Raw genomic sequence first — 115,343 nt, forward strand, 5'->3', positions numbered from 1 at the left:
CTATGTCTTTAATTTGATTTAAATATCTATCTACCTCTTCTTTGCTTTTAGATATACTCACCTTATTGAAACTATCACTAAAGCTTAGTGACTGCTTTGGCTTCTTTATATCTATTGAACTATTTTCACTAGAAATTTTAAATTCTCTTATTTTCATATTTACCTCTAAATTAATAAAATTCCCCTACAGTTAATTCGTCCTCTGTTGTAAGTTTTTCTTCTTTTACTGACTCAATTAACTCATTTAAATCCATAGGTTTATAAAAATAGTATCCTTGTACTAAATCACATTCCATACTTTTTAATCTTAAATATTCCTTTTCTGTTTCTACACCTTCTGCAACAACAGTTGTTTGAGTTGTGTGAATCATATTTATTAAACTTTCAACAAACATGGGGTTTCTATTTGAATATTCAACTAAGGATTTATCTATCTTTATTTCATCTACATTATAATTTTTTATATAGTTAATTGAGTTGAATCCTTTTCCAAAATCATCTATTGATATTTTTATTCCAGTTTTTTTAATATTATTTATTATATCATTTATCTTTATTATATCTTCTATATTTTCACTCTCTGTTATTTCTAACTTTAAAGATTTAGAATCAAATTTAGTATCTTCTAATATTTCAATTATATCACTTATAAAATCTTTTTCTTCTAATTGTAGTGGCGATATGTTTACTGATAAATCTATATTTGTGTTTAATTTTTTATTTAAGTAATTTATACCTATACAAGCCTTCTCTAGTATCCATTTGCCTAAAATATTTATATATCCACAATCTTCTGCAAAGGATATTATTTTTTCAGGGTGTATATATCCATGTGTTTTACTAAACCATCTTATTAAAACTTCTACACCTACTATTTTTTCTGTATTTAAATCTATTTTAGGTTGGTAATGCAACTTAATTTCATTACTCTTTATTGCACTCTCTATCGATTGTATACTTATATGTTCTTCGTATGTATCATTATATATCCCAACCCTATTCCCCTTGCTAATTAAATTTTTCATGCATATATCTAATTTGCTAATAGAATAAGCTATGTCTAAATCATCATTTTTGTATATAACTGCAGCTATATTAAAATTGATGTAAACCTTATATATATCTTTTATTTCTTTTGTTAATATAGATTTGATTTCTTCCATGAATTCATAAATTCTCTCATTATTTGTATTCGTCTTATGAACTATAAAATCAAAACTTGAAAGCCTAGCTATTACTGCATTTTCACAATTACAGTTTTCCTCTAAACAAATAGCTATAAATCTCATCAATGTGTCTCCAATTTCCATTCCATAATGTACATTCACAAAATTTATCCCATCTACATTAATCTTTATAATGGTTCCATTTGGCTTATTTGATATATAGTCAAAAAAGTAATCCTTATTGTATATACCTGTTAACGTATCTTTTTTATTCATATGTGCTCTTACATTATTTTTAATTTCTATCAATTGCTTGTAGTTCATATTTACCCCCTTGCGCAAAAATCGCTAGATGTATATTTAAGTATCTACAAGGTAATATTTAGTTTATCCCTTATAATATTTCATAACTTTAGGCACATAATTTTGTGTTTCTTTTGGCATTAAATATATATCTTCTGGAGAATTAACTCCTCTTTTTCTCATTCTTGTCGGTCCTCCATTATACGCCATTAAAGCCATTTTCGTATCGCCATTGTACTTATCTAAATATTCTTTTATATGTCTTGTTCCACCATCTATATTTTCATATATATCATATGGGTTTTTAACACCTAGATCTCTACAATTTTCAGGCATAAGTTGCATTAAACCTTTAGCTCCTGCTTTTGATGTACACTTGGGATTAAAATCTGATTCTACTTTTATTATTGATCTTATTAAATTTTCATCAACCCCATATTTCTTAGATGATATAGCTATAGCATTTTCTATTTGTGCATTTACATCTTTATTTTTAGATGTTGATGTAAGTTTATTACTATTATGCATAGAGTTTACTGTATCTAAGTTTTCAGTTTTATTATTTGATGTTTGTATATTGTTATTATTATGATTACAACATGTACAACAATTGTTTACATATTGATTAGTTCTGCCTTGCGGCGTATTTGCTACTGCTTTTAACAAACCTAATATTAACATATCAAATGCTTGTCCGCTCTCTGTGTTACTGTAAGTTTTATAACTATTGTTATTTGACATTAATGCTGTCATTTTTAATAAATCTATATTGTCAATCATTTTATCACCTCTAATATATACTTATAAATAGTTATACGACATGTATTTTTAAAAGTTTAGTGTAGTTATTTAAATTTTAATAAGTAGTTGAGAAAAAGGATAGGTGTTCACTTCCTTCAGACAAACTCCTTAAAATCGGACTTTAAGTCTTTCTTCAGTTGAACACCTATCATTTTTATATTTAAGTTTTTAAGTTTATTAGAAAAAAGGGAAGTGTCCACTTCCTTCAGACAAGCTCCTTAAAACCGGACTTTAAGTCTTTCTTCAGTTGAATACTTCCCTTTTTTCTTGTTTTATTAGGATTTAATTTTTTAATATAAAACTTATATTTTTACTTGATTTGAGTTACTGTGTATCCCATACTTTCAAGATTTTTTAATATACTATTTTCCCCGAAGAAGTGAAGAGCTCCTACTGACACAATATATTTTTGTTTTTGTTTTGCTAATTCATCAATTTTCTTTGCCATTTGTTCGTCTCTTTTTAGATATTGTGTTTCATACTCTTTTGAGTTTTCTTTTTGTAGTTTATTAGCTTCTTGTTCCATATATCCAGTATCTCCTTTTATAAAGGCATACATATTTTCATTCATATCTTTTGTTGTATCTTTTAATGTTTTTGAGCTGAACGTATTTACAAATTCTTTCAAATCTTGTGTTGATTTTTTTAGTATATCTACTTGAGTTTTATTGCTCTCTAGTGATACTATTTTCTTTTTATCTTCATTAAACTTATTTGCTAAGTAGCCATTTAATGAAGTTCCTGTTAAACCTGCTTTTTCTGCTTCTACTTGTTTAACTAATGATAAAAATCCACTTGGGCTTAGATTTTCAACTTCTTTATATTTTAATTCTAATGATTCTAATATTTTGTCTAACTTACCTTGTTCTTCTTTTGTAAGTAAGTCCTTTAGTTTTTTATCTTTTAAATATATTTCCTGTTTTTGTTGTTCTTGAAGTTCTTTTACTACTTTTTGATCTTTAAAATTTATTTCAAGAGCTAAAGCATCTGTCTCTTTCAATATTTTTTTCATTGTTTCGTTATTATAATCTAAATTTGGTTTACTTGGTTGCATAGACCCAGTTAAATATATAGTATCATTTCCTTTTTTAGCTTCCCAGAAAAACCCTTTCATAGGTACTGTTGACTTTCCTGAAGTTCCGCTTTGATTGGTATTACTACTTTTATTTGTACATCCTACTCCTAGGACTAAAATTACAATTGGTAGTGTTAATAATAGTAACTTCTTTATAAATTTCATGTAAATCCCCCCTTGTCAGTTATATTATGTTGTTATAATTGTAACATAGTTTTTTATTTATTGCGAATTTTAAGTATCCTACTTACTTAGATAAAAAAAGATGACTCCCTATTTTTTGAAAGTGGTTAATATATAAGTTGTAGATACCTTTAAAGCATCTTTTCAGCTTTGGTATCAAAACTTATATATTATCTACTTTCATTTATATTAAGTCATCTTTTTATTATTTTTTTAACTTTTTCTTTATCATATCTATTGCCATATCTACTTCTTCTACTTTAAATACTATTATAAGCGCAAAGTATACGACTCCACCCATACCTACAGCAGCTCCTAACGAAATTGCTTCTTGTATAAATCCTAATCCTAGCATTCCAAATAAAAACTTATATACAAAATATGTTACGACTCCCATTACAAGTGATGCTATTAGCGTTTTTATAAATGTAGCTCTTATTTTATCTTGTCCATAATATCCAATTTTTTTCTTTAAACTTCTAAAAAATAAAATTATACATATTATTGCCGATAAACTTGTTGCTAGTGCTAACCCTCTATGTCCCATAACTTTTACTAAAATTATATTAAGTACAATGTTTAAAGCGACTGCTATCATACCATTTATCATTGGTGTTTTGGTATCTTTTAATGAATAAAAAACTTTACCCAGTATATCTCTTAATCCAAATCCAACCATTCCAACTGAATAAAATACTAAAGCAGTTGCTGTTAATACCGTAGATCTGTCATCAAACGCTCCTCTTTCAAACAGTATTCTAACAACTGGCGTTGCAAGGACTATAGCTCCAACCGATGCTGGTAAAACTAGTAAATTAACACAGTTTACACTATTAGCTACTGATTCTGCAAATTTTTCATTATTATTTTCAGTTGATAATTTAGATAAGGTTGGATATATAACTGATCCTAAAGTGGCTATAAATAGCCCCATAACAAATCCATTTAATCTATTTGCATTATTTAAAGCAGTTATTACTCCATCTCCAAGTCCTGATGCTAAACTTCTGTCTACCATTGCATTTACTTGGTTAACTGCAACTCCTATAAATACTGGCATCACTAGCCATAACATTTTCTTTAAGTATTCATCTTTTAAATCAATTCTAGGTTTAAACTTATACCCTTTCTTTATAGCAAACGGAACTTGAAATAAAAATTGAGATGCCATTCCAACTAATGTTCCTATCGCTAATATATATATTTTTTTTGTTAATGCTGCCATTATTATAGATGCAATTATTATAATATTATTTGGAAATCCTATCATTCCAGGAACAGTAAAGTCCCCTTGAATTTGTAAGTATGATGTCATCAAGTTACTTAATCCTATAAATACAACTCCGCCAATCATAATTCTTACAAATTTAACTGCTAGCACTAACTTTTCTCCAGTATAATGCATTGCAAACATCTTTACCAAAGGTTCTGCAAATACATAACCTAAAATAGCTAATAATATGCTTAGTATTACTAATATACACATTATATTGTTTGAAAATTGTAAAGCTCTTTTTTCACCTTTTTCATTTAAAACTTCTTGATATAATGGTATGAATGTTGTACCTAAAGCTATACCTATAGATGCAAATAAAACTAACGGTATGTTCATCGCTACTATATATACATCACTATATGCACTTGTCCCATAAAAATATCCTAATATAATTTCCCTTCCAAATCCTAATACTTTTGACAACATCGTAACTACCATAAGCCAAAATGCTGATTTCGCCAAATTACTCATAATTTCCTCCTAGTTCTAATTTCGCCTAAACTCTATTATATAAAATATTTTTAAAAATAAAAAGACTAAGCATTGCAACATTTTATCATTTTAAGTTACATTTTAGTGATTATTTATTGCATAATATAACCTACAACTATATTTTATTGGAATTTTATACCTTTTATCATTTGTAGACTTTTGTTGAAAAATGTTATATCATAGCTATTGATTAACTTTTAAATAAAAGAGAGGTGTTAAGTTTTGGATGAAAATATAGTACAATCAGTTACTGAAAATGTTGAAAAAATAAGTAACATGCCTTTAGATATAATAACTCATAAGTTTTTAAACTGGATTACAACTTTTGGTGCTAAACTTATTATAGGATTACTTGTTATATTTATAGGTTTAAAAGTTATAAAAAAGGTTGTTAAGCACTTTACAACTTTCCTGCAAAAGAAATCTGTTGATGTAACTCTTACTAAGTTTTTACATGCATTTGCTGAAGTGACATTAAAAGCATTCCTATTTTTAATAATACTTGGATATTGGGATGTTCAATTAACAGGACTTGCTGCATTGGTGGCTTCTGGAGGGGTTGCTATTGGTTTAGCTCTTCAAGGAAGTTTATCTAACTTTGCAGGAGGTTTTATAATACTTTTAATTAGATCTTTTAAAGTTGGTGACTATATAGAAACAGGAATTTATCAAGGAAGCGTTGAAGAGATTGGTTTATTCTATACTAAGCTTACAACAGTTGATAATAAGTTAATATTAATTCCTAATGGATCTTTATCAAATGGTAGCTTAGTTAACTACTCTGCCAAAGAAAAAAGAAGAGTAGATTTAACTTTTAGTGTTAGTTATGAAAATAATGTAAATCATGTTAAAGATGTTTTAATTGATGTTGTTAAAAAACAAAATTTTGTTTTATCTGATCCATCTTTTTTTGTAGGTATAACTGCCCATGGACCTAGCTCTATAGATTTTACAGTTAGAGTATGGTGTAAATCTGAACATTACTGGGATATTCATGGTAGTTTATTAGAAGAAGTTAAAATAAGATTTGATAAGGAAAATATTAGTATACCTTATCCTCAAATGGATGTGCATATAAAGAAATAATTTCAAGGGTAAATAATAAGCTTTGCTTCCAAAGCTTATTATTTACCCTTAATTTTGATGTATTAATAATTAGTTTTATCAGATTCTTGTATTATCATTTCAAGTTCTTCAACTACTTTTTTATTATTTAAATCTTCATTCCCATGATTTACTCTGTGATTTAAAAATTCCATAAATTCCTTACCTAAATCATCTCTTTTTAATGCAAAGTCTACTGTAGCCTCTAAAAATTCTAATTTATTTCCAACATCGTATCTTCTACCTTCAAAGTTATATGCATATATTGCTTCATATTTACTTAGTGTATTTAATGCATCTGTTAACTGTATTTCTCCTCCCTTACCAGGGCTTTGATTTTTTAATACTTCAAAAACAGTCGGAGTTATTATATATCTACCTAATATAGCTATGTTAGATGGAGACTCATCAGATTTTGGTTTTTCTACTAAATTGTTAACTTTATAAACACCATCTTCTATATATTTCGCATCTACTATTCCATATTTTTCAATATCTTCAGTTTCTACTCTTTGAACCCCTAATATAGATGTATTATATTCATTGTATACATCTATTAGTTGTGCTAAGCAAGGTACTTCACTATCTACGATATCATCTCCTAAAAGTACAGCAAATGGCTCATCTCCTACAAAACTTTTAGCACAATAAATTGCATCACCTAAACCTCTAGGTTCTTTTTGACGTATGAAGTATATATCTGCCATATTTGATATATCTTTTACCATCTTTAACATTTCTGTTTTTCCTTTTTGTTCTAACTCTAACTCTAGTTCTATACTTCTATCAAAGTGATCTTCTATAGATTTTTTATTTTTCCCTGTTACTATTAAAATTTCTTCTATTCCTGAATTTACAGCTTCTTCTATTATATATTGTAGAGTTGGTTTATCAACTATAGGTAACATTTCTTTAGGTTGAGACTTTGTTGCTGGTAAAAATCTGGTTCCTAAACCTGCTGCTGGTATTATTGCTTTTCTTATTTTCTTTTTCATAATTGCCTCCGGATTTAACTCTTTTTTATAGTTTTATAAATACCCTTTTAATTTATGTATAAAAATATTTTTTATTTGGTATATTCATATAAAGGTTTTACTTCAATCTCCGTATAATTTATTTGAGGGTTATGCCATTGACCCTTCATCAAAGATTTTTGAAATCTTTTTTCCGCATTATTAACATGAGCCTAATTGTTAAAGTCTTGACTTTAATAATTAGGCTCATATTACTTTAATCATGAAGCTATAGTGCATAAGGTTAAATATATAGTTTGAACAAACGCTTATATTTAATTTTCTAGTTTAGTTATTCTATATCCTTTTTCTTCTAATTGCTTTAATATGCTGTCTTTCCCAAAATAATGCAATGTCCCAACTGCTACAACATATCTCTTATCTCCTTGTGCTAATTTATCAATTTCATTGGCCATATCTATATTTCTATTTTTGCTTAACTTTTCGTATAGTTCTTTATTTGATTTACGCAAATCTTCAGATCTTTTTTCCATATACTCCGAATCACCTTTTATAAATGCATTCCCAATTTCATCCATAGTTTTTTCACCTTTTCCAACTAAATCCGAGTTATACTCCGCTAAAAAAGTTTTAAGACTACCTGTTAATTCATATACTAATTTGAAATGCTCATCTGTATTTTCAAGCCCTACTATATCTTTCTTATTAGTATCATAAATTTCTTGTAACCATTGATCTGAGCTATATATAAATCCACCCTCTTCTTCTTGTTTTTCTTCAATATATGAGGAAAAGCCATCAGGACTTAGATACTTGACTTCATTGTACTCAATATTAAAATCTTTTAAAACCTTATCAAGTTTAACTTGTTCTTCTTTAGTTAATAAATCTTTTAATTCTCCTTTTTCTATATATAGATTTTCTTTATCTATCTCCTGAGCTTTCTCTAATACTTCTTTATCATTTAAGTTTACTTCTAGTGCCAGTGCATCCGTATTATCTAAAATTTTCTCCATTGTTGAATTTAAATAATTTATATTTCCTTTTGCCGGATGCAATGTTCCTACCAAATAAACTACTTTATTATCTTTTTTTGCTTCCCAAAAAAATCCCTTTGCCTTGTCTTTTTGTATATCTATTTTTGCCTGCGCACTTGCACTACATCCAACTAAAAATGATGGTACTATTATTAACAACATCACTATTACTAGATTTTTCAACCTATTCACATTATTCCCCCCTTATAATTTGCCCCTTTGACATAGATTATAGCATAGATTTTTCAATATGCAATATTTAACAAAATTCACTATATTTTGCTAAAAATCAATAAAAAAAGTTAGTAGTTTATAAAATACTAACTTTTTTTATTGATTTTATCACTTTATATTTCTATTTTAATGTCAAATCTATTCCTGCAGTCTTACTTAAATCATATTCATCACTATTTCCATTGTCTTTATATGGATGCATATACCTAACTTCAAACTCTATGTCATCTGCTTTATATGTAACTGCTGTTACCCCAACCTCACTTTCATAAGTTCTATCAATTTCTTTTACACCTTCTGGTAAAATTCCTTTTACATATTCTAGAGAACCTTCCATACTGCGTTGTATCGGTTCTAATTCGCTACTATACGATGCTGCAGCTAACTTTTGTACTAATTCTTGTATATTGACTTCTTTTCCTGTTTCTTGTTTATCTTCTATAGTTTTATTTGACTTACTACATCCAACTGTAAATATAAATAATATCAATAATATCCCTATACTAGCTAATCTTACATTCATATAAATTTCCCCTTGATTGTTAAATTTTTAATTTTTATATTCATTATATTATACTATATATTTTTACTAATATAAATTCATATTTTACTTGGTGTATCTCTAAACTATTTACTTACTTTCATAGTAACAAATAAAAAAAAGATAACTGAAGTTGATGTATAACTTAGTCATCTTTTTTAGTTTGTTTCATATAAAACTACATGTTCAATTTCTTTTTTGTAAAATCAATTATAATACTTACTTCTTCAACTTTTAATATTACTATTAATACTCCATATGTTAAAGCACCTATTCCTATAGATCCAAATAATGATATAGCTTTTTGTATTGTTCCAATTCCTAATAACCCTGATAACATACTATAAATAACATACGTTGTAATTCCCATTAAAATAGATGCTATTAGTGATTTAATTGTAGTTTTTATTATTTTATCTTGCCCAAAATATCCAATCTTTTTTTTAAGACTTCTAAATAAAATCAATATACATATAATCGCTGATAAACTTGTTGCAAATGCTAATCCTGCATGACCCATAAATTTAACTAATATTAAGTTTAGGATTATATTCATTCCCATAGCCATAGCTCCATTTATCATGGGAGTCTTTGTGTCTTGTAATGAGTAAAATACCTTACCCAATATATCTCTGAGTCCAAATCCAACCATTCCTATAGAATAAAATATCAACGCACTTGCTGTTGTTTTAGTAGCATTTGCATCAAATGCACCTCTTTCAAACAATAAACTCACTATAGGTATAGCTAAAACCATAGCACCTACTGATATTGGAATAACTAAAAGAATTACGCTATTAACACTTTTATAAACAGTTTTTGTAAAGCTATCTTTATTACTATCAGATGACATTTTTGATAGCGCTGGGTATATAGCTGTTCCTATTGATGCTATAAACAATCCCATTACAAAAGAATTTAATCTATTAGCGTAGTTTAAAGCTGAAATACTTCCTTCCAATAATGTAGATGCTAAAGTCCTATCTACCATTGTGTTAATTTGATTCACTGCAACCCCAATAAACACAGGTCCTACTAACCATATAACTTTTTTTATATAATCTTCCTTCAATCCAATTTCAAATTTATATTTATATCCATATCTACGTGCACTTGGAATTTGAAAAACCAGTCTACTTGCCATAGCAATTACTGTACCTATTGGTAATATATATATATTTATCTTAAGGCTCAGTATAATAACTATTATTATAATAATATTGAATGGAATTCCAACAAGCCCTGGAATCACAAAATTTTCTTTAGCTTGTAAAAAAGATGTTATTATACTGCTTGTTCCCATAAACAATGCCCCAAATATCATAATTCTTGTGAATTCTACGGTTAACTTAAAAGTATATCCATCAAATCCCATTGCAAATATCTTTACTACTTGCTCTGTAAATAACAAAACTAATAATACTAGTACCGAACTTAAAATCAAAGTTATATTAAAAATATTATTTGTAAATTTATTGCTCTCTTTTATACTATTACTATTTTCATAATATAAAGGTATAAAAGTTGTAGCTAATGCAATTCCTATTAAAGAAAATAGTGTTCCGGGTATGTTCATAGCAACTATATATGCATCACTGTACAAGGTAGTTCCATAAATACCCCCAAGCACTAATTCCCTTACAAAGCCCAAAACTTTAGATATTATAGTTATTATCATTAACATCAATGTGGTTTTGGCTACTTTATTCATCTTACTCGCCTTTTATATAAAATTGGTAGCTTTATAAGAAGATATATTGCTATAAAATATATTGCATTTAGAGGCATAGCTGCAAAGTATTTTTCTGCATTTAGATAAGATACTAGTGGCATCATAAAAAACGCATTTAACACAGTCCATACACCTGCATCAATTTCATTTTTTGATTTATTATATAAAAAACCATGAAACATTCCTATTAACATATTGCATAGTATAACGCCCATATATCCAAAGTCAGCCATAAAATTTAGATTTGCAGTATATACATTAGTTCTAAATCCACCAGTTCCATATATAGTAGTACTTATTGTGCTTTGAGTTTCAAAATCAAACAATGGAATTATATTTAATGCTTTATATATTATCCTAAATGTCTGTTGACCAAATAAATCACTTGTAAATGTTAAGTTTTTATATACATTATCAAATGCACCTACACCACCACTTAAATAAATAGCAATATTATTCAAACCTTCATTAGGATCTATTTTCCCTGCTAGTTTACCCGCTATAAAAAAGTAAGAAAAAATGAGCCCTATACATAAAATCCCCATGATAAGATACTTAATTTCTAATATTTTTTTATCTCTAGCATTTTCATATTTATCGCTTTTTACTTGAATTTTATATGCTATAAACACAATTATTAATGAATATATTACAAGTATAGATCTTATCCCTAAAATATATCCCATTATAAATACGGCTATGGACGGCATTAATAAAATACTAACTTTTTTACTCCATCCACTAGTCATGTATTCTTTGACTGCAAAGTATAAATATACTACACCTAACATACGACATACTAATATGATATATGTCCATAACCCTAAGTCCACAGCCCCATTAGATCTAGTTTCTCCTTTGTATATCATCAAGTTTCTAGTAAACTCTTTTATATTATCTGATCCTACTATATAATCACTACCAATACTTAAATACACTATAATAGTTATTAAAATTAATATAGTTGATAAAATTGCCTTGTTGGTTGATACATTTAATATCTTTTGTTCATACTTCTTATTTTGTAAATTTTTATTGTTTTTTAAATATAAATTTTCTCTATTTGATGTATTTGCTATCATCATTGTAAATGCAAAACCTGCGTCCACCCACATAATTGCAGTACTCAATATAAAAACTGTAGCTGCTGAAATATTGATACCCCATGTTTCATGAAATATTAATAATCCTATAGATCCTAAAAATACTACACCTTTTAAAATAATTAATGGATGTAAAGTTTCTTTTAATATGATAATAGCTATTAATAGTTGAACAAATATTATTATACTAAATAGTAATTCCATATTAATTTTCCTTTATTATAAATTTTTTTTGTACCAATCTATAGTCAACTCTATGCCATCATTAAAATTATAACTTGGATTATAATTTAATAATTTTCTAGCATTTGATATATCTGCATTTGAATGTTTTATATCACCTTTTCTATCTGGACCATGTATAGGTTTTATATCTTTACATAATAGTTTCTTTAGTGTTTTATATAATTCATTTAAAGAGATTCTACCTCCATATGCTATATTGTAAGCTCTTCCACAAGCTTCTTTTGGAGCTAAACAAGCTCTTAAATTAGCTTCTATTACATTATCTATATAAGTAAAGTCTCTTGAATTTTCTCCATCTCCATTTATAGTAGGTTGTTCATCACTTAAAAGTAATTTTACAAACTTTGGAATAACTGCTGAGTAATAAGAGTTTGGATCTTGTCTTCTTCCAAATACATTAAAGTACCTCATTCCCACAGTTTCTAATCCATATAAGTCAAAGTAATTTCTAGCATATAGTTCATTAACTTTCTTTGTTATAGCATAAGGAGATAATAACTTTCCTTCTCTTCCTTCTACTTTAGGTAAATTAGGTTCATCTCCATAAACAGATGAGGATGATGCATATACAAACCTCTTAACTGAATTATCTCTAGCCGCTGTCATCATGTTTAGAGTTCCTTTTATATTTATTTCTTCATATAACAAAGGCATTTCTATTGATCTAGGAACAGACCCCCAAGCTGCTTGATGTAATATATAATCTATATCTTTACAAATTTCTTGGCATATTTGTATATCCCTTATATCTCCTTCTATAAACTCAAAGTTTTCATTATCCATAAAATATTTTATATTCTCTCTTTTTCCTATTGAAAAATTATCTAAAGCTCTAACAAAATAACCTTTATTTAATAGTGCTTCAATAAGGTTGGAGCCGATAAATCCAGCTCCACCTGTTACTAAAAACTTAGTTCCTTTAGGAAATTGCACGTCTTGGTATCCCAACTTTATAACCTCCAGTATAAGTAATTCTTTAACTGAGCTTCTTTTTTATCAAATATACCTTTAACGTCAACCAAAACTAATTTATCTTCACTGTTTAATATTTCAGGCTTTTCTTCATACAATTTCTTTATAGATTCTAAAGTTAATTCCATATATTCCTTATGTCCTACAGCCACTATAACTGCATTCATATTTTTTATATTTTCAAACTTAGTTAGCTCTATCCCATATTCTCTTTTGACCTCATTTTCATCTGCTATAGGATCAGCAACAAACACATTTATTCCGTATTCTTTTAATTCATTTATTATATCTATAACTTTAGAGTTTCTAACATCTGGACAATCCTCTTTAAATGTCATACCTAAAATTGCTACTTTAGCTCCCTTTACTTGCTTATTAGCTTTTATTAGATTCTTAACTGTAGATTCTCCTACATATTTACCCATTCCATCATTTATCCTTCTTCCTGATAATATAACTTGTGAATGATATCCTATTTGTTCAGCTTTGTGCGTTAAATAGTAAGGGTCAACACCTATGCAGTGCCCTCCAACCAATCCAGGATAAAATTTTAAGAAATTCCATTTAGTCCCTGATGCTTCCAAAACTGCTTTCGTATCTATTTCCATCTTATTGAAAATCATAGACAATTCATTTACAAAGGCTATATTAATATCTCTTTGAGAGTTTTCTATAACCTTAGCGGCTTCTGCTACTTTTATACTCTCTGCCCTATGAACCCCTGCCTCTATAATTAATTCATATATACTAGCTATATTTTCTAAACTTTCTACATCCATTCCAGATACTACTTTAGTTATATTTTCTAATCTATGAAGCTTATCTCCGGGGTTTATTCTTTCTGGCGAATATCCAACCTTAAAATCAACGCCACACTTCAGATTAGATTCTTCTTCTAATATAGATATACATACCTCTTCAGTAACTCCAGGATATACAGTTGACTCATATACTACTATAGATCCCTTAGTTAAATTTCTTCCTAAAACTCTACTTGCTCCAATTATTGGTGTTAAATCTGGAGTTTTATCATCATTTATAGGAGTTGGAACTGCAATTATATGAAACTTAGCTTCTTTTAATTTAGTTTCATCACTTGTCATTAAAGCTGTTGTTTCTTTTAAGGCTTTATTTCCAACTTCATTAGTAACATCAATTCCTTGTTTATATAGTTCTATTTTTTCTTTATTTACATCAAACCCTATTACATTTACTTTATTTGCAAAAGCAATTGCTAATGGCATACCTACATATCCCAATCCAATTACTGATAAGTTTTCTTTTTTATCTTTTATTTTCTGATACAATTCTAATGTCAATTTAAAATCCTCCTTTCAACTTATGATATATTATCATTAGTTGAAATAAATTTAGCGGGAACCCCACCTACTATAATGTTGTTTTCTACATTTTTAGTTACCACAGATCCTGCAGCTACTAAACTTCCTTCTCCTATTGTTATCCCACTTGTGACAACAACATGAGACGCGCACCAAGTTCCTTTTTTTATATGAATAGGCTTGCTTATTCCTTTGTTTTTTACAACTCCATTTTCAAATATATGGTTTGTTGTAGCTAATACACTCATTGGCCCAATAATAACATAATCATCTAAGATAATTTTTCCCTTAGCATTTATATAAACATTGTGTGAAATATAACAATTGTTTCCCACATGTAAATTTTCTGGACTATTTATGGTAACTAGGGGTGCGATTTGCAGTTTTTTACCGCTTGATCCTATAAATGGTTTAATTAAAAATCCTCTAATTAGGTTTGTATATAAATGATTTGGAAATAATGATGTAATTAAAAACACCATGTGTATTGGTATGTTTCTGAATATAAAGTTTAAATATATTGATAGCTTTTTATTTAATCTCATAATATTCTCCATTACTTAAACTAGATTTATTTCAATATAGAAGCAGATTCTTTAAATCTTTTAAAAAATTCACTTCTTCTAGCTTCTAATTTATTATTTTCATATTCTTTTGCTTTTTTAAAGTTTATAATTGCTAGTTCTTCTCTGTGCATATTTACATATTCAAAAGTATTTACAAATTCTTTATATGATTTTTGGGGATATATACTTTTATCTATAAGTAACTCAGGTATTCCTCCTGCATCACTTCCTATAGCCGGACATCCTCTATTTAATGCCTCAATCAATGATCTTGGTAGCCCTTCTGTTAAACTTGGTTGAACGTATATATCTATAGTATCTAGCCAATCAAATACTTCAGCATGTGTTAGTACTCCCATAAATTTAACATTTTCATAAGAGTCATATTTTTTAGCTACATTTTTGAGGTAGGAATTGTCTCCACCTCCAACTAGCTGATACTCTATTTCATATCCTTTTTCCTTTAAAACTTTTATTGCTTTAATTACGTTTTGTTGTCCTTTATATCTAGATCCCACAGTTGCACAAGTACCTAAAATAATTTTTTTATTTAACTTTTCACTTTGTATTTGCTTCAATCTATTTTGTAATACATCTTCATCATTTTTAGGTAACATAACATTTGAACAAGATATACTTTTCCCTTTAGTTGGATATCTATTTTGTAAAAACTCATTAGTTACATAAACAACATAAGGAGCTTCTTTGATTTCTTTTTTACACAGCTTATACATTATTGGAGCTAGAATCTTTCCATATATACTGTGATTCCATAAAGCATCAAATGGACACCCTACCATTTCAACTAAATAAGGTTTATTTAATTTTTTTATATACTTCAAAGACATTAACCCTATAAAACTAGGTAATCTTACAATTAAATATTCACTTTGTTTTATCTCATCTTCTATCTGTTTTCTCACTTTTATTTTCAGTATATCTTTTATACTATTAAACGTAATAAATGATATATTTTCGCTTATTGTATCTGAAAACTTTTTTTCATTTATGTTTGCTTTAGTATGACAAGCCATAATTTTGATTTTCCCAAAGTTTTGAATATATCTATCACAAAATTTATCATCAAATCCATATGAACAAAAATACTCATCTTTAAACTTAGGAAATTTATGATCATGTATAAATAAAAGACTCATAGTTTATAAACCTCTTTCTATAACATCTTTGTAATTTTATTTATCTTATCAATATAGCTTTTTATTACTATATCTCTGTCAAATTCTTTTTCTGCTTTAATCCTACTATTTAAACCCATTTCTTTCTTTTCTTCAAAAGATAGATTTATAAATTTTTCTATAGAGTTTTGTAAGCTTTTATAATCTTTGGATTTACATAAATATCCATTGTATCCATCATCTACATTATCCTTACACCCATATGTGTCACAAGTTATCAATGGTCTTCCTATTGCTGCACCCTCTTGAAGTACAGTTCCTCTTCCTTCTCCATATGATGGTAATACTATACAGGATGATTTTTTCATTATCGCTTGGATATCTGACCTATGACCTAAATAATTTATAACTTTTAACTTTTCATATTCCTTTAATTTATTTATATATATATCTTCATCAATTGCTCCAACTACATCAAACTCTACATTCAGATGTTTATCTTTTATATTTTTAGCACTTTCTAAAAACTCTTCTATTCCTTTATCTTTAATAATTCTAGCTATAAAGGTAAATTTAATTTTTTCATTATTAGGGTATTCATTGAATTGAAATTCTTTAAGATTTACTCCTGATCCTGGAACAACACTTATCTGTTGTTGATTTGCTATTATCTTTATGTTTTTATAAAAGTCTTGATTGTCTTTATTTAAGAAAAATATATGACATGCGTTTTTGAATGAAAATTTATTTAATTTTATTAATACTTTTTTTATCCATAAATCTCGTATAAATACACTACCTAACCCTGTAACTGTATGAATTACTTTTTGGTTCAAACTTCTACACGCTATGCCTCCATAAATATTAGGCTTTATAGTGTACGTAAGAACTAAGTCAGGTTTTATTTTCTTTATAATTTTTATATATTGGATTAATAACTTTAACTCTTGTATAACATTCATACCTCTTCTGTTCATAGGAGTTTCTATAAAATTACATCCCATATCTTTAAACTTTTCAACTTTTTCTCCATATGGTAAAGCTATTGTTACATCATATCCAAGTCTTAACAATCGCTGAGGCAATTCTTTTCTAAAGTTATACAATCCTATATCATTGTTAGCTAAAATTAGAATTTTTTTCATAAGACACTCCTTAAAACATTTGTGTAATTATATTTATTACCTTCTTTATATCATCTTCGTTCATTTTCGTATCTGATGGTAAACATATGCCTCTATTAAATAAATCTGCTGACACACTTTCTATATCTAAAGAGCTAAAAAATTTATATTCTTTAAAAAAAGGCTGCATATGCATTGGTTTCCATACTGGTCTACTTTCTATATTTTCTTTTTCCAAAGCCAATATTATATCTAATGGTTTAATTTCAGAGTTTGCACTTATTATAGCTGCAGATAACCAGTAATTTGGCTTACCAAAGTTACATACATTCATCATTTGTATATTATCTATATCTGTGAAAGCACTTTTATACGTTTCATAAATCTCTTTTTTCTTTTCTATTCTTTCATCAAGCACTTTCATCTGCCCTATGCCGATCCCGGCAACAACATTGCTCATTCTGTAATTAAACCCTAATTCTTTATGCTCATAATGTCTCTCATTTTCTCTAGATTGAGTCGCCCAAAACAAAGCTTTTTTTATATATTCTTCATTATCTGAAACCATCATCCCACCACCAGAAGTAGTGATTATCTTGTTTCCATTAAATGAATATATACCTATATCGCCTATAGTTCCACTTTGAGCTCCTTTGTAAGTTGCACCTAAAGACTCAGCCGCATCTTCTATAATAGGAACATTGTATTTATTACATATATCTTTTAACTTATCGTAATCTGCACTTTGTCCATACAAATTAACTACTATAACAGCCTTTGGCATTTTGTTGTTTTTCTCTGCATCATCAAAAGCTTTTTGAAGTGCAATTGGGCTCATGTTCCAAGATCCATACTCAGAATCTATAAATACAGGCTCCGCACCTTGATATATTATAGGATTTGCAGTAGCTGAAAAAGTTAATGTTGAACAAAATACAATATCTCCTTCTCCTACTCCTAAACACTTAAGTGCTAAATGTATTCCGCTAGTTCCACTAGCTAAGGCTGTAGCAGCTTTTGAATTTGTGTATTCACACACTGCTTTTTCAAAGTTGTTAACATTTGGTCCAAGTGGGGCAACCCAGTTTGTATCAAATGCTTCATTTATATAATTTAACTCCTCTCCTCCCATATGAGGAGAAGACAAATATATCTTCTTTTTCATTTTTATAACCTCTATTATTTTGATTTTGCAGGACATCCAATTGCAACAACATTTGATTGTATATCATTTATAACTGTAGCTCCTGCACCTATTATTGTTTTTGATCCTACACTTTTATATTGAATAATAGTTGAGTTTGCACCTATATGAGTTTCTTCTCCTATAGTCACTCCTCCACATAGTGTTGCTCCAGGTGATATATGGCAAAAATCACCTATTTTATTGTCGTGTTCTATAATTGATCCAGTATTTATAATCACATGACTTCCAATTTCACTATTTGCATTTATTACAGCTCTAGCCATAACAACAGTTCCTTCTTTTATATCTGAACTTTTACTTACAATAGCACTAGGATGAATAGCTATGAAATATTTTAAATCTTTAAATTCACTATATATCTTCTTTCTTGTTTGATTGTTTCCTATTGCTATTACATACTCAGTGTCTTCACTATTGTAAAGATTTGCATTTTCTATCTTATCAATTACCTTATATCCCATAAATTCTGATATTTTTTCATTATCATCTAATAATCCTTTTATTTTCAAATCTTGACCAGAATCTATCATAGCTTCTATAATTTCAATTATTACAGATGAATGCCCGCCTGCACCTATAACTATAACTTCTTTCATACAATCACCTACTATTGATTACCTTTAAACTTGTCCATAGTTACATGACCATCTTTGCTTATTCCATCTCTTTTTAAAACCTTAAATATAGTTAAAAAAAGAATTTTTATATCAAGTAAGAGATTCACATTATCTACATACTCAACATCCATTTTAAATTTCTCATCCCAATCTAAACTATTTCTTCCATTAACCTGAGCCCACCCTGTCATTCCTGGTCTAACTTCATGTCTTCTAAATTGCTCTTTAGAATATAGATCTATATATTCAACAAGTAATGGCCTTGGTCCAACCAAACTCATATCTCCTTTTAACACATTTATAAGTTCTGGTAGCTCATCTAAACTTGTGCTCCTAAGAAAATTTCCAAATGAGGTTACTCTTTTTTTATCAGATAATTCCTCCCCAAACTTATCATGAGCTTCTAACATTGTCCTAAATTTTACTATTTTAAATACATTCCCATCTTTTCCTACTCTATCTTGAGTAAAAAATATTGGAGATCCTAACTTAACTCTTATTAAAATAGCTATGATAATTAAAATAGGAGAAATTAATAATCCACCTAATGAAGAGCCTAAAATATCAATAGCTCTTTTTATAAACTTCTGCATACACACTTCCCTCCTTCACATCCTTAAGTTTGATTATCAGTACAAGCTAAGTGTAAATCATAGCTTATTGGCGAAACACTTCAAGTCCGTGGTCTTTAGGACTTTGTGTTAAGGAGATAACTATGATTTGCCTTAGTTCCACTAATATCAAGCTTATCTCTTATTTGCTTCTTCAGGTGTAATATAAGTTGGAACTAACTCTCTCATAATAATATCAATTAGCTCTACTCTTTCTTTGTCTACTATAGCTTTTAAAAATTCTAAATTCATCTTACATTTTTCTATATTAATATTGATTGGTTTTCCTATAAATATTTTTTCATGACTGGTGTCAGTTAGTCCTTCCTCACTCATAAGTAGTTCTTCATATAACTTTTCTCCTGGTCTAAGTCCTGTAAACTCAATGCATATATCAACATCTGGTTCGAACCCACTAAGTTTTATTAAGTTTTTTGCTAACTCAACTATCTTAACGGGTTCTCCCATATCAAGTACAAATATCTCTCCACCTTTTGTCATCGCTCCTGCTTGTATAACAAGTTGTACAGCTTCTGGTATCGTCATAAAATACCTAGTAATTTCTGGATGAGTTATAGTTATTGGGCCCCCTTCTTCAATTTGTTTTTTAAATAATGGAATTACACTTCCATTACTACCTAAAACATTTCCAAATCTAACAGCCACAAACTCGGTTTCACTTTTTTCATTCATGGTTTGTATTATCATTTCTGCAGCTCTTTTTGTTGCTCCCATTATATTAGTTGGATTAACAGCTTTGTCTGTAGATATGAGAACAAACCTTTTAACTTTGTATTTATCTGATAAAACTGCTACATTCTTTGTTCCAAATATATTATTTTTCACAGCTTCACTAGGGCTTTTTTCCATAAGTGGAACATGTTTATGTGCAGCTGCATGAAATACTACATCTGGTTTATACTTTTTAAATATATCATCCATACGCTTTTCTTCTCTAATTGATGCTATTACTGTAATTAAATTTAGGCTCGTACCATATTTTCTTACTAATTCTTGTTGAATTGCGTATGCGTTATTTTCATAGTTATCAAGTATTATAAGTTGTTTTGGGTTTAAGTTTGATACTTGTCTACATAATTCGCTTCCTATGCTTCCACCTCCACCCGTAACTAATACTACTTTGTCTTTTAAATATCCACTTATTTCATCTAGGTTTACTTTTACTTGCTCTCTACCTAGTAAATCTTCAATTTGAACATCTCTAATTTTTTTGATATCTACTTTCCCATCTATGATTTCAAATATGCCTGGGATAGTTTTTAATTTACATTTTGTTTTCTTACAAACTTCTATAATATTCTTTTTATCTTTTTTATTTATATTAGCTATAGCTATTATAATTTCATCAATATCATATTTAGTTACTATACTGTCTATGTCTTTTACCATACCTATAATAGGTACGTTATGCATTCTTCTGCATTGTTTTTTTATATCATCATCTACTATTCCTATAGGCTTTTTTAAAAGTTTAGGATTGTTTTTAAGTTCTTGTATCACTATATCTCCTGCACTTCCTGCTCCCACAATAAGGACCTTAGATGGTTTTTCTTTTAATCTACTTCTTATAAAAACTCGCCTACCTGTTCTATAGGTAAGCCTTGCCCAACTAGTTAGCGAAGTTGTTAGTATTAGGTTTAGTAAATAAAAAGTTGTTGAAAATTCTATTCCTATTAGTAAATGTATTGAATAAGTTGTAATTATTGATAATATACATGCAAATACTATTGCTATTAGCTCTTCTTCTCCTGCATATCTCCATAAGTTTCTATAACATTTGCATATAGATAAAATCACTATGCTTACAATAATATAGGTTAAAATTTCATATAAACCTACATCTTGTAATTTATATTTAGAATATATTACTCCATTAGAAATTAGAAAGGCTACTACTATACATACTATATCTGTTGCAATTAAAATTAGTTGCCTAATTTTACACATAATTATCTAGAATAAAACCAGTTATATTAGCTCTTTCTTTTTCTAAATTTTTATTTATCATTTTCTTTGGCACCTTCTTTAGGTCCTAGGTATTCAAGCAAGAATATAATAAATAAAGATATCATAATTCCTAATATTGCTGATATTGCTATAATTGTTGCTTTATTCGGTTTTGCAGGTTTATTTGGAACTACAGCTTTATCTATTACCTTGACATCGTTAGCTTGTGTTATTCTTTTTACTTCTTGTTGAAATGCTGTTGGGATTGCATTAGCTATTTCTGCTGCTCTTTTTGGATTTGTATCTTGAACTGATACTGAAATGATTTGCGTTTTATTAATTGATGAGACGTTTACCTTGTCTGAAAGTTCTTCATATCCACATTTTAAATCAAGTGAATTTTCTACTTCATTTAATACTGATTTTGATTTTATTATTTCTCCATAAGTTACTGCAAGCTTTTCAGATACACTGAGCTGTTCAGTTGTTACTATTTCAGCTCCAGGTTTTTTGTTAATATCTACTAAAAGAGTTGTATTTGCTTCATATACTGGATTTACTCCAAAGAAGCTTACACCTGCACTTACAAATATTGCTATGAATGTTATTAAAAATATTATCCATGACCTTCTTTTTATGATTTGTAAGTAACCTTTTATACCAATATTACCCTCCATCTTTGACCTCCATTGACTTTATTTTGCAATTTTATTGTTTTTTCTACATATTTTTTACCCTTCTTTATCTTATTAAATTGTTTTATTTTATGTGACTATTTTTTTCATTAAAAAAAAGATAACCAACTCTAGTAGGTCGCTCGAATAAAAATATAAATTTTTCTATCAAAGCTAAAGTAAAGCTTTAAAGATAGCTGCAACTTACATTTTTTATTCTTCGCTAACTAAATTTGCTTATGTTATAATATTTAAGTTGTTTTAAATTTTTTGTGTAGAGGGGTGTAATTTTGGTAATATGCTTTAATTTAGTAGTTTTGATATGTTTTTTATGGGCTTATGTGTTTTTCAGAAGTCTTTTATGTTTTGTAAATAGTAAAAGTTTTAATTTTAAAAATGAAGTTATTAATCTTGGTTTATATCTGTCTATTGTTGCAATAATTGCTATGACCTTATTTCCAATTAGATTAAACATTAATTTTTCAGGATTTAAAATTTTCAATTTAATACCTTTAAAGGTTCCTATAAATACACTATTAACTCGTGGTTTAATGTACTTTTTATATCAAAATGTAGGAAATCTACTTTTGTTTATGCCATTTGGTTTCTTTGCTTGTGCAAAAACTAACTGTAACATTAAAAAAGTTGTTTTGGCTAGTTTAGCATTAACTTTATTTATAGAATTCACTCAAGGATTTATTCCTTATAGATTTTGTGAAATAGATGATGTTTGGTTAAATACTTTAGGTGGGTTTTTAGGTTCTTATGTATATATCAAATTTATAAAACTTTTTAAATATATAAAAAGAGATGTCCAATCTTAGTTGGGTGCTTGAACACAAATATAAGTTTTGCTACCAAATCTAAAGTAAAGCTTTAAGGGTAGCTTCAACTTGTGTTTTATATTCTTCGCTAACTAATACATCATCTCTTTTTTTAATTTCTCAAATTATTTATATCTATAAGTTTTTACTTAGAATATCCATTAGGATTGTTTTTGTGCCACTTCCAAGCATCCTCTATTATTTTTTCTAAAGAATCAAACTTAGGATTCCATTTAAGTATTTCTCTAGCTTTTTCACTAGAAGCTACAAGTATATCCGGATCTCCCGCTCTTCTTTCCTCTTCTATGGAAAGTATATTAAAATCAGTTACCTTTCTAGCTATATCTATAACTTCTTTTACTGAATATCCATTACCATTTCCTAAGTTGAAAATATCACTTTTATTTCCTTTTCTTAAGTACTCTAATGCTTTATGGTGAGCATCTGCTAAATCCATAACATGAATATAATCTCTTATACATGTACCATCTTTTGTATCGTAATCATTTCCAAATACACTTATATGTTCTCTTTTACCTAATGGTACTTGAAGTATTAATGGTATTAAATGAGTTTCAGTTTTATGATCTTCTCCTATACTTCCATCAAAGTAGGCTCCCGCTGCATTAAAGTATCTTAATGATACATATTTAGTTTTATAAGCATTGTCAAACCATTTCATCATTTTTTCCATTGCTAACTTTGTTTCCCCATAAGTATTAGTTGGATTTGTTTCATCAGATTCCATTATAGGTATGTTTTTAGGTTCTCCATATGTAGCTGCCGTTGATGAGAATACAATTTTATCAACATTATTTTCTTTCATAACATCTAATAAACACATCATTCCATATACATTGTTATGATAATACTCATATGGTTTTTCCATACTTTCTCCAACTAATGAATTAGCGGCAAAATGTATAACAGCCTCTATTTTATTTTCTTTAAATATTTTATCTAAACTTTCTTTATCTCTTATATCACAGTTATAAAACTTATCAGTTGATAAAGCACCTTTATGTCCTGTTAATAAGTTATCTACTACTATTACATCTTCATTTTGTTCAATAAAATATTTAGTTGTGTGGCTTCCTATGTACCCAGCTCCACCAATTATAAGAATGCTCATCTCTATCCCTCCTAATTTATAAATATAATTAAATTATTTGAATTCCCCCCTTCATTATATCTCATTTTACTGTTAACTCTTTCCAATTCAACTTAATATTTATTATATAAAATTTTTCATAAAATAAAAAGGTTAATCTTCATAATATTCAAACACCTCAAAAAGACGACTACTATTAGTCGTCTCCTTTATTTAATTATTCAATATCTAAAGCTACTTCTTTTCCAATGCCTAAATTTTGAATAGTTAATTCTTTATGTTTTACTTTTGTTTTTAAAAACTCCATGAAATCATTTCCTAAATCTTCTCTTTTTAAAGCAAAATCAATAGTCGCTTCTAAAAATCCTAACTTATCTCCAACATCATATCTTCTTCCTTCAAAGTTATATGCATATATAGCTTCATGTCCTCCTAAAGTTTTTAGAGCGTCTGTTAATTGAATTTCTCCGCCTTTTCCAGGTTCCTGGTTTTCAAGTATTTCAAATATAGCTGGAGTTATTATATATCTTCCTAATATAGCAATATTTGATGGTGCTTCTTCTACTTTTGGTTTTTCAACCATATCTTTTACTTTATACATTCTATCTTCTATAAACTTTGCATCTAATATTCCATATTTATCAGTATTTTCTTTTTCTACTTCTTGAACTCCTAATATAGATGTATTGTACTCATTATACGCCTTTATAAGTTGAGCCAAACAAGGAACTTCATTGTCTACAATATCATCTCCTAATAAAACTGCAAACGGCTCATCTCCTACGAAGCTTTTTGCACAATATATAGCATGTCCAAGTCCTTTGGGTTCTTTTTGACGTATGAAATGTATATCTACCATATTAGATATTTCTTTTACCATTTCAAGCATATCAGTCTTACCCTTTTGTTCAAGCTCTATCTCTAACTCAACAGAACGGTCAAAATGATCTTCTATACTCTTTTTACTTCTACCTGTAACTACAAGTATTTCTTCAATACCTGATTTTACTGCTTCTTCTATTATATATTGTAAAGTTGGTTTATCAACTATAGGTAGCATTTCCTTAGGTTGAGACTTTGTTACCGGTAAAAATCTTGTACCAAGTCCAGCTGCCGGTATTATTGCTTTTCTTACTCTCTTTTTCATATATTCACCTCTAAATAAATTTCAATACAACTTTTTAGCTATTTGCTTTACTTGCTTTACCTATTTGAATTATTTTTCACCAATTTTATTCATCTTCTATTACTATTTTTAGTGAACCAAGATTCAAATTCCATTTAAGTATACCATTGACTTTTCCCTAAATCTAATAAAAGCTGAATTTTCTGCTATGCTTTCTTCATATATAAAAGGTATGTAAAGATCAATCATCTTTATAATTATTTTATCCCATAATATATTTTGAGTTACGTACACTATTGTTCTTTTAATTGCGCTTTACTTTTTTATTCTACTATATAAACTACTAAATTTATCTAATATACGAGTTTTTTCATTCTTTTTTAATTGAATTATATTAATCATCGATTCATTTATTGATATCTTAGCCAACGTTAATTTTTTCACATTAGTTGTTTGTATCTTATTTCAAATTTATTAATTCTAATTCACTATAATTGACTCACTCCATCTTAAAATATTTACAATATACTAAACCGATTTAATCAATTTAAAATCGATTATACATATAGAAAGTCAGAATAAATAGTAATTTATTCTGACTTTCTATATAAAAATACTATTGAAAAAATTAAAAATAAGGCTAATCCATGCGTCAACATTAATGTTGATATGAATGATGTATTTAAGTAATATATATATATAAATATTACTCCAAATAATATACTATTCATGTTTGTACATCTCAATATATTATAAATTAAACCTATAACTAAACTAAATATAATAACACCAATCCATCCAAATGAAAAATACCCTTCTGTTAGCACACCTACATTTGCATTTGATCCAGCTTTTTTCATAATTCCATCTCCTATATACATAGATAGAGATGAGTATCCATGTAAAACTGAATCTTGCTTTCCTAATATTGCCCCTATCGGAGAATGTAGTCCATATGTATAATTTCCTGTAAAAAAATCATAATAAATATTATCTAAATATGGAGGTATAAAAAATACTCTCCTAATAAATCCATCTAATAAGAACGTATTTCCTGATATGTAGTATAATAGAATTCCAAAAATAGATATTATTGTGACTAACTTTACAAATATTATAGGCTTATCTATATAATCCCCACGATAGAATATTATTACAGCAAATATGCCTATAAATATACTTTTTACTGCACCACATAAGAAAATATATAAAATTATAAATAAACTTAGAAAAAAAGTATTCTTTTTTTTATATTTTATAGAATACGCCATAAGTATAGGTGCCCCTACTCTTGTAAGAGGTGATACTAAGTAGCCTAGTATCCCCATATTAATTTCTCTAAAATCTAATCTTGTATCATAAATATCAATTAATAATAAATTCTTCAAGTTTATTTTATCTATATATTTAATAATAAATGGAATTAATAGAATTAATGATACAATCAATATCTTCCTTAATATATTTTGATTTAACTCTATATTATATTTTGAGGGTTTAAAATTAAATTTAATATTACTTACCAATAGTATCGAACCTAACATTATTAGTGTAGCTATTGTAGGCTTGAATGAATATTCATTATATTGATATACAATTACTGTCCCATAAAGATTATATACCAATAATATATTCCATATAGCATAAATTATCTTATCTTTTATAAAGATTCCCATCAAAGTAAATATACCTACTATAGAAATCCCCAATGTAAATCTACTTATTTTAAAAATAAAATTAAATCCCATATAATTATATACATCAGATATAATTAAACAATACGCAAGCGATAAACTAATAAAACATATTATTTCATAGAGAAATAATTTTAACCTTTTTTTTGAAATTTTATGATTTAATACCATATTTAAATGCTCCCTATAAAATAATTCAACTTTTAGTTATATTTTCATATATACTTATATATTTTTTAGCAACTGTATTCCAATTAAATTCATAAATTTTATCACGCTTAAAACTGCTAACTTCATTATAGTTTTTTATTAAATCTTCTATCTTTTCACAAATGTTATCTATGTCATTATAATTAGCAGAATATCCAACATATCCATCCTTAAAATATCCATCAAATCCTTGACCTTTTGTGTATATTACTGGTACCCCTTGTGTTAATGCCTCTACATATACCAGTCCAAAAGTTTCATATTGAGATACCATTGCAAATATATGAGCATCTTTATATAATTTAATTAACTGTTCCTTTTCCATATATCCATGAATTTTAATATGTTCCACATCGGAACTAGATAGTTTTTTTATTTTTTTTAATCTATTTCCTTTTCCAACTAAATTTAAATTTATGCAATACCCTTTTTGATTGAGTAATTTTGTTGCATGTATTAAACTTTCTACATTCTTATTTTTATTAAACTCGCCTACATAGATCAAGTTGATTTGATTATCTATTTTCTTTTTTTCCAAACATATATTCTCTATCCAAAATTGATTAACTCCATTTGGTATAACTTCCAAATTTAATTTCATATCTTCATCTATATAATTTTCTAACATATAGTCTCTATATGAATGAGATATAAATATAACTTTTTTAGCACTTTTCATTATTTCTAACCCTAATGTTCTTAAATGCGGCATGTATTTAAAAAAAACATTGATATCTGTATTTCTAACTGCTACTATGTAATCTATATTCTTTTCTTGCTTTAATTTATATGCTATATACCCATTTACAAACAATGAATGAGCATGAATTACATCAACATCTGAAAGGTTAACCTTATTTAGCATATCTTTATATATTTTTTTCATTTTTAACTTAAAATTAAGTCTATCTAAATTATTGAAATTTTTTGAGTATATATAATTTGTGCTTTTTAAACCATCTTTATAATTCTTATTTATAAGTTTATCAGAGTTAATAGGTATATATACTTCATTACTTACCCCTAATTCATCTAAATTAGTTATAAGATTTTTATAGAGTTTTGATCCTATATAATAAGAACATATATGTAATACTTTCATAAATTCTCCTTTGTTTATAATCTCCAGTATATAAATTCATTTTTATCTAAATCACTTTTATTGTATATACCTTTTATATCTATTAATACCTTTTTATCATCATTATACATCCCTGTTAACTGTTCTATACTCATTTGTTTAAAATCATTATGTTCTACTGCATATATAACTGCATCAACAGAATTAAGTTCATCTATTGAGTTAAGCTGTATTTTATATTCATCAAAAGCTTCTTGTTTATCTGCAATGGGATCATAAATTAAAACCTCTATACCGTAGTCCTTAAGCTCATTTATTATATCTATAACTTTTGTGTTTCTAGTATCTGGACAATTTTCTTTAAATGTAAGTCCTAATATTGCAACTTTACATCCATTTATTTTTTTCTCTGCTTTTATAAGTTTTTTTATTGTATTTTCAACTACATAATTAGCCATTCCATCATTTATTTTTCTTCCAGATAAAATTATCTGAGAGTGATAACCTAATTCTTCTGCTTTATATATAAAATAATATGGATCAACTCCTATACAGTGTCCTCCTACTAAACCTGGCTTGAAATTCAAAAAATTCCATTTAGTACTTGCTGCTTTTAATACCTCTTGTGTATCTATACCCATTTTATTAAATACCATAGCTAATTCATTCATAAATGCAATATTGATATCTCTCTGCGAATTTTCTATGACTTTTGCAGCTTCTGCTACCTTTATGCTTTCAGCTCTATATACCCCAGCCTCAATAATTATTTCATACACACTTGCCACAATATCTAAAGTATCTTGATCACACCCAGATACTATTTTAGTTATAGTTGTCAGTGTATTAATTTTATCCCCTGGATTTATTCTTTCAGGTGAATATCCTACTTTGAAATCTTTCCCATACTCTAATCCTGAAATTTCTTCTAATATAGGAATACATATTTCCTCTGTAGTTCCTGGATATACAGTTGATTCATATACAACGATAGACCCACTTGTTAAATTCCTAGCAAGAGTTCTAGTTGCTCCTATAACAGGTTTTAAATCTGGAGTTTTATCACTATTTATAGGTGTAGGCACCGCTACTATATGAAATTTTGCATCTTTTATATCTGCTTCATTGTATGTAAATTTCACAGAAGTTTTTCTTAGTTCTTCATTTCCCACTTCCTTTGTTGCATCATATCCATCTATATAATTTTGTACTTTTTCTTTGTTTATATCAAATCCAATTACATTTACGTGTTTTGCAAATTCTACCGCTAATGGTATACCTACATATCCTAATCCTATAATAGATATATTTTCTTCTTTTTTTAAAATTTTATTGTATAAATTCACTTTATAACCTCCATTATATATTGCCAATTGATTCATATTGTATTGAAGATGATTTTTCATAACAATTACGCCCATCTAATATTATTGCATTTTTCATAAGTTTTTTATAATTATTCACATCAAATCTCTTTATTTCGTCCCATTCTGTAAATATGAAACATATATCTGCACCTTCTATAGTTTCTTCTATAGATTCACAATATGTAATTTCATTTGGATATATTTTTTTAAAATTATCCATTCCAACAGGATCCCAAGCTTTTATATTAGCTCCATCTTCCAATAATATAGGAATGTTAACCAGAGATGGAGCTTCTCTTAAATCATCAGTCCCTGGTTTAAAAGTCAGGCCTAATATAGCAACTGTTTTCCCCTCCAAACTTTCATAGTATTTACGAGATTTTTTTATAAGTTTTATTTTTTGATTTTCGTTTACTTCTATAGCTGCTTTTATAGTTTTTAGCTCATAATCATGAAAATTTGCCAACCAGTGAAGAGCTTTTGTATCTTTTGGAAAACACGATCCGCCATAACCTATACCTGCATTTAAAAATTTATTTCCTATTCTATCATCATATCCCATACCTTTCGTAACATCATTTATATTTGCTCCAACAATTTCACATAAATTAGCAATTTCATTTATATAGGATATTTTAAGTGCTAAAAAATCGTTTGAAGCATATTTTATCATTTCAGCACTTTTTCTATTAGTTATTATTATCGGTATGTCAAATCCAGAATAAACATTTTTCATTACTTCACTAGCTTCTTTATCCTCTACACCTACAACAATTCTACTTGCTTGCAAGGTATCCTTTACCGCAGTTCCTTGAGCTAAAAACTCTGGATTTGAAACTACATCGACCTTAACATCAAATTTTAAATTATCTTTTATAATCTTCTCAACTTTATCATTAGTTCCAATTGGTACTGTAGATTTTACAACTACTACACAGTTTCTTTGAATACTTTGTGCAATTTGTTTCGCCACATTATATACATAACTTAGGTTAGCCGAACCATCCTTTTTCTCCGGAGTTCCTACTCCTATAAATATGACTTCGGCATTTTTATATGCTTCTTCATAATTCGATGTGTAATTTAGATTTTTTTTGTACTTTCTCATTAAAATTTCCAAATTTTCCTCATAAATAGGTGACTTTTCATTCCTCATCATTTCTAATTTATTTTCATCAATATCAACACAAGTAACCTTATGCCCTTTTGACGCTAAGCATACTGCGGTTACTAGTCCCACATATCCTGTCCCAGCTACAGCTAAATTCATGCTATTCAACTCCTTATGTTCATCTATTTTAGTTTTAATAATTTAATTACCACCCAGCAAGAAATATGCCATGAAGATCTTATTATTGATAAGTTTTCTATTTCTCTATATAAGTACCAGTGATATTTAACTAATTTTATTTTATTTCTTGATAATGAATTTTTTCTTAACCTATACAGCATAAGAGTATCATCTAATCCATATGCATATTTTTCTGATTTCAAAATTTTTAACCATAAGGCATCATCATTTCGCTTTCTTATATTAGGGGTTTCAAATTTACCTAAATTTTTTGCATTGTAAACTACAGTAGAATTTCCAATAGGGCAGCTTAAAAGAACGCCATTATAATCTACTTTTTCCTTAACTTCTATTGAAATACCATTTTCTTTTCCATCTTCATCAATTTGTTTATAGTTAGTACAAGTAAAATTATAATTGTTTTTTTTCATCCAATTTATTTGCTTTTCTAACTTATCATTAGTCCATAAGTCATCACTATCTAAAAAAGCAATGAATTCTCCTTTAGCCTTATCAACAGCTAAATTTCTTGCTATAGCTGCTCCTGAGTTTTCTTTTAATTTATAATATTTTATTCTATTATCTATTTTTATAAATTCATTTACTATATCCTCAGTTTTATCTTTTGAACAATCGTCCGATATAATTAATTCCCAATTTTCATATGTCTGATTTAAAACGCTTTTTATAGACTCTCCAATAAAATCTTCACAATTATATGTTGGCATTATAACTGATACTAATCCATCCATATACCCAACTCCAATACTTTTTATTTAGTTATTATTACTTCAATTGTCTTTAAAATCAACTTAAAATCTTCTACTAAAGATATATTTTTTATATATTTAACATTAAGTTCTATTTTAGTGGGCATTATGTCTTTTATATATGTTTCTTCTGGACTACTGCTTTCCCCTAAAATATCATTTTCATTTCTAAATTCTATAGATGCGTAATCTGTAATACCTGGCTGTACTAATAATATTTGTTCTTGATACTCATCATACAAATCCACATATTTAGGAACTTCTGGTCTAGGTCCAACTAAACTCATCTCTCCTTTAAATACATTTATAAGTTGTGGAAGTTCATCTAATTTACACTTTCGTATAAATTTCCCCACATTAGTTATTCTGCTGTCATTCCCTATAGTAATCTGTTTGCCTATCTTCTCTGCATCAGTAACCATTGTTCTAAACTTATAGATTTCAAAATTTTTTTTATTTTTCCCAACTCTTTGTTGTTTGAAGAATACAGGTCCTTTTGAGTCTATTTTTATTAATATAGCAATTAGTAAAAGTATAGGTGACAGAATAACCAATCCAAAAAACGATGCTCCTATATCAAATATTCTTTTAAATACCAGATTAATTTTTTTTTTTGTAATTCTTCTCTTATATCTACAAACTCTTTTATATCTTGCATTTGTCCTCCTTAGTTATATATGGCCTACTTATTTAATATTTTTTTTAAACTTTCAACTATATATAGTACATTCGATTCGCTTATAGTCGTATTTAATGGTAATGTTATTTCATTTTTATACATATTGAAAGTATTAGGATAATGCTCTATATTAAATCCTAAATTTTTATAAGCTGTTAATAATGGCAATGGTTTATAATGAACATTAGTTGAAATACCTGACTCAGCCATTTTAACGATAACTTCATTCCTAAATACTTCGTCTTTTCCTGTTAACCTAATTAAATATAAATGACCACTAGATTTATACTCATCAGTACAATGTTTAAGTACTTCTACTCCATCAATTTCATTTAATAGCTCATCATACTTATTTATAATTGCTTTTCTGTACTTAAGTAGTTTTTCATATCTACTTAACTGCCCTAATCCTATCGCTGCCATTATATCTGTCATATTGCATTTATATGCAGGTTCTATTATGTCATACTCCCAAGATCCTATCTTAGTCTTAGCTAATGCATCTTTTGTTTGTCCATGAAGTGATAAACAATTATATTTTTTGTATATTTCTTCATCATCAATTCCATCGATACTCTTCCAAGTAACGGCTCCACCTTCTGCTGTAGTAAGATTCTTAACAGCATGAAAAGAAAAGCTTGTAAAATCAGATATACTTCCACTCATTTTCCCTTTGTAACTTGCCCCAAATGAATGAGCTCCATCAGCTATTACAGTTACCCTTCCTATAGACCTTTGTATTTCATTATTTGCTTTGAATAAGTCTTTTTTGCTATTTACAACATCAAAAATCTTGTCATAATCACAAGGTACTCCTGCTAGGTCAACGCATATAATAGCTTTCGTTTTTTCTGTTATAGCTTCTCCTAATTTTTCATAATCCATTTGGTATGAACCTTCTGCTGTATCAACTAAAACTATCTTTGCTCCAACATGATGTATAACACTTGCTGATGCAGTATATGTATAAGCACTTGTTATAACTTCATCTCCTGGTCCTATTCCTAAAACTCTTAATGTCATTTCCATTCCTGCAGTGGCAGAGTTTAAGCATATAGCTCTATTTGTTGTGCAGTAATCAGCTATCTTTCTTTCAAATTTCTTAGTCTTTGGACCTGTCGTAATCCAACCTGATTTTAATACTTCTACAACATTATTTATTTCAACATCCGTTATATCTGGTGGTGAAAATGGAATATTCATATTTTATGCCCCCTTAAGTGATTTATCATTTGCTTCTTCCGGTCTTATATAAGTAGTAACTAATTCTCTCATTACGTTATCAATTAGATCTACTTCTTCCTTATCAACAATAGACTTTAAAATCTCTAAATGCATCTTGCATCTTTCTGAATCAAAGTCTATTGGTTTTCCAATAAATATCTTCTTATGATCAGTGTTAGTTAATCCTTCCTCTGACATAAGTAACTCTTCATATAACTTTTCTCCTGGTCTAAGTCCAGTAAACTTAATCTTTATATCTACATTTGGTTCAAATCCACTAAGTCTAATTAAATTATCTGCCAAATCAACTATCTTAACTGGATCTCCCATATCAAGAACAAATATCTCTCCACCTTTTGCCATAGCGCCTGCTTGTATAACAAGTTGAACAGCTTCTGGTATTGTCATAAAGTATCGTATAATATCTGGGTGAGTTATAGTTACTGGTCCACCTTCTTCAATTTGCTTTTTAAATAACGGAATAACACTTCCATTGCTTCCAAGTACATTTCCGAACCTAACTGCTACAAACTCTGTTTCACTTTTTTCATTCATAGTTTGTATTATCATTTCTGCTGCTCTTTTTGTTGCTCCCATTATATTAGTTGGGTTAACAGCTTTGTCTGTAGATATAAGTACAAATCTTTTTACTTTGTATTTATCTGCAAGTGTTGCTACGTTTCTTGTTCCAAATATGTTATTTTTTATAGCCTCACTTGGGCTTTTTTCCATAAGTGGAACATGCTTATGAGCTGCTGCATGGAATACTGCATCAGGTCTATACTTATTAAATATTTCATCCATACGCTTTTCTTCTCTAATCGATGCTATTACTGTTTTAAGATTTAATCTGCTACCATATTTTCTTATTAACTCTTGTTGAATTGCGTATGCGTTATTTTCATAATTATCAAGTATTATGAGTTGTTTTGGATTAAAGCTTGCTACTTGTCTACATAGCTCACTTCCGATACTTCCTCCTCCACCTGTTACTAAAACTACTTTATTTTGTAGATATTCACTCATTTCAGCTAAATTTACTTTTATTGGTTCTCTTCCTAATAAGTCCTCAATTTGAACATCCCTGATTTTTTTTATATCTACTTTTCCATCAATAATTTCGTATACACCAGGTATTGTTCTTAATTTACATTTTGTCTGTTTGCAAATTTCTATAATTTGTTTCTTTTCATGTTTACTTATTTTAGCAATTGCTATTATGATTTCATCAATATCATATTTTTCTACTAGGTCATGTACATCTTTTATATTTCCTAAAATAGGTATATTATGTATTCTTCTACCTTTTTTACTTACGTCATCATCTAATATTCCTATAGGTTTTTTTAAAAGTTGAGGATTATTTTTAAGTTCTTGTATTACCATCTCTCCTGCACTTCCTGCTCCTACAATAAGTACATTTGATGATTTTTCTTTCAAACCACTTCTTATTAAAACTCTTCTTCCCGTTCTATAAAGAAGTCTTGTTCCTCCTGTTAATGATATAGTTAATATCGTGTTTAAAATGTAAAAAGTTATTGAAAATTTTGTTCCCATAAATAGGTGTATTAAATAAGTTGTTATTACTGATAATGTACACGCAAATACTATTGCAATTAGTTCTTCTTCTCCCGCATATCTCCATAAGCTGTGGTAACATCTACACAATGATAAAGTTACTATACTTACAATTACATAAACTAAGATTGCACCCATAGCTATATGTTCCAAATAGTATTGTAAGTATATTATCCAAGTAGAAACTATAAATGATAACACTATACATGCTATATCTGTTCCAACTAAAATCAGTTGTCTCATTCTGTACTTACCTAATAAATTTTCTAATACACTTTCTTTCTTTGGGGCTGAAACATCAGTCTCCATTAAAACACCTCCCCCTTTAATATTTTTTAAATTTAATTATATTAATTGTAAAGTTTTTCCATTTTTTCCCGTATAATTATAAGAGTAAGGTTACTATAATCAACAAAAGTTTTTCTTACTTTCATAATTTCCAATTATATGCACTAAAATATTCGCCAATTTTAGTGCATATTGTCATTCCCCTATTTACGTTTATTTTTTTTACCTTTTTTACTTCTACTATGTGAACTTGATTCTTCGTAATAATAGTTGTAATAACCATAAGATCCATTCGAATCTTCAAATTTATTTAATACAACCCCTAGTAAGTTAGAATTAACTTTTGCTAATCGTTCTTTTGCTATTTTTACCATATCTACATCAACTTCTTTTGATGCCACTACTAATATAGTTCCATCTGCATATGTAGATATTATTCCTGCATCAGTTATTATTCCAATAGGAGGTGCATCTATAAAAATGTAATCATAGTAATCTCTTAATGATTCTATAAATGTTTTCATTTTCCTAGATCCCAGCATCTCAGATGGATTAGGAGGTATTTTCCCGCAACTAAGTACATCTAATCCTTTTATATCAGTTTTATGTACACATTCATCAAATGATTTTTGATTCGTTAATATCTCTGTAATCCCATGAGAATTACTAGCATTGAACATTCTATGAACTGTTGGATTTCTTAAATCACCTTCAGCTACTAGGACTTTTTTGTCCTCCATTCCCGCAAAACTTATAGCTAAATTTGCTATAACTGTACTTTTCCCTTCATTTTGTTGCGAACTTGTTACTACTATAGTTTTTACTTCTTGATCTAAGTTTGAAAACTCTATGTTCGTTCTTATAGTTCTATAGGCTTCTGATATAGGTGATTTTGGATCTTTTCTAGTTATTAGTTTACTTGTCATATTTATCTGCCACCTTTCTTCATATTTTCATTAGGTATAACTCCAAGTATAGGAAGTCCTAAATGTTTTTCTATGTCTTGAGGTGTTTTTATTTTATTATCCATATATTCTAGTAAAAATACTAAAAATAGTCCTATCATAACACCTAATACAGCAGCTATAGCTATATTCATTAATTTATTAGGTTTTATTGGTTTTTCAGGTGTAATAGCATGATCTATTACTTCAACGCTATTTGCTTTTGTTATTCTCTTGACTTCTTTTGTAAAAACTTTAGGTATAGCGTTCGCTATATCTCTAGCTCTTTTGGGATTTGTATCTTGAACTGTTATTGCCATTATTTGAGTGTCTTTGACTGGTGATACATTAATCATTTTGCTAACTTCTTCATAGTCCATATTTAAATCTAACTTATCTATTACTTCATCTAATACAGATCTAGATTTTATTATTTCTCCATAAGTTAATGTTAGCTTTTGAGTAACATTAAGTTGGTCTCCAGTTATCATATTGTCTGTTTTTTCATTTTGTTCTGTGTTTACAATCAATGTTGTATTTGCTTCATATGTTGGGCTTAGTACAAAAAAGCTTATTATTCCGCTTGTTAACATAGCAATTATAGTTATTAGTACAATTATCCAAGCCCTTTTTTTGATGATAAAAAAGTACTCCCTTAAGTCGATAGTTTCTTCCATTTTTCCCTCCACTTTCTGAATATTAACTTTTATTTTAAATTTTTTGTATGTTATCCTGTCGTCAAATATGTTACCATGTTTGTCGACAGTTTCTACAAACGATATCGTTTTATTACATATTTCGACGTTTTTGTAAAAATCTTTAGCTTTTTTTTCATATTTATTATTTTTTCTTAATTTTTATTCTTCTGTAATAGCTTGAGAGTCATTATTTTGCGAGCTATCAGTATTAGTATTTCCTCCATTTGTATTATTTCCGTTATTACTTTCAGTGTTATTATTGTTACCTTCGCTAGATCCATTATTTGAACCAGTATTATTATTGGTGTTATTATTGTTACTACTATTATTATTTGAGTTATTGTTATTATCCGGCTTATTAGTAGTATTGTTATTTGAATTATTATTGTGATTATTGCTTGGTTTATTTGGTTTTGGTGTAATTTGAGGTTTTTCTTGAATTTCTTTTTTAAGTTCTTCTTTTTTTACTTCAGAGCTACTTTTATCAATTTCTTTTTTAGTCTCTTCCTTTACGTTCGAAACAGTTTCTTTTTCAACCTTGTTATTTATTATTAACTTTCCATCTTCAATGTCAAAATTTAATAAATTAGCACTTTTTAAAAGGTGTGGAGAGAGATATAATTCTTTATTTTCGTCTATTGGTTTTGTATCTATTGGAATTTTATATCCGTTCATTTTTTTTTCTTCTAGTGGATAGTAATTTCCATCTACTTTTGCAAAAGATGATTTATTTTTAATTATTACTTCTTTTGAATTTACACTTACTTTTAATTCTTCTTTAGATCCTTTTACTTCTCCGCCTAGTTTTTTTACTAAAGTTTTAAAAGGAACGTAATCTTGTCCATTTTTTTCAATTATTTTTATTTCGTTTGCAAATGCAAGACTAGTTGTAGATAATGCTAGTACTGTTGTTAATGCTAGTATTTTTTTATTTTTCATATTGTACTCCTTTATAATTTTATATTTCTACTAATTCATTTTGTATAACTAAGCTTTTATTTTCTGATGTGTATTCCCAATTTGGTGCCTTGTTATTTTTACTATATGCTTTTATTTCTAACTTCTCTATTTTTTTATCTTTGTTTAAATCCTTTATTACTTCTCCTAAAAACTTCATTTGACTTAATGCTTTCCCAGGTTCTTTTATACTTTCGAGACTTAATAATACTTGAGTTTTTCCATCTACCTCTTTTATAGATTCTACTGTATAATACTGTGGTACGCTTTTAGGCTCTTCTTTTATTGTGTGGTATGTTTGGATTTCTACTTGTTGTTGATCTACTGCTTTGATAAGAGTTTGAATTTTATCTACTTCGTAGTTGAATTTCTTTGCTTTTTCTTTATCATCGAATATGTATATATTAAATTTTTTATTCATATCCTTTATTATATTTTTTGAAAGTTGTCCCATTTTCTCTCTATTAAAATCTTTTTTTTCTAAAACTACATATGTGCTTATTCCGTATTTTTCTTCTTGTTTTATTATTTCATAATCTTCTTTAGATATGTTTATTTCTGATTTAAAACTAGATACTCTAGATACGTAATGTTCTTCTTTTGACTTTAATTTACCTCCCATGAGTGTAAAACATAAAACTACAACCACTGTCAAGGAGCAAGCTATAGTTATAACTAGTTTTTCATTTTTTTTATAATTCATCATTATTCCCTCCTAATATTTATTCTCTGATATAATATAGCACTTACTTTTTTGTTTTTCCGGCTAAATTTGTCGAATTCTCAAATTTATATCTTTTAATCTATTTTACGGTTGTATTTATATTTTTTTAACATATAAAATTATATAGAAAAAACAAAAGCTACCTATTTGAAATAGATAGCTCTTGTTTTTTCTATTGTTGTGTATAATTTTTATAGTCAAATATGAATTTTTTAAGTTGTTCGTTATTATATTCTTTATCCCAAAGAATTACCCATCCTTTTTCTTTATTTAGTATCTTTCCATCTCTATGTCCTTCAAGAGGGAATTCAAGTTGTGAGAATTCTGTAAAGTTCATTTTTATAACTTTATTAGCTAGTTTAAATATTTCCATTGGAGGTATATTAGTTTTTGTATATCCTAATATAGTATTTCCTATTTCCATAAGATCTCCAGGATTACTTGATAATTTATTATATGCAGCTTGCATAACATTTCTTTGTCTGTTGTCTCTGTGATAAGCATCATCTGCATATCTTATTCTACTATAAGCTAAAGCTTCTGCTCCATTTAAAGTTTGCTTACCAGCAATATCTACCCCTGGAATATGACTTACTTCTTTGGATAATACATCAATCTCAACTCCACCTAAAGCATCTATAATTTTTTCAAAAGAGCTAAAACTTACAGCAGCATATTTATCAATTTTCAGTCCAAAGTTTTTATCTATAGTTTGAAGTAAAAGAGCAGGCCCTCCATAAGCATAAGCATGTGTTAATTTCTCTTCCCCATAACCTGGAATTTGTACATAAGTATCACGTGCAAGAGAAGTTATTCTAATATCATTATTCTTTTCATCGATAGTTAAAACCATCATAGAGTCGGATCTATTTCCCTTGTCTAGGTTGTTTCCATCCACTCCAGCTAATAGTATATTAGTTATCCCATCTTTATCATCTGCTTTTTCAATCTTATTTTTTACGTCTTTAGCTGCACTACTATCATAAATAGAGTTTAGCTTAAAATAAAAATAACCAAAAGCCACAAGTGGAGTAGCTATTATAAACACAACTAATCCTATGACTATTTTTTTTAAAGTACTCATAAAATCCTCCCTATACTAATTATTAATTTAGATATCCATATATTAGCACATATAAATATCGGTTGCTACTTATTTTTCTTTAGCAAAAAATAAAACCAAGGCTTTAATTTTCATCCTTGGTTTATTGATTACATTCTATAAGTATCTCTGTTCCTATTCCAACTTCACTTTTAATTTTCAATTTGTAGTTGTATAAATTAATTATTTGAGCTGCAATAGATAGTCCTATTCCAAAGCTATTATTATATTTTCTTGATTTATCAACTCTATAGAATTTATCTGTTATCTTTGGAATTTCTTCTTTTTCTATTCCTATGCCATTATCCTTTATAGATATGTACATTTTCCTTTTTTCTCTGTACACTTTTATTTGTATTTTCTTTTCATCTTTTTCACAGTATTTTATAGCATTATCTATAAATATTATGAAAAGTTGCTTAAAATGTTTCTTGTTCATATAAATATAAGCATCTTTTTCACACTCGAATTTAAAATCAACATCTTTTCTTATGACTTCAAAGTCATATATAATTTGATCGATTGAAGCTTCTAAGTTTATTTTTTCTATTTCTTCATCAACTATTGTTTTGTTGTCTAATTTTCCAAGTTCTAATAAATCATTTACAAGTTTTGTTAATCTATCTACTTCATCTAAACTTATTTTAAGCGATTTGTTGAGTGTTTCAGGATCATTTTTTCCCCATCTATCTAGCATCTTTAAATGTCCTTTTAATATTGTTAGAGGGGTTCTAAGTTCGTGTGACGCATCTTGAACAAACTGTCTTTGAACTCCAAATGAGTGTTCAACTGAGTCCATCATTTCATTGAATATTATATTAACTTTATCAAATTCATCTTTTGGATTTTGTATATATACTCTACTTGTTATTCCTTTTTCTTGTACCTCTTTCATAGTGTTGCTTAGGTTGTTTAATTTTTTTATAAACTGTCTTGATATATATATTCCTGCTATTAAGCTTATTATTAATCCTATTATCAACATAAAAACAATTATAAGGATTGTATTTTCCAGGAAATCATCATATAATTCACTTTCTCGCTCTAAGTACATATAGTATTTTTGATCACCTATATGCACCGGCGTTATTAAGCTTACCTTGTCGTTGTTTACGCTCAAAGATGTATCTATAATATATGAACTTGGTTTTTGATAATTGAAATGTTTAGGTTTTTCATCCATTGTATTTAAAATTTCTTTGTTATCTGAATTATATATAATAGCATTTAAGTTCATAGATTCTAAAATTTCTTTTTGCACTTCATCCGAACTGTTGTTGTTAAGCAAAATTTCTAATTCATTCGCTCTTGATTGAATTTCTTCTTTTTCATATTTTATAGTCCAAACTCTAAATACTATAAATTGAGATATATAAGTTATTAAAAATATTACTACTATAGATATAAATGATATAAGAGTCATTCTCCAGAATGTAGATAAAGATCTTAGTTTCTTTATAATCATCTTAAAACATATCCTACGCCACGAACAGTATGTATATAATCATCGTTTTTTAATTTTGATCTTAGATGTCTTATATAAACATCTACTACATTAGTTTCTGCATCGTAATCATATCCCCATACATGTTCTAATAAGTAGTCTCTAGTTAATACTTTATTTTCGTGTCTTATTAATTGAAGTAACAGTTCGTATTCTGTTGTAGTTAAGTTTATTACGTCTTCTCCACACTTAACTATTCTAGCTTCTATATCTATAGTTATATCTTTAAATTTCAAAGAACTTGCATTATTGTGGCTTAAATTAACTCTTCTTAATATTGTTTCTATTCTTGCTAAAAGTTCCTCTATTGCAAATGGTTTTACAATATAATCATCTGCTCCCATTTGAAGTCCAGAAACTTTATCCATAACATTATCTCTTGCTGTTAACATTATTATAGGTGTGTTTTTTGATTTCCTTAAACGTCTACAGACTTCTAGCCCGTTTAAAGTTGGTAACATTAAGTCTAATATAATCATATCATAATCTTTTTCTAAGGCCTTTTCTAAGCCTTCTTTTCCATCATTACACATTTCAGTTTCATATCCTTCATGTGATAATTCCATATTTATAAATGATGCTATATTTTCTTCATCTTCTACTATTAATACTTTGTACAAAAAACTCACCTTCTTAATATATTTATTAATCCATATTACTTGTACCTTGTTTTACATTTTCATTATCTATAGTTTCACTCTTTTTATCTGAGTTAGAATCATAGTTTTCTATATCTACTACTTCACCAGTAACAGAATCAACCTCTACTTCTTTTATTGTATTATTTTTATCTTTTATTTTAAACTCATACACTATAGACATACTATCATCATCTATTTCTTTATCTACCCCAATAACTTCACCTTGTACCTTTTTTAATGCAATATTTTTCAACTCTTCTTCTGAGTATTTACTCTTAGACTTTATTTCATTATAATTATAACTTTTTTCATCATCACTGTCATAATCTTTATCATCTTTTTCATTATGATTTTCCATATCTATTATAGCCCCAGTCTTTGAATCTAACTCTATTTCATTTAACATATTGTTTTTATCTTTTATTTTAAACTCATAAACTACAGACATATTATCATCATCTAAATCTTTTTTAACTCCAACAACCTCTCCTGGAATTTGTTTTAAAGCTACCTTTTCTAATTGTGTTTGTGAGTAGTTTTCATTTGACTTTACATAAGCATAAGCTGCACCTGTACCTAAAACACTCAATCCAATAGCTCCACTTATCGTTAAAACCGCAAACTTCTTAAGCTTTCCTTTATAAGCCTTCAGATTTTCTATCTTATTTATTACATCTTCCTTTTTCATAATCAATACCTCCATAAAATTTTAATTTTTACTATGAGCTTATTATATACAGCCATCATGAAAACTACTTTAAACAGGCATTAACTTAACATAAAAATAATATTAAAATTTTTTAATGTTATAAAAAAAGACTGAGCTATACTTGGGCTCGGGATTGAATTTTATGTTGCAGCGACATTCTTTTTCATACCACAAAAAAAGACTGGTTTTATGTTTTTGGCTCGGGATTTGTGCTGTATGTTGCCGCGACATTTACAAGCATATTCCCAGCTTGTATGGAGCAAAACATACACACAAATCCCGAGCCCACAATAACCCAGTCTCTAATCATACTTAAGTTTATTTTCTACATATACTTTATCTTGCCAAAACATATCATTCACTAAAGTATTACTTACTTTTATATTAATATTATTGTTATCTTTACCTATAAATAACTTCCCATCTCTTGCTTTATTTTTTTCAATATTCTCTTTGTCATTTACATACTCTTCAAATTTAACCCATTTAGTCCCATTATCTGAAGTGTCTTCATCAATCCATACCTGAACTTTTTCATAATTCATAGGTACAATTTCTTCTACACCATATAAACCTTCTGTAAAATAGTTCATAGAAAAATCCTTATTACTAGATATATCAGTTTTTTCACCTCTTAAATAAAAAGGCATAGAAGTTTCCATGTTTCCGTTTAAATCCACTGTATATTTATGATTTTGACTACCTGAGTTTCCAAGTATCGATATAGAAAATCTATCATTGCGATTTGCATCACTATCTTTAGCTACCGTCCAATTCCCATTTTTATCTTTCTTTACGATTTCTTTTCTTATAGTTACCTTTCCCATTTGATAAGGTATGTCAACTACAGGCTTATTAAATACTTGTTCTTTATCACTTCCATTTATAGGATCTTTATATTTAATTTCTGCATTTGCATTTGTGGGAATTTTCTCACCCCCAAAGTATGAATCTTTAGTTGAAATATCAAAACTTACTTTAACTCCCCCTGTAAGTTTTCCATTTCCAGCTTTTTTATTTGCAATAATATTACCTATTTTAAACGTTATTTCATCTTCGCCTTTTGAGTTTTTGGATACAACAATATTTTCAGGTGGTATCTGTATTTCATTTCCATCTAAATCTGTTATCTTCCAACTTTTATCTACTATATTAAACTCTTTTGAAACTATATCATGTATAACAGATTCTTTAGCTACTGAAGCATTAATATTTTCTTTTATTTCATTACTTATATCATTAAATATTCCATTTATACTATTTAAATCTTGAGTATAATATTTATCTTTATATTCACTTGGGTCTACTACATTTTGAATAGTTTTTAAAAAGTTTACAGCTTGACTTTTTTCGCTTTCACTAGCATTAGTAAATAATCCTACACTATAAAATTTAGTATCTTTATATCTAGGATTATTATTTACCTGTATAGTCTCTGCAGTTGAAATATTTGGATTTGGATTATATCCAATTCCCCCAATAGTGACTTGTGTAGGAGCTCCATATCCTGTAAAGTAGTTATAGTATTCTCTTTGTGCGTTTTTAACATGTATGTCATATCCTGTATATCCCCATTGATAAGACTCTGATGGTAGTCCATCTGAAAAAAATACTATATATTTTTTTGCATCTTTTCTTGATTTATTGCTACTTAACATATCTTGAGCTCTCCATATACCATCTTGAGTATGAGTTCCTCCACCTGATGGTATATTTTTAATAGCTTGATTTATTGTATTTAAATCAGATGTAAAGTCTGTTTGAAGATCAGAACTTCCACCTCTCACATTATATTTACCAGAGTTATAATAGAAGTTAGCTACAGATATTTTAACTTGATCATCATTACTTCCATTTAAAATATTTTTGCTTAAATTTTTAGCTGCAGATTTCACTTTATTTATTTTATCATTCATACTTCCTGATGAATCTATTACAAGCACTATGTCAGCTTTTTTAGAGTTTTCAATTGATCCTTCCCCTTTTGCTTCTAACGTTATATTATATGTTCCATTGTTATTTGATTTAGCGCTTTTATTGATTTCTAAATTTTTATTACCTTGGCATCTTTCAGTATTTTGTGTTGTTTGTGGTGCTGATTTATATTCTGCTTGTATAGCTTCTGGATTTACTTTTTCTATACCTTTATCTAAAGTAACTTTAGTATTAGGAAATTTTTCTATTGCTTCCTGTTCACTATTTTCTAATTTATATCTAATCTCTGATTTTAAATTTAAAGATTCAGTTTCACGTTTTTGAGCATTATCTTTTAGTTTTGCTTCAAAAGATAAATCTACTTCTTCTGAAGATATATCTCCTAAGTTAATGCTTATACTATCTTTAGATTTTGTTACTTCACCTTTTATATTTTCCTTTTCTTTTATTCCATTTACGGAAATATTATCTGAGCTTATTTCAAAGTTATCAGATATTTTATTTTCAAAAGATGTATTTTTAATATTTACATCTTGTTCATTTCCTTTTATTTTTAAATTAACTTTCAACTGTGTATCTGATATTTTTTCAGTACTTTGTTCTAACAAAAGTTTATTATCCGCTGTATTTACTGGAGCTTCGCTTGTTGTTTCTTTTATAGTTAAGTTATTTTTTTCTTGAGCATATGAAGTAGATTTTCCTTCAATATTTCCTAAGCTTGTTATAATTACCATTGTTAGTACCATTATAAAAGATACTAATCTATTTTTTTTCATTTAATGTTCCTCCACACTCCTTGCATAAAAATATTTACTTTTTAGAGTTTTTGTTTTTTCTACTCATTAATAAAAGTAAAATACTAGTTAACCCTAATATTACATATATAAAAATCCCATCTTCTCCTGTTTTTGGCGATTCGCTCCTCATATCATTTTCATCTGATCCTAGATTATTTGGAGATTGATCTGTTTTATTTGTGTTGTTAGTTTTATCTGATTTATCTACAGTTTCTTTATCATTATCATGGCTTTCATCTTCACTTCTAACTGCTGTAAATATCCAATCTATTTGAGCAGATTTATTTTTATATTCATTTCCAGTAGATGCTCCATCTAATTTAACTTCTGCAATAAGATTTTCTTCCTGCCCTGGATTAAATACTCCTAAACTAATACCTTTGGTTAATTTATCTTCTCCATTAACGGCTTCATCATATATAACTTCATCTTTATATGAAATTCTTAAATCTAGCTTATCTAAAAGATCATATTCTTCTTTTGGGCTTACTCGCTCTGCCCTTAAGAAAAGTTCGTATGGATATTTATGCTTATTTTTAATTTCTAAAGTTCTTCTTATATAATCTCCTGGAATCATGTTAGGATGTTGTAGAAATAAATCATCATCAGGTATGTATACTAATTCATTCGCATTTCCCAATAATTGAACATTAGGTGGAGCCAATGTATCTGCATCCACCTTTATAGTTGTTATTATTGAAAGAAGTGAAGTGACTACTAAAATTTTTCTTATAAAGTTTTTCACATTCTCACTCCTTTATAGATTTTTTAATTTTAATCTTAGTTATTTTTATTTGGCTCTTTAGCATCCGTTGCAGCTACAACCCCTTGTTTTTGTAATTCATCGAATTTTTCAAGTAATCCACTATCTTTAGCCCAATCTTTATATGCATCATTTGAAGCTTGTATAGAAGTAGCATCAACATCTATGTCAAAACCTAATCCCCTATACTCATTTCCCGATTCCTTATCTAATGTTACAGAGTCAAGTAATGTATTAGTCCATCCTTCAGGTCCTATTTTTCCAATGTAGTAGTAGTATCCATCTTTTCCAGCAAACCAAGTTCCATTAGTTTTACTTTCATTTAATTTTTTAGTGAAGTTTAACTTTATTTTATCAATCTCTAATTTTTTTCCATTTACTTCTTTTATTTCTTTTCTAACTTCATTTCCACTACTATCTTTTGTTACTTCTACAAATTTAGGTGTAAGCTTAACTCTTACAAATTGATCATATGTTGTGGTATTACTTACTTGTACATCTTTGTTTACTTCATCTCCTGGAAGCATGTTTGTAGGTTTTTCAAATTCCTCAATTATTTTTATTCCACTACCATTATTATCGCTATTTGATGCTGTATTAAAAGTATTTGTTGCTTTATCTTGAGATGTAAACCATGCAAGTGTTCCCCATATTACACCTACTGTCAGTACTCCTGATACTGCTAACGCTTGAACTTTCTTATTCATTTTATTCCCTCCAAAATTAAATATTTACTCAATCTATGTAATCAGCACTTACTGTTACAGTTGTTTTATGCATCCGCTTTTTCTCTTTCTTTATTTTGTCTTTCTTCTTCATCTATAGATTTTAGTTTTTTTCTAAGGTTGCTACCTATAGCACTTAATGCTGTTATTGCAAATATTCCTACTATAATTAGTGATAGGTGTGACTTCATCCATGACATAGCCATTCCAACCTTCGGTATACATTTAACAACTTTACCTATAACTGCGTTTGATTCTACTGGATTTTGATCCTGCACATTATTTGCATCACCTTGTGTTATGTATTTTATTCCTGCTCCATCTTTTATAATTTCTTTTACTCTGTGTGTCGTTATATTTCCTGAATTTTGACTTTTAAATGTTATTACATCCCCTACATTTATTTGTTCAGGTTGTAATTCTTTCGCTATTACTAAATCTCCAACCATTATTGAAGGTTGCATACTTCCTGTCATTACTGTAAAAAATTTATGCCCCATTATTGTTGGCTGTTTTCCCTCTTTTACAGACTTTACCATAATAAATGATATGGATAATAAAGATATTAGAACTACATAAAAAAGTATATTTCCTAATTTTTTTAACATTACTTTGTTTTCCATAGTATATTCTCCCTGAAATTTTTTTACCTAGTACATAAATTTTCTAGTATTTTATGTATTCCTTGATTTTCAATATTGTTCCAAGTTTTTTTATATGCATCCTTTGTAGCTTGTACAGCCTCTGCTTTTACATCTACTATTAAAGTTTTATTTTTATATCTTTCTTTTAATTCTTCCGGAATGTTTGCGCTTACTGATTTTAATATTTGTTTTGTTTCTTTGTCCTTTGCAACTATTGTGTTGTAGTAATAATAATTGTCGTTGCCATAGATCCATTTATTATTTTTTATTATATTTTGATTTGCTGTTATATTATTAGTTTCATAGTTTAAAGTTACTAAATTAGTATCTCCTGGCCATGTATTTCCTTTTTCATCCACCCATCTAGGAATTATGGATACTCTTATAAGTGCTGGTGATGTACTATTATTTTTTATTTTTACTTCTTTGCTATATTCATCTCCATTCCAATCTTTAGGCGGTGTAAAATTTTCACTTACTTCTATATTTATATCCCCCAAATTTAATGTATTGGTCACTTTATCTTTGGATGTCAAACTTGCATATGATATCTTTTGAACGGTGACTATACATATTAATAAAAGTATAGATATTGCTCCAACTTTAATTCTTTTTCTACTCATTTAACTCTCCTTAATTTATCATAGTAACTAAAAATTTATTTCGATTTATTTTATAGATCCTCCACAAATTCTCAGTAAATACAACATTTTCAGCATAAAAAAGGCTATTTAAATGATAAAAGTAATTTTATACTTATATCTTTAAATAGCCGGTTGCACTATTAGCTCCATATGTTTCAAGTGCCCATTTACAAAACATATTTCATAGCCTCTATATTTAAACCTATTAGATTCCTTATTAATTTATTCTTCTTTTTTATTATACTGAAAAATATTCCCTAAAACACCCTAAATCGTTTTCTATTTTTTTACATTTTATTTAATTAATTTGCTATTTATATTGTTTTTCAACTTTTTTAATTTATATATTAAATATTTTTAATTTGAAAAATTAAATTATACATCATTGCGACATTTTCGCTATTTTTTTGACATAAATTGATAAGCTAATATTCATTTTAATTTATTGTAATTTTGAAGAAATATCCAAAAAAAGACTGAGTTATCAGTTCAGTGTGGGATTTGTGAGTATGTTGCAGCGACATTTCTATATTATCTCCACAAAAAAAGACTGAGTTGTAGGTTTGAATGGGATTGAACTTTATGTTGCAGAGACATTTATCTTTTATCTTATCAAAAAAAGACTAGGTAATCAGTTAGGCGAGGGATTTGTGTGTATGTTGTAGCGACATTTACAAGCATCTTCCCAGCTTGTATGAAGCAAAACATATCACAAATCCCAAGCCCCCAAATAACCTAGTCTTCAAACTACTTCCATGGCAAGGATTCGTTTTTTAATTATTTAGCAGTATAACCTGCATCTAGAAGCATCTTAACACACGCTTCTCCTTTTCCTTCAGCAACAAGAACTATAGGCCCCGTACATCCCATACCACTTTCTGCATAAATTCCATTTTTCCATAAAACTTTAACCGCATCTTCTAAATCCATTATATCTACACCAGATATTTGATGAGTAACAACTTCTTTTGCCGGCATAGCTACTTCCTCATCATTATCTTTCTTAACTTCTTTTTTAGTTAAAGCAGCTATAATATCGTCATATTTAGCATTTTTAACATTTTTAAATTCATCTTTTGATACCTTAGTAACATCACCTTTAACAACGTCATAAGCGTATCTTAATGCATTTGCAACAACTGGAGAACCAGATGCTCTAGATAATATTAATATCTTTCTATCATAGTCTTCTCCTACACCAGGACCATATCCAAATCCTTGAGCTTCATAATCTCCACCAGTAGTAAATGAAGAGAATACTTTCATAAATATATTTCCACTTAAAGTATCAGTAACCATAACATCTGGAGCACCACATAATAAGTCATTTCCTCTCATTACGCAACCACCATCTGCTCTAACTGATTCAGCAAAAGATATATCATACCCATTTGCTTGTAAGTCTTTTAAAGCTTTTTCTACTTGTCTAGCACCATCAACATTTAATATACCAACAGTAGGATTTTTTATTCCTATAGACTTAGCTGTAGATATACCGTAAACAGCATTTCTAACCATAGCTTCTATTCTGTTTGTTGCACTTGTTCCTGTAGTAGTAGCAAGTATCATTTCTTTTCCTCTACCTGGAGTTATAACTCTACCAACTGTAGAAACTCCTATAGGGAAATTGTAATGCATAGTTACGCAAGCATCTATGTAACCTGAATCTAATAGTTCTTCCATTTTAGAATGCATTTCGCTTTCTTCATTAACTTCAACAACCTCAAGTTCAGTTTCAACTTTAGGTCCTATTAAAACTATATCAAATAAATTTGACTTAGCTAGGTGAGCACCTTTAACTAAATTTTCAGTTCCATGCTCACTACCTAATGTAGTCAAACCAATTCTAACTTTTTTACCAAATTCGCCGCTTTCAATAGCATTTGCTATATCTAAAAAAGTTTCGGCTATAATCTTTTTAGGCATAACCATATCTCCCCTCAAAATGAATTTTTATAAAATTCTATACGTCTTCTATTCCTACTCTTCTATTAACATATCTTGAGCTAATTTTTTCATAGATTCAGCTATAATTTTCTTGATTTCTTCTTTAGAAACTGCAGCTGCTTCTTCCTCTACACCTTGATTTCTCTCAACTATGAAAGAAACTCCATCGAATAAGTTAGTCATTCTTCCTAAGAATAAACTTCCCTTACCAACTACCATAGCTCTGTTTTTATCTCCAGAAGTTAAATCATCTATACCAAATCCTATATATGGAACTCCTGAAGGTATATGTCCTTGAGTTGGAGCCCAACCTGGTATACCTTTTTCGCTTACAAAGTTCTTTAATTCTTTCTTTTCTAAGTCTCCACGCTTAACAGCAAGAGCACCTATCATTTTATAGTTAGCTTCTGGAACATCCCCAGCTCCAGCAGGCTTAGTTATATCTGGGTTTTGCATTTCAACTGAGTAAACATCAACATCAGTTATTTTTAAGTTAGCTCTATCAAGTCCACTAGTTATTAATGCAGTCATAACAGCTTGTGGAGAAGATCCAGTTCCAACACTATGTTTTCCTGTTAAATCAGTTCTTATTATTGGATTAACTCCATCATTTTCAGAAACTAAAACAGCGAATCCTCCAACAACGTCTTCTAATACTGGAAGACCTTTTTTAACGTGGTCTTTAGCATTCATTCCAAGTTTAGCACTAGCTCCACCTGCAACTACCATAACATTTTTATATATTCCTGATTTAACAAGTGCAGCAGCATTTATTAAAGCATGAGTAGGTCCAGCACAGAAACCTCTTGTATCTGATCCTGAAGCATTTTGAAGTCCAGCCATTTCAGCTATAGCCTTAGCAAAGTTTCCTCCACCTCTTTGGTTCATATCTCCACAAGCTTCTTCTGAACATTCTATTACATAATCTATATCCAATGGATTAACATTTTCTTTTCTTATTAATTGTACTGCAGCAACAACTCCTGAAGCTTTTACAACTAAGTTTTCAAACATTGTATGTGCGTTTAAGTTAACGTCAACATCATGAGCTCTCTTAACATATCCAACTAATTGATCATTATGGTATAATCCTTCAGCATGGTGTGAATCTATTAATTCATTTGCATCATCTATATTATCACCTTTAAGCTTTCCAAAGAATGGAGCTAGCTCTGGGTAGTTCTTTTCAAAGTTAGGTCTTATATTATTAACGAAATCTTCTTTTAATTTAACTAAGTCAAAAGCATCGCATATTTGCATCATTGCTAAAAATTCATCTTGTGGCATTATTTCTCCACGCTTACCATCTCTTTTTCCTTCCATTTTGTATTCGCACCATGGAAGAGCTATTTCTCTTAATTCTTCTGGTCTGTTGTTTCCTATGTAAACTTGGTTTGGTATATAATTTACTACTTCTTCATAACTTCTTATATGATTAGTAACTTCTTTTAAAAATTCTGATTCTGGATGTGTTTCTCTCTCAACAGCACAAGTAGTACCATTTTTAACTATCATATCTGGTGTGTGAACTAAAATATAACTAGCACCTTTTAAAACTGGAAATGTCATAATATTTACCCCCAATGTATATATGTTATTATTTTTACTTGAATTCTATTATGATAAAAGACTGGATGACTTTATAAAAAATAGGTGGGCAAAATAACCCACCTATTTAGTTTTAACTTTATTTAATTCAATATTAAGCGTTAGCCATTATATCCTTTAAAGTTATATCTTTTTCAAATACTGTTTGACCATCAACTTCAGTAGCTAATGCAACTAAGCATTTTTCAACTAATTTTCTTCTTAAAGCTTTTTCCTCAGCTGGATCTAACTTAGGATTACCAAGAGGATGAGGTATAGCTATAGCTGGAACTATTCTGTTAGCTCCAACAGTTAAAGATATAGGTACTACTGTACAGATATGAACAACTGGAAGACCAGCTCTTTCTATCTCTTTTACCATCGTTGCACCGCAACGAGTACAAGTACCTCAAGTAGATGTTAGTATTACAGCGTCAACACCTGCAGCTATTAACTTTTGAGCGTATTCAGCAGCAAACTTCTTAGAACTTGCAACAGCAGTTCCGTTACCTGTAGTTGTATAGAAGAACTCATGTAAAGAACCTATAGCTCCTTCTCTTTCTAAATCTCTTAAAACATCTACTGGTAAAACTCTATCTGAGTCTAAGTTACAATAAACTGGGTCGAATCCACCATGAGCAGTTTCGTAAGTTTCTTCAGTTAAATCGTTAACTCCTGCTATAGAATATTCACCGTATTTAGATGCAGAAGAAGATTCTATTCTATCTGGATTTCCTTTAGGAACTATACCACCAGAAGTAACTAGAGCTATTTTAGCTTTAGATAAATCTTTTATAGCTGCTTGTGGATCAACTCTATCAAAGTTTGGCATTGGATATTCAGTTACGAAATCCTCACCTTTTATTTTCTTTAATAACATATCTACAGCTCTCTTAGAACCTCTTTCTTTAGCGAAGTAGTTAACTCTTACTCCTCTTTCTATATAACCTTCTTCAGCTGGAGATCCTATTTCTTCTCCATTAGCTAACTTCTTAGCTAATGTAGCTATTTTTGGAAGAGCCTTTCTCATACCAGCAGCAGAGTCAGATGTTGATACTATATATAAATCTTTTTTGAACATATCTGCTCCTGGATTTTCAATGTACATTCCTGTTAAAGCTGGTATATTTAATTCGTCTTTTACGAATTTAGTTATTGTTCCTGCAGCAACCCCGTATCTTCCTGCATTGAACGCTGGTCCAGCTATAAATAATTGTGGTTCGAAGCTCTTAACCATTCCTAATACTTCTTGGCTAGCAGACTCCATGTTTTCTCCGAAATAGCTATCTCCACAAACTACAGTTCCAACTATTTCTATTTCATCCCCTAATAACTTGTTTAATTGTAAACTTATTGGAGGTAATTTTTCAGCTATGTGTGGTTTCGTATCAGCTTTTTCTTCCCCTCCAATTCCTGCGAAGAATTGGTTTACGTAGTGAACTACTTTTATCTTTTCCATCTTTATCTCAACCCCTTTTGATTTAATTAGGCATTATATTTGCAGAATTGACCTCTTATATCGCTCATTTCTTCAACTATTTCATCAACTTCAAGAACCATTTCCATCATACTTATTTGATCTTCGTAAACTGATTCATCAAATAATTCTTTCACTTCTGGTTCAACAACATGATAAACAGCTAATCCTAACTCAACACCAGCAAGTGGTCCAGCGAAAGTTGGATCTCCAGCAGTTACTGTTTCAGCTGCAAGACCTGCAGCTTCGGCTTCAGCAGCACCTAGTAAAACCACAACATTTTCAGCACCGAATTTTTCAGTAGCATCTTTAACTCTGTTTTGGTTTTCTAAGTCCATAGCCCCAGCAGCAGTTCAGACAAAACATTCTGTTGAAGCAAAAACTATTTCAGTATTTTCTACAGTGTTTACACACTCTTCTATCGCAGGTCCCGGAATTCCGTCACGGTCACCTATGATTATGATCTTTTTATTACTTAATAAGCTCATAATATATCTCCTTTTCCCATTTATTTTAATATTGTCATTTTAATACCTTTTTAAATTCTCATTGCACTCACTTCTATATTTATTCTTATCAGCTATATTATAGAAAATAATTTTTATGACAATTGTAGCGAAGTGATATTTGTATATTGTTGACGAAACACTTAAAGTCCGCAGGACTTTGTGTAAACGAAACAATATCAAATGTCACGAAGCGACTATTCATAATATTTTTTCTTAATACCCCTTAGCTGTTAAGAATCCGAATCCTGTTTCATTAGTAGCTCCAGTTATTACTTGTATCTCAGCTTCTATAGATCCATCTTCTCTTAAAGATCCAGCAGCTCCACCAGCTATAACATCAGCAACTTCAACGTGTCCTATAACTCTATCCATCTTAGGTAATACAACAACTTGGTTAGCATTTCCACCAGTTACAACAGCATTAGCTTTAACATCAGCATCAGCTAATGATTGAGATGCTCCATCTCTACCAGCATACTCATCTGTAACTATAACAGTTTTAACACCTTGACCTTCTATTTTCTTGCAGTTCATTATAAGGTCTGTATCTGGGTTACCAAATCCTTCTTGAGATACTATTACAGCATCTAAGCCTAATTGTTTACATAATTTAGCAGTCCAGTTAGAAGATCTTTCTTTATCTGCTAAGTATACGTTTTCATTAGTTATAATAACTCCTACAAAGTTTATTTCTTTTCCGTGTTGTAGATATAAATCTTCAACTACTGAGTTATTCATGTGTACATAACTTGGGTTTTTATCACAAGCAGAAACACAGTTACCACTTACTATAGCTCCGTCCATTAATTCAGTTGGGTATAATAATGTTGGTACTATTTGCTTAGCGTCAACTCCGTAAACATATGTGTCATGTAATAATCCTTGAGTTTGAAGCATGTATACATATCCTACTTTAGGAAGTTCTGGATACTCTGCTACTGACTCTAATAATGGCTTAGTTTCGTACTCTACAACTTCATCTGGAGTTAAGTTTCTAGCAACTTCTCCTAAGTATGTAGCAGCTTTGAATCCTATCATTCTAACAGCTCTTTCGTGATCGTATTGCTTTAAACCATCTATTGGTTCAGCTATAACAACAACGTTGTTTAACTTAGAGAATGGTGTATATTCAGCTCCAGGACCAGTCATATCTATTATACCTTCTTGGAAACCAACTATTTTACCAGTTGTTACAACTCCAACATTTTTAAGTGCATGAGTTCTACCTTCTCCAACAGTGTCAACTTTTGATATAACTCCTGGGAATATTCCTCCATTACCATCAACTTTTACTCTCGGTTCTATAACGTCTTTAACTGGTATTATTCTAACGCTTTCCCCTGGACGAACTATATCTAAATCTATTGATTTTATATGTTCATCTCCACCAATTTCTTTTAACATCTCTTCTTTGTTGATGTATAATACTGAATCTTTAACTTCTGTTACTGCTCCAAATTGTACATCTTTTATAAAGATTTTCCCTAACTCAAGACGCATATTGGCACCCCCTAATTTTTTGAACTTAATTTATTTTAACGGGGAATTGAATCCCCATTAATTACTTATAAGTGCTTCTTTATCATAGCTTCTATATTAGAAACTGTAGCATCATCTTTTGTTACTTCATCTATTTTAGCTCCATCTTTGTATATAGCTATAGTTGGAAGACCTAAAACCTTCTCTTTTATAGCAACTCTTCTAGCTTTAGTTATATCGAATTTACAGAACTTTATGTTTTCCCCATATGCTTCTGCAAATTTTTCTATATCTGGAAGTAATGCTTTACAAGGCTCACAACCTTGACTCCAGAAATCAACTAATACTAGCCCTTCTGCTTCTAATACTTCTGGATCGAATGTATTTTTTTCTAATGCTATCATTTCAGTATCCCCCTTATTGGAATTTATATATTTTAATATATTTTTAATATATTAATAGCTATTTTAATTTAAGTACCGTTCACTAAGTAATGTTTAATTTGATAAACATCATCCCCCGATAACCTTGTTAAACGTACTTTTTTATTAGCAATTAGTAACTTCTTCTTCGAAGTTTGCTTCTACATATCTTTCAGCTGTTACTGCAGCTATAGCTCCATCAGCTGTTGCTGTAACAACTTGTCTTAATGATTTAACTCTACAATCTCCTGCAGCAAATACACCTGGTATATTTGTTAACATATTGTCATCTGTTTTGATGTATCCATAGTCATCCATATCTACTTTACCTTTGAATAACTCTGTTTGAGAATCAAATCCTACGAATATGAATATTCCCATAGTTCCATCTTCTTCATCAGCGAAGTATTCATTAGTTTCACCTGTTTGAGTATTTCTAAATACTACTGATTCAACTAATCCATCACCTTTTATTTCATCTATAACTGTATCTAATAAGAATTCTATTCTTTCATTAGCTCTTGCTTTATCTTCTATAGATCTAGCACATCTTAAACCTTGTCTTCTATGAACTATAGTAACTTTTCTAGCAAACTTAGTTAAGTATAATGCTTCTTCTATAGCACTATCTCCTCCTCCAACTACGAATACTTCGAAATCTTCGAAGAAGTCAGCGTCACATGTAGCACAGTAAGAAACTCCTTTACCTGTTAATTCTTTTTCTCCTGGGCATCCTAATTTTTTAGGAGTAGCTCCAGTAGCTATTATAACAGTTTTAGCTCTGTACTCGCCTTTTTCACCTTTTAATACTTTTATGTTTCCTTCTAATTCAGTGTCTACTATAGAGTCTCTAACTATTTCAGCACCGAATTCTTTACATTGCTCTACCATTCTAGCTATTAAGCTTGGTCCAGTAGCATTTTCAACTGATCCTGGATAGTTAGCAACTTCATGAGTTATAACTATTTGTCCACCAGTTTTTCCTTTTTCAAGTATTAAAGTCTTCATTTTAGCTCTTGCGCCGTAAAGACCAGCTGCAAGACCTGCAGGTCCACAACCTATTATGACTATGTCATATAAATTTTCCATTATCTCGACCCCCTATTTTTATTAATATATATACACCAAAGTTTATACATATTGTATTCTTTGGATTGTATTTCTCATTATATCAAAATCAATTACTCTGAAATCGTCTAAAACTTTTTCAGTCCACATAGGAGTTAACTTGTTGTTTTTAAATTTTTCTGCTGTTTCTATGGCTTCTTCTATTAAGTTTAATGAATTTGTGTCTAGAGATTTCCCCTTTTTAATTATGACTGTACGATATGGTGTTTCATTGGGTTTTACGCTCCCATATAGCGGATGTGATAATAATTCATACCCCTTATGAACTAAATCCCTACATTCCTTTAATGTTCCTATATAGTCAGTGTCTAACATTATAACTTCTTTGTCAGTAACGTTTTCCTGAATCATAGGATTGTTAGTGATTATTAACATTTGTCTACACTCACTTTCAAAATTTCTTTTGTTAAACTAAAAAACAGGAAACTAAGTCCCCACTTAGTTCCCTGTCAAAATGTCTTTCAGAGATCCGTCCAGTTAAAGTCCTTTCACCTGAGAATTTCATTTAAATCCTTTTGGGATGAATTTAAATTTGTCCCTTCGGTCATCTCTAATTTCCCCAAATTAGAGACCGTCTCCCTTAACCTTCAAACGGTTTAATTTTTAGTTTTGTCTTTGCCCCTTAGGTGCTTTTCTTAATTACATTATATCTAGCTTGGTAAATATATACAATACTTTTTCAAATATTTTTTTATGTTTTTTTGTTGATATTGTCCATTTTTTGTCAAACCGTTGGTATAGCTATAATCTTTTTATTAACTTCTTTCCATAGATTTTATCTATTAAGTTAATTTTCTAACTTTCAATTTATATTTATTCTAATTTCTTTTAAGTATTCCTTTTTTATGCCTTTATTTTTTAATTTTTTTTAACCATATCATAGGTTAAACAAACAGGTTTTTTTGTTCGTGGATCTTCAACAATTTCTGCATCAATATTGAAAATTTCTTTTAAATTTTCTTTTGTCATAACATCATGAGCTTCACCTTCACATACAATTTTACCTTTTTTGATTCCTATCATATGATCTGCAAACCTAGAAGCATTGTTTAATTCATGAATAACCATTACAATAGTTCTTTTTTCATTTTTATTTAATTCATCTAATAACTGTAAAATTTCTAATTGATGAGCTAAATCTAAATATGTTGTAGGTTCATCTAGTAATAATATATCTGTTTCTTGTGCAAGAGCCATTGCTATCCAAGCCCTTTGTCTTTGTCCTCCAGATAAATCATCAATATTTCTATCTCTAAATTCAGATATTTTTGTAACTTCCATAGCCCAACTTACAATATCCTTATCTTCTTTATTTATCTTTCCAAATCCCTTTTGATGAGGAAATCTACCATAAGATATTAATTCCTCTACAGTAAGTCCGCTTGGAGCTTGTGGATTTTGTGGAAGTACTGCCATTTCTTTTGCGATATCTGTTGGATTTTCCTCATGAAGATTTTTACCATTTATATAAATACTTCCGCTCTTTGGATCTATTATTCTTCCTATAGTTTTTAAAATAGTAGATTTACCACATCCGTTAGCTCCTATTATTGTAGTTATTTTTCCTTTTGGTATATTTAAATTTAAGTTTTTTACAATATCTATATTTCCATAAGATATGTTTAAGTCCTTAGTTATTATTGAATTCATAATTTTTACCTCTTTCTAATCTGCTAACATTAAATATATAAAGTAAGGTACACCTATTATAGATATAACTATTCCTACTGGTATTTCTATTGGTGCTAGTAAATTTCTAGATACAGTATCAGCTGCTAATATAAGTAATATTCCTATTAATGCTGATATAGGTACTAATCTTTTATGTTTAGGTCCAACAAGCTTTCTAGCAATGTGAGGTGAAACTAATCCTAAAAATGAAATACTTCCAGCTACTGATGTTGCAACTCCTGCTAATATAACGGCATAAGTTATTAGCTTTTTTCTTTCCTTTTCTACATTAACACCAAGCCCTGTAGATATTTCATCTCCTAAATTTAATACATCTAAGTATCTTGATTTATATATTGCAAGAAACATAAATACTATTATAAAAGGTAGTATTGCTAGTACATACTTCCAGTTGCTGCCCCATATACTTCCTGATGTCCATGCCATTACTCTATTAAATTCTTGAGTAGTAAATTTCAATTGGAAAATCGTCATTATAGATGTAAATGCTATATTTATACCTATTCCTATTAAAAGTAACCTTTGAGCGCTAATGCCATTTTTAAATGCTAATACATATATTAAGAAGGCTCCGAATAATGCCCCAAGTAATGCAACTATAGGCATTGTAAATATAGTTAAGTTACTTACTCCATCATATACATTTCCATTCATTAAATATATATATACTACAACAAACAATGCAGCTCCCGAGTTTATACCTAATATTCCTGAATCTGCTAAATCATTTTTAGTAACTCCCTGAAGTATAGCACCTGCTGTTGCTAATGCACTACCTACCAATATTGCAATAACGATTCTAGGAAGTCTTAATTTAAAAATTGCTATTTCATAATTTTTCTGTCCTTGTCCTATAAATGTTTTTAATACATCTATAGGTGGAATTTTAAATGATCCCATATTTAAACTTATCAACACAGTAATAAATATAAGTGCTAATAAAACCGATGCTATTAATATAATTTTAGACTTTTTATTATTAGTTTTCATTTTATCTAGTTTCCTTTCTTACAAGATATATAAAGACCGGTACCCCTATAAGTGCAGTTATTGAACCTACTGGTGTTTCATACGGTGGATTTATCATTCTTGATAAGATATCGCTGTAAACTAATAACAAAGACCCTAAAACTAAAGAACTAGGTATTATATATTTATAATCTGCTCCAACTATTCCTTTTGCAATTTGAGGTACTACCAGACCTACAAATACAATATTTCCAGCAACAGAAACACTTGCTCCTGTCATTAAAACTACTACTACTAAGGATATAAATCTTACTAAATTAGTTTTTTGTCCAAGTCCTATAGCAACTTCTTCACCTAAGCTTAATATTGTAATTCTCGGAGCCATTATCATAGCTACTATAAAACCTATACCTCCTACCATTAGTAAAAGTTTTACGCCTTCCCATTTAGCACTTACTAGTCCTCCAGAAATCCAAAAGCTTAGTTGCTGAGATAAATTAAAGTACATAGCAAACGCCATAGCTAGTGACACTAATAATGTACCTAATGCAGTTCCTGCTAATGCTAATTTTACTGGATCAACTTTTTTTCTCGTTCTAGAACTTATAAAGTAAACTAGCAATCCACTTATACCCGCTCCTAAAAAAGAAAATATCATAAGCCCAAAACTTCCTGGTGCAAACCCTGGTACTACCTTTTGTAAAACTAAAGCTATTGCTATAGTAAATGTAGCTCCTTGTGTTATACCCATTACAGATGGATCTGCTATAGGATTCCTCGTAATACCTTGCATTATAGCTCCCGATACAGCTAAGAAACCTCCAACTAGCGCTGCTGCTATAGCTCTTGGCATTCTAACATCTCTAATTATTTTTGTATCTACATCACTTGAATTGGATATAAAACTATTTATCATGGTATTTAAGCTTATATCCTTAGGTCCCATTGATACCGATATAAAAATACCAATAAAAAGAATTGCTATTCCAATCGTAATTAATAAATAAGCCGAACTCTTTTTACTTAATTTCATGTCTAAACATACCTTTCTATATTTCTATGATTAAAAACAGGTGTGAAAATGAAATCCATTATACACACCTGCTATACTAAATTACTTTATTAATTCATTTTTAACTGATTCTAATAATAACTCTCTACCTATAGGGTTATATGATTGAGTAAAGTATGGTGAAGCATCTAAGATTGTTACATTTCCATCTTTTACAGCTCTAATTTGTGACCATACTGAACTATTTTCTAAATCTTTTTTATCAGAATCCGTAGCTATAACAATAATGTGATCCGCATCTATTTCAGTTAAACCTTCCATGCTAACAGTTGGTAATGTTATACCATCTTGCTTTGGCATATTTTTAGGTCTAGCTAGTTTCATGTCATCATTTACAATAGTTCCTATACCCGCATCACTAAATACCATAAATTGACCTTGAGTTGCTAAAACTGTTAAGTACGTTTGATCTCCATTTTTAGCTACAACTTCTTTTCCAAGTTCTTCAGCTTTTTTATCATAATTGCTTAACCACTCTTTAGCTTTATCTTCTTGGTTAAATAACTTTGAAACATCTATTAATTTACTTCTCCAATCATTTGCGTAGTCTTTTATCATAACTACTGGAGCAATTTCTTTTAATTGATCATATATTTTTTCTTGTCTTTGACTCATTATTATTAAGTCTGGATTTGTTCCTAAAATTGCTTCAACATCCATAGTATCCATCATTGAATGTCCTACAACTTTAGTATCTTTTAATTTATCTTCTATGTATGAAGGTACTTTAGTAGTTTCATAAGAATCTACATTAGCTGTAGCAACTGGTGTATGTCCTAAAATTAAAAGCTCTTCACTGCTTCCTGAAATATCTACTATTCGTTTTGGATCTGCTGGTATTTCAACATCTCCTTTTACTGATTGAACCGTTCTTTTTTCATTACTTTCTTTATTTGATGAATTACCGCCTGCACATCCAGTAACTAACCCTAGCGTGGCTACTACTGCTGCAAGCAATACTAATGACTTTCGTTTTTTCATGAATAAACCTCCCAATTATTTTTAATTACTATTTGAAATTAATTATCACTTTTATTTGTTCTTATTATAGCACCATTGAGAATAATAGTCAATTGCTTTTATAATTTTCCATTTTTTTCTTAAAATATTTTTTGTGGTTTTAAAATAAAAAAGGGTGTTTATTTAGTATTGACGTAACACTTCAAGTCCTCGAACTTTAGGACTTGGTGTGCAGGAAATACTAAATAAACACCCTAGCTATCTAAACCACTTACATATTCTTATCATTTATAGATTGTAAATATTCATCAATACTTTCAATAACGCTGCTTACACAATCTTTTTCAAAAGGAGATCTTAAATTAGCATATTTAACAATATCTAAGAAAGATTTAGTTCCACCTATTCTACAAATATTTAGATAATCTTGCCATCCTTTAACTCTGTCTACTTGCATCTTTTTCCAGAATTGAAGTGCACAAATTTGAGCTAACGTATAATCTATATAATAGAATGGATTTTTAAATATGTGGCCTTGCTTAAACCACCATCCACCTCGTTCTAAGAAATCATTACCTTCATAATCTTTGTGTGGTTGATATTTCTTTTCTAAATCTCTCCAAACTAATTTTCTTTCGTCTTTAGTCATATTTGGATTTTCATATATTATGTGTTGGAACTCATCTACTAAAACTCCATAAGGGATAAATTTTATAGCACTACCTAAATGGACAAATTTATATTTATCAGTGTCTTCTTTAAAGAAAAGTTCCATCCAAGGCCAAGTTATAAATTCCATACTCATAGAATGTATTTCACAACTTTCGTATGTTGGGAAGTTTATATCTGGAATTTCAATCCATCTTGACATATAAACTTGGAATGCATGTCCAGCTTCATGAGTTAAAACATCTATATCATCTGCTGTTGAATTAAAGTTTGAGAATATGAAAGGAGCCTTATATTCTGGTATATATGTACAATATCCTCCAGCACCTTTTCCTTTTTTAGTTTCTAAGTCCATTAATTCATGATCCATCATGTATTTAAAGAACTCATTAGTTTCCTTAGAAAGCTCTGAATACATTAAAATACCATTTTTCATTATAAAATCAGAGTCTCCTTTAGGTTTTGCATTCCCACTATTAAACTCAAAGTTTTCATCAAAGTATCTAAATTGTTGAAGTCCTAATCTTTCCTTTTGTCTTTTATATAATTTATTTGCAACAGGAACTATATACTCACTTACTTGTTTTCTAAAGTTATCAACCATTTCTGCATTATAATCAGTTCTTAGCATTCTTATGTAACCAAGTTCTACGAAATTTTCAAAACCTAGTTTTTTAGCCATCTTATCTCTTACTTTTACTAGTTTATCGAATAAGTCATCAAATTTTTTCTCATTTGCTTCAAAGAATCCATAATATGCTTGTGATGATTTTTCTCTTTCATCTCTAAATGGAGATGTCATATAAGGCCCTAGTCCTGAAAGGTTTCTTTCTTCTCCATCAAAAGGAATTTTTGCAGATGCTAAAAGTTTAGTATATTCTGATGCTAATTTATTTTCTTCTTGCAACTCAGATATTATTTCTTTGGAAAATGCTTGTAGAGAATAGTCAGCTATAGACATAAATTGTTTGCCTAGCTCTTGTGTAAGTTTATCTTTAAATTTTGAATTCACTAGAGCTTTATAGAATAGCGAGTTTAACTCTTCATAATGAGGTCCATTTTCATCCCAATACTCTTTTTCTTTTGCATAAAATTCATCTTCAGTATTTATACTGTATCTTATAGAAACTAGCGTTGCCATACTATCTATATGATTTCTTAGTTTATTGATATCATCTATATTCTTTCTAAGCTCATCATAATTTGCACTAGTTTCCATGTTTTTTACTAGACTTTTAAATTCATTTTTTATTTTTTCATAATTAGGTCTTTTGTATTTAAAATCCTTAAATTTCATTTTATCACCTCGTCATATATTATTTGTAGTTTTAGCTTATGTTAAAAGCTATAATTTATGTAAATTTTTACTAATTTATATCTTTAAACTTACTTTACTATACGTATAATTTAAAGTCAATTAACCCACTATTCATTTAGTTTTTGCATTTTACTACACCCTAAACTATTGATAAAATTTTGACTATAATATAAACTGTACTTAACAAATTAAATTGATTTATTGGGAGGAATTTATGTATAAACTAATCGCATTAGACATAGACGGCACATTACTAAATAGTGAAAAAAAGGTTACACAAGAGGTTTTTGATGCAATACAAAATGCAAAAGAAAAAGGTGTTAAAGTTGTATTATCAACTGGTAGACCACTTCCAGGGGTTCAAACTTTATTAAAAGAATTAAAACTTAATGACGAAGAAAATTATGTTGTTACATTTAATGGTGGACTTGTTCAAGAAATTACTTCTCAAGATGTTATTTCTAATATAGAAATGAGTCATGAAGATTTCGATTATATATATAATGAATTAGCTAAAAAACATGATATAAAAATTCATATAAACACTCCGGATTCTTTAGTTGTTCCTTATACAGAAATTCCTAAATACAGTGTTCATGAATCTACACTTAATAACATTCCTGTTATTTGTATGGATGAAAATGAAATTAATTCAGATTTGACGTTCTGTAAAGTTATGCTAGTTGATGAACCCGAAATTATAGAGGATATCATAACTAAAATTCCACAAGAGTTCCATGATAAATATACTATAGTTCGTTCAGCTCCATTTTTCTTAGAGTTTTTAAATAAGAAAGTTAACAAAGGTTCAGGATTACAAGCTCTATGTGATAAGTTAGGCATAGACCCTTCTGAAGTTATAGCTGTTGGAGATGAAGAAAATGATAGACATATGATTGAGTTTGCAGGGCTTGGAGTTGCTATGGGTAATGCTCGAGATAGTATAAAAGAAATAGCTAATCATATTACTGAAACTAATAATAACCACGGTGTTGCTAAGGTTATATCTGACTTTATATTATAGATTTTAAATTTATTTTAATATTGGTGAACTAAATTAATCCTTTCTTAAGAGTTAACTTAGTTCACCTTTTTATTATAATTAATATGCATTTAAATTGTATTTATATCTAATCCAACACTTTCATCTAGACCTATAATTGGTATTTCTAAGTTATTTTCTTCTAGTAATTTTTCTAGTTCTTCAATAAATATTCCTTTTCCATCTATCATTTTTATATCACTTAATTTTTCGGATAAATTATTACATCCACTTAACTCTCCAAACCAATTATCAGAACTACAAGTTTTATTATATCCACAACTAGGACTTCCATCTATAGCTATTATAGCTTTAATTTTGTAATTATTTTTAATATAGTTTTCAAATTGTTTTATGTATGGATCTAGCATAATCTTGCATTGATTTCTATAAAACAAATTATCAAATTGTTCTTTTACATGCCCCCACCTTTTAATTCCATACATAACCATCTCAGGACAAGGTAATTGAATTATTCCATACCCACTACTTAAAATTTGTAACGAAACATTATGTGACCCTTTATCATTAGATAGCCCTTCCACTTTAGAGTTACAATTTAATATACAGTGGCAAACAGCTACTATTTCCCTTTTTCTTTCCATATATATCTCCTTAATTTTATTAATATTTTCATAGTATCACAGCAAATAATTGGTGTGTTATAGATTTTTACTATTTTAGACAATTTAATTATAAATATTTCCGATTTCAAAAATTGGTGGTTTTGTATTATTATTAATTATGTACTAATAATTTAATTGCGGAGGAAATCGTAATCATGAATACAAAGAAAATAACATTTAGCGCAATGTGTATATTAGTAAATATAGTTTTCGGCATGTTTGTCGGTATGTTAAACATTCCATTACTATTTTTAGATACCGTTGGAACAGTACTTGGGGCTGTTGTACTTGGACCTTTATTGGGAGCACTTATAGGTGGAGGAACAAATTTAGTCCTTGGTGTAATATCCGATCCTACAAATATACCATTTGCTTTAGTTAATATAGCACTAGGTGTTATAGTTGGATTTATAGCTAGAAAAAAATCATTTGGTTACAAAGAGGCTATACTTACAGGATTATTATTAGCTGTAGTTTGCCCTTTAATAGGAACACCTATTTCAATACTATTATTCGGAGGTTTAAGTGGAAGTGGAGCAGACTTATTGGTTGGCTTTTTAGTTCAATCTGGACAAGAAATTTTTACAGCTGCATTTATCCCAAGAATTATTAGTAATATAGTAGATAAACCTTTATCTTGTATTTTAGTGGTTTATTTCTTAAGTAAAATGCCAAAAAACTTTATATCTCAGTTTTCTAAACAGACTTATAAAGTTTCATAATATAATAACCTTTTTAAAGCACTCTGTAAAAAAGGGTGTCGTATTAATATTTGCGACACCCTTTTTTCATGTAATATTCTATCTATTTATATAACTCAAATAATTTATCTTCTTTAATTAAAAATATACGTTCATCGATATCTTTAGTTTCTCCAATTGCAGAAATATATTTAGGTTGGTCAATTATAAAATTACTTTCTGAAGTTTCATTTTTTATAAAATTGTCTACAGTTAAAATTTCATCTACTGCAAGACCTATAAATCTATTATTTTGCATAATTACAATTACCATATCATGATAATGATCTTTAAAAATGTCTTTTGTTTTATCTAATAATTCAAGTACTTTTTCCATATATTGTTTTTCTGCTTTATTAAGCAAATCTAGCAATTTTTTTTCCCTAATCTCTTCATTTTTTTCTTTTTTACATTTCTCAACTTCTATAGCTATCTCATGTAGTAAAGTATGTGGTGAATCTATCTTTTTCATATGAAAATTGATACTTTGTATATCAGTTGAAAAGTTATCATACCATTTACCAAATGCACATTGATGTGGATTTGTAGTTAAAGTAAATTCTCTATTTTCATTCACTGAATTTTTCAATTCATTTACCCACTTAATATGATCATTTTTTCTAATATCTATCATAGCTTTAAAATCTTCATATTCTTCTTCAGATGATTTACATCCAAATAAACTTCTCATACTCATAACTGGTACTATTTGATTTCTTAATTGCATAACCCCTAGTTCAAATTTCTCACCTTTTTGTATTGAAGTTATATTTTCAGGAAACTCTGTTAGAGCAATTGTAACGCTACTATCAATTGCATATAGATTGTCAGCTACCCTAAATATAACATGAGGTAATCTTTCTTCATTTATCATCGTTAAATTCCCTTCCTTAAAATGATATAAACCCTATAAATTCTAATAATTTATTATTAAAATTATAATTAAAAATCATTAGCTTTCTAATTATACCAAATCTTACCAATAATATTCTAGTCCTTTTGAGAATCTTTCTCATTTTTTACATTTAACTTCTACTACGCAAAGTGGGAGTATATATAAGTTTCGAAACATTTCAGGCTTTTTTCCCAACCTGTTGTAAGAAACTTCTATATACTCCCACGAAGCACCCTATACAGCTTTGCTATGTCTTTTAAATATAAAGTTAAAGAACCCTCTAATACCTTTAAACACTATTACTATTACAAACAGTATTAAGATGCCTGTAAGAGCTCCTGATGAGTCTATAAGAACATCTTTCATGCTACCTACTCTTCCAGCTACCGCTAACTGTCTCATCTCATCATAATAAGCATATGATATACTTGCTATCATGGCTACAATACTAGCTATGTATATTCTTCTACTAAGCGCATATATAAGTAAACTTATAGAAAATCCTATACCTGCATATATACTAAAATGAGCCATTTTTCTAACTATATACCCCTTATCTCCATATTGCTTAAGTTTGTCAAAAACTTTTTCTTTTACACTTATTATATTATGATCTTTTAAAGTTACTTCTGATCTAATTTTATCAATTACACTAACAGCTGTATCAGATTGTTGTTTTGATACATCTCCTTCTTGACTAGAAAAATAATACATACCTCCCATAGTCATTACTACTAGTAGTAAGCATACTATTTTTTTCATACCGCCATCACCTGTCTTTCACAATATAGGCACAAGTTTAATATATACCTAAAAGTTTAATTTCGTGATAAATCACTTTTATATAAGTACTTATTATACTACAAATCTAAAAATAGTAAATGAATTTTATTTGAAAAATCAAAGAAGCTACCTGTTTAAGGTAGCTTCTTTTTTAGCCTACATAAAATATGTCATATGAAGCATCCATAGCTTCATTTATATCTAAGCAGTATATATCTTCATCATTTTCAAATCCATTTTCTTTTACCCATCTATCAAACTCATTCTTCGTCCAGAAGAAATTCATGATGTTTCAACAGTTTGCTGCCCAATTTTCGTGCTTATCCAAATTTAAATGAAGTACTCTTAAATCAGGATTATTTAAACTTGTTACCTTACCGTCCTTTATCGATATATTGATTTCATTTCCAGTTACATAACAGTTAGATTTTATATCTATATCTTGATTGAAAGTACATCTCCATCCCATTGCATCTATTGCACACATTGCATTAAATTCTCTATTGTCTGCTAACTTAACTCTATGCATAGTTGGGTGTGCTGATACTGGATATATAAAATTTATATAGTTTTCATCATCCACTACCATTATATTTTTCTTTACAAACAATTCTAACGTTTCTTTTATGTACTCTCTTTTTAAGCTTAGTCTATCTTCTAAAAAAACTATGCTTTCATCTATACTTACAGGTCTTTCTTTTTCGATTATCATATCCATAATTGATACTCTAATATTTTTTTGTATTTCATCTAAACTTCTATACTTGTTATTTTTCATTTTTAATTTATACTCCATAACATGCTGATAATTTTTTTGTTAATCTATTTTTGTATTCTAGATATTCTTCGCTCTCTCTGTCTCTTGGTCTATCTAAATCTATTTTTAAATCTTCTAATATACTCCCTTTATCTCTAGACATAACTACAACTCTATCACTCATATATACCGCTTCATCTACATCATGAGTAACCATTATTGCAGTTATCTTTTTTTTCATCCAAATATTTTCTAGTTCTTCTTGAAGATTTTGTCTCATTTGAAAATCAACCGCTCCTAAAGGCTCATCCATTAAAAGAACTTCTGGGTTACATGCCAGCGCTCTTATAACAGCGACCCTTTGTTTCATTCCCCCTGATAGCTGATGTGGATACATCTTTTCTTTTCCTTTTAAATCTGATATTGATAACAGTTCTTCTAATCTCTGTTCTCTTTCTTTTTTAGACATTTTTTGTTGCTTCATTGGAAATTCAACATTTCCTTTTACTGTTTTCCACGGAAATAATGCATAATTTTGAAATACAAATGCTCTATCTATACCTGGTTTATCTACTACTTTATTATCTAGTAAAACCTGACCGTTTTCACAAGTTTGAAAACCTCCTATTATAGTTAATAATGTAGTTTTCCCGCAACCAGATGGACCTAGTAATGATACAAATTCCCCTTCTTTTATATCTAGGTTTATATCCTCTAATACTTTATGCTCTACCTTATTATTTATAAAAGTTTTACTTATATTATCTATTTTTAGTTTCATTAATTATCAAACCTCCATTTGCAAAGGCTCTTGTTTATAAATTTTAATATTCTATCGATTATGAATCCTATTAATGCTGCAAATATCATAAGTCCAATTAAAAGCCCTGTATTCATCATTGTTTGAGCTTGTACCATAGAGTAACCGAGACCGGCACTCGTTGCTATAAACTCGGCTCAGATTACAGACATCCAACCAGTACTTATTGCAAGTCTTGCTCCAGTTAAAATATCTGGAAGAGCTGCTGGTAGCATTACATTAGTAAATATTACAAACGGAGATGCTCCCATACTTTTTGCTGCGTTATAATAATCTTTTGATATAGATCTAACACCTTGAATTGTATTAAGGATTATAGGGAATACTCCTGCAAAAGCTATTAAAAATATTGTTGGTCCATCTCCTATCCCAAACCATACTATAGTTAATGGAACCCAAGCCATTATAGGTACTTGTCTTGCTGAATCTACTACTGGAGAAAATACCTTCTCAAAAGTTGATGAGAACCCCATAATCAACCCTAGAGGAAGTCCAAATCCCATAGCATACATAAATCCCTTTAATACTCTTTGCATAGTAATTAATACGTTTTTTACAATTTCAGGGTCTGTTATACATGTTATAAATCCATGAAACACATCCATTGGCATAGGAAGTAAAAGTGAGCTTCCTATTCTTTGTGCACTTATTTGCCATATTCCTATTATTACTATAAATAATAATATTTTATAAAATGCATCTAAAAACTTTTTATTTAATCCTCTTTTTTTATTTATTTCTGTATTTGCAGAAACTTTAAATTCCACTTTTTAAACTCACCCCAAACTTCTTTTGATATCTCTGTATCTGTATATTTTTCTAGTTCTTTTTTTAACAAGTTTTCATCATTTAATTCTTTTACACTTTGGTTATATAGTTTTATAAATTGAGTATATAATTTATTTTGTTTAAATGATTTATTTACAACCATTACATATGTATCATAATCCTTGTTTATTGCTGTAGAAAATTTTTTACCATTTAAACTAAGTGCTTTTATACTATCAATTACTATAGCATCTACTTTGTCGCTTTCTAATGCATAAGCTAGTCCTCCACTTATAAAAGGTACTTCCTTTGCACTTTCATAATGCTCTTTTAGTAAATCAATTTGATAATTCCGATTTTGTGTAACCCCTACTTTTTTTATATTTTTATTTTTAACTAAAAACACATCAGAGTTTTGAACTACAGTATCTACAATTTCAAAATTTTTATCATACTCTATAAATTTTTTTGCCGCTTCTTTACAAATTATAGCCATATCTATTTGCTCTGAACTCAGAGCCCACTGCATGGTACTTGCTCAACAATCATTTATAGAATATTGCTCTATTAAATTTTCAATTTCAACATCTGTAAAATAATCTTTGTTTATCATATAGTCAATGATAAAACCAGAGGTATCATCCGATACCCCTATTCTTATATTTCCATCTATTTTCTCAGTCTTAGGATTAAAAAATAATATTCCTAAGCTTCCTACTATAATAATTAAACCTAAAATTATATTTTTAGTTTTGTCCATCTATCTCCATTGCCTTTGCTTTCCAATCTTCATAGCTCATACCTTTAGGGAATACTGGATCTACTTTTTCTTTTATAAATTTATCAAAATCATCTGCTCCACAAGATTTTAAAAGCTTATCATTTACAACTTTATCATAATCAGGTATTTCATCTAATGCCTTATTATCTTTATACATATCTAAATTATTTTTATATTCATCTCCAGTTATTTTCCATGTAAGAGTTCTTCCTTCTCCTACAGTCTTTTTATATATAGTCATTAATGCTACTTCTTCATCTACACTATAGTTTTTAGCAAATATTTTAGCTGCTTTAACTGGATTTGTGTATATGTACTCTATAGCTTTTGTATGTGCTAAAACCATTTTTTCAGCTAAATCTGGATGTTCTTTTACAAAGTTAGTGTTTAATGAGAATGAACAACAGTTGTATTCTTTCCCTGTATTTTTTTCTTTATATTGAGTTGATGAAATTATTTTACCAACGCCTTCTTTTTCTGCTACAGATCCCCATGGATCACATGTACTGAATGCTTTTATTTGACCTGTTTTTAATGCTAAGTATGCATCTTTACTAGAGTCTATATTTACAACTTGATATTTAGATGAGTCTACTGGAAGTCCTGTTTCTGGGCCGTAGTCTGTAGTCCATAGTAAATCACCATCTGGATCTGAAGCTATTTTTTGTCCTATTAATTCTTTAGGATCTTTTATATCGTTTGCAACTACTAAGTATTCAGATCCACCTCTATGGTTATTTGCAGCTACAACTATTGGTGATCCTTTTGGGATAGCACCCACCAATCCTTTAGTTCCTATGTATCCTGCATCCATTTGCCCAGCTGCCATAGCTTCTGGAACTTTACCATTACCTACAGCCTCAACGTTAAGACCTAAATCTTTATAAATTCCAGCATCTACTGCAACTGGAGCAGCTGTCATATGGTCACAATTATAATAACCTAGTTTAATTGTATAATCTGAACTTCCTTTTGTTGCAGTTTCTTGTTTATTTTCTTTGCTACTACATCCTGTTAAAACTGTAGTGCTTATTGCACCTATTAGTACTAATGACTTTACCTTCTTTGAAATTTTCACTTTTAATTCTCCCCTTTGTTGAATTTATATTAGCAACATGCATTCATGCCTTCTCCGAATAAATCTATTAATTTTTTATTTTCTAATCTATATATTGCATATCCTACATTTCCATTTTTAGATCCAGACAATATAAGTTCCATTTCATTTTTATCATCTATATCTTTAAATTCTATTAAAATATCATCTATAGGTGCTCTTATAGGCTCTGTCATATAAACGTTTTCATTTTCACTTATAACTCCAACCATTTCATTATGGTTTTTCCCTTTTTTATAAACAACTAATAAATCATCGACTTTATCGTTATTTATATCGTGCTGTGTGTACGTAAGTATTTTTTCATATTTGGCATTTTCTTTAAAATAGTTTAAATACTCTTCATTTACATTTGGAAGGCTACTTTCTTGCTTCTTTTTCTCTTTGCTATATACTGCAATTCCTATTAATAAAACTATTATAGAAAGTATTATTAAAAATTTTTTACGCTTCATTTTTTACAACCTTTCTTAAGCTAGGCATTATAGCTTTTATGAAAAATAAAAATATTATAAATGAGCATATGTATTTTACTGAATCCGGTATATTTAACATTATAGTATTAGCTATGCTTATAGATTCCTGCTTGTAACTTATATTTATATTTGTTGCCTTTCCCATTAAAAGGAAATTCGTTATATATCCAATAACTAGCGAGCAAGTTGTAAGTGTTATAGAATATATAGCTACAGTTCTCTTTCCTATTACTTTATACATACTTATAAGTTCTGGTAAATTTGTAGCAGCTCCAGCTATTAAAAATGTTATAGCTATCCCTGGTGATGCTCCACTTGCTACTAATGCAGCAATAAATGGTATATGCCCAACCGCACAAACGTACATAATACATGCAAGGACTGCTATGCTTCCTAAAGATAAAACCCCTGGGTTTCCTAAGTATTTTTGAATTATACTACTTGGAAACACTGTTGTTATAAATCCTGCAACAAGCATACCTATCACAACATATTTACTAATTGTAAGTGCTAATTCAGAAAATGACCATTTTAATCCTTCTATCACTTTTTCTTTAAAGCTTAGCTCTTCTTCTTCTAGTTCAATAGCTATTTCTTCATCTTCTTGCTGATTTATACATAATTCATTTTTACCTAAGTAGTTTCCTAAAAGTCCTACTATTATTGGCACGACAAATCCCGATATAACATAAATAATAGTTATATCTGGCCCTAATAATCCTAAACTTAATACTACTGCTATTGGATTTATAATTGGAGTTGATGTCATAAAAGCTAAAACTGGACCTAGATAAGCTCCAGAATAGTACATACTTATTCCTATAGGTATAACTCCACAGCTACATATTGGTAGTAACATTCCTGAAACTGTACTCTTTAATAATGATGATATTTTTTTATTTCCAAGAGATTTTTGAAATTTTTCTGGACTTATTAGATTATGTAGTAGACCTGCTATTATAAAACTTATTATTAACCAACCTGAAGCTCCATTTAATATACTTATAGATGCTAGTAGTACATCTTTGAAAAAATCTAAAATATACATTTAATTCTCCCCTAATTGTTTATAGCGTCTGTTATTGCTTTTTCTATGATATCTTTTGAAAGCCTATCATATTTTTTTCTTTGGTTTATAATCATTGTTCCTTTTGTTATGATTCCGTATTTTTTTAAATAAGTAAAATCTTTTCCCGCTTGATATAATTTTATATCAATCTTTTCTTTATAAAGTTCCCCTAGCTTTCTTATTAGCATTCCATGCTCATCACATGTAGGTCATGTATTTATAAACTCTACTAAAACTTTTGACATTTCTCCTCCTTTATTTTTTCCTTTTTCCCGTTTTATTTACATTTTTTTACACTCAAGCTCTTTTATTATACATAGAATTTTCAGACATTGTAAAATAGAATATATCTATACAACAACATTATAGTATAGATATATTCTATTTAGATTTTTATCTGTTTATTTTTCTTGCAAGCGTCGCTGTCCAAATACCAACCATTGTTACCCCTAAAAACATTTCTATTCCTGATAAAAATATGCTATATCCAAATGGAGTTATATCCCCGTAACCCACTGTTGTAAATGTAACTATACTAAAATGAAATGCTCTCACAAAATCATCTATCATCACATTTGCTGATTTTTCTGTAAAAAATAGTTCTTTATAAGATATAATTTCACTTCCTATTTTAAGTCCAAAGATTAGATATAATATAGTAAATAAAAATATAAGTTCTAAAGATGTTATAAGCGCATAAGTTGGTCTTTCTCCATATCCGCAAATTAACCAAAGTGCATCTGATTTAAATCTTTTTATTCCCTTTAAAGTTTTTCGTTCTATAGTTTTATAAATATATAAGTATTCTCCATACTTAGCTAATAAATTATTTTCTTGAAATTTATAAGCTATAGTTCTATAAAATTTATAACAACTTTCATAGCTTTCATTATTTAACTCGTCAAAGAATGTATCTTCATTAAACTTAGTAACTAAGCTATCATCAAATTCTAAGTTATATATATAGGATTCAGTTAACTTAAATGATTTTAAATCGCAATCCTTGATTGTCATAAAATCTATATGACAATTAATAAAAATACTTTTTTTAAAGTTGCTATGTTCAGTTATAAGATTATTTAATTGAGTGTATCTTAATATTGAATTTTTAAAGTTACAATCTATAAACCTAACTTTATTAAATTTACAATTTATGAATACACTATTTTCAAAACTGCAATTTATAAATTCTATATTTTCAAATTGCATATCCTTTATCTTTCTGCTTTCAAACTTTGTGTTTTTAACAACTTTTGAATCTAAAATCTCATCTATTTTTATATATTTATTAAATTCATAAGAACTTATATCTTTTATATTTTTATCATTAAGTCTATTATTAACTTCGTGGTTAGCGACTTTTCTTAATTTATTAAACTCAATAGTTTTCATATTTATTCTCCAAAAATAATTTTATAATATTAACTATTTCGGTTTAATATTTTGAGAATCCTTTGAAATAAAATTTTTGTCATATCATTTTTATCATAATGTCCTACTTTTCTTAATATACTTGTACAAATAACCATTTGGGGGAGGATAAATTTATGAATACAAAGATAAAAGTTTTAGAGGAAAAACTACCGAAAAAATGTTGCTCCTACTGTAATCATCTTTCTTTAGAGGGTCCTAATGATGATTTTACTTACGATATAAAATGTGTGCTTTCAAATAGTACTCCTTTAAATGGAGATTCATGCAATGATTTTAGCCCAGAATATACTAATTTAAATCATGTTGATTTAGATACACTATATTTAAAATTTTTAGAGTCAGCTATTCAAGTTGATTATGCATCTTACTTAAACTCGCTACATTGGAAATTATTTAAAGAAAAAACTTTAGATTTTTACGACTATGAATGTTCTAAGTGTGGATGTAGTGACAATTTAAATGTTTATCATATAAATGATAACTTCGGCCGAGAAACTTTCGATGATGTAAATGTGCTTTGTGAAAATTGTTTAAGAAATTAAATTTATATACTACTAATATTTTTTTAAAATAAACAAATAATAAATTCATAGTCAACTGACTATGAATTTATTTTATTTTGGAGGTATTTATATGTCAAATCCTATAAACTGTTCAGCTACAAGTTGTGCATATAACAACAGTGGAGGCTGTTATGCATCTGGAATTCAAGTAAAAGGTTCTAGAGCAAAAACAACAGCTCAAACAAACTGTGCAACTTACCAAGATAAAGCATCAAGTTCATTCACTAACTGTTCTGGAGAATGCACTTGCGCTAAAACTCATTCTATCTCTTGTGGTGCTGATCACTGTAAGCACAATAGCAATGGATGTTGTAAGGCTGAGTCTGTTCAAATAAACATGCAAGATGCATCTTGCGAAACTTTTGTAACTAAATAGTCCCCACACTATATTATTTACAAAATAAAAAAGAGCTGATGATAATATATAGCTGATGATAAATTTGTATGATTTAGCGACATTTTGAAAGCGCATTTTGCTTTCATGGAGCAAATCATACAAATTTATCTTAAGCGTTTTATATATTATTCAGCTCTTTTTATTTTAATTGAAACTTAAATCTTCAATTAATTCTTCATATTCTCTATAATTCTCTTCACCTTTTAAAATTCTTAACGCTCCATAAGAAAGAGCTTCTAACTCATTTTCTCCTGCTAGCACAGTTACTGGTGCAATAAATCTTACTTTATCACTTAGTTTTTTAGTTAAATTTTTAGAGTATGCAATTCCTCCAGTTAAAATGATTGCATCCACATCTCCATCTAAAACTGTAGATAACTCGCCTATTCCCTTTGCAACTTGGTAAATTAAAGCCTCATATATTAATTTAGCTTTTTCATCACCGTTTTCAATCATTTGTTCAACTTCTCTAATGTCTACAGTATTTAAATGACCTACTATTCCACCTTTTCCTCTAATTTTTTTCAACATTTCTTTTTGAGTATATTTACCACTAAAGCACATATCTACAACCTTTTTAACAGGTATTCTTCCACTTCTTTCTGGAGAAAATGGACCCTCGTCATCAGATACTACATCTACCATGTGACCATTTTTATGTGCAGCTATAGTTATTCCTCCTCCAAGATGTGCTACTATTAAATTCATATCTTTATAATCTCTATTGTTTTCCTTTGAAAATTTAATAGCCATAGCTCTTGAGTTTAATGCATGGCTCAAGCAGTTTCTCTTTATTTCTGGAAACCCTAATACTCTAGCTACATCATCTAATTCATCAACTGCTACACTATCGTATATATATGCATTTACTCCTATTTCTTTAGCTATTTCATAAGAAATAAGCGCCCCTAAGTTTGATGCATGTTCTATTATAGGTTTATTCTTCAACCTATCTACCATAGCATCATTTACTAAATAAGCTCCTGATTTTACAGGGGGAAGTATCCCACCTCTTCCCACTATAGAATCTAATTCTTCTTTTTTAAAATCGTTTTCCTGAAGGATATTTAAAATGCTTTCTTTTCTCATTTCAAATTGATCAGTTATACTATTATACTTTTCTAATTCATTTGCACTATGATTTATACTTTTCGAAAAAAGCATATTTTCATCTTCATATACTGCAATTTTAGTAGATGTTGAACCTGGATTAATCGCTAATATTTTATACCCCATAAACTACTCCCCTTTGACTAAATTCATTCCTACTTTAAATGCTTCTATATTTATGTCTACAAACTCCTTTTTTACATTATCACTTATAATTTGATTCCAGTCAATATGTTCAAGGTTCATAGATTTCACTAAGCTTCCAAGTAAAATTATATTCATTGTTTTTGGGTTTCCAAGTTCAATAGCACTCTTTGATGCATCTATCAATTTAGCTCCTACTCTCAATAACTCTTCACTTATTTCATTTCCTTTGTATTCAGCTTTTCCATTTAATATTGGCATTGAATTTATTTGATAGTCATTGACTATTATTTTTCCATTATCTTTTAAGTAATCTAACCATCTTAATGCTTCCATTTTTTCAAATGAAACTAAAATATCAGCTCCACCTTTTTCTATAACTGGAGAATAAACTTTATCACCATATCTAACTTGAGAAGATACAGACCCTCCACGCTGACTCATCCCATGTATTTCACTCATACTTACATCATATCCTGACTCCATAAGACCAATTGTTAGAAGCTTACTAGCAAGTATAGTACCTTGACCCCCAACTCCAACTAAAAGTACACTCTTTGTCATTTATTTATCCCCCTTATATATAGCTTGTTTTGGACATATTTGTGAACATACTTCACATCCTACACAGCTAGTTTTTTCAATACATGCTTTTTTAGTTTCTTTATCAAATGATATAGATGGACATCCAGATTTTATACATAATTTACATCCTATACATAAATCTTTATCTACATTACATTTTTGTTTAAATGCACCTCTAAACTCTTCTTTATCTTCTTTAGAGAACTTTTTAAGAACACATGGCCATCTTGTTATTATAACGCTAGGTTCATCTAATTTAAGTGCCCAATCTAGTGCATCATTTACTTCTTTTAAGTTGTTTGGATCTATGGTTCTTACATGATTTATACCGCAAGCTAAAACTAATTTTTCAATATCTAATTCTTTTACTTCTTTTCCTTGTAATGTATATCCTGTTCCAGGATTTTGTTGATGACCTGTCATACCTGTTATTCTATTATCTAAAATTACAGATATTGCATTACTTTGGTTGTATGCTATATCTATAAGTGAGTTTATTCCAGTATGGAAGAATGTAGAGTCTCCTAAAACTCCAACTACTCTCATGTTATTATTTTCTTTCATATTAAACACTTGTTGTGCTCCATGGCCTACACTTAGACTTGCTCCCATACATACTATTGAATCTAATGCATTGTATGGACTTGCAAACCCTAGTGAATAACATCCAATATCTCCTGAAACCATAACATTTTTTCTTTTTCCTATTTCATAGAAAAATCCTCTATGTGGACATCCTGAACATAATGTTGGAGGTCTTCCAACTACTAAATCTTCATTATATTCTATAGTTTTTTTCTCTTCACCTAACATAACCTTTCTTATTACATCCGGAGTCATTTCTCCTGTGTATGGGAATATATCTTTTCCTATTACATCTATTCCCATAGCTTTTACTTGGTCTTCTATAAATCTATCATTTTCTTCTATTACATATATTTTCTTAACTTTGCTAGCAAATTTTTTTATTTTTACATCTGGTAATGGATTTGTAAATCCTAATTTTAAGTATGATACATTATCTTTAAACACTTCTTTTGCATAGTTATAGCATACACCACTAGCTATTATGCCTATATCCTTACTATTAAGTTCTATGTAGTTTAAATCCGTTGCATTTGAGTAAGCTCTTAACTTGTTTAATCTTTCTTCAACCTTTACTCTAAGATTTCTAGAGTGAGCTGGAACAGTAACTCGTTTTTGTACATCTTTTACATAATCTGCTACCCCTACTTCTTCTCTTTCTGAGCAATTTACTATACCTTTTGAGTGACATAATCTAGTTGTAACTCTATATAAAACTGGAGTATCAAATTCTTCACTTACACTATAAGCTTCTTTTAGCATATCTTTAGCTTCTTGACTAGTTGATGGTTCAAACAAAGCTATTTTCGCAAATTTAGCATAATTTCTATTATCTTGTTCATTTTGAGATGAATGCATTCCTGGCTCATCAGCTGAAACTAACACCAATCCTCCATTTACTCCTGTATATGCAAAAGTAAATAATGGGTCTGCTGCTACATTGACACCTACATGTTTCATACACGCTAGTGTTCTAGCCCCTGCTATAGAACCTCCTATACTTGCTTCAAGTGCTACTTTTTCATTTGGTGCCCACTCTGCTAATATGCTATCTTTGTATGTAGCTACATTTTCCAATATCTCAGTACTTGGAGTTCCTGGGTATGCAGATGCATACTTAACCCCTGCTTCATAAACTCCACGAGCTATTGCTTCATTTCCAGTCATTAATAGTTTCATTTTTATCCCCCTATTTTTATAATCTTTAAGTTTTTCTACTTTAAATTTAATCAACTAAGTCAATTGCTTCTTTTAAAATTCTAGGTGCAATCTTACACTTTTCTTTATTTACAGCACATACAGCAAATCTTACTCCCATTTTTAACGGTATAGTATATAAATTACTTTCTATTGCTTTTTCACATACTTTCATAGGATTTTTACAAGGTATACTTACAAAGAATCCATCTCTATATGGAAGTATATTTAACCCTATATCTCTGGCTTCATCTACAAATACTTTAGCTCTTTCTTTTAAAACTGATTTATATGAATTTTTTTCATCTTCATATCTTTTTAGCTTTTCTTCATCATTTATAATTGTTGTTAATAACTCCATAGCCCCTCTATTGCAATTTGACCAATTTGCTCTTGCAGAATGTGAACATGAGTAATAAAATTCATCAGCTATATCTTTATTACTAGATACACATAAGCAAGCCCCACTTCTCATTCCATATGCTGTATATCCTTTTGACATACTAAACCCTATAATTACCAATATATTTTCAGGTAGGTTTTCAAACTTTTTGAAAAATCTTCTAGTATCATTAGATCCTTTACCTGAAAAATCTATATATGATATATCTACAAATAAAGTTATTTTTTTATTTGTATCTTTTACAGTTTGCTTACATAAATTTAATATTTTGTCCCACTCTTCATCAGAAACTGTATATCCAGTTGGATTATGAGCTGGCGTATTAAATATAGAAAAAATTCTATCTTGTTTTTGTGATAAATTTATAAATTGATCTTTAAATGATTCAAAATTAAAATTGCCTTCTTTATTAAATAATTCATAGTTTGTAATATTTCTATTTATCTCTTCACAAATAATTTTATATGGTCCCCAATACCAATCTGGTACAAGTATAGTTTCTTGTTTTTCTGTATAATTAAAAACTGCTAACTTTATAGATCCAGATCCTCCTGGAGATGCAACTACTCTTATATTGCTGTTTGGCATATATTCTTTAAAACAAGCTTTTTTTACTGCTTCTATATAGTCGCTTTGCCCTGCAATTTGAGCGTATGCCGCTATTTGTTTGTTGTCTAAGTTTTTATATTCATCATAAACTGACTTTAACGTTATAAGGTTTCCCTTATCATCCATAAGTGCTCCTATAGTAGCATTTATAACATTTTCTTTTCCATTTTCTTTTTCACATATTTGTGCCCTTTTAGATAAATTGAATATCATATCTTCTTCTTTTGGCCAAATAGCATGTTTAGCCGCCATTGACGTAATCATTAAATCCCTCCTAAATACTTGTATATTAATACATATTACAATTAGTTAGATTTAATGATTATTTATGAAAAAAAAATAAGACATCCTTATGGATGTCTTATTTTTTATAATTAATTAGACTTTAACTTTTCTAATTCTTCTATTAATTTGTCGTTAAGAACTTTTATATGAGTTCCTTTCATTCCTAGAGATCTAGATTCTATAACCCCTGCACTTTCAAACTTTCTTAATGCATTTACTATTACAGATCTTGTTATTCCAACTCTATCTGCAATTTTACTTGCAACAAGTAGTCCTTCTCTTCCGCTTAATTCTTCGAATATATGCTCTACAGCTTCTAATTCAGAATATGATAATGTTCCTATAGCCATTTGAACTACAGCTTTCTTTCTCATTTCTTCTTCTAGCTCTTCACCTATAGATCTTAATATTTCAAGACCTATAACTGTTGCACTATATTCTGCTATTACTAAGTCGTCATCTGTAAACATTTGGTCGTATCTCGCAAGTATTAATGTCCCTAATCTTTGTCCACTACATAATATTGGAACTATTGTTAAATATTTTTCTTTTCTATCTTCTTCGTATGGAAGAAGTTCTATCATTTCTGTCCCAGTTAAGTTTTCTTTTGTTTCGTTTATTTTTAATATATTTTTTGAATATGCTTCTGGGAACATCTTTTTATGTGTTTTTTCATCTTCTATAACTGAGCTGTCTTTTTCAACATTAAGGTAAACACCTAATATTTTACCTTTAGTACTTACAACATAAGCATTCGAACTTAAAACTTCACCTAATGCTTCAGCTAATAAATTAAATGACACATTACTTCCACCACTAGTTTGTAATGTTTTATTAATTTTTCTTGTTTTTTCTAGCATTTCGCTTGCCATCTATTATCATCTCCTCATGAAGTTTGGCCACTTTTATACCCTTAATACATTTATATTATTTTAACGTTCTTACTTTAGCACTGTCATATTATCACAATTTCAAATCTTTTTCAATACTATAAATTGGTTTTAGACACATTATTTGACATTATTCATTGCTTTTATCATTATTTTCTAAATTTTTCTCTTTTTTACACTCTTTATTAGAACAAATTACCTTAGTTTCTGATTTTGTTACCTTCTCTACTAAGTATGAATTACATTCACTACATAATTCTCCAGTAGGTTTATTCCATGATATAAAATCACACTCTGGATAATTTGAGCATCCATAAAAGGCCTTACCTTTTTTTGATTTTCTAAGAATTATATCACCTTTTCCACATTTAGGGCATTTTACCCCTACCTTATTTACTAGTGGTTTAGTTGTCTTACATTCTGGATAATTCTTACAAGCTATAAACTTACCAAATCTTCCATATTTTATAACCATGTTAGATCCACAATTTTCACAAATTTCATCAGTTTCTTCATCCATGTTTACTTTTTCAATATTTTCAATCGCTACTTCTATAGCCTCTTTTAATGGTGCATACACATCTGCTACAACTTCTTTCCAGTATGTATCTCCCTCTGCAACATCATCTAGCATATTTTCCATCTGTGCTGTAAAATCTACATCAACAAATTTTTGGAAGTTTTCTTCTAATATATTAGTAACTATTTTCCCTAACTCAGTTGGGCATAAACTAGATGCATTTTTTTCAACATATTCTCTATTTAATATAGTAGCTATTGTTGGTGCATAAGTAGATGGTCTTCCTATACCTAGTTCTTCTAAAGTTTTTACTAAACTAGCTTCTGTGTATCTAGCTGGCGGTTGAGTAAAATGTTGAGAAGGTCTAACTTCTTCTGATGATAATAAATCTTTTTCGTAAACAGTTGGAAGAATTTTATCTTCTCTATCTGTAAAGTTATATACTTTAGTATAACCATCAAATTTTAATGTTGACCCTGTGGCCTTAAATATTAGATTATCTACTTTACAAGTTAAATTTAAAGTATCAAATACTGAGTCTTCCATCTGACTTGCAACAAATCTTCTCCATATTAAATCATATAACTTATATTGATCTCTACTTAGAGATGCTTTTATGCTGCTTGGTGTTCTATCTACAGATGTCGGTCTTATGGCTTCATGAGCATCCTGAACTTTTTTAGACTCAGTTTTAGCTTTTTTATTTTCTTCAAATTTATAATATTTATCACTATATTCTTCTAATATAAATTCTTTGGCTTTTTCTTTAGCTTCTTCTGATATTCTCTTTGAATCAGTTCTTATATATGAAATTAAACCTAGAGTTCCTTCTCCGTCTATCTCTACACCTTCATATAATTCTTGTGCTACCATCATAGTTTTCTTAGTTGTAAAACCAAGTTTATTTGCAGCTTCTTGTTGCAACATACTTGTTGTAAATGGCTTAGGAGCTGATTTTCTTCTTGATTTTGACTCTATACTATGTACAGTTAAATCTTTACCTTTTATTTTTTCTAGTATTTCATTTACTTGACCTTCGTTTTCAAGTTCTACCTTTTTATCATTTTCTCCATAATATTTTAAGGTAACTTCCTTACCTTCTTTTGTTTTAGCATCTAATTCTATTGTCCAATATTCTTTTGGATCAAAAGCTTCTATTTCTTTCTCTCTATCACATATTAATTTTGTTGTAACAGATTGAACTCTACCTGCACTAAGCCCTTTTCTAACTTTTTGCCAAAGTATAGGACTTATTTGGTATCCTAATAATCTATCTAAAACACGTCTTGCCTGCTGTGCATCTACTAAATCTAGTTTAATATTTCTAGGACTTTTTATAGCTTTTTTTATAGCATCTTTAGTTATTTCATTGAATTCAATTCTACAATTTTCAGTCTCATCCAATGATAATATATGTGCTAGATGCCAAGATATAGCTTCTCCTTCTCTATCGGGGTCGGTTGCTAGAAAAACTTGTTTTGCTTTTTTAGCTTCTTTCTTTAATTCCTTTATTACATCCCCTTTACCTCTTATGTTTATATACTGAGGCTCGAAATTGTTCTCTATATCTACTCCTAATTTACTCTTAGGTAAATCTCTTATATGCCCTACAGATGCCTTTACTGTATAATGACTTTTTCCTAAAAATTTTTCTATGGTTTTAGCTTTTGCAGGCGACTCAACGATGACTAAGCTTTTTGCCATATATCCACACCCCCACAATTTTTATTTTACACTATATATCTTGTTTCGCATTTCTATTATCTTACCTTCTATTTCAAGCATATTTAAAATGCAATTTATATCTTGTATATTCATATTAGTATAATCACAAATTCTATCTATATGCAAGCTTCCTTTTGTTTTAATAATATCAAAAATGCTTTGCTGTACATATGTTAACGCATTGCTATTGCTATTATTAGCTATTTTGTTAAATTTTTTAAAATTATATTCATTTATTATATCTTCTATATCATCAACAAGCTTTGCACCATCTTTTATTATCATATGGCAACCTTTACTCATGTCTGAGTTAATATTACCTGGAATTGCAAAAACGTTTTTACCCTGTTCAAGTGCAAAGTCAACAGTTATTAATGCTCCACTTTTCTTTGTTGCCTCTACTACTATAACCCCATCACTTAACCCACTTATGATTCTGTTTCTAGCTGGATAATTTGATGGAGCCACTGGATGTCCTACATTGTATTCTGATACTAAAAGACCTCCATCTTCTAATATTTTATTAGATAGGTTAAAATTTTTCTTAGGAAGTGGATTCTCTACACTTGAGCCTAGAACAGCTACAGTCTTTGATGATCCTTTAATACATCCTTTGTGAGAATGTTCATCTATGCCCATAGCCATACCACTTACTATATTTATATTATAGTTAGACAATTCTTCACTTAAACTTTGAGCACACCAAACTCCATAAGATGTAGGTTTTCTAGATCCTACCATAGCTAAAGATAACTTATTTAATTGATTTATATCTCCTTTGTAAAAGAGTACACTAGGAGCATTGTAAATATGTCTTAATTTAGAAGGGTATGTACTCTCATTCTTTCCTATATAGCTTACCTCATGCTTATATAACTTCTCTTTTAGCGAATCTATATAAGCGCGACTTTTATATTTTACTATATTCTGTTTAATATTTAAATTTAAATTTTCAATTTTTAGTATCTCTTTATCAGGTAGGTCCATAAGCTCCTCTATATCATCTACACTGTCTTCAATTTTTTCTATAGTTTTATTTCCTATACCTCCTATAGACAATAACCATAAGTATATATCTTTCTTATTCATAACTCACCTCTAAATTAAAACATATTTATTCATACATAAAGTAATTATAGTAAGCTTTTCTAAATGAAAATGCCTCTAGCACATGGTTTTGTTCAATTAATTTTTTATTATCTAAATCAGCTATAGTCCTAGCAGTTTTTATTAACTTTGTGTAACTCCTATTTCCTAGCCTATATTTATTAAAAATTAACTTCAATACTTCCTCAGCTTCATCATTTAACCTACAATATAAATTTAATTTAGAAGATTTAATCTCATTATTAAAATCTATAACATCATTTTTAAATCTATCTTTTTGAATTTTCCTTGCATTTTCTACTCTTAGTTTTATGTCTATTGAACTCTCTTCTTTTTTATTACTATTGAATTCCTCATAAGGTATAGAGCTTACTTCTATAAACATATCAAATCTATCTAATAGAGGCCCTGAAATTTTACCTAAATATCTATTTATATCGCTTGTACTGCATTTACATTCTGTATTTGACATATAGTATCCGCATGGGCATGGATTCATTGCTCCTATAAACATGCTATTACATGGATATTTTAAATTCATCTTTACTCTTGATATATTTATATATTTATCTTCTATTGGTTGCCTTAGTGTTTCTAATATTTTCCTATCAAATTCAGCTATCTCATCCAAGAAAAGTATCCCTCTATGTGATAGTACAACCTCTCCAGGTTTTGCATTAACACCACCTCCTATTAAGGCTTGTTTAGTTGCAGTATGATGCGGAGATCTAAATGGTCTATTTAAAACAATTCCTTCATCTGATTTTAAAAGTCCTGCTGCACTATATATCTTACTTACTTCCAGTGTTTCTTCTTCATTAATACTTGAAAGTATTGTAATCATTCTTTTTGCAATCATAGTCTTTCCTGATCCAGGAGGTCCTATCATTAAAAAATTATGATTACCTGCCGCTGCTATTTCTGCTCCTCTTTTTACAAAATAGTTTCCTTTTATATCTGAAAAATCTTCATCATAATTTTCTTTACTTTGAATAAATTTTATTTTTTCTTTCTTTATATCTATTTCTTTATTTATAAATCCTATGCACTCTTTCAATGTTTCAACAGGTATTATTTCTATTTCTTTTATAAATAAAGCTTCTCTTTCATTTTCTTTAGGTAAAAACACTCTCTTTATACCCTTATTCTTAGCATTTATAACTAAAGATAGAATACCTTTTACTTTTCTCAATTTTCCATCTAATGATAGTTCTCCTATAAATAAGCTTTCATTTAAATATTTATCACTTTCATTTATAAAATTTTTTAGTATTCCTATGGATATAGGCAAATCGAAGTAAGCTCCTTCTTTTTTCATATCTGCAGGAGATAAGTTTACCACTATCCTTGAATTAGGAAATTTATATCCACTATTTAATATCGCTGACTTTACCCGCTCTCTAGATTCTTTTATAGATGCTCCTGCTAATCCAACAATATTGAAACTTGGTATTCCATTAGTTATGTCAACTTCTACCTCTACTATTATTCCTTCAATACCTACCAAGGTACTTGAGTTTATAATACTTAACATTTTATTACCTCTTTTTTATTACTATTAAAAAGCATTTTCAATATGGTTTATTTCATTATTTTTCAAATAAACTTCAATAACATCAAACCTTATTGGAACTTTTTCTAATTTATTTTTAACTATATAATATTTAGCAACATTTTTTATCTTCATTTTCTTTTTGTAATTTACGGCTTCTGATGGATATCCAAAGTTTATATTACTTCTTGCTTTTACTTCTACAAATACTAATTCTTCATTTAATTTTACTATTATATCAATTTCTCCAAATTTTAATTTGTAGTTGTTTTCTAAGATGTAAGCTCCTTTAGATTTCAAATAATTTGTTGCTAATTTTTCACCTAAACTACCTTTTTGTATATTATTCATAAAAATTACCTTTTATTTTGATTTTTTTATAAAGTATAGTCAATACTGTTGTTTAGTATACAATTTTTTAAATGTAACTTTTTAAGCCTTGATAATTAGTTTTCATAAGATTATGATTTAATATATATTAATTTTGGGCATTTGGAGGAAATATGAAGAGAACATCAAAGAAAAGGAAACTAAAAAATAAGAAAAGTGAAATTATTATAATTTCTGCAATTTCATTGTGCTTATTTTTTATAATGTCATTTTTAGCAGTAAATATATTTAAAGGAAAGGTTTTTGAAATTAGTGCAACAAAAATAGCAAATGATGATAGCAGTGTAAAAAATGTAACTATAAGTGCAATAGGGGATATAATGGCTCATGATGATCAATTAAAAGCTCAGTTTGATAAAGATACTAATACATATTCATTCAATAATAACTTTAAATATGTAAAACCATATATATCTAATTCAGATTTAGCTATAGGAAATTTAGAGACAACTTTAGCTGGTCCTAAGGCAAAGTACAGCTCATTTCCAAAATTCAATTCACCTGATGAGTTAGCTGATGCAATAAAAGATAGTGGGGTAGATATAGTATCCACAATAAATAACCATACATATGATAGGGGTTCAGATGGAGTTTATAGAACACTAGATGTTTTAAATTCTAAAGATATAGAACATGTCGGTACTCAGAAAAATGATAAAGACGAAAATTTTTTAATAAAAGATGTTGATGGAGTAAAACTAGGTATAACAGCTTACTCATATGGACAAGTATACGGAAGTACTACAGCACTTAATGGATTGAATATAGATTATAATGACCTTAATAATTTAAATATTTTCAACTCAAGTTATGTAGATATAGCCTTTAATGAAATTAAAGATACTTTAGATGTTATGAATAATAAAGAATCTGATCTTCAAGTTGTTATACTACACTGGGGTGACGAATACACAAGACAACCTAATGAGTTTCAAAAAGAGTTAGCTAAAAAATTATGTGATTATGGAGTTGATATAATCATAGGTTCTCATCCTCACATGGTCCAACCTATTGAAATGATAAAATCTGATGAAAATGATAATGAGACTTTAGTTATATATTCATTAGGAAACTTCTTAAGCAATCAAAGAAATGAAATTTTAAATAAAAAATATACTGAAGATGGTGTTATTGCCAACATAGGCATAAATAAAAACTTAAATACCGGAGAAACTAAAATTTCAAATGTTGAATACATACCTACATGGGTTAATAAATATAAAAATAAAAATGGTAAACTTACATATGAAATAATACCTTTAATAAACGAAAAACAATTTTCTAAAATAGATAATTTGCCACTTGATAAGGCAAAAAAATCATACGATAACACTACATCTATAATAGGTTCTTCCGACATTATAAATGTAGCAAAATAAAAAAGTTATTTCAAAATAAAACAATATAGTAAAAGGTTAAAATATAAGGTTTAGCGACTTTTAAAGCATCTTTCCAGCTTTAGGAGCAAACCTTATATTTTAACCTTTTTATACTACGCTATTTTGAGATATCTTTTTTAATTTATGCTTTTTTAAATATTACTTTCTCATCTATATCTTTTATAGTTTGACATCCTGTTAAAATCATAGTAGATTCAATTTCATTTATAACCTTCTTAACATACATATCTACACCTTCACTAAGTCCACCAAATGAAGCTGTCACAAATGGTCTTCCTATTAAAATTCCATCTGCTCCAAGTCCTAGCATTTTGACCACATCAACCCCAGTTCTAACTCCTCCATCTGCAAGTATAGTAACCTTACCTTTAACTGCTGAAGCTATATCTTCAAGTACATCGCATACTCCTGGAGTATGGTCTAAAACTCTACCTCCATGGTTAGATACAACTATAGCATCTACACCAGCTTCTACTGCCATTAAAGCGTCTTCCTTAGTCATTATACCTTTTAATATAAAAGGTAGGTTTGTAGATGCTTTTAAATCCTTTATAGCATCAATTGACTTTGGTTCTACAGTTTTACCATGCATAGATAAAGTAACTAGTCCACATGCATCTATATCTACTCCTACTGCAAATGCTCCAGCTTCTTCAGCTAATTTAATCTTTCTTTTTATATCTGAATTCTCCCAAGGCTTTATAAATACTATTCCATTTCCATCAAACTCTTTTATTACTCTTAAGTTTTCTATTAAAAATTCATCTACTGCTGTATCTCCTACCATAGGATAAATTTCATTTTTTAAACATCCATCTACAACACTAGTTATATATTCTCTTTCACTTAACTTACCACCCATATTAAGTGTTGTGCCTGTTATAGGCGCAGCAAATATAGGAGCTTTCATTTTTTTCCCAAACAGCTCTACCTTTGTGTCTGGATTTTTCACATTATGAATAACCCTCATATTTAATTTTACTTTATCTAAGCTTTCATAGTTTTCTATAAATGCACTTCCAGTCCCTTTTCCTCCCATTCCAGGAACTTCACTTGCACAAACTACTCCATTACAAACTTTGCAAACTCTACAGCTTCCATTTAGATTTTCTCTTGCTTGTTTCAACATTTCTTTATAGTCCATAAAAACCTCTCCCTTAGCATAGTTTATAATTAAATTATATCACTATAATATATTTTTTAAAAAACTTCTTCTGTGTATAGTTATTATTCCATGCTCTCTAATAGCTTTATAATGTTGGTCAGTTCCATATCCTTTATGAGAAGCAAACCCGTACTCAGGATACATTTTATCATATTCATACATTATACTATCCCTTGTAACCTTTGCTAATATACTAGCTGCAGCTATAGATATAGATTTAGAGTCTCCTTTAATAATAGACTTTTGATCTATACTCACATCTGGAACATGTGCAGCATCAACTAATAAATAATCTGGTGCTTTCTTCAAACAGTTTATAGCTTTTTTCATCGCCATATATGTTGCATTTAATATGTTATATTCATCTATCTCTTCTCTTTGAACTATTCCTATTCCATAGTCAAGAGCTTGATCCCTTATTATGTCAAACAATTCATCTCTTTTAGCTTCACTCAGCTTTTTAGAATCATTTATACCCTCTATCTTAGTTCCTGGTTTAAAAACTACAACAGCTGCAACAACAGGACCTGCTAGTGGACCTCTACCTGCTTCGTCTATTCCTCCAATATATGTATATCCGTTTTCATATCCTTCATTTTCAAATGTGTTTATAAGCTCTAATCTTTCATTTTCCGCTCTTATTTTATCTAGTTTTTTAGCTAATTTTATAGCTATATTTTTAACTGATTTTCTATCGTCATCCTTTAAAATGTCTATATACTTTAAATATTCATCTGTGCTTATCGAGTCAATAATTGCATTTATTTCCTTAACACTTTTATCTTTCATCTTTTGTCTCCTTATTTTTTATCTTTACTTTATATTTTATCAAAAAATTAAAGTGCTTAATATAAATTTAAGCACTTTAATTTTAAATTTTATTAATTACACCCACTGTATCCACACTTTAAGCAAATACTACATCCTCCTGTATTTGCCATTTGTTCATTTCCACACTCTGGGCATATGAATTTTTCATTTTTATCATCTTCAGTTACACATATTTCTTCTTTTAAATCATTTTCCTCTTTTTCATCTTTAGGTTTTTCATTTATAAGTACTCCACTTCGTTTACATCCATCTCTAAATATAGTTACTCCTTTTAAGGAGTGTTTCCAAGCCTTAATATAAATCTCATACACATCTTCAACTGTTGTTTCGTAAGGAAGATTTATCGTAGATGAAATTGATGCATCAATATATTGCTGCCATGCTTGTTGCATTTTTATTCTATCTTCATAATCTAAATTCATAGCCGTTACAAATATATCAGGTAAATCTTTTTCATCAGTTATATTTTTTAAATCCATATATTCTTTTACTATAGGAGTATATACTTTGTAATATACATCTTCATCATGTAAACTTTCAGTTTTTCTTATATACGAAATGTTAAATATAGGTTCAATTCCACCACTTATTCCTAACATAGTAGATATAGATCCAGTAGGTGGTATAGTTAGAAGTTGAGAGTTTCTAAGTCCATATAATTTAACTAATTCTTTTATATCATCATCTATATTATCATTGAAAAATTTAGATTTTAAAATAGCTTCTTTTTTATATTCTTTAAATGGACCATATTCTTTTGCTAGTAATGACGACTGTTTAACTGCTTCATTTAGCATTGTCCTAGCTATGAATTTACATAGATCTATTGATTTATCAGATCCATATCTCATATTCATTTTTATAAGCATATCCCCTATACCCATAACACCTAATCCGATTTGTCTATATTTATCAACACTTATCTTTTGTTCTTGTAATGGATGTAAATCCAGCCCTTCATCTAAAACTTGATTTAGAGCTATTACAGACTCTCTAACACACGCTTTAAATTTATTACTATCAAACGTAGCACTTGTCCCAAATGGTTGTATTACAAACTCAGCCAAATTTATAGACCCTAGTAAACAACTTCCCCCACTTGGTAATGGCTCTTCTGCACAAGGATTTACTCCCGAATAAGAAAATTCTTTATCTTCACTCATAAAATGATGTTTTTTTATATTATCCCAAAATAATATTCCTGGTTCTGCATAGTCCCAATTATTTTTACATAATTTCATGAATAACTTTTTAGCATCTACTTCCTTTATAACATGTTCATTATTTCCTTCTACTATAAATTCACATCTATAAGTTTCATTATTTTCAACAGCTTTCATAAACTCATCATTTATTCTCACTGATATGTTAGCTTTTGTTATTTTAGTTAAATCCGTTTTTATATCTATAAAATCCTCTATATCTGGATGACTTACTTCCATTGAAATCATAAGCGCTCCACGTCTGCCTCTTTGACCTATTAATCCTGTAGTCATACTATATAATTCCATAAATGAAACTGCCCCAGTTGTATTTTTAGCAGAATTATTAACCTTAGCTCCTCTAGGTCTTAATTTAGATATATCAATTCCAACTCCACCACCATAACTAAATGTTCTTGCAAGTTTTTTTGCTGTATCAAATATATCTTCTAAATTATCTTTTGGTGGTTCTAAAACGTAGCAATTTGAGTATGTAACTTTTAATCCATCTTTATATAATCCTCTATTAGCTAAAATTCTACCTGCAAATAGAAACTTTTTCTGTCTTATTAGCTTTCCTATTCTAGTATTTTTAGCAGATATTCTGTTTATCCATTCATCAAAGTTTTCTTTATTATATCTATATTTATTTTTCCATATAGATTTTTGTAATTCATCCATATCCCAAGGTTTTTTTCTTATATTAGCTCTTTTTTCTCTATATAAAATATAGTGTTTTGCTACATCTTTTCTATTAGATTCCATAAGTAATACTTCTACTAAGTCTTGAATTTCTTCAACATTTAAAGACTTATCACTGTTTTCAAAAATTTCCTCAACTTTATTTGCTATTTCATTTCCTAGATTTTTATCTATTCCTTTTTCACTATTTATTGTTGATTTATAAACTGCATCTGCAATTTTTACTTTACTAAATTTTTCGATACTTCCATCTCTTTTTATGATTTTTTTCATACGATACCTCCAAATTATAAATTATAAACGTTCTTATATAAATACACTTTTTGAACGCTATATTAAACATTAAATAATTTATTTTTTTATATACTTGTTTAAATTATATTGTGCATATTTATTATTTTTATAATTTATAGCATTTTTAGGACAATTGTGTATACATCTTGTACATAACATACACTTATTTAAGAATTTTATTTCCTTTTTATCATCAAATATTATATTTTTTTCTGGACAATTCTTTACACATATTCCACACTTAACACAATCTTCATCTACAGAGAAGTTTTTTCCCATGAATTTAGCCATCACTGAGAAAGTTTCTGCTAATAAATCTTTTCCTAAAACTCCTTTATTTTCTTTATCTGCTAAATATAATTTTCCTTTATTAAGTCTATCAACCAAAATATCTATTTGCTTATTTGTATTTGTTATCATATCCTGTACTTCTTGTGTCGTATTTTTAGGATATTTTCCAAAGTAAAAATTTCTAGGCATTACGTACGTTTCTTTAGCTAAAACATTATATCCTTTTTTATCTAATTTTTTTGCTAAAGAATCAACGCCATTAGCATTTTTAAGACCTGCTGATGTAGAGTATACTATGCAATTTACATTTTTATCTTGTACATTTCTAAGTATCCATCTTATCATTTTTTCAGGTACATTACCTGCATAAATCGGTCCTCCTAAAATTAAAAGTTCTACATCTTCATCTATAGTAGGATTTGTATCTATGCTATTAATCTTAACATCATGTCCAGTATTAACTAATTTTTCACCTAAATAATCTGCTACATATTTTGTGTTTCCTGTTCCCGAAAAATGTAATATATTAATTTTCATTTATTTTCCTCCTGAAATCTTAATTATTTTTATAGTGTATAAGCTTTAAGATTTGTTTTAAGTTTTAACATAAATTCACTCTATTTATCTTAAAATTATTATAAGATATTTTAGTTGCGCACGCAACATTATTTTTATTGTAAGTTTTACCATTTATAAAAATATTTTAACACTGACTAAACCACGATAATAATTTAGCCAGTGTTATTTTTAATCTATTTTTCATTTAAATTTCCAAATTTTAAAAATATAAAGCCTAATAAAATCCATATTCCTAGTGCTATTAGTGACTCTTTTCCTAAGCTAGCTGGAGACATAGGTATTAAAAGAAGTAATATAAACAATAGACTTATACTTGTCCCTAAGAGTGACATAATCTTACTTTTAAAGTTTCTAGCCTTTCTCATAGCTATATATGATACATACATATAAGCTATCGATGCTCCTAATGATGCCATATCCACAATCCAGATTATTACCGTTCGTCCAAACCAAGGTGCAATTAAACTTACAACACTAATAAATATTATAGCGTTTTTAAGCACTCCTTTATTATTTAATTCCCCAAATTTTCTAGGTAATATTTTATAATCCGCTATGGAACCTATCAATTTACTCGAACATATCATAAATCCATTTATACCACTAGAAATAGCTGCTATTAATGCTATTACCAAAAGTACAAATCCTAATCTGCCTAAATTTTCAGATACCGCACTTCCAAGTGCCCACTCCAATGTTTTAGCTTTATATGGTGAATATGCCATAGCTGTTATAATATTTAAAGCATTATATATTAATGTTCCTATAGATAATGAAATTATTGCAACCAATGATGCCTTTTTAGCACTAAATTTATATTCTTTACTAAGCTGAGGTATAGCATCAAATCCAACAAAAGCAAATGGTGTTATTGCAAAAGTTGTTAATACTTGTTTTAAGTTAAATTTGTAATTAGAAATGTAATTATCAATAATTATATTTCTATCAGATTTAATAAACATAGTTATAAAAATAACTGCTACTAATATTATAAGTGTGAATATTATTTTGTTTTGAATTTTGCTACTATTTTTAATCCCCTTTATATTAAAGTATGCAAATAGTATAACTATAACATTAGACACTAGTACTTCCCCTAGATATACATCAACTCCTGCCACATTGTAAATATATCCAAATTTCAGTATATCTCCAAAAACTTTTTCTATAACAAGAGGAAATGCTGTTGCGTTTAAAGGAATCATTGTAAAGTAAGCAAGTAATAAAAACCATCCTACTATAAATCCGTGGTTTTTACCTAATATATTATAGGTATATGAGAATTCTCCACCTTCTTCATCATGTTCTTCCATCATAACTCTATAGTTGTACTCTATTATCATTATGCAAATTGCTCCTAATGATAACCCTAATGCAGTATTTATTATACCTGATTCTTGAAGAAACTTAGTTCCAGGCAGCATAAATGCACCCCACCCAATAATCGAGCCTATAACTATAGAGAATAAATCTATTTTAGTTAAATATGATTTCATGATTTTAGCCTACATATTTATCTTTAATTTCTGCACTATTTTTATACCTATTATTCCACCTATAACCATTGCAGGTAGATATACCCATCCTGATAATGAAAAATTAGTTATTCCAGAATATAATGCTCCTGCGTTACAGCCTAATCCAATTCTTGACCCATATCCCATTAATAATCCACCTATTATATAAACAAAGCTATCCTTAAAAGTAAATCTAAATTTAAATGAGAATCTACCAGCTAATAATGCAGCTACCAATGATCCTATTATTAAGCCAATATTTCTTAATGATCCTCCATCCATTAAAAATCCTTTGCTCATTTCTTCCATCTTATCTATAAACCATGGCCAAGTTGAAATATCTACAACCCCTAAAGAGTTACTTGCCCATCCACCCCATTTTGCAAACGAAGTAGTAACTCCCCAACTTTTGCCAGAAACTATTAATAATGATAAAAATAATATTGAAAATACTACAGCGCCTTTATTAAATGACCATCTTTCAATGAAAAATTTATGATAAGTTTTTTTAGAAAAGAACTTATACTTTTTTTGTTCAGGTAGTTCTTTTTCCCAATCTGCATACTCAGGTATTATTAAAGTTTTTGATTTTCTTCTTTTACTTTCATATTTTTTAGCAAATACATATATGCCTAAAAATCCTAACAATGATATAACTAGAGATCCAAAATACCCAAATATGTCTGGTAAATAAACTGTAGTTCCTATATTAAATAAAAATGTTTCTTTCCACATAGGAAGGTCATGAACTCCCCATAATGCACCCAATACGAAAAATATTATTACTATAAATGCTCTTCCTTCTCCTTCACCCATATCAGTTAGTGTTCCAGATGCACATCCGCCTGAAAACATCATTCCAATACCAAACATCATTCCACCTGCAATTGTCGCCAAGCTAGCTGGTTCAACAGATGCTATTCCCGGTATATCTATACCTTTTATGGCTGCTCCATAATGTATGGCAGTAGTACCTAGTATAGTTATAGAAAATAATAAAATAAGTGCAGTCGTTAAGCTACTTTCTCCTGTAATATATATTCTTCTTACCCCCCCTGCAAATCCAAACCTTGACCTTTGAAGCACATATCCCATAGCTAAACCTATCAGGACTTCAAATCCTAGAGTAGACTTTATGTTAGATTCAAATATTGCCCAAGCACCCATTCCTAATAAAATTATTATCGCTAAAGTTGTTTGTGTATAATTAATAGATACTTTATTTTCATTTAAGTTATTTATTATTGAAGTTTTATTTATCATATATTCCTCCTAATTATTTGTTATTTATCAAACAATTAATTTTAAATTTTTAGTTAGTTTATGTATATATCACCTAATGTAAATACTTAGGTGATATGTACTTAGTTTTTTAATTAAAGTTATACTTTGTAACTATCGGAGTTCTATTTTCTTTTACATCATTAAAGTATTCATAGAAAGATATTCCCATAAAACCACCAGATATATTATATATATTGTCAAATCCCATATGTGTTAAAGCCATTATAGCATTATAACTTCTTTGAGCGCTTCTACAATGTAAATATACATTCTTATCTTTTGGTATTTCATTTATTCTATCTCTTATTTGACTAAGAGGTATATTTATAGCTCCTTTTATATGACCATCTTTGTATTCATCTTCTTCTCTTACATCTATTATAATTTCATTGTTTTCAACTAAGTCTCTCACTTGATGAACATATACTTGTTTAAATATACCTTGTAGCAAGTTTGAACCTACAAGGCCTGCCATATTTACTACATCCTTAGCAGTTCCAAATGGAGGTGCATAACATAACTCTAAATCTTTTAAATCCTCTAATGTTCCACCTAGCTTTATCAATGTTGCTATTATATCAACTCTCTTATCTGCATTTCCTTTACCTATTGCTTGAGCCCCTAAAATTTTTCCAGTAGGAACTTCATATATAAGTTTAAAGTGAAGAGGCATACTTCCTGGCATTAATCCAACTTTATCTTGAGGTATAACTCTTACTACTTCATAATTTATTCCCATTCCTAAGGCTTTTATTTGCCCTTCATTTAATCCAGTAGATGCTCCATTATATCCAAACACCTGTATACAAGACGAACCTATAAAACCAGTATTTTTAACAGGGATACCATGTATGTGATCTGCTACTGCTCTAGCTTGCTTTTGTGCTGGTCCTGCAAGAGGTAATTTTGTTATACTATTACTTAATGCATTGTATACTTCTATAGCATCTCCCACTGCATATATATATCTATCGCTTGTTAAATAATTTGAATCAACTTTAATCGCTCCTGTTTCTCCTATTTCTAGTCCGCAATCTATAGCTAAAGTAGTTTCCGGTGTAACCCCTATAGCCATAACCACGGCGTCTGCTTCTACCTTTTTACCTGAACCAAGTACAATTATATTTTTTTCAAATTCAACGACCTTATCTCCTACAATTAAATTAACACCATTTTCATGAATTTCTTTGTGAAGAATTTGAACCATATCATAATCAAATGGCTTCATTATTTGGTCAGTAGCTTCGATTAAATTCACATTATATCCAGCTTCTTTTAAATTTTCTGCTACTTCTATTCCTATAAAACCTCCACCTATTACCGATATATTTTTAGCTTCATTTTCTTTTATAAATGTATTTAACTTTGCTATATCGACTACGTTTCTTACTGTAAATAAATTTATATTATCAATACCTTTTAAATTTGGAACTATTGCTTTGGCTCCTGGAGACAATATTAGCTTGTCATAACTTTCTTCATAAGTTTCTTCTGTAACCACATTTTTTACTAACACTTTTTTATTTTCTCTGTCTATAGAAACAACTTCATTATATACTCTAGCATCTATTCTATATTGTTTATAAAATACTTGTGGATTCATAAGAACTAAATCCTCTGAATCTTCAATCATGCTACTTAAATGGTATGGTAAGCAACAATTTGAAAATGATACATGAGGTCCTTTTTCAAACATTACTATCTGATTTTCTTCTCCTAATCGTCTTAACCTTGCTGCCGCTGAAGCTCCACCAGCTACTCCACCTACTATTACTATTTTTTTACTCATATCTAGCCCTCCAAAGTCCATTTATAAAGTTTGATTTGTAATAACCTTTTCTTCTATTTTTATTTTAATTTATTTTTTAACAATATTCTAATAACATTCCCTTATATCGCATAAGCATTTCTTATACTATGCTATTTCCCATCATTTAAATGGTATAATTTTATTAATCGTTGTAGAAACTTATACCTAGAAGGAGTGAACACATGAATATAGATTTTTTGAGGTCATTTTATTTTACAGTAAAACATAATAATATCTCTAAAGCTGCAAAACATCTACACATAACACAACCTGCATTAAGCATGCAACTCCAAAACTTAGAAAATACTTTTCAGGTAAAATTATTGATTAGAGGAAACAAAGGTGTTGAGTTAACAGAGGAAGGAAAGGTTGTTTTTCAATATGCTTCAAACTTACTCTCTATTGAAGATAATATAAAAAAAGACTTAGAATGCTTAAAAAAGGATAAAGAAGTTCTTTATATAAACGCATGTAAAAATATAGGTGAATATACTTTACCTTGTGCTATTTATACATTTAAGGAAATTAACCCTCGAATAGATATAAACTTAAGCATAGATAATTCAAATAATATTTTAAAAAAGTTAATAGAAAACGACATAAACCTAGGTATTGTATTAGGTAAAATTAGTAATGATGATTTAGTGTTTGAACATGTATTGTCAGATAAGTTTATTTTAGTTACAAATCCTAACCAAAACATTTCTAAAATTTCTATCAATGAAATTTACAATATTCCATTGATATTTAGAGAGAAAGATTGTGCAGCTTCAATACTTATGGAAAAACTCCTAGATAAGCATTCAATTAAAGTTGATAACTTAAATATTACACTTCGTATGAATTCTCCTCAGTCTATAAAATCATCTATATTATCAGGTATGGGCTTTGCTTTTTTACCTGAGATAATTGCACGACATAGTATAAGATCTTCGCAACTTAAGGAAGTTCAAATTCCTAATTTTAATACTAACTTTGAATACTACGTTGTTTATAGAAAAGATTACACATTAACTAATTCAGAACGAAAGTTTATAAATTTTATAAAATCAGATAAAAGATGCTTTTGCTACTAACATAAAAAAGCCGTTGATAAAATTATCAACGACTTTTTATTTTCTTATATTAACTTTTATTATTCGTATTCTACGCTCATGCAGTTACTTGTCTTAACAAAGTTTCCTAATATTCCACCTACTATCGCAGGTACTATCCAGTTAAATCCTATCTTAGCAAATGGTAATACTTCTAAGAATGGTATGTGTACTGGTAATCCATAAGTTTTAGCTAATGAATTAACTACACCTAATATACTTATTATTAAAGTTACATAAGCTGCACCTTTTATAGCATTATCATTTTTAATTTGATCTTTAAATAATGTTGTTATTACTAATAGTATCGTTACTGGGTAAACCATATCAAGTATTGGTGCTGAGAATTTAATTATAGTGTCAACTCCAAAGTTAGATACTATAGCGCTGAATATACATACAACTATTACTACTACTTCATATTTTAATTTATTGTTAGTAATTTTAGTAAAGTATTGTCCTGTAGCTGATGTTAATCCTATAGCTGTTGTTAAACAAGCTAGAGCTACTATTATTCCTAGTATAGCTTTACCTGGATATCCAAGTAATTGTTCTGTTATTCCAACTATTAATGAAGCTTGAGATATTGTACTTATATCTTGTCCTGCAAAATTTTGAGATATAGTTGCTCCTAAGAATGTAAGTCCTCCATAAACAAAACATAAAGCTACTCCTGCTACTATACCAGCTTTTATCGTTAAACTCACTTTTTCTGAATTACTTTCATATCCTTTATTGTGTAAAGATGCAATTATTATAGTTGAAAGTGCAACTGCTCCTAACGCATCCATTGTTTGATATCCTTGTGATACTCCATTTGAAAATACGTTGTCTACTAAAGTGTCTGGGCTTATTTGTCCTAATGGTGTTATTATACCTTTTATTATTAAAAGAGCTAACGCAACAAGTAATGCTGGTGTTAACACTTTTCCTATTATATCTACAACCTTAGATGGTCTTATTGTAAGTAATAACACTATTGCAAAGAATATTATAGAGAATATTACTGGAGATACAGCATTTCCTATTATAGGTTGTACACCCATTTCAAATGTTGTAGCTGCTGTTCTAGGTATTGCTAATAAAGGTCCTAGACAAATCATTATAGCTATTCCTACAACTTTTGATAAAGATTTACCTGCTCTTCCTAAAATCTTATTAACATCTCCACCGCATTTTGCTGCTGCTGCTATAGCTAGTAATGCTAGTCCTACGTCAGCTAATATAAATCCTGAGAATCCCGTCATCCAACTTTCACCAGATATAAGTCCTAAAAATGGTGGGAAGATAAGATTTCCTGCTCCAAAGAACATAGCAAAAAGTGCAAATCCCACTATAATTATATCTTTGTTCGTATTTTTCATATTAAAGCCCCCTAAAAAATTTCTTTTTATTTAGATTAAATATTCTGAAAATATTATATAATAGTTTTTTCTAACTGTCAATAATATTGTCAATATACAAAATATTTTGAATATTCTGTATAAAATTATATATTTCTAGAGTTAAGTTATTCCAAATACTTCAGCCTCTAAGTTAAATTTTTATCATAAAAAATTTTTTTTATGGCTTAAGTATAAATGAAAAAAAATAGAGTTTAGACTTTATAAAAATAGCCCCTTTACAGTGAAAACACTTACTTTGAAGGATTCTATTTTTTTATCTAATCTCTATTTATTAACATAGCTTTAACAATCAATCATATCTTTAGGTACTTCTAAAGTTATCCTTCCCATCTTACCATCTCTGAATTCATTTAGAACTGTTGTTGCAATTCTTGTATAATCCAACTCATTTTTTCTCAAAATAAGACCTCTTTTAATTCCTATTTTATCCATAGTTTCTATAGGAGTTTCTCCAAGCTCGTCCAGTTTATATCTTTCTTTTAATTTTTCTGGTTCTATTTCCATTAATTTCTCTATTAATTTAAGCCCTAAAGTGTCCACGTCTAAAACTTCATCTTTTATAGCTCTACAAAATGCTAATTTTAAAGCTACTTCTTCATCTTCAAATTTAGGCCATAATATACCTGGAGTATCTAATAGCTCTAAGTTACCTTTTAACTTAACCCATTGCTTACCTTTAGTTACGCCTGGCTTATCTCCTGTTTGAGTACTTTTTCTTCCTGTAAGCTTATTTATAAGAGAAGATTTACCTACGTTTGGAATTCCAACTATCATTATTCTTATAGGTCTCTCTATTCTCCCCTTTTTAACTAAAGCTTCCATTTTTTCTCTAGTTTCATTTTTACATTCTTCTATTATTTTATTTACGCCTTTTCCCTTTAAAGTATCTACTGGGATAGCTTTTATTCCTCTTTTTTTGTAATAATCAACCCATTGATTTAATTTATTTTGATCTGATATATCACTTTTGTTTAAAACTACAACTCTTGGTTTATCTCCAACGAATCTATCTATATCAGGATTTCTACTACTAAGTGGTATTCTTGCATCTAAAAGTTCTACAACAACATCGACTAATTTTAAGTTGTTTCTTACTAAGTCTTTAGTTTTTTTCATATGCCCTGGATACCAGTTTATATGTAAACTATCATCTCTTAAGTATTCATCTGTCATTCTTTGTATTTTCATATATTTTCTCCTTTTTCTAATATTAAAAACACAAATTATTTTATCTAAACTTATAATTTATATTTATAAAAATTTATTTTAATCTAATTAATAGTAAAAAAGGAGACTGAAATCTCAGTCCCCTGTATAGTAAAGTTTATTATCTAGCTTCTTTTATCTTAGCAGCTTTACCTACTCTACCTCTTAAGTAGTTTAGTTTAGCTCTTCTTACTTTACCTTTTCTAGTTACTTCTATCTTCTCTAATTTTGGAGAATGAACAGGGAATGTTCTTTCTACTCCAACGTTGAAAGATATTTTTCTTACAGTGAAAGTCTCTCTAGCTCCTCCACCTTGTCTCTTTAATACAACACCTTCGAATATTTGTATTCTTTCTCTTTTTCCTTCAACTATTCTAACGTGTACTTTTACAGTGTCCCCAGGTCCAAAGTTAGGAACTTCATTTTTTAATTGCTCTTGCTCTAATGATCTTAATATTTCGTTCATTTTAATCCTCCTGGTATCATAGACGCTCTTAATTACTTGACCATTTGTAAGCAGAGGAACGCCCGTTTTATTTTTTCAACAGATTTTATTATACTATATGTCCTATTTATTTACAAGCTTTTTTGTATAAATCAGGACGTCTTTCTTTAGTTATTTCAATAGATTTCTCATGTCTCCACTCATCTATTTTCTTATGATTTCCAGATAGTAAAACTTCCGGAACTTCCATTCCCATAAATTCTCTAGGTCTAGTATAATGAGGGTACTCTAATAAATCATCTTTAAATGATTCCTCTTCAAAGGATTCATTTTGACTTAATACACCTGGTATAAGCCTTGAAATTGAGTCTATAAGAATCAGTGCAGGAAGTTCTCCTCCTGTTAATACATAATCTCCTATAGATATTTCATCGGTAACTATAGAATCAATAATTCTTTGATCTATTCCTTCATAGTGACCACATAAAAGTATTACATCTTCAAATGTTGACATTTCACTAGCTATATTTTGATTGTGAACTTTACCCTTAGGCGTTAAGTATATAACTCTAGGATCTTTTATATCAAACTTATCTATAATATATTTATATGTATCATATATTGGTTGTGGAGTCATTACCATACCTGCTCCACCTCCAAAGGGATAATCATCTACCTTTTTATGCTTATTAGTAGAAAAGTCTCTTATATTGTATATGTTTACTTCAATAATACCTTTTTCTACAGCTCTTTTCATTATACTCTCATTCATATAAGAGTTGAATATTTCTGGGAATAGTGTCATTATATGAAATCTCATAATATCACCTTAAAATTAATCTAACATTCCCTTTATAGGGTCTATTATCATTTTTCTTTCTTCTATATCTATCTCAGGTACAAATTTCATAACAGCTGGTATAAGATATTCTTTATTATCTTCACCTTTAATTACATAAACATCATTAGCTGTATATTGTAAAACATCATCTAATACGCCTACATGTTTATTATCTACTGTATAAACGTCTATACCAATCATATCAGCAATAAAGAACTCGTCTTCATCTAATTCTTTTGACTCTTCTCTAGATACATAGATATTTTTGTTAACTATCTTTTCAGCCATTTCTACTGTATCTATTCCTTTTATTTTCATTATAACTAAGTTACCTTTATATCTAACATTTTGTACTTTATATTCTGTATTAAGGTCTTTTCCTATATAAAAAGCATCCAAGTCGTCATATCTATATATATCATCCGTTGTGGAGTAAATTCTTACTTCACCTTTTAAACCTTGTGTTTTTACTATTTGTCCTATTTTAAAATGAGTTAATTTATTTTCCATAATCTCACCTTCTTTAAAAATTATGCTTTATCTTTGCGCAATATATACACAGTATATACAAAAAGGACTAGGTTAATACCTAATCCTTTATATTATTTCAAGAGTAACCTTTTTGTGGTCTCTATTTGAAGCAGATTTTATAACAGTTCTTATAGCTTTAGCTATTCTACCCTGCTTACCGATAACCTTACCCATGTCATCAGGGGCTACTTTTAATTTTAAGATAGTTTCTCCATCATTAAAAGTTTCCTCTACTTCAACTGCCTCTGGATTATCGACAAGAGCCTTTGCTATATCTAGTACTAGCTCTTTCATATCAATTCACTCCTAAAAGAAAATTACTTAGCTTGCTTAGAAGCTTCGAACTTTTCCATTACTCCGTTGTTAACTAATAAAGTTTTAACTGTATCAGTTGGTTGTGCTCCACATCCTAACCATTTAACAGCTTTCTCATCGTTTATTTTAACTTGCTTTGGTTGAGATATTGGATTGTAGAATCCTATTTCTTCTATGAACTTTCCATCTCTTGGAGCTCTAGAATCTGCTACTACTATTCTGTAGAAAGGTTTTTTATTTGATCCCATTCTTTTTAATCTTATTTTAACTGCCATATCGACACCTCCGAAAAATTTTTATCTTTTTGTTTTCTATTATTTAAAGAAAGGTAAACCGGCAAAGCCTCCCCTTTTCTTCATGCTTTTTTGAGTTCCTGTAAACATCTTCATCATTTTTTTCATCTCATCAAATTGCTTTATAAGTCTGTTTACATCTTGAACACTAGTACCACTACCTCTTGCTATTCTTTTCTTTCTTGAAGCATTTAGGATACTAGGATTTCTTCTTTCTTCTATTGTCATAGACTGTACGATTGCCTTAGTCCTAACAATTTCTTTATTATTCATATCGATGTCCCCAAGTTGGTCTTTGACTTGACCCATACCAGGAATCATTTCAATTACCTTATTTAAAGGACCCATCTTTTGAATTTGTTCCATTTGTTCTAAGAAATCTTCAAAATCAAGATCTTGCTTTTTAATTTTGCTTTCTAATTCCTTAGCTTTTTCTAAATCTATATTTTCTTGAGCCTTTTCTATTAAGCTTAGGATGTCTCCCATACCTAATATTCTAGATGCCATTCTATCTGGATGGAAAGGCTCTAAGTCATCTAGCTTTTCTCCCATACCTATAAACTTTATAGGCTTTTGTGTTACAGCTCTTATTGAAAGTGCTGCCCCACCTCTAGTATCACCATCAAGCTTAGTTAAAACTACTCCATCAACCCCAAGAGCATCATTAAAGCTTTGTGCAACATTAACTGCATCTTGTCCTGTCATAGAATCTACAACCAATAGTATTTCGTGCGGCTTAACTTCAGATTTTATATTTTGTAACTCTTCCATTAAAGTCTCATCTATATGAAGTCTACCCGCTGTATCTATTATAACTAAATCGTGGTTATTTTTTACTGCATGATTATATCCAGCTTTTGCTATATTTACTGGGCTTTCTTTATCTCCCATGCTAAACACTGGTATATCTAATTTTTCACCTACAACTTGTAATTGCTTTATCGCTGCAGGTCTATATATATCACAAGCCACTAGTAAGGGCTTCTTACCTTGCTTTTTAAAGTATCCTCCAAGCTTACCAGATGTAGTTGTCTTACCTGCACCTTGTAAACCTACCATCATTATAACTGTTGGTGGCTTTGGCGATATCATTATTTTACTTTGAACATCACCCATTAAACTTGTAAGTTCTTCATTAACTATTTTTATAACGTGTTGTGCTGGTGTCAAGCTTTCCATAACATCTTGTCCAACAGCTCTTTCTTGAACTTTCTTAACAAAGTCTTTAACTACTTTAAAGTTAACATCAGCTTCTAATAAAGCTAGCTTAACTTCTCTCATAGCATCTTTAACATCTTTTTCAGTAAGCTTACCTTTAGATTTTAATTTACCTAAAGCGCCCTGTAGTTTATCTGCTAATCCTTCAAATATCATTTTAACATCTCCCTACATAAATCTTCTATATTTTCTACCTTAGGGATTAAATTAGCACAATCTCTATTTTGCAATAAATCTTGTTTAATGTCAACAACTTTATTATATATGTCTTGTGTAATTTTTTCACGTTCTTTTGACTTTTTAACTAAGCCTAATTTTGCTTCATAATCCTTCAAAATTTTTTCAGAACGCTTTAATGTATCATATATTCCTTGTCTTGAAACACTTAGATTTTCACTGATTTCTCCAAGAGAATAATCTTCATTGTAATAAAGTGATACAATTTCTCTTTGCTTATCAGTTAGAAGCATTTTGTATTGTTCAAATAACAACCCAATTTCTACTAATTTTTCTAGATTCATTATTACACTTCCCACTTGCTTTACTGTAAAGGTTAATTCCTTTACACATTGTATTTTATATCATACTAATAAAGTTGTCAACAATTATTTTAAAAAGCTAATTAGTTCCCAAATAACGCATCTATAAATGCTTTTGAATCAAAATCTTGTAAGTCTTCTACTTTCTCTCCAACACCTATAAGTTTCACAGGAACATCAACTTCTGATTTAACAGCTAAAACAACTCCACCTTTTGCTGTTCCATCTAATTTAGTTAAAACTATTCCCGTTATATCAGCTACTTCTTTAAATGTTTTTGCCTGAGATACCGCATTTTGACCTGTTGTAGCATCTACAACTAGTAAAACTTCTTTTTGCGCTTCTGGATATTCTCTATCAACTATTTTGAATACTTTACCTAACTCATTCATTAAGTTAGTTTTATTGTGAAGCCTTCCTGCTGTATCACAAATTAATACATCTGCTTTTCTAGCTTTAGCAGCTTTAACAGCATCAAATATTACAGCTCCTGGATCAGCTCCTTCTTGGTGCTTTATTATATCCACGTTACTTCTATTAGCCCATACTTCTAGTTGTTCTATAGCTGCTGCTCTAAATGTATCACCTGCTGCAAGGAGTACTTTTTTACCTTCTTTAGTGTATCTATTAGCTAGCTTACCTATTGTAGTAGTTTTACCTACCCCATTTACCCCTACCATTAATATTATACTTGGACCAGGCTCTATGTTTAATTTAGAATCTTCTTCGCCTAACATATCGCATATTACAGCTTTTAACTCACCTCTTACAGCTAAAGGATCTGTAATACCTTTAGTTTTTATAGCATCTCTTAGTCCATCTATCATTTCCATAGTAGTGTTTACGCCAACATCTGCTGTTATTAGTATTTCTTCAAGTTCTTCAAGAAGATCTTCATCTATTGTAGTATATGAATTTAAAACAGCATCAATTTTATCTGTTATTCCTTGTTTAGCTTTAGTAAGTCCTTGTTTAAGTCTTGCAAATAAACCTTCTTTTGTAATTTCTTCTTCTACTTCTTCTACTTCTTCTACTTCTTCTACTTCTTCTACTTCTTCTACTTCTTCTACTTCTTCTACTTCTTCTACTTCTTCTACTTCTTCTACTTCTTCTACTTCTTCTACTTCTTCTACTTCTTCTACTTCTTCTACTTCTTCTACTTCTTCTACTTCTTCTAGCGAAGTTTGTTCAATTTCATCTTCATTGTCAATATCTATTATTTCTTCTTTATTTTCTATTATTTCTTCTTTATTATCTGACTCTTCATCTAAATGATGTTTTTCTTCTAATTTAAACTCTGCACCTTCAACTACAGTTTCTTCTTTGTTTTCTTCTTTAGACTCTACTAGTTCTTCTTTTTGCCCTTCTTCATCAGTAGCTGATTCTTCACTAACTTCTTCGATTTGAATATCTTCTTCAACTACAGTTTCTTCTTCTTTTTTCTTTCCAAATTTGAATAACTTCTTAAACATTTTGCCTCCTTATATTATATCTTCAGTTAATTTTTTAGCTTCTTTTAGATCTAGGCTTATTACCTTAGAGATTGCTTTTTCTTGCATTGTAACTCCATATATATAGTCTGCAACCTCCATAGTACCTCTTCTATGAGTTATAGATATAAATTGGGTATCTTTAGATAGTTCTTTTAAAAACTCTCCAAATCTATATATGTTTGCATCATCTAGTGGGGCTTCTATTTCATCTAGTATACAAAACGGAGTTGGCTTAGCTAGTATTATTGAAAATAATATACTTATTGCAGTAAGTGCTTTTTCTCCTCCTGATAAAAGATTTAAATTTTTCATTTTCTTCCCAGGTGGTTGAGCTACTATTTCTATGTCACTTTCTAGAATATTATCTTTATCTACTATTCTAAGTTCTCCATTTCCTCCACCAAATAATTTTTTATAAACAACTTTAAAGTTTTCATTTATTAAAATAAAGTTTTCATTAAACTCTCTTTTCATATTTTCTTCTAGTTCTTTAATAAGTTTATATATAACTTCTATAGATTCTTCTAAATCTTTCTTTTGTTCACTATAAAAATCATATCTTTCTTTTATTTCTTCATATTCTTTTATAGAGTCTATATTTACATTTCCAAGACTTTTTATTTGTCTTTTTAGGTTTTCTAGCTCTTTTTTATCAATAACTACAGATTCATCTTTTAATGCCTTTGCTTCCTCTAGACTTAATTCATATTCTTCTATAAGTTTAGCTATATAATTTTCTTTAGATGATCTTAGTCTTTCTATTTTATTTTCTATCTTAAATAAACTTTCTTTAACTTCTATATACTGTCTATCTATATTTTTAGATTCAGTAGTTATAGAGTCTCTATTTTTCTTAATAGAATCTTTTTGTTCTTTTTGCAGACTTAATTTTTTATTTTCATCTATAATTTGATTCTCTAAGTTTTCTTTTTCTGAAGTTTCAATTTTAATCTGATCTTGAATTTTAACAGTATTAGATTTACTTTCTTCAAGTTGTTCTTTTGTAGTTCTAAGGACATCATTTTGCGATTTTATTTCTTTTTGAATTCTATCTATATCCTTTATTGTAGCTTGGTGAATTTGATTTAATTTAGCATATTCTATATTTAAATCGTCAAATCTGCTTTTATCTACTTCATAACCATCATTTATTTCTTTTAATTTTGAATTTAATGCTTCTATTTCATTTTTATTTAAAATATGCTTTTGTTCTATTTCATTTATATTTTCTTTTAATGACTTAGTTTTTGTTAGTGTATATTCTAAATTTTCACCTAAACTCAACTTCTCATTTTCAAATTTATTTAAACTATTATTTAAATTTAAAACTTCGTCATTTGTACTTTTTATGTTTGCATTAATAACAACTACATTTTTATCACTTTCACGTAATTCATTATTTATTTTTTCGATTTTTGTAAGGTTCGAATCTATAGAGCATCTTAAACTAGTTTTTTCTTTTTCTAATGAATTTAGTTTTTCTTTTTCTTTCTCTATATTCTCTTTAAACTCTTCTATCAATCTTTTTCTTGAAAGTATATTTCCATTAGTTCTTACTGTTCCTCCAGTTAAAGATCCTCCTGGATTTAGAATTTCTCCATCTAAAGTTACAACCTTATATCTATGGTTAGTTTCTCTAGCAAACTTTATAGCTTCATCCATAGTTCCTATAACTATAGTTCTTCCTAAAACATTTTCAATTATATTTTTATACTTTTCATCAAACTTAACTAATTCACTGGCTATACCTATGTATTTAGTACTGCTTTTTATTGCATTTTTATCTATTTTATTAGATTTAATTATATTTAAAGGTAAGAATGTAACTCTTCCTAAATTATTTTTCTTTAAGTAATTTATAGCGTTTTTAGCGCTATTTTCATCTTTAGTTATTATATTTTGCATATAACTTCCAAGGGATGCTTCTAGTGCTTTTTCATATTTTTGACTAGATGATATAACTTGACCTAATGCTCCATATATACCTTCTAAATTTTTATTCTTTAACACTTCTTTTACACCTTTATTAAATCCTTCATAGTGCTTTTCCATATCAGTGTATATATTTAATTTAGAGTTGTATTCATTTATTTTAAGTTTAGAGCCTTGTATATCACTACTTATTTTGTCATATTCTATTTTTAGAGAATTTACCTTTTTATTAATATCTTCAAATTCTTGTTTTAAGTTTTCTATTAAACTTAATTTTTCTTGTTTTTGAGAATTAAATTTTGATATTTCTTCCTTTTTATTACATATATTTTTTTGTATATGCTCTATATCTATATCTATAGTTTTAGTTCTATTTTCTATATTCTCAATATTTGCATTTAAAGTAGATAGTTTATTTGCACTATTTTGTTTAATATCCAGTAAGTTTATTATTTCATCTTTTAAAGTTTCAATAGTCTGACTTACTTTGTTTATACTTTCTTTTTTATCTTTATTCTTTATTTCAACTTCATCTATTTTATTTTCTATATCTTGTAAATTTTTAAAAGCATTATCTTTATTTTCATTTAATTTTTTTAATTCTAAACTATCATCATTTATTTTTTTGTTTATATAGCTAATTTCATTTGTATATCTTTGTATATCACTGTTACAATTTTTTATCTTTTCATTAAGAACGCTAAGTTCTGAATATTTTTTGTTTATTACACCTTTTATAGTGTTTATATATTCAATAGTCTTGTTTATTTTAACATCAATTTCTTCAAGTTCCTCATCACAATCAGTTATAGATTTTTCTAAAGTTTCTTTTTTAGATTTAACCGAAACCATTTGATCTTTCAGCACTTTATCATGATTTAATGTTTCTTCCGCTTGAAACTCTAATTCTTCAATTTCGCTTATATAACTATTTACTTCAATCTTTTTTAACTCTTCTTTTATTTCTAAATATTTTATAGCTTTTTTCTGTTGAGTTTCTAAAGGTTTTAACTGATTCTCTATCTCAACATATATATCTTCTATTCTATTTAAGTTTTCTTTTGTATTCTTTAAGTTTCTTTCCGCTTCTTGTTTTTTATATCTATATTTTGATATTCCACAAGCTTCATCAAATACTTTTCTTCTATTTACAGGGTTATTGCTTAAAATTTCATCAACTTTACCTTGTTCTATTATAGAATATCCATCTTTACCTATTCCTGTATCTAATAGTAATTCTTTTATATCCTTTAATCTACACGACTTATTATTTAAGAAGAACTCACTTTCCCCACTTCTGTAAGCTCTTCTTTTTATAGTAATTTCACTATATTCTATGTGTAATTTTTTATCACTATTATCTATAGTTAATGCTACCTCACAATAGTTCATTGCTTTTTTTGTATCTGTTCCGGCAAATACTACATCTTCTAGCTTATCGCCTCTTAAACTTTTTATACTTTGCTCCCCTAATACCCATCTTACTGCATCTGATATATTACTTTTTCCACTTCCATTTGGACCAACTATAGCTGTTATACCTTCGTTAAAAAGCACATCTGTTTTAGTTGGAAAGGATTTAAATCCTTTAAGTTCTAATCTTTTTAAATACAATACCTTTCTCTCCCTTCAAAATAAAACTAAAGGTTGTATATATCGCTTAATTTCATATATATATCTTTTGTATCAAATTTTATAGTTTTTTCATCATCTAATACAAATTCTAATTCATTTATATCTAAATTTGCTTCCTTAGTTTTTAATAAAACATCGTATTTTTCTTTTATTTCTATTACATTAGATTTTTTATTACCTAATATTCTAGATACATTTCTTTTGTTAACTAAAACTACTAAATTTTTCTTAACCTCATATGTTTTAATTAAGTGTTCAATAAAATCTCCATACATCTTACTTTCAACTAATTCTCTATAAGCTGGATGATATGGACCTGCAAGAACTTCTTTTCCTATTGCTATATCTTCAGTTGCTTGCAATCCAACTCTAATTACATTTATATTATTTATATAAAATAAAACCAAAACTTTTTTTACTATATCTATACTTTTCTCAAGTGTAAATGAATTATATTTACCTTCCTTTAATAGCTTTTCAAGGCCTGTCTCTTTAACTACTAAAGTAGGGTATACTCTTACGCAGTCCGGTTTTAATTCTATAAATTTTTTTGCTGTTTTTATGCATTTTTCTTCTGTGTCTGATGGTAACCCTACCATCATCTGTAATCCTAAATTTATGCCGTAATCCTTTATAAGCTTTGAGCTTTTAAATACATCTTCATCACTATGACCTCTTACACTATCTATTAATACTTTCTCATCTAAGGACTGAACTCCAAGTTCTATAATACTTGTTTTGTATTCTTTTAGCATAGTTAGTATTTCATCATTTATACAATCAGGTCTCGTAGACATCCTTATATCATCTACGATATTTTTATCTACGTATTCCTTAGCTACAGAAAGTAAGCTTCTTTGAACATCCATATCTATAGCAGTAAAACTACCTCCAAAAAATGCAATTTCAATACTTGCATCTTTATCTATTGTAGTTAAATATTCTTCAATTATATTTCTTACATCTTCACTTGTAATATCTGTGCTTACTCCAGTAATTTTCTTTTGATTACAGAAAATACAATCATGAGGGCATCCCCTATGAGGCACAAATATAGGTATAATTCTCTTTTTCATATTAAATCATCCTTCTTAATGCTTGTTTTGCAGCTGATTGTTCTGCCTCTTTTTTGCTCTTACCTTCTCCTCTTCCTAAAACTTCACCGTCTAAAGTAACTTCCATTACAAATCTTTTGTTATGGTCTGGTCCAATTTCTTCTACTAAGTTATATGAAATTATACTTTCACCTTTACTTTGTACAACCTCTTGTAAATGAGTCTTATAGTCTCTGAAGATTCTTCCTTTTATAGAGTCTTGAATTATAGCTTCCATGTGATCTAATATAAATTCTTTTGCATTTTCAATTCCGCCATCTAGGTATATTGCAGCTATTACAGCTTCAAATGCATCGGCTAGTATAGATATACGATCTCTACCTCCCGTAGCTTCTTCTCCTCTTCCTAAAAGAATGTGTCTTCCTAAATTTATTTCTTTAGCAACATCACTTAAAGACTCTTCACAAACTATATTGGCTCTTAATTTTGTTAACTCACCTTCTGGTAAATCTTGTTCTTTTTGGAATAAATAATCACTTATTACTATTCCTAACACTGAATCTCCTAAGAATTCTAATCTTTCATTGAATAAATAAGATTTATTCTCATTAGAGTATGAACTATGTGTTAATGCCTCTAATATAAATTTTTTATTTTTAAATTTATATTTAATAATATCTTCAAATTTTGATATATTAACTAATATACTTGATTTTATTTTCATTTATTTACCTCCATTTAAATATCTATAGACTATAGTGTACTATTTTTCTAAAATTATTGCAAAACATAATATAAACTTTTTTACGCTCAAAACATTTAATATAGACATAGCTAAGTGTCGTAAACTATCCATATTTTTTTGATAAGTGTCATTTAATTAGGCATAAAAAAGCCTATGAATCTTATATAACTTCATAGGCTCTATAAATTCTTTACTATATAGTTTTATTTTTCATCATGGCAATCGCAATCACATATGCATTCATCTGAGCATTCACACTCATCTTCTGCAGATAATATAACTGCTTGACAATTAGGGCATACTATATCTATGTCTTCATTATATAGTAGGTCTTCATCTATCTCTACAAAATCATTACAATTAGGGCATTCCATTTCTATGTAGTTATATTCTTCGTCATCATCATCTTCATCGTCTTCATCTTCTTCTTCGTATATATCATCTTCTATATCTGATAAATCTTCGTCTATAGATTCTACATAATCTATAAGTTCTATTTGTTCTTCTTCTAATTCTACTATTGCATCTGCAAAACTTTCTAAAACATCTACTATTTTATTTATTATTTTGCCTTCTTTTGTTTCTTCACTTATTTCTAATCCCTCTGCAAGACCTTTTAAGTACGCAACTTCTTCATATAAATATTTCATTAAAACCCCTCACTTTCCTTATTTTTTTGTATAAATTTAAAAGCCCATATATCTATTATTAGATATATAAGCTTTTATATTCATAAATTATTAAACTCTTGATAAATATTCTCCAGTTCTTGTATCTATCTTTATTCTATCTCCTGTATTTATGAATAAAGGTACTTGAACTACTGCCCCAGTCTCAACTGTAGCTGACTTAGTAACGTTACTTGCAGTATCTCCTTTGATTCCTGGCTCTGTTTCAACTATTTCAAGTTCTGCAAAGTTTGGAGCTTCTACTTGGAATGGTTGCCCTTGGTAGAATCTTATTGTTGCAGTTTCATTTTCTTTTAAGAATTTGATTGCATCTTCAACTTTTTCATAGTCTAGTGGTATTTGCTCGAAAGTTTCGTTATCCATAAAGTAGTATAACTCACCATCGTTGTATAGATATTGCATTTGTCTAGTGTCTATATGAGCTTTAGGGAACTTGTCACTTGGGTTAAAAGCTTCTTCTCTTATTGCTCCTGTTTTTAAGTTTCTGTACTTAGTTCTGACAAACGCAGCACCTTTTCCTGGCTTAACATGTTGGAAATCAACTATTAAACATGGTTGACCATCCTTCTCAAACGTTACACCTTTTCTAAAATCACCTGCTGTTACCATATGTGTCCCTCCATAATTATACTTAAAATTCTAATTCTATTAATTCCTTTGGTGATGAATTTAATACTTCACATCCATCTTCTGTTATTATAAGTAGATCTTCAATTCTTACACCACCAAAATCTTCTATGTATATACCTGGCTCATCACTTATAACCATATTAGGCTTTAATAACTTTTCTCCCAATGTATTAACATTTGGAAGTTCATGTACATCAAGGCCTATTCCGTGTCCTAAGCCATGACCAAATTTATCACCATATCCTTTTTCAATTATATATTGTCTTGCGATATTGTCAAGTTCTATTCCACTCATGTTAGCTTTCGCAGCTTCTATAACCTTTAATTGAGCTTCTAATACTATATTGTATATTTCCTTTTGCTTTTCATTAGCTTTTCCTACAACTATAGTTCTTGTCATATCTGAGCAATATCCATTATATACACATCCAAAATCTATTGTTACGAAATCGCCTAACTCTATAACTTTATCGCTAGCTACTCCATGAGGCATAGATGATCTTTTTCCTGATGCTACTATAAAATCAAATGATACTCCAGTTGCACCTTGTTTTCTCATAAAAAACTCAAGCTCTAAAGCTACGTCACTTTCCTTCATTCCTGGCTTAATAAATCCTAATATATATTTAAATCCATTATCTGCAATTTTAGATGCTTGTCTTATAACCTCTAATTCTTTTTCATCCTTTATAGCTCTTAAATCTAGCATTAATCCTTTTAATGGAATCATTTCTGTACTAGATAAAGCGTCTTTATAATTTGAATATGTTGAAAAACTCATTTTATCATCTTCAAATCCTAGTCTTTTCATATCCATTTCTTTCAAGAAATTTGTGATCGGGTTTGTTCTAGATATTTCAACTATTTCAAAATCCTCTGTTTGATTTTTAGCTTGTTGTGTATATCTAAAGTCTGTAAATAATATGTTTTTTTCTTTAGTTATTATTATAGAACCAGCAGTTCCTGTAAATCCAGATATGTATCTTTTATTTTTAGACTCTTCAATTAAAATTGCATCTAAGTTTAATCTTTCCATCTCTGCTCTTAATTTCAAAACTCTATTTTTCACCTATACCCACCTCACAGTTTA

Annotated in this window: 109 protein-coding genes and 2 riboswitches (2 of these 111 cut by a window edge); of the genes, 8 read left to right on the forward strand and 101 right to left on the reverse strand. The window is 28.9% G+C overall.

What is annotated here, in order from left to right; translation table 11 throughout:
* The 5 genes from KXZ80_RS11945 to murJ (KXZ80_RS11965) all read right to left on the reverse strand — a co-directional run.
* Positions 1–157: the start of a YaaR family protein gene (locus KXZ80_RS11945; RefSeq protein WP_021433692.1), read on the reverse strand. 269 nt of this gene lie to the left of the window's left edge; 157 of the gene's 426 nt are visible here — the first part of the coding sequence; it begins with the start codon at positions 155–157; its stop codon lies off the left edge, out of view.
* Positions 158–170: 13 nt separating this feature from the next.
* Positions 171–1,490: an EAL domain-containing protein gene (locus tag KXZ80_RS11950; RefSeq protein ID WP_021433693.1), complete on the reverse strand. Its 1,320-nt coding sequence runs from the start codon at positions 1,488–1,490 to the stop codon at positions 171–173.
* A gap of 63 nt (positions 1,491–1,553) precedes the next feature.
* On the reverse strand, positions 1,554–2,249 hold the full coding sequence (locus KXZ80_RS11955) for a lytic transglycosylase domain-containing protein (protein ID WP_021433694.1): 696 nt from the start codon (positions 2,247–2,249) through the stop codon (positions 1,554–1,556).
* 331 nt (positions 2,250–2,580) lie between these two features.
* Positions 2,581–3,510, reverse strand: a complete 930-nt coding sequence (locus tag KXZ80_RS11960; protein ID WP_021433695.1) for a TraB/GumN family protein — start codon at positions 3,508–3,510, stop codon at positions 2,581–2,583.
* Between the two features lie 223 nt (positions 3,511–3,733).
* The gene (gene murJ, locus KXZ80_RS11965) at positions 3,734–5,275 is read right to left on the reverse strand and encodes a murein biosynthesis integral membrane protein MurJ (protein WP_021433696.1); all 1,542 of its coding nucleotides are present in this window, start codon (positions 5,273–5,275) and stop codon (positions 3,734–3,736) included.
* A gap of 243 nt (positions 5,276–5,518) precedes the next feature.
* Here murJ (KXZ80_RS11965) and KXZ80_RS11970 point away from each other — a divergent pair, with 243 nt between their 5' ends.
* Positions 5,519–6,382 (forward strand): mechanosensitive ion channel family protein, encoded by an 864-nt coding sequence (locus tag KXZ80_RS11970; protein WP_021433697.1) that lies wholly within the window; start codon positions 5,519–5,521, stop codon positions 6,380–6,382.
* 62 nt (positions 6,383–6,444) lie between these two features.
* On the opposite strand, the gene galU (KXZ80_RS11975) is transcribed toward KXZ80_RS11970, so the two are convergent.
* From galU (KXZ80_RS11975) to KXZ80_RS12045, 15 genes are all read right to left on the reverse strand, one after another.
* Positions 6,445–7,395 (reverse strand): UTP--glucose-1-phosphate uridylyltransferase GalU, encoded by a 951-nt coding sequence (gene galU / locus KXZ80_RS11975; RefSeq protein ID WP_021433698.1) that lies wholly within the window; start codon positions 7,393–7,395, stop codon positions 6,445–6,447.
* Between the two features lie 293 nt (positions 7,396–7,688).
* Entirely contained in the window at positions 7,689–8,603 is a 915-nt protein-coding gene (locus tag KXZ80_RS11980) for a TraB/GumN family protein (RefSeq protein WP_021433699.1), read from the reverse strand.
* 163 nt (positions 8,604–8,766) lie between these two features.
* Positions 8,767–9,168, reverse strand: a complete 402-nt coding sequence (locus KXZ80_RS11985) for a hypothetical protein (protein WP_021433700.1) — start codon at positions 9,166–9,168, stop codon at positions 8,767–8,769.
* Between the two features lie 196 nt (positions 9,169–9,364).
* Positions 9,365–10,897, reverse strand: coding sequence for a murein biosynthesis integral membrane protein MurJ (gene murJ, locus KXZ80_RS11990; protein WP_021433701.1), 1,533 nt, complete (start codon positions 10,895–10,897; stop codon positions 9,365–9,367).
* Entirely contained in the window at positions 10,894–12,225 is a 1,332-nt protein-coding gene (locus KXZ80_RS11995) for an O-antigen polymerase (protein WP_021433702.1), read from the reverse strand. The genes murJ (KXZ80_RS11990) and KXZ80_RS11995 overlap by 4 nt, the downstream gene beginning before the upstream one ends.
* Positions 12,226–12,240: 15 nt before the next feature.
* Complete coding sequence (locus KXZ80_RS12000) at positions 12,241–13,215, reverse strand: SDR family oxidoreductase (protein WP_021433703.1); 975 nt, start codon at positions 13,213–13,215, stop codon at positions 12,241–12,243.
* A 2-nt stretch (positions 13,216–13,217) separates the two neighbouring features.
* Positions 13,218–14,558 (reverse strand): nucleotide sugar dehydrogenase, encoded by a 1,341-nt coding sequence (locus tag KXZ80_RS12005; RefSeq protein WP_038285333.1) that lies wholly within the window; start codon positions 14,556–14,558, stop codon positions 13,218–13,220.
* 20 nt (positions 14,559–14,578) lie between these two features.
* A complete protein-coding gene (locus KXZ80_RS12010) occupies positions 14,579–15,124 on the reverse strand; it encodes an acyltransferase (protein ID WP_021433705.1) in 546 nt (181 codons plus the stop codon).
* Positions 15,125–15,150: 26 nt separating this feature from the next.
* Positions 15,151–16,302, reverse strand: coding sequence for a glycosyltransferase (locus tag KXZ80_RS12015; protein WP_021433706.1), 1,152 nt, complete (start codon positions 16,300–16,302; stop codon positions 15,151–15,153).
* 17 nt (positions 16,303–16,319) lie between these two features.
* Complete coding sequence (locus tag KXZ80_RS12020) at positions 16,320–17,426, reverse strand: glycosyltransferase family 4 protein (RefSeq protein ID WP_021433707.1); 1,107 nt, start codon at positions 17,424–17,426, stop codon at positions 16,320–16,322.
* 10 nt (positions 17,427–17,436) lie between these two features.
* Complete coding sequence (locus KXZ80_RS12025; protein ID WP_021433708.1) at positions 17,437–18,570, reverse strand: DegT/DnrJ/EryC1/StrS family aminotransferase; 1,134 nt, start codon at positions 18,568–18,570, stop codon at positions 17,437–17,439.
* Between the two features lie 14 nt (positions 18,571–18,584).
* Positions 18,585–19,208 carry an acetyltransferase gene (locus KXZ80_RS12030; protein WP_021433709.1) on the reverse strand — a complete coding sequence of 208 codons (624 nt, stop codon included), beginning with the start codon at positions 19,206–19,208 and terminating at the stop codon, positions 18,585–18,587.
* Positions 19,209–19,219: 11 nt separating this feature from the next.
* Positions 19,220–19,822 carry a sugar transferase gene (locus KXZ80_RS12035; RefSeq protein WP_021433710.1) on the reverse strand — a complete coding sequence of 201 codons (603 nt, stop codon included), beginning with the start codon at positions 19,820–19,822 and terminating at the stop codon, positions 19,220–19,222.
* A 153-nt stretch (positions 19,823–19,975) separates the two neighbouring features.
* Positions 19,976–21,808 (reverse strand): polysaccharide biosynthesis protein, encoded by a 1,833-nt coding sequence (locus tag KXZ80_RS12040; protein ID WP_021433711.1) that lies wholly within the window; start codon positions 21,806–21,808, stop codon positions 19,976–19,978.
* A 50-nt stretch (positions 21,809–21,858) separates the two neighbouring features.
* Positions 21,859–22,485 carry a YveK family protein gene (locus tag KXZ80_RS12045; protein ID WP_021433712.1) on the reverse strand — a complete coding sequence of 209 codons (627 nt, stop codon included), beginning with the start codon at positions 22,483–22,485 and terminating at the stop codon, positions 21,859–21,861.
* A gap of 314 nt (positions 22,486–22,799) precedes the next feature.
* Between KXZ80_RS12045 and KXZ80_RS12050 the strand changes: the two genes are divergently transcribed.
* Positions 22,800–23,306, forward strand: a complete 507-nt coding sequence (locus KXZ80_RS12050) for a VanZ family protein (protein WP_223132720.1) — start codon at positions 22,800–22,802, stop codon at positions 23,304–23,306.
* A 145-nt stretch (positions 23,307–23,451) separates the two neighbouring features.
* Here the strand turns inward: KXZ80_RS12050 and galE are convergent, their stop codons facing one another.
* From galE to KXZ80_RS12230, 36 genes are all read right to left on the reverse strand, one after another.
* Positions 23,452–24,438 (reverse strand): UDP-glucose 4-epimerase GalE, encoded by a 987-nt coding sequence (gene galE / locus KXZ80_RS12055; RefSeq protein WP_021433714.1) that lies wholly within the window; start codon positions 24,436–24,438, stop codon positions 23,452–23,454.
* Between the two features lie 196 nt (positions 24,439–24,634).
* The gene (gene galU / locus KXZ80_RS12060; protein WP_021433715.1) at positions 24,635–25,564 is read right to left on the reverse strand and encodes a UTP--glucose-1-phosphate uridylyltransferase GalU; all 930 of its coding nucleotides are present in this window, start codon (positions 25,562–25,564) and stop codon (positions 24,635–24,637) included.
* A 569-nt stretch (positions 25,565–26,133) separates the two neighbouring features.
* A complete protein-coding gene (locus KXZ80_RS12065) occupies positions 26,134–27,291 on the reverse strand; it encodes an O-antigen polymerase (RefSeq protein WP_021433717.1) in 1,158 nt (385 codons plus the stop codon).
* Between the two features lie 142 nt (positions 27,292–27,433).
* Positions 27,434–28,549, reverse strand: a complete 1,116-nt coding sequence (locus KXZ80_RS12070) for a glycosyltransferase family 4 protein (RefSeq protein ID WP_021433718.1) — start codon at positions 28,547–28,549, stop codon at positions 27,434–27,436.
* A gap of 14 nt (positions 28,550–28,563) precedes the next feature.
* Complete coding sequence (locus KXZ80_RS12075) at positions 28,564–29,874, reverse strand: nucleotide sugar dehydrogenase (protein WP_021433719.1); 1,311 nt, start codon at positions 29,872–29,874, stop codon at positions 28,564–28,566.
* A gap of 13 nt (positions 29,875–29,887) precedes the next feature.
* Positions 29,888–31,165: a UDP-glucose dehydrogenase family protein gene (locus KXZ80_RS12080; protein ID WP_021433720.1), complete on the reverse strand. Its 1,278-nt coding sequence runs from the start codon at positions 31,163–31,165 to the stop codon at positions 29,888–29,890.
* Between the two features lie 23 nt (positions 31,166–31,188).
* Positions 31,189–31,938, reverse strand: coding sequence for a glycosyltransferase family 2 protein (locus tag KXZ80_RS12085; RefSeq protein WP_021433721.1), 750 nt, complete (start codon positions 31,936–31,938; stop codon positions 31,189–31,191).
* Positions 31,939–31,958: 20 nt separating this feature from the next.
* Positions 31,959–32,576, reverse strand: coding sequence for a sugar transferase (locus KXZ80_RS12090; protein ID WP_038285341.1), 618 nt, complete (start codon positions 32,574–32,576; stop codon positions 31,959–31,961).
* Positions 32,577–32,638: 62 nt separating this feature from the next.
* Positions 32,639–33,838, reverse strand: coding sequence for a DegT/DnrJ/EryC1/StrS family aminotransferase (locus tag KXZ80_RS12095; RefSeq protein WP_021433723.1), 1,200 nt, complete (start codon positions 33,836–33,838; stop codon positions 32,639–32,641).
* Between the two features lie 3 nt (positions 33,839–33,841).
* Complete coding sequence (locus tag KXZ80_RS12100) at positions 33,842–35,746, reverse strand: polysaccharide biosynthesis protein (RefSeq protein ID WP_021433724.1); 1,905 nt, start codon at positions 35,744–35,746, stop codon at positions 33,842–33,844.
* Between the two features lie 182 nt (positions 35,747–35,928).
* Positions 35,929–36,651 (reverse strand): CpsD/CapB family tyrosine-protein kinase, encoded by a 723-nt coding sequence (locus tag KXZ80_RS12105; protein ID WP_021433725.1) that lies wholly within the window; start codon positions 36,649–36,651, stop codon positions 35,929–35,931.
* 2 nt (positions 36,652–36,653) lie between these two features.
* Positions 36,654–37,346 carry a YveK family protein gene (locus tag KXZ80_RS12110; RefSeq protein ID WP_021433726.1) on the reverse strand — a complete coding sequence of 231 codons (693 nt, stop codon included), beginning with the start codon at positions 37,344–37,346 and terminating at the stop codon, positions 36,654–36,656.
* Positions 37,347–37,526: 180 nt separating this feature from the next.
* Positions 37,527–38,306, reverse strand: coding sequence for a copper amine oxidase N-terminal domain protein (locus KXZ80_RS12115; protein WP_021433727.1), 780 nt, complete (start codon positions 38,304–38,306; stop codon positions 37,527–37,529).
* 19 nt (positions 38,307–38,325) lie between these two features.
* On the reverse strand, positions 38,326–39,027 hold the full coding sequence (locus KXZ80_RS12120) for a hypothetical protein (RefSeq protein WP_038285343.1): 702 nt from the start codon (positions 39,025–39,027) through the stop codon (positions 38,326–38,328).
* 193 nt (positions 39,028–39,220) lie between these two features.
* Entirely contained in the window at positions 39,221–40,132 is a 912-nt protein-coding gene (locus KXZ80_RS12125) for an LCP family protein (RefSeq protein ID WP_021433729.1), read from the reverse strand.
* Positions 40,133–40,253: 121 nt separating this feature from the next.
* On the reverse strand, positions 40,254–41,615 hold the full coding sequence (locus KXZ80_RS12130; RefSeq protein ID WP_021433730.1) for a sensor histidine kinase: 1,362 nt from the start codon (positions 41,613–41,615) through the stop codon (positions 40,254–40,256).
* Complete coding sequence (locus KXZ80_RS12135; RefSeq protein WP_021433731.1) at positions 41,612–42,274, reverse strand: response regulator transcription factor; 663 nt, start codon at positions 42,272–42,274, stop codon at positions 41,612–41,614. Before KXZ80_RS12135 ends, KXZ80_RS12130 begins: the two co-directional genes overlap by 4 nt.
* 25 nt (positions 42,275–42,299) lie before the next feature.
* Positions 42,300–42,983 carry a PepSY domain-containing protein gene (locus KXZ80_RS12140; protein WP_021433732.1) on the reverse strand — a complete coding sequence of 228 codons (684 nt, stop codon included), beginning with the start codon at positions 42,981–42,983 and terminating at the stop codon, positions 42,300–42,302.
* 323 nt (positions 42,984–43,306) lie between these two features.
* Positions 43,307–45,715: a vWA domain-containing protein gene (locus KXZ80_RS12145; RefSeq protein WP_021433733.1), complete on the reverse strand. Its 2,409-nt coding sequence runs from the start codon at positions 45,713–45,715 to the stop codon at positions 43,307–43,309.
* 34 nt (positions 45,716–45,749) lie between these two features.
* Positions 45,750–46,481, reverse strand: coding sequence for an LPXTG cell wall anchor domain-containing protein (locus KXZ80_RS12150; protein WP_021433734.1), 732 nt, complete (start codon positions 46,479–46,481; stop codon positions 45,750–45,752).
* Between the two features lie 35 nt (positions 46,482–46,516).
* Positions 46,517–47,206: a BsaA family SipW-dependent biofilm matrix protein gene (locus KXZ80_RS12155; RefSeq protein WP_021433735.1), complete on the reverse strand. Its 690-nt coding sequence runs from the start codon at positions 47,204–47,206 to the stop codon at positions 46,517–46,519.
* 65 nt (positions 47,207–47,271) lie between these two features.
* The gene (locus KXZ80_RS12160) at positions 47,272–47,847 is read right to left on the reverse strand and encodes a signal peptidase I (RefSeq protein WP_021433736.1); all 576 of its coding nucleotides are present in this window, start codon (positions 47,845–47,847) and stop codon (positions 47,272–47,274) included.
* A gap of 23 nt (positions 47,848–47,870) precedes the next feature.
* Positions 47,871–48,491: a BsaA family SipW-dependent biofilm matrix protein gene (locus tag KXZ80_RS12165; protein ID WP_021433737.1), complete on the reverse strand. Its 621-nt coding sequence runs from the start codon at positions 48,489–48,491 to the stop codon at positions 47,871–47,873.
* Between the two features lie 138 nt (positions 48,492–48,629).
* Positions 48,630–48,713, reverse strand: a riboswitch (cyclic di-GMP riboswitch).
* 576 nt (positions 48,714–49,289) lie between these two features.
* Positions 49,290–50,438: a glycine/sarcosine/betaine reductase complex component C subunit alpha gene (gene grdD / locus KXZ80_RS12170; protein ID WP_021433738.1), complete on the reverse strand. Its 1,149-nt coding sequence runs from the start codon at positions 50,436–50,438 to the stop codon at positions 49,290–49,292.
* A 54-nt stretch (positions 50,439–50,492) separates the two neighbouring features.
* Positions 50,493–52,028, reverse strand: coding sequence for a glycine/sarcosine/betaine reductase complex component C subunit beta (gene grdC, locus KXZ80_RS12175; protein WP_021433739.1), 1,536 nt, complete (start codon positions 52,026–52,028; stop codon positions 50,493–50,495).
* Positions 52,029–52,161: 133 nt separating this feature from the next.
* Complete coding sequence (grdB, locus tag KXZ80_RS12180) at positions 52,162–53,505, reverse strand: glycine reductase complex selenoprotein B (RefSeq protein WP_082435323.1); 1,344 nt, start codon at positions 53,503–53,505, stop codon at positions 52,162–52,164.
* Between the two features lie 26 nt (positions 53,506–53,531).
* The gene (gene grdA / locus KXZ80_RS12185) at positions 53,532–54,011 is read right to left on the reverse strand and encodes a glycine/sarcosine/betaine reductase complex selenoprotein A (RefSeq protein WP_077175940.1); all 480 of its coding nucleotides are present in this window, start codon (positions 54,009–54,011) and stop codon (positions 53,532–53,534) included.
* Positions 54,012–54,245: 234 nt separating this feature from the next.
* Complete coding sequence (locus KXZ80_RS12190) at positions 54,246–55,532, reverse strand: glycine/sarcosine/betaine reductase component B subunit (RefSeq protein ID WP_021433741.1); 1,287 nt, start codon at positions 55,530–55,532, stop codon at positions 54,246–54,248.
* Between the two features lie 65 nt (positions 55,533–55,597).
* Positions 55,598–55,915: a thioredoxin TrxA gene (gene trxA, locus KXZ80_RS12195; protein WP_021429589.1), complete on the reverse strand. Its 318-nt coding sequence runs from the start codon at positions 55,913–55,915 to the stop codon at positions 55,598–55,600.
* Positions 55,916–56,059: 144 nt separating this feature from the next.
* On the reverse strand, positions 56,060–57,022 hold the full coding sequence (trxB, locus tag KXZ80_RS12200) for a thioredoxin-disulfide reductase (RefSeq protein WP_021433742.1): 963 nt from the start codon (positions 57,020–57,022) through the stop codon (positions 56,060–56,062).
* 42 nt (positions 57,023–57,064) lie between these two features.
* Positions 57,065–57,436, reverse strand: a complete 372-nt coding sequence (locus KXZ80_RS12205) for a GrdX family protein (protein ID WP_038285347.1) — start codon at positions 57,434–57,436, stop codon at positions 57,065–57,067.
* A 95-nt stretch (positions 57,437–57,531) separates the two neighbouring features.
* Positions 57,532–57,652, reverse strand: a riboswitch (glycine riboswitch).
* 267 nt (positions 57,653–57,919) lie between these two features.
* Positions 57,920–58,711 carry an ABC transporter ATP-binding protein gene (locus KXZ80_RS12210; RefSeq protein WP_021433744.1) on the reverse strand — a complete coding sequence of 264 codons (792 nt, stop codon included), beginning with the start codon at positions 58,709–58,711 and terminating at the stop codon, positions 57,920–57,922.
* A gap of 15 nt (positions 58,712–58,726) precedes the next feature.
* Positions 58,727–59,743, reverse strand: a complete 1,017-nt coding sequence (locus KXZ80_RS12215; protein WP_021433745.1) for a FecCD family ABC transporter permease — start codon at positions 59,741–59,743, stop codon at positions 58,727–58,729.
* A gap of 1 nt (position 59,744) precedes the next feature.
* Entirely contained in the window at positions 59,745–60,755 is a 1,011-nt protein-coding gene (locus KXZ80_RS12220; protein WP_021433746.1) for a FecCD family ABC transporter permease, read from the reverse strand.
* An 81-nt stretch (positions 60,756–60,836) separates the two neighbouring features.
* On the reverse strand, positions 60,837–61,775 hold the full coding sequence (locus KXZ80_RS12225; protein WP_021433747.1) for an iron-hydroxamate ABC transporter substrate-binding protein: 939 nt from the start codon (positions 61,773–61,775) through the stop codon (positions 60,837–60,839).
* 250 nt (positions 61,776–62,025) lie between these two features.
* Complete coding sequence (locus KXZ80_RS12230; RefSeq protein WP_021433748.1) at positions 62,026–63,720, reverse strand: M3 family oligoendopeptidase; 1,695 nt, start codon at positions 63,718–63,720, stop codon at positions 62,026–62,028.
* A gap of 235 nt (positions 63,721–63,955) precedes the next feature.
* On the opposite strand from KXZ80_RS12230, the gene yidA reads away from it, so the two are divergent.
* Positions 63,956–64,765: a sugar-phosphatase gene (gene yidA / locus KXZ80_RS12235; RefSeq protein WP_021433749.1), complete on the forward strand. Its 810-nt coding sequence runs from the start codon at positions 63,956–63,958 to the stop codon at positions 64,763–64,765.
* 89 nt (positions 64,766–64,854) lie between these two features.
* On the opposite strand, the gene KXZ80_RS12240 is transcribed toward yidA, so the two are convergent.
* Entirely contained in the window at positions 64,855–65,388 is a 534-nt protein-coding gene (locus KXZ80_RS12240) for a CD3072 family TudS-related putative desulfidase (RefSeq protein WP_021433750.1), read from the reverse strand.
* Between the two features lie 176 nt (positions 65,389–65,564).
* On the opposite strand from KXZ80_RS12240, the gene KXZ80_RS12245 reads away from it, so the two are divergent.
* Positions 65,565–66,131, forward strand: a complete 567-nt coding sequence (locus KXZ80_RS12245) for a CD3073 family putative ECF transporter S component (RefSeq protein ID WP_021433751.1) — start codon at positions 65,565–65,567, stop codon at positions 66,129–66,131.
* Between the two features lie 82 nt (positions 66,132–66,213).
* On the opposite strand, the gene KXZ80_RS12250 is transcribed toward KXZ80_RS12245, so the two are convergent.
* The 11 genes from KXZ80_RS12250 to KXZ80_RS12310 form a co-directional block, all read right to left on the reverse strand.
* Positions 66,214–67,023, reverse strand: a complete 810-nt coding sequence (locus KXZ80_RS12250) for a CZB domain-containing protein (protein ID WP_021433752.1) — start codon at positions 67,021–67,023, stop codon at positions 66,214–66,216.
* A gap of 255 nt (positions 67,024–67,278) precedes the next feature.
* Entirely contained in the window at positions 67,279–67,806 is a 528-nt protein-coding gene (locus KXZ80_RS12255) for a VanZ family protein (protein ID WP_021433753.1), read from the reverse strand.
* A 172-nt stretch (positions 67,807–67,978) separates the two neighbouring features.
* Positions 67,979–68,605 (reverse strand): MerB-like organometallic lyase SaoL, encoded by a 627-nt coding sequence (gene saoL, locus KXZ80_RS12260; RefSeq protein WP_264317409.1) that lies wholly within the window; start codon positions 68,603–68,605, stop codon positions 67,979–67,981.
* Between the two features lie 7 nt (positions 68,606–68,612).
* The gene (gene saoA, locus KXZ80_RS12265) at positions 68,613–69,365 is read right to left on the reverse strand and encodes an ABC transporter ATP-binding protein SaoA (RefSeq protein ID WP_021433756.1); all 753 of its coding nucleotides are present in this window, start codon (positions 69,363–69,365) and stop codon (positions 68,613–68,615) included.
* Complete coding sequence (saoP, locus tag KXZ80_RS12275) at positions 69,365–70,171, reverse strand: ABC transporter permease subunit SaoP (protein WP_264317410.1); 807 nt, start codon at positions 70,169–70,171, stop codon at positions 69,365–69,367. Before saoP ends, saoA begins: the two co-directional genes overlap by 1 nt.
* Positions 70,138–70,932 (reverse strand): ABC transporter substrate-binding (seleno)protein SaoB, encoded by a 795-nt coding sequence (gene saoB / locus KXZ80_RS12280; protein WP_264317411.1) that lies wholly within the window; start codon positions 70,930–70,932, stop codon positions 70,138–70,140. The genes saoP and saoB overlap by 34 nt, the downstream gene beginning before the upstream one ends.
* Positions 70,919–72,031, reverse strand: a complete 1,113-nt coding sequence (saoX, locus tag KXZ80_RS12290; protein WP_021433760.1) for an ABC transporter substrate-binding subunit SaoX — start codon at positions 72,029–72,031, stop codon at positions 70,919–70,921. The genes saoB and saoX overlap by 14 nt, the downstream gene beginning before the upstream one ends.
* A gap of 29 nt (positions 72,032–72,060) precedes the next feature.
* Positions 72,061–72,525, reverse strand: a complete 465-nt coding sequence (gene saoC, locus KXZ80_RS12295) for a Cys-Cys-COOH (seleno)protein SaoC (RefSeq protein ID WP_021433761.1) — start codon at positions 72,523–72,525, stop codon at positions 72,061–72,063.
* Positions 72,515–73,594, reverse strand: a complete 1,080-nt coding sequence (gene saoE, locus KXZ80_RS12300) for an efflux transporter SaoE (RefSeq protein ID WP_021433762.1) — start codon at positions 73,592–73,594, stop codon at positions 72,515–72,517. The genes saoC and saoE overlap by 11 nt, the downstream gene beginning before the upstream one ends.
* Positions 73,595–73,605: 11 nt before the next feature.
* The gene (gene saoT / locus KXZ80_RS12305) at positions 73,606–73,860 is read right to left on the reverse strand and encodes a thioredoxin-like (seleno)protein SaoT (RefSeq protein WP_257439636.1); all 255 of its coding nucleotides are present in this window, start codon (positions 73,858–73,860) and stop codon (positions 73,606–73,608) included.
* A gap of 148 nt (positions 73,861–74,008) precedes the next feature.
* Positions 74,009–75,007: an ion channel gene (locus KXZ80_RS12310; protein WP_021433763.1), complete on the reverse strand. Its 999-nt coding sequence runs from the start codon at positions 75,005–75,007 to the stop codon at positions 74,009–74,011.
* Positions 75,008–75,162: 155 nt separating this feature from the next.
* Here KXZ80_RS12310 and KXZ80_RS12315 point away from each other — a divergent pair, with 155 nt between their 5' ends.
* Together KXZ80_RS12315 and KXZ80_RS12320 are read left to right on the forward strand one after the other, a co-directional pair.
* Positions 75,163–75,591: a hypothetical protein gene (locus tag KXZ80_RS12315; RefSeq protein ID WP_021433764.1), complete on the forward strand. Its 429-nt coding sequence runs from the start codon at positions 75,163–75,165 to the stop codon at positions 75,589–75,591.
* Positions 75,592–75,682: 91 nt separating this feature from the next.
* On the forward strand, positions 75,683–75,988 hold the full coding sequence (locus KXZ80_RS12320) for a DUF1540 domain-containing protein (RefSeq protein ID WP_021429618.1): 306 nt from the start codon (positions 75,683–75,685) through the stop codon (positions 75,986–75,988).
* Between the two features lie 165 nt (positions 75,989–76,153).
* Here KXZ80_RS12320 and buk read toward each other — a convergent pair whose 3' ends face one another.
* The 9 genes from buk to KXZ80_RS12365 all read right to left on the reverse strand — a co-directional run bounded on the left by buk (position 76,154) and on the right by KXZ80_RS12365 (position 87,072).
* Positions 76,154–77,245, reverse strand: coding sequence for a butyrate kinase (gene buk / locus KXZ80_RS12325; protein ID WP_021433765.1), 1,092 nt, complete (start codon positions 77,243–77,245; stop codon positions 76,154–76,156).
* Positions 77,246–77,248: 3 nt separating this feature from the next.
* Complete coding sequence (locus tag KXZ80_RS12330; RefSeq protein ID WP_021433766.1) at positions 77,249–77,827, reverse strand: indolepyruvate oxidoreductase subunit beta; 579 nt, start codon at positions 77,825–77,827, stop codon at positions 77,249–77,251.
* Positions 77,828–79,612, reverse strand: coding sequence for an indolepyruvate ferredoxin oxidoreductase subunit alpha (iorA, locus tag KXZ80_RS12335; protein WP_021433767.1), 1,785 nt, complete (start codon positions 79,610–79,612; stop codon positions 77,828–77,830).
* A gap of 46 nt (positions 79,613–79,658) precedes the next feature.
* On the reverse strand, positions 79,659–80,906 hold the full coding sequence (locus KXZ80_RS12340; RefSeq protein ID WP_021433768.1) for an aminotransferase class I/II-fold pyridoxal phosphate-dependent enzyme: 1,248 nt from the start codon (positions 80,904–80,906) through the stop codon (positions 79,659–79,661).
* Positions 80,907–81,016: 110 nt separating this feature from the next.
* Positions 81,017–81,799 (reverse strand): GTP-sensing pleiotropic transcriptional regulator CodY, encoded by a 783-nt coding sequence (codY, locus tag KXZ80_RS12345; protein ID WP_021429555.1) that lies wholly within the window; start codon positions 81,797–81,799, stop codon positions 81,017–81,019.
* Positions 81,800–81,947: 148 nt separating this feature from the next.
* Positions 81,948–84,041, reverse strand: a complete 2,094-nt coding sequence (gene topA, locus KXZ80_RS12350) for a type I DNA topoisomerase (RefSeq protein ID WP_021433769.1) — start codon at positions 84,039–84,041, stop codon at positions 81,948–81,950.
* Positions 84,042–84,062: 21 nt separating this feature from the next.
* Positions 84,063–85,151, reverse strand: coding sequence for a DNA-processing protein DprA (gene dprA / locus KXZ80_RS12355; protein WP_021433770.1), 1,089 nt, complete (start codon positions 85,149–85,151; stop codon positions 84,063–84,065).
* 25 nt (positions 85,152–85,176) lie between these two features.
* Positions 85,177–86,703: a YifB family Mg chelatase-like AAA ATPase gene (locus KXZ80_RS12360; RefSeq protein ID WP_021433771.1), complete on the reverse strand. Its 1,527-nt coding sequence runs from the start codon at positions 86,701–86,703 to the stop codon at positions 85,177–85,179.
* Positions 86,704–86,727: 24 nt separating this feature from the next.
* A complete protein-coding gene (locus tag KXZ80_RS12365; RefSeq protein ID WP_021429588.1) occupies positions 86,728–87,072 on the reverse strand; it encodes a YraN family protein in 345 nt (114 codons plus the stop codon).
* 152 nt (positions 87,073–87,224) lie between these two features.
* On the opposite strand from KXZ80_RS12365, the gene KXZ80_RS12370 reads away from it, so the two are divergent.
* Positions 87,225–88,490, forward strand: a complete 1,266-nt coding sequence (locus KXZ80_RS12370) for a CapA family protein (protein ID WP_021433772.1) — start codon at positions 87,225–87,227, stop codon at positions 88,488–88,490.
* 142 nt (positions 88,491–88,632) lie between these two features.
* Here KXZ80_RS12370 and KXZ80_RS12375 read toward each other — a convergent pair whose 3' ends face one another.
* The 7 genes from KXZ80_RS12375 to KXZ80_RS12405 form a co-directional block, all read right to left on the reverse strand.
* Positions 88,633–89,655, reverse strand: coding sequence for an alpha-hydroxy-acid oxidizing protein (locus tag KXZ80_RS12375; RefSeq protein WP_021433773.1), 1,023 nt, complete (start codon positions 89,653–89,655; stop codon positions 88,633–88,635).
* 42 nt (positions 89,656–89,697) lie between these two features.
* Complete coding sequence (locus tag KXZ80_RS12380) at positions 89,698–90,465, reverse strand: ribonuclease HII (RefSeq protein WP_021433774.1); 768 nt, start codon at positions 90,463–90,465, stop codon at positions 89,698–89,700.
* 92 nt (positions 90,466–90,557) lie between these two features.
* A complete protein-coding gene (locus tag KXZ80_RS12385; protein WP_021433775.1) occupies positions 90,558–92,684 on the reverse strand; it encodes an adenosylcobalamin-dependent ribonucleoside-diphosphate reductase in 2,127 nt (708 codons plus the stop codon).
* Between the two features lie 78 nt (positions 92,685–92,762).
* Positions 92,763–93,533, reverse strand: a complete 771-nt coding sequence (locus KXZ80_RS12390; RefSeq protein WP_021433776.1) for an EFR1 family ferrodoxin — start codon at positions 93,531–93,533, stop codon at positions 92,763–92,765.
* Between the two features lie 215 nt (positions 93,534–93,748).
* Positions 93,749–95,071, reverse strand: coding sequence for an APC family permease (locus tag KXZ80_RS12395; RefSeq protein WP_021433777.1), 1,323 nt, complete (start codon positions 95,069–95,071; stop codon positions 93,749–93,751).
* A 9-nt stretch (positions 95,072–95,080) separates the two neighbouring features.
* Positions 95,081–96,355: a YeeE/YedE family protein gene (locus KXZ80_RS12400; RefSeq protein ID WP_021433778.1), complete on the reverse strand. Its 1,275-nt coding sequence runs from the start codon at positions 96,353–96,355 to the stop codon at positions 95,081–95,083.
* A gap of 109 nt (positions 96,356–96,464) precedes the next feature.
* Positions 96,465–98,165: an FAD-dependent oxidoreductase gene (locus KXZ80_RS12405; RefSeq protein WP_021433779.1), complete on the reverse strand. Its 1,701-nt coding sequence runs from the start codon at positions 98,163–98,165 to the stop codon at positions 96,465–96,467.
* Positions 98,166–98,368: 203 nt separating this feature from the next.
* Between KXZ80_RS12405 and KXZ80_RS12410 the strand changes: the two genes are divergently transcribed.
* On the forward strand, positions 98,369–99,262 hold the full coding sequence (locus KXZ80_RS12410; protein WP_021433780.1) for a LysR family transcriptional regulator: 894 nt from the start codon (positions 98,369–98,371) through the stop codon (positions 99,260–99,262).
* A 59-nt stretch (positions 99,263–99,321) separates the two neighbouring features.
* Here the strand turns inward: KXZ80_RS12410 and brnQ are convergent, their stop codons facing one another.
* From brnQ to aroQ, 17 genes are all read right to left on the reverse strand, one after another.
* Positions 99,322–100,644, reverse strand: a complete 1,323-nt coding sequence (gene brnQ, locus KXZ80_RS12415) for a branched-chain amino acid transport system II carrier protein (protein WP_021433781.1) — start codon at positions 100,642–100,644, stop codon at positions 99,322–99,324.
* A gap of 324 nt (positions 100,645–100,968) precedes the next feature.
* On the reverse strand, positions 100,969–101,874 hold the full coding sequence (ylqF, locus tag KXZ80_RS12420) for a ribosome biogenesis GTPase YlqF (protein ID WP_021433782.1): 906 nt from the start codon (positions 101,872–101,874) through the stop codon (positions 100,969–100,971).
* Between the two features lie 139 nt (positions 101,875–102,013).
* Positions 102,014–102,358: a 50S ribosomal protein L19 gene (gene rplS / locus KXZ80_RS12425; protein ID WP_021433783.1), complete on the reverse strand. Its 345-nt coding sequence runs from the start codon at positions 102,356–102,358 to the stop codon at positions 102,014–102,016.
* 106 nt (positions 102,359–102,464) lie between these two features.
* Positions 102,465–103,157, reverse strand: a complete 693-nt coding sequence (gene trmD, locus KXZ80_RS12430) for a tRNA (guanosine(37)-N1)-methyltransferase TrmD (RefSeq protein ID WP_021433784.1) — start codon at positions 103,155–103,157, stop codon at positions 102,465–102,467.
* Between the two features lie 15 nt (positions 103,158–103,172).
* Positions 103,173–103,688, reverse strand: coding sequence for a ribosome maturation factor RimM (rimM, locus tag KXZ80_RS12435; protein ID WP_021433785.1), 516 nt, complete (start codon positions 103,686–103,688; stop codon positions 103,173–103,175).
* An 87-nt stretch (positions 103,689–103,775) separates the two neighbouring features.
* On the reverse strand, positions 103,776–104,003 hold the full coding sequence (locus KXZ80_RS12440; protein WP_021429642.1) for a KH domain-containing protein: 228 nt from the start codon (positions 104,001–104,003) through the stop codon (positions 103,776–103,778).
* A 23-nt stretch (positions 104,004–104,026) separates the two neighbouring features.
* Positions 104,027–104,299 (reverse strand): 30S ribosomal protein S16, encoded by a 273-nt coding sequence (rpsP, locus tag KXZ80_RS12445; protein WP_021429667.1) that lies wholly within the window; start codon positions 104,297–104,299, stop codon positions 104,027–104,029.
* Between the two features lie 39 nt (positions 104,300–104,338).
* A complete protein-coding gene (ffh, locus tag KXZ80_RS12450; RefSeq protein ID WP_021429709.1) occupies positions 104,339–105,691 on the reverse strand; it encodes a signal recognition particle protein in 1,353 nt (450 codons plus the stop codon).
* On the reverse strand, positions 105,688–106,056 hold the full coding sequence (gene ylxM / locus KXZ80_RS12455; protein WP_021429599.1) for a YlxM family DNA-binding protein: 369 nt from the start codon (positions 106,054–106,056) through the stop codon (positions 105,688–105,690). The genes ffh and ylxM overlap by 4 nt, the downstream gene beginning before the upstream one ends.
* Positions 106,057–106,157: 101 nt before the next feature.
* Positions 106,158–107,546: a signal recognition particle-docking protein FtsY gene (gene ftsY, locus KXZ80_RS12460; RefSeq protein WP_223132721.1), complete on the reverse strand. Its 1,389-nt coding sequence runs from the start codon at positions 107,544–107,546 to the stop codon at positions 106,158–106,160.
* Between the two features lie 9 nt (positions 107,547–107,555).
* Positions 107,556–111,113, reverse strand: coding sequence for a chromosome segregation protein SMC (gene smc, locus KXZ80_RS12465; RefSeq protein ID WP_021433787.1), 3,558 nt, complete (start codon positions 111,111–111,113; stop codon positions 107,556–107,558).
* A 26-nt stretch (positions 111,114–111,139) separates the two neighbouring features.
* Positions 111,140–112,210 carry an elongator complex protein 3 gene (locus KXZ80_RS12470; RefSeq protein ID WP_021433788.1) on the reverse strand — a complete coding sequence of 357 codons (1,071 nt, stop codon included), beginning with the start codon at positions 112,208–112,210 and terminating at the stop codon, positions 111,140–111,142.
* Position 112,211: 1 nt separating this feature from the next.
* On the reverse strand, positions 112,212–112,913 hold the full coding sequence (gene rnc, locus KXZ80_RS12475; protein WP_021433789.1) for a ribonuclease III: 702 nt from the start codon (positions 112,911–112,913) through the stop codon (positions 112,212–112,214).
* A 224-nt stretch (positions 112,914–113,137) separates the two neighbouring features.
* A complete protein-coding gene (locus KXZ80_RS12480) occupies positions 113,138–113,584 on the reverse strand; it encodes a CD1247 N-terminal domain-containing protein (protein ID WP_021433790.1) in 447 nt (148 codons plus the stop codon).
* A 90-nt stretch (positions 113,585–113,674) separates the two neighbouring features.
* Positions 113,675–114,232, reverse strand: coding sequence for an elongation factor P (gene efp, locus KXZ80_RS12485; RefSeq protein ID WP_021429540.1), 558 nt, complete (start codon positions 114,230–114,232; stop codon positions 113,675–113,677).
* Positions 114,233–114,254: 22 nt separating this feature from the next.
* Complete coding sequence (locus KXZ80_RS12490) at positions 114,255–115,322, reverse strand: M24 family metallopeptidase (protein WP_021433791.1); 1,068 nt, start codon at positions 115,320–115,322, stop codon at positions 114,255–114,257.
* Positions 115,312–115,343, reverse strand: partial view of a type II 3-dehydroquinate dehydratase gene (gene aroQ / locus KXZ80_RS12495; RefSeq protein ID WP_332840796.1) — the 3' portion only. It continues 421 nt past the right edge of the window; 32 of the gene's 453 nt are visible here — the last part of the coding sequence; the start codon falls outside the window, past its right edge — the gene reads right to left on this strand; the stop codon is at positions 115,312–115,314. The genes KXZ80_RS12490 and aroQ overlap by 11 nt, the downstream gene beginning before the upstream one ends.

This window comes from Paraclostridium bifermentans, assembly GCF_019916025.1.
In the GTDB taxonomy this organism is placed as follows: Bacteria; Bacillota; Clostridia; order Peptostreptococcales; family Peptostreptococcaceae; genus Paraclostridium; species Paraclostridium bifermentans.

Excerpts from the sequence above, each read along its gene's own strand:
- saoE (WP_021433762.1), bottom strand. The coding sequence starts at position 73,594 with ATGTATATTTTAGATTTTTTCAAAGATGTACTACTAGCATCTATAAGT.
- KXZ80_RS12250 (WP_021433752.1), bottom strand. The coding sequence starts at position 67,023 with ATGATAAATGAAGAAAGATTACCTCATGTTATATTTAGGGTAGCTGAC.
- KXZ80_RS12020 (WP_021433707.1), bottom strand. The coding sequence starts at position 17,426 with ATGAAAAAAATTCTAATTTTAGCTAACAATGATATAGGATTGTATAAC.
- topA (WP_021433769.1), bottom strand. The coding sequence starts at position 84,041 with ATGGCAAAAAGCTTAGTCATCGTTGAGTCGCCTGCAAAAGCTAAAACC.
- KXZ80_RS12480 (WP_021433790.1), bottom strand. The coding sequence starts at position 113,584 with ATGAAATATTTATATGAAGAAGTTGCGTACTTAAAAGGTCTTGCAGAG.
- KXZ80_RS11995 (WP_021433702.1), bottom strand. The coding sequence starts at position 12,225 with ATGGAATTACTATTTAGTATAATAATATTTGTTCAACTATTAATAGCT.
- saoC (WP_021433761.1), bottom strand. The coding sequence starts at position 72,525 with ATGAAGCGTAAAAAATTTTTAATAATACTTTCTATAATAGTTTTATTA.
- ffh (WP_021429709.1), bottom strand. The coding sequence starts at position 105,691 with ATGATATTTGAAGGATTAGCAGATAAACTACAGGGCGCTTTAGGTAAA.
- KXZ80_RS12410 (WP_021433780.1), top strand. The coding sequence starts at position 98,369 with ATGAATATAGATTTTTTGAGGTCATTTTATTTTACAGTAAAACATAAT.
- KXZ80_RS12370 (WP_021433772.1), top strand. The coding sequence starts at position 87,225 with ATGAAGAGAACATCAAAGAAAAGGAAACTAAAAAATAAGAAAAGTGAA.
- KXZ80_RS12165 (WP_021433737.1), bottom strand. The coding sequence starts at position 48,491 with ATGAGTAGAAAAAGAATTAAAGTTGGAGCAATATCTATACTTTTATTA.
- KXZ80_RS11950 (WP_021433693.1), bottom strand. The coding sequence starts at position 1,490 with ATGAACTACAAGCAATTGATAGAAATTAAAAATAATGTAAGAGCACAT.
- rpsP (WP_021429667.1), bottom strand. The coding sequence starts at position 104,299 with ATGGCAGTTAAAATAAGATTAAAAAGAATGGGATCAAATAAAAAACCT.
- KXZ80_RS12230 (WP_021433748.1), bottom strand. The coding sequence starts at position 63,720 with ATGAAATTTAAGGATTTTAAATACAAAAGACCTAATTATGAAAAAATA.
- KXZ80_RS12245 (WP_021433751.1), top strand. The coding sequence starts at position 65,565 with ATGAATACAAAGAAAATAACATTTAGCGCAATGTGTATATTAGTAAAT.
- KXZ80_RS12340 (WP_021433768.1), bottom strand. The coding sequence starts at position 80,906 with ATGATTACGTCAATGGCGGCTAAACATGCTATTTGGCCAAAAGAAGAA.
- galU (WP_021433698.1), bottom strand. The coding sequence starts at position 7,395 with ATGAAAAAGAAAATAAGAAAAGCAATAATACCAGCAGCAGGTTTAGGA.
- codY (WP_021429555.1), bottom strand. The coding sequence starts at position 81,799 with ATGGCAAGCGAAATGCTAGAAAAAACAAGAAAAATTAATAAAACATTA.
- KXZ80_RS12155 (WP_021433735.1), bottom strand. The coding sequence starts at position 47,206 with ATGAATAAGAAAGTTCAAGCGTTAGCAGTATCAGGAGTACTGACAGTA.
- KXZ80_RS11955 (WP_021433694.1), bottom strand. The coding sequence starts at position 2,249 with ATGATTGACAATATAGATTTATTAAAAATGACAGCATTAATGTCAAAT.
- KXZ80_RS12120 (WP_038285343.1), bottom strand. The coding sequence starts at position 39,027 with ATGAATTATAAAAAAAATGAAAAACTAGTTATAACTATAGCTTGCTCC.
- KXZ80_RS12315 (WP_021433764.1), top strand. The coding sequence starts at position 75,163 with ATGAATACAAAGATAAAAGTTTTAGAGGAAAAACTACCGAAAAAATGT.
- KXZ80_RS12145 (WP_021433733.1), bottom strand. The coding sequence starts at position 45,715 with ATGAAAAAAAATAGATTAGTATCTTTTATAATGGTACTAACAATGGTA.
- efp (WP_021429540.1), bottom strand. The coding sequence starts at position 114,232 with ATGGTAACAGCAGGTGATTTTAGAAAAGGTGTAACGTTTGAGAAGGAT.
- ylqF (WP_021433782.1), bottom strand. The coding sequence starts at position 101,874 with ATGAAAATACAAAGAATGACAGATGAATACTTAAGAGATGATAGTTTA.
- KXZ80_RS12015 (WP_021433706.1), bottom strand. The coding sequence starts at position 16,302 with ATGAGTCTTTTATTTATACATGATCATAAATTTCCTAAGTTTAAAGAT.
- KXZ80_RS12035 (WP_021433710.1), bottom strand. The coding sequence starts at position 19,822 with ATGCAGAAGTTTATAAAAAGAGCTATTGATATTTTAGGCTCTTCATTA.
- KXZ80_RS12385 (WP_021433775.1), bottom strand. The coding sequence starts at position 92,684 with ATGAAAAAAATCATAAAAAGAGATGGAAGTATCGAAAAATTTAGTAAA.
- KXZ80_RS12190 (WP_021433741.1), bottom strand. The coding sequence starts at position 55,532 with ATGCGTCTTGAGTTAGGGAAAATCTTTATAAAAGATGTACAATTTGGA.
- KXZ80_RS12110 (WP_021433726.1), bottom strand. The coding sequence starts at position 37,346 with ATGGAAGAAACTATCGACTTAAGGGAGTACTTTTTTATCATCAAAAAA.
- grdD (WP_021433738.1), bottom strand. The coding sequence starts at position 50,438 with ATGCCTAAAAAGATTATAGCCGAAACTTTTTTAGATATAGCAAATGCT.
- KXZ80_RS12470 (WP_021433788.1), bottom strand. The coding sequence starts at position 112,210 with ATGAAAAAGAGAATTATACCTATATTTGTGCCTCATAGGGGATGCCCT.
- buk (WP_021433765.1), bottom strand. The coding sequence starts at position 77,245 with ATGGGGTATAAAATATTAGCGATTAATCCAGGTTCAACATCTACTAAA.
- KXZ80_RS12085 (WP_021433721.1), bottom strand. The coding sequence starts at position 31,938 with ATGGATGGATTAGTATCAGTTATAATGCCAACATATAATTGTGAAGAT.
- KXZ80_RS12025 (WP_021433708.1), bottom strand. The coding sequence starts at position 18,570 with ATGAAAAAGAAGATATATTTGTCTTCTCCTCATATGGGAGGAGAGGAG.
- dprA (WP_021433770.1), bottom strand. The coding sequence starts at position 85,151 with ATGAATAAGAAAGATATATACTTATGGTTATTGTCTATAGGAGGTATA.
- KXZ80_RS12365 (WP_021429588.1), bottom strand. The coding sequence starts at position 87,072 with ATGAATAATATACAAAAAGGTAGTTTAGGTGAAAAATTAGCAACAAAT.
- KXZ80_RS11985 (WP_021433700.1), bottom strand. The coding sequence starts at position 9,168 with ATGAATGTAAGATTAGCTAGTATAGGGATATTATTGATATTATTTATA.
- rplS (WP_021433783.1), bottom strand. The coding sequence starts at position 102,358 with ATGAACGAAATATTAAGATCATTAGAGCAAGAGCAATTAAAAAATGAA.
- KXZ80_RS12095 (WP_021433723.1), bottom strand. The coding sequence starts at position 33,838 with ATGAATATTCCATTTTCACCACCAGATATAACGGATGTTGAAATAAAT.
- grdC (WP_021433739.1), bottom strand. The coding sequence starts at position 52,028 with ATGACATTTCCAGTTTTAAAAGGTGCTAGTTATATTTTAGTTCACACA.
- KXZ80_RS12070 (WP_021433718.1), bottom strand. The coding sequence starts at position 28,549 with ATGAAAGTATTACATATATGTTCTTATTATATAGGATCAAAACTCTAT.
- KXZ80_RS12065 (WP_021433717.1), bottom strand. The coding sequence starts at position 27,291 with ATGGGATTTAATTTTATTTTTAAAATAAGTAGATTTACATTGGGGATT.
- trxB (WP_021433742.1), bottom strand. The coding sequence starts at position 57,022 with ATGGAAAATTTATATGACATAGTCATAATAGGTTGTGGACCTGCAGGT.
- KXZ80_RS12030 (WP_021433709.1), bottom strand. The coding sequence starts at position 19,208 with ATGAAAGAAGTTATAGTTATAGGTGCAGGCGGGCATTCATCTGTAATA.
- KXZ80_RS12310 (WP_021433763.1), bottom strand. The coding sequence starts at position 75,007 with ATGAAAACTATTGAGTTTAATAAATTAAGAAAAGTCGCTAACCACGAA.
- KXZ80_RS12040 (WP_021433711.1), bottom strand. The coding sequence starts at position 21,808 with ATGTGTAAAATTAGGCAACTAATTTTAATTGCAACAGATATAGTATGT.
- KXZ80_RS12360 (WP_021433771.1), bottom strand. The coding sequence starts at position 86,703 with ATGTTAAGTATTATAAACTCAAGTACCTTGGTAGGTATTGAAGGAATA.
- iorA (WP_021433767.1), bottom strand. The coding sequence starts at position 79,612 with ATGAAACTATTAATGACTGGAAATGAAGCAATAGCTCGTGGAGTTTAT.
- KXZ80_RS12330 (WP_021433766.1), bottom strand. The coding sequence starts at position 77,827 with ATGACAAAGAGTGTACTTTTAGTTGGAGTTGGGGGTCAAGGTACTATA.
- KXZ80_RS12255 (WP_021433753.1), bottom strand. The coding sequence starts at position 67,806 with ATGAAAAAAATAGTATGCTTACTACTAGTAGTAATGACTATGGGAGGT.
- ftsY (WP_223132721.1), bottom strand. The coding sequence starts at position 107,546 with ATGTTTAAGAAGTTATTCAAATTTGGAAAGAAAAAAGAAGAAGAAACT.
- KXZ80_RS12045 (WP_021433712.1), bottom strand. The coding sequence starts at position 22,485 with ATGGAGGGTAATATTGGTATAAAAGGTTACTTACAAATCATAAAAAGA.
- KXZ80_RS12125 (WP_021433729.1), bottom strand. The coding sequence starts at position 40,132 with ATGAGTACTTTAAAAAAAATAGTCATAGGATTAGTTGTGTTTATAATA.
- trmD (WP_021433784.1), bottom strand. The coding sequence starts at position 103,157 with ATGAGATTTCATATAATGACACTATTCCCAGAAATATTCAACTCTTAT.
- galU (WP_021433715.1), bottom strand. The coding sequence starts at position 25,564 with ATGAAAAAGAGAGTAAGAAAAGCAATAATACCGGCAGCTGGACTTGGT.
- KXZ80_RS12210 (WP_021433744.1), bottom strand. The coding sequence starts at position 58,711 with ATGAATTCAATAATAACTAAGGACTTAAACATATCTTATGGAAATATA.
- ylxM (WP_021429599.1), bottom strand. The coding sequence starts at position 106,056 with ATGAATCTAGAAAAATTAGTAGAAATTGGGTTGTTATTTGAACAATAC.
- KXZ80_RS12160 (WP_021433736.1), bottom strand. The coding sequence starts at position 47,847 with ATGGAAAACAAAGTAATGTTAAAAAAATTAGGAAATATACTTTTTTAT.
- KXZ80_RS12225 (WP_021433747.1), bottom strand. The coding sequence starts at position 61,775 with ATGAAAAAACGAAAGTCATTAGTATTGCTTGCAGCAGTAGTAGCCACG.
- trxA (WP_021429589.1), bottom strand. The coding sequence starts at position 55,915 with ATGATAGCATTAGAAAAAAATACATTCGATCCAGAAGTATTAGAAGCA.
- KXZ80_RS12140 (WP_021433732.1), bottom strand. The coding sequence starts at position 42,983 with ATGAAAAAGGAAGATGTAATAAATAAGATAGAAAATCTGAAGGCTTAT.
- KXZ80_RS12205 (WP_038285347.1), bottom strand. The coding sequence starts at position 57,436 with ATGTTAATAATCACTAACAATCCTATGATTCAGGAAAACGTTACTGAC.
- KXZ80_RS12440 (WP_021429642.1), bottom strand. The coding sequence starts at position 104,003 with ATGAAAGAGCTAGTACTAGATATAGCAAAGGCTCTTGTCGATAATCCA.
- rnc (WP_021433789.1), bottom strand. The coding sequence starts at position 112,913 with ATGAAAATAAAATCAAGTATATTAGTTAATATATCAAAATTTGAAGAT.
- KXZ80_RS12105 (WP_021433725.1), bottom strand. The coding sequence starts at position 36,651 with ATGACAAGTAAACTAATAACTAGAAAAGATCCAAAATCACCTATATCA.
- KXZ80_RS12395 (WP_021433777.1), bottom strand. The coding sequence starts at position 95,071 with ATGAAATCATATTTAACTAAAATAGATTTATTCTCTATAGTTATAGGC.
- KXZ80_RS12130 (WP_021433730.1), bottom strand. The coding sequence starts at position 41,615 with ATGATTATAAAGAAACTAAGATCTTTATCTACATTCTGGAGAATGACT.
- KXZ80_RS12375 (WP_021433773.1), bottom strand. The coding sequence starts at position 89,655 with ATGGACTATAAAGAAATGTTGAAACAAGCAAGAGAAAATCTAAATGGA.
- KXZ80_RS12400 (WP_021433778.1), bottom strand. The coding sequence starts at position 96,355 with ATGATAAATAAAACTTCAATAATAAATAACTTAAATGAAAATAAAGTA.
- KXZ80_RS12320 (WP_021429618.1), top strand. The coding sequence starts at position 75,683 with ATGTCAAATCCTATAAACTGTTCAGCTACAAGTTGTGCATATAACAAC.
- KXZ80_RS12390 (WP_021433776.1), bottom strand. The coding sequence starts at position 93,533 with ATGAAAATTAATATATTACATTTTTCGGGAACAGGAAACACAAAATAT.
- KXZ80_RS12100 (WP_021433724.1), bottom strand. The coding sequence starts at position 35,746 with ATGGAGACTGATGTTTCAGCCCCAAAGAAAGAAAGTGTATTAGAAAAT.
- KXZ80_RS12405 (WP_021433779.1), bottom strand. The coding sequence starts at position 98,165 with ATGAGTAAAAAAATAGTAATAGTAGGTGGAGTAGCTGGTGGAGCTTCA.
- KXZ80_RS12240 (WP_021433750.1), bottom strand. The coding sequence starts at position 65,388 with ATGGAAAGAAAAAGGGAAATAGTAGCTGTTTGCCACTGTATATTAAAT.
- KXZ80_RS12115 (WP_021433727.1), bottom strand. The coding sequence starts at position 38,306 with ATGAAAAATAAAAAAATACTAGCATTAACAACAGTACTAGCATTATCT.
- rimM (WP_021433785.1), bottom strand. The coding sequence starts at position 103,688 with ATGGAAAATAAATTAACTCATTTTAAAATAGGACAAATAGTAAAAACA.
- KXZ80_RS12010 (WP_021433705.1), bottom strand. The coding sequence starts at position 15,124 with ATGAGATTAAATAAAAAGCTATCAATATATTTAAACTTTATATTCAGA.
- murJ (WP_021433696.1), bottom strand. The coding sequence starts at position 5,275 with ATGAGTAATTTGGCGAAATCAGCATTTTGGCTTATGGTAGTTACGATG.
- KXZ80_RS11960 (WP_021433695.1), bottom strand. The coding sequence starts at position 3,510 with ATGAAATTTATAAAGAAGTTACTATTATTAACACTACCAATTGTAATT.
- saoA (WP_021433756.1), bottom strand. The coding sequence starts at position 69,365 with ATGAAACTAAAAATAGATAATATAAGTAAAACTTTTATAAATAATAAG.
- murJ (WP_021433701.1), bottom strand. The coding sequence starts at position 10,897 with ATGAATAAAGTAGCCAAAACCACATTGATGTTAATGATAATAACTATA.
- galE (WP_021433714.1), bottom strand. The coding sequence starts at position 24,438 with ATGAGCATTCTTATAATTGGTGGAGCTGGGTACATAGGAAGCCACACA.
- KXZ80_RS12220 (WP_021433746.1), bottom strand. The coding sequence starts at position 60,755 with ATGAAATTAAGTAAAAAGAGTTCGGCTTATTTATTAATTACGATTGGA.
- KXZ80_RS12215 (WP_021433745.1), bottom strand. The coding sequence starts at position 59,743 with ATGAAAACTAATAATAAAAAGTCTAAAATTATATTAATAGCATCGGTT.
- KXZ80_RS12380 (WP_021433774.1), bottom strand. The coding sequence starts at position 90,465 with ATGAAAGATAAAAGTGTTAAGGAAATAAATGCAATTATTGACTCGATA.
- brnQ (WP_021433781.1), bottom strand. The coding sequence starts at position 100,644 with ATGAAAAATACGAACAAAGATATAATTATAGTGGGATTTGCACTTTTT.
- yidA (WP_021433749.1), top strand. The coding sequence starts at position 63,956 with ATGTATAAACTAATCGCATTAGACATAGACGGCACATTACTAAATAGT.
- KXZ80_RS12080 (WP_021433720.1), bottom strand. The coding sequence starts at position 31,165 with ATGAATTTAGCTGTAGCTGGGACAGGATATGTGGGACTAGTAACCGCA.